Origin of the sequence: Tepidicaulis sp. (genome assembly GCF_965222285.1) — a bacterium.
Taxonomy (GTDB): domain Bacteria; phylum Pseudomonadota; class Alphaproteobacteria; order Parvibaculales; family Parvibaculaceae; genus Tepidicaulis.
Genome location: NZ_OZ244942.1, coordinates 563644 through 672902 on the forward strand (window position 1 = coordinate 563644; position 109259 = coordinate 672902).

A 109259-nucleotide genomic window follows, 5' to 3' on the forward strand; every position below is an offset into this window, starting at 1 on the left:
AAGTATCGATGGGCCGTCCGGAGCGCAGGTAATCGACGGTAATGTCGATGGGTTTGGGCAAGGCATCGCCTTTGGCGTCATAGGCAAGCTGAATGATCGCCGTCATTTCCAACAGCGCGCCGATCACCCCGCCATGCAGCGCAGGCAGGACGGGATTGCCGATCAGCTTTTCCTCGAAATTGAGCACCGTTGTGATCTCGGTGCCTTTCTGGTCGACCGTGATGCCGAGGAACTTCGCATAAGGAATGGCTTCGATCAGCGCATTGAGATCGACCGTGCCGCCGTCTTCGCGGGCTTTGCGCAGGAGATCCATCAGGCGTCCCCTTTCTTGTTGTCTTTTGCTTCAAGCGCCTTAGCCATTTGTGCGGCCATGGCGACGGGGGTGGCCCGGTTGGCGGCGAGCATGAAGGTGCCGACGGAGGTGGCGATGGGCTCGTCTTCGTTTTCATCGTGATAAGCTGCGCCGCGCACGAAGGCGACATTCTGCGTCACCTTATAGCAATGGGCATGGGCCTTGATCGTCTTGCCGGGCTCGGCGGGGCGCATGTAATCGATGCGCAGATCAAGCGTTGCAATGGAACTGCGCTCAGGCAGGGCAAGCTGCACTGCAACGCCGCTCGCATTATCGAGCAGCGTGGTGATAACGCCGCCATGGATGACGCCGGTATCCGGGTTGCCCACGAGATGCGGCGCGTAAGGCACTTCCAGCCAGGCATGGTCCTTTTTGGCGGTCACGATTTTCAGGCCGATGGCCCGCGCGTGAGGGACGTGCTGAATGAGCGCGTTTCCCGATTCTTCGACCATTTTCGTGAGTTTATCTTCATCCATGGCGGGACCTTTCTTTTGCAACGGTGATAGGGCTCCGCCGGGGGCAGGTCAATCTGTCTGGCATGGCGAATGGGTGCCTGTTAGACAACGTATTGATTTAAAAAGAAAAATCTGCGCACGGCAAATTTCAAAAATTGACGGTGCGTCACGAAATGATATGATGCTAAAAGCCCGGCGTATTCGGGCAAGGGGTGAACGAAAGTGCCCGGCCACTTTCGCCAGGCAGTGTCTTAGCCGCTGCCTTGAAAAGAGAAATATATGAGCGAAACGATCGAAAAAGAACTGTCTGCTGCCGAAGCGGGCGCAGCGGCAGCCAAAACGCTGGGCAAGCGCGAGCGCACGAAAGCCTCCAACAAGGAAGCGATTCTGGATGCCGCCCGCGAAGTGTTCGCCGAAGTGGGCTACGGGGCAGCTTCTGTGCGCGACATCATCCGGCGCACGGGCCTCGCGTCGGGCACGTTCTACAATTACTTCAAGAGCAAGGAAGAGGTTTTCGAAGCGCTGATGGATGACGGCGCGCTGCGCATCCGTCCGGTGATCCGCGCCGCGCGCATTGCCTCGCGCACTTTCGAGGAATTCATCCGCAATGCTTACAAAGCCTATTTCAACTATGTGCTGACTGACGAAGCGCAGTTCCGCCTGATGCGCCGCAATACCGGCGCGCTGCGCGTGCGCATGGTGACGCCGGAAGTGCTGGCCGGGTTCGATGAAATTCAGTCCTTTGTCGAAGAAGACGTGAAAAGCGGCAAGGTGCCGCCCATGGATGCGGAGCTTTTTGCTGCGGCGGCGGTCGGTTTGGCGCAGGAAATGTCCGAGCGCATGATGATGCGCGACAATCCCGATGCCGATGAGGCAGCGGAATTTGCGGCGAATTTCTTGCTCGCGGGCCTGAAGGGTGTCATCGATAGAGGCAACGCCCAAAACAACGCATAAGAACAACGCATAAAAATCCGACAAGGGGGACCCCCATGAGCCTGCAGCGGCTGATCGTACGCGCTTTGATGAAACTGCCCGAAGGCGTGATCCTGAAAATGGCGGGCGGTGAGCCGGTCGAGATCGACGGCAATATCATGGACCCGCGCGTACAGCTTCTTTCCGCTCAAGGGGCAAAGCAGCCTTCCATGGCGACGATGAGCCCGGCGGAAGCGCGCGAAACCTCCTCTGCCGGTCTTGCCATGCTGGACGATGCGCCCCGGCGCGGCGTTTCCATTCTCAATCGTACGATCCCGGGGCCTGCGGGCGAAATTCCGGTGCGCATCTACCGCCCGAGCGACAAGCAGAGCGAGGCGCTGCCCGGTATCGTCTATTATCACATGGGCGGCTGGGTGATCGGCGATCTTGAGACCTGCAATCATTTCTGCTCGGTGCTGGCGGACGAATGCGGCGCGGCCGTCATGTCGGTCGATTACCGCCTTGCCCCCGAACATGTTTTCCCCGCTTCCATTGAAGATGCGCTGGCCGCTTATGAGTGGGCGGTGGCAAATGGCGGCGAGATCGGCATGGACACCTCGAAAATCGCCGTCGGCGGAGATTCGGCGGGCGGCAACATGGCCGCCGTCGTCTGCCAGGAAGTCAAACGCAAAGGGGGCCAGCAGCCGGCCGCGCAATTGCTGATTTATCCCGCGACCGACCCGACGGATAAGGGCGGCTCCATGCAAAGCTGCGCGGAATGCTATCCGCTCACCAAAGAGATCATGGATTATTTTCTGGATCACGCGCTGCCCGACAAGTCCAAGGAAAGCGATCCGCGCGTCGCGCCTGCGCTCAGTGATGATCTGAGCGGCCTTGCGCCCGCCGTCGTCGCAACAGCCGGGTTCGATCCCTTGCGCGATCAGGGCGAGGCTTATGCGAACAAACTCAAAGCGGCCGGCGTCGACACGCTCTACCGCTGCTATACGAGCCTCGCGCACGCCTTTACCGCCATGAGCGGCACGGTGCCCGAAGCCCGCCGCGCCTGCATCGAGCTTGCCCGCGATCTGAAGCGCCACCTTTAAGAACGAAAACAAATAAAAGGGAGGTCTCATGCGCGCGCTCAGAGTGCATGAATTGTCGGAGGATATTTCCGTCCTGCGGATGGATGAGGTCGAGCTGCCGCCGCCCGGCGAGGGCGAGGTGCGGCTTGGCCTGAAAGCCTGCTCCATCAATTTTCCCGATATCTTGATGGTGCAGGGCAAATATCAATTCAAGCCGGAACTGCCTTTCTCCCCAGGTATGGAAGGGGCGGGCGTCGTGCTCGAGGTGGGGCCGGGCGTTACCGCGCTCAAACCCGGCGATGAGGTCGTTGCGGGGCTGCGCATCGGCGGCTTTGCCGAGGAAGTGAACGCGCAGGCCTCTGCCTGCCGGCCCATACCGGAAGGCATGGATTTCATCAAGGCCGCTGCTTATCCCGCAGCTTACCTCACCGCCTATGTGGCGCTCGTCATTCGCGGCAATCTGCAAAAGGGCGAAACGCTGCTTGTCCACGGGGCAACCGGCGGCGTCGGTATGGCCGCCGTCGATGTCGGCAAATTACTCGGCGCGACGGTCATTGCCACTTCCGCGTCGGATGAAAAACTCGATGCGGTGAAAAAACGCGGCGCCGATTACACGCTCAATGTCACGGAAGGCTTCAAAGACAAGGTAAAAGAGTTGACGGACGGGCGCGGCGCGGATGTGATTTACGATCCGGTGGGCGGGGACGTTTTCGATGAAAGCGTGCGCTGCATCGCCTGGAACGGGCGGCTGCTCATCATCGGCTTTACCAGCGGGCGCATTCCTTCCGTCCCGGTTAATATGCCGCTTATCAAAGGCTTTTCCGTTGTCGGCGTGCGCGCCGGGGAATATGGCCGCCGGGACCCGGAAGCGGGCAAGCGCAACATCGAAACCATCGACCGCTGGGCGGCGGAGGGCAAGATCGACCCTTATGTCTGCGCGACCTTTCCGCTTGAAAAAGCCGTCGATGCCATGCGTCTTCTCCAGGAGCGCAAGGCCATCGGCAAGGTCGTTGTGACGATGGGAGAATAACGTGGCGCGCGGGGGCAGCCGGAACTTGTACCGGCTGCCCCTTTGCTTTCTCAAACGCTGCGCTTTGCCTTGTCCTTGTCGTTCGCGCCGCGGATCATCTCCTGCATCTGCTTCCATTCCTCATCCGTGACCTTGGAAAGACGCGGATAGAAATTGCCGCCGCTTGCATTGTAAGCCGCGCCGTCGATGGCAATCGTCTGCCCCGTCAGATACTCGCAACCATCGCCCATCAGGAATGAGGCAAGGTTTGCGAGCTCCGGCATTTCGCCGACGCGGCCCATGGGAATGCCCTGGCGCGAGGCATCGCCCTCCGCGCTTTCGCCGGGGCTGAGCCGCGCCCAGGCGCCTTCGGTCGGGAAGGGGCCGGGGGCAATGGCGTTGAGGCGGATGCCGTATTGGCCCCATTCGGCGGCAAGCGACTGCGTCATCACATTGATGCCCGCCTTCGACATGGCCGATGGTACCGTGTAAGGCCCGCCATTCCACACCCAGGTGGTGAGAATGGAAATCACCGAGCCTTTATGCCCGCCCTCGATCCAGCGCTTGCCGATGGAGTGGGTCACATAGAAGGAGCCGTGAAAAACGATATTGGCAATGGCATCGAAGCCGCGGGTGGAAAGGTCTTTCGTCGGGCTGATGAAATTGCCCGCGGCATTGTTGACGAGGCCGCTCAAGGGTCCGTCCGCCCAGATATCGGTCACCATTTCATCGACGGCTTCCGCCACGCGGATGTCGCAGGCATGGGTTTTGACGCTGCCCCCATGCTTGTCCATCAGTTCCTTGGCGGTTTCATCGAGCACCGCCTTGCGCCGCCCGCAAATGTGAATGTCGGCGCCGAGGCGCAGAAAATCCTCGGCCATGACTTTGCCGAGGCCCGTGCCCCCGCCGGTGACGAGAATGCGTTTGCCTTTCAACAGGCCGTCGCGAAGCATGGATGTCATGTCATCCTCCCTGATCTGTTCTTATGAGGAGGAAGATAGCAATTCAGCCGCGCTTGGCGAGCCTTTGATGGGAAGGCTCAGCAAACGCGCGGCGGACGCGGCGTCTCCTGGCCCGATTATTCCGCCTCGATATCCGTCTTGTTGGGATAGAAGGCGAAATATTCCTTGATAGGCTCTGCCTGGGCGATCGGTGTTTCGTAAGACCAGGCGGCATTTTCGATCTGCGTGTCGCCGGCCGCTGCATGCCAATGGGCCGCATCGCCTTTCTTCGGGCAATGGGTCACGCGGTCCGAGCGGGTGAAAAGCGCCATCGCCACATCGGCGCGCGGAATGTAGAACATATCCGGCAGCCCCGTTTCATGCAGCACCAGCGCATTCGTGGAAGCAGCCAGCACCTCGCCGCCATGGCGCACGGTGACTTTGCCTTTGTAAGGGGTGAAGCTGATGGGAGCCGGTGTCGCCATGGAATGATCCTTCCAATATCAGTCTTTGCGCTGCGGCTCTTTCTCCACGAAGACGGACCAGAGCCGTACCACCAGCCATATAGGAAGCACGATCACCGCGCCCAATAGAAAATAAGTGAACGACCAGTCGATGAGGTTGAAGCCCATTTCCCAGACCCTGCTGATCGTGCCCAGAAAATCTTCCCAAAGCTGCCAGGGTTCGATGCCGAAAATGGCCAGCACGATGCCGACGCCCACGGAGGCAAGGATGAGTTTGATCAATGTGGGCAGAATGGGTCCGCCGAAAATCTTGTCCATGGCGCGTCGCTCTCCTCAGCCTTTGGCCCTTCTGTTCTTGTGTAAAGGGTGGCCATAAATTCCGGCAGAAGCAAGGCCGCTCTAGGAGGGCCTTGCTTCCCCGGCATGCGAGGCGCCTTAATCGGCGGCGTTGTAAACGGTGCGCGAGGGGAAGGGGATGGTGATCCCGCCGCGGTCGAATTCTTCTTTCACCGCCTTGGTTAGGTCGAATTTGACCGGCCAGTAATCCCCCGTCGCCGTCCAGGAACGGGTGACGATATCGACCGAGCTTTCGCCGAGCCCCAGCACCGCGATAAAGGGCTCGGGGTCTTTGAGGATGCGCGCGTCTTTTGCAATTTCCGCTTTGATGATGTCCATCGCCTTGTTGATGTCATCGCCGTAGGAAATGCCGAAAGTAATGTCCACACGCCGCGTCGAATAAGCGTTGTAATTGCGGATCGCCTGACCCCAGACGCTGGAATTGGGCACGATGATCTGCACATTGTCCGGCGTGTTGAGCTCGGTGGTAAAAAGCGTGAGCTCTTTCACGGTACCGGCGATGCCGCCGACCTCCACATATTGCCCGGTGCGGAAGGGCCGGAAGATGAGGAGCATAACCCCGGCCGCCACATTGGAAAGCGTGCCTTGCAGCGCAAGACCGACGGCGAGACCGGCAGCGCCAAGCACCGCGATAAGGCTCGTCGTCTCGATGCCGAACTGGCCGAGCACGGCAAGTACCGTCACGATGATGACGAGATAGCGGACAATGGCGCCGAAGAAGTTTTTCAGCATGTCGTCGAAGCGCGGCATCCGCCCGAGACCCCGTACCGTCCAGTTCCGCGCCCGCCCGGCAAACCAGAACCCGATAATCAGAATGGCGACGGCGCCGATCAGGTTCAGCCCGTGTTCGACCACCAGCGGCATCAGCGCGTCGGCGTTTTCCTGAAACAGCTTCATCCATTCTTCCGGCATAATATCCCCTTGGCTCTGGCAGTATGGTTTTGGCTTTGCGTGCCGGGGCATCTAGAGCCCACTGGCGCTGGGTCAAAGCCCGCATTGGCCCCATGTTGGCGCGCCGGGCCGGATTCGGCCAGTTTTTTTGCAAGGCTTGCAAAGGGGAAGAACCTGCCTTCGCTGTTTCTGCCGCGCCCCGGCCCGCTATACTGAGGCCATGAAGAATCCCGCCTTTGAGAGCACCGCGGATGCGGCCTGCCCGCTGCCTGCCCGTTTCGGCAATTGGTTTGCCCGGCGCGGCTGGCCGCTGCGCGCCCATCAGCGCGAGCTGACCGAGCTTGGCCTTGCGGGGCAATCGGCGCTGCTTATCGCGCCGACGGGCGGGGGCAAGACGCTGGCAGGTTTCCTTGCCAGCCTGATCGAGCTTTCCGAGGAGGGCGCGCATCCCGGTGGTATTCACACGCTTTACATCTCCCCGCTGAAAGCGCTTGCCGTCGATGTGCGGCGGAACCTTGAAATTCCTATCGAGGAAATGGGCCTCGATATCCGCCTTGAAACACGCACCGGTGATACGCCGCAGAACCGCCGCCAGCGCCAGCGGCGCGACCCGCCCGACATTTTGATGACGACACCGGAGCAATTGGCGCTGCTGTTGTCTTATGAAGATGCGCCGCGGCTTTTTTCTTCGCTGCAATGCGTGGTGCTGGACGAGCTTCATGCGCTCGCCAATACCAAGCGCGGGGATTTGCTGGCGCTCGATTTGGCCCGTCTTTCCGCGCTTGCCCCTTCCATGCGGCGCATCGGCCTCTCGGCCACCGTGGCCGAGCCCGATCAGCTGCGCCGCTATCTCGTGCCGCAAGTGGAAGGTGAAGAGCGGCGGAGCGCATTGGTCAAAGGGGAAGGCGGCGCGGTGCCGGAAATCGGCATTCTGACGCCGGAAGTGCGCATCCCCTGGTCCGGCCATTCGGCGCGCCATGCGCTGCCCGCCATTTATGAGGAAATCCGCAAGAACAAGACCGTGCTGATTTTCGTCAACACGCGCTCCCAGGCGGAATTCATCTTCCGCGATCTCTGGTACATCAATGAAGACAATCTGCCCATCGCGCTCCATCACGGCTCGCTCTCCACTGAGCAGCGGCGCAAGGTGGAAGCGGCGATGGCGGCAGGCAGCTTGCGGGCCGTCGTCTGCACCTCCACCCTCGATCTCGGCATCGACTGGGGGGATGTGGACCTCGTTTTGAATGTGGGCGCGCCGAAAGGTTCAAGCCGTCTTTTGCAGCGCATCGGGCGGGCCAATCACCGCCTGTCCGATCCGAGCCGCGCCTTGCTTGTCCCGGCCAACCGTTTCGAGGTGCTGGAATGCGAGGCGGCGCGCGCGGCGGCCCTTGCGGGCATTCATGACGGCATGGCGCCGAAGCGCGGCTCGCTCGATGTGCTTGCCCAGCATATTATGGGCATGGCCTGCTCGGCTCCTTTCGATGCGGACGAACTTTACGGTGAAGTGCGCAGCGCCGCCCCTTACGCGCATCTCACCCGCGCGCGTTTCGACAAGGTACTTTCGTTCGTTGAAACGGGCGGCTACGCGCTGCGCACCTATGACCGCTACAGGCGCCTGCGCCCTAACAATATTTTCAAGCAGGACCGGCGCTACCGCCTCGCCCATCCCCGCCTTGCGCAGCAATATAGAATGAATGTCGGCACCATCGTCGAAGCGCCGATGCTGAAAGTGCGTCTGGTGCGCCGCCGCCCGAGTGCCGGCGCGCCGGTGCGCGGCGGACGCGTCCTCGGGGAAATCGAGGAATATTTTATCGAGCAGCTTGTCCCCGGCGACACGTTTCTTTTTGCTGGCAAAATCCTGCGTTTCGAAGGGCTGGTGGAAACGGAAGCCTATGTCACAAGCTCGAAAAGCGAGAACCCGGCCATTCCCTCTTATGCGGGCGGCAAGTTTCCGCTTTCCACCTATCTTGCCGAAGAAGTGCGGCGCATGCTCTCCCAGCCGGCAAGCTGGAAACATCTGCCCGATCAAGTGTCCGAATGGCTGCGCATTCAAGAATGGCGCTCGGAGCTGCCGGGTCTCAACGATCTTCTGGCCGAAACCTTTCCGCGCAACGATAAGTTCTATTTCATTTGCTATCCCTTTGAAGGGCGCCTTGCCCATCAAACGCTCGGCATGCTTTTGACACGCCGCCTGGAGCGGGCAGGGGCGCGTCCAATGGGCTTTGTGGCGTCCGAATATTCGCTCGCCATCTGGTGCTTGCGCGATGTGGGGCTGATGGCCGAACGCGGGGATATCTCTCTTGCTGCGCTCTTCGATGAGGACATGCTGGGCGATGATCTGGAGAACTGGCTTGCCGAATCCAATCTGATGAAGCGCACATTCCGCAATTGCGCCGTCATTTCCGGCCTCATCGAGCGGCGCTTTCCGGGCAAGGAAAAGAGCGGGCGGCAGGTAACGTTTTCCTCCGATCTGATTTACGACGTGCTGCGCGAGCATGAGCCGGATCACATTCTGCTGGAAGCAACCTGGGAGGATGCGGCGGCAGGTTTTCTCGATGTCGCCCGTGTCGCCGCCATGCTGTCCCGCATCAAGGGCCGCATCCGCTTGAAGCGGCTGGACCGTGTCTCGCCCCTTGCTGTGCCCGCTCTCCTTGATATCGGCAAGGAACCTGTTTATGGCGAGGCAAGCGAGGCGCTTCTGGCGGAAGCGGCGGATGATTTGATCGAAGAGGCGACACGGCTTGTCTGACCTGGCGGCAGAGCAAAAATCGGGCGGCTTGCAGGTGCTGGGCGAAAAGCTCCAGCCGCTGCCCGAAGGCGCGCTTTACTGGCCGGAGCGGGAAACGCTCATTGTTGCGGATCTTCATTTCGAAAAAGGCTCGGCCTTTGCCGCCAAGGGCGTGCTCCTGCCGCCTTACGATACGGCGGCAACACTGGCACGGCTCGAGCGGCTCTGCCGGGAGCTTGCCCCTTCAAGAGTGATCGCGCTCGGTGACAGCTTCCATGACGGCGAGGCACTGGCCCGGATGGAGGAAGGCGCACGGGAACGCATCCGCGCCTTGGCGGCAAGCACAGACTGGATCTGGATCGAGGGCAATCACGATCCCGCCCCGCCGCCCTTTTTCGGGGGGAAAGTGGAAAGCGCGGTCGATATGAAACCGCTCATCTTCCGCCATGAACCCCAGGCAGCCCCGGCCACGGGCGAGGTCGCCGGGCACCTGCACCCATGTGCGGCGGTGCGCGTGCGCGGGCGCAGGCTGAGGCGGCGCTGTTTTGTAAGCGACGGCACGCGGCTCATCATGCCCTCTTTCGGCGCTTATACGGGCGGGCTCAATGTGCTCGATGCAGCTTTCGCGCCGCTTTTCGCCGGGCTCGATTTTCATGCCTGGATGATCGGCGCCGAGCGCATCCATCCCGTCAAAGCCCGCACGCTTTTGCCCGATGGGGGAAGCGGGAAGGGCTGATCTCTTAGCCGATGATGAGCCGGGCGAGCGCTGCCAGCATCGCCGCCATGGCAAGCAGCGTCAGCGGTGTGCGCAAAAGCCGGTACCAGCCCGGCGCATCACCCGCTTTTACCGTTTGAATATCCGCCAGATATTGCCCGCCATAACAGATGATAAGCACGCTGAGCGCCTGTAGCGGCGGCATCAGCAAGGCAAGCCAGGCAATGACGGAGGGAAGAACAGCAGCCGTGAGCCCCATACGCAGCTCCCGCCGGGTTTCCGTGTCGCTTGCATAGCCGTGTCCGGCCATGGCAAGGCCCCAGCGCGCCCCGCCCAGAAAAGAAAGTATGACGGCGCCATAAGCCTGCAGCGCAAAGAGCGCGTCGCGCGCCGCCGGGCTCGGCCAGGCAAGCCAGACGATAAGCGCGGTGCCCGCAAAAGGAATGAGCCCGGCATAGCCCAAAAGCGTGGCGCTGCCCGGCACTTTGATGCGGGGTTTTTTCTTTCCCGGCTGAACGGCGGGGGCGGAAGGCGCAGTCTTTTCGCTGCTCGACATGAAAGGGCTCCCATCCTGAAGCCTTGCGGCTTGCGAGGAGCAGTCTACTGCCTTTAGCCGAGTTTCCCTAGTGCGGGAAATGTATTGATGAGATAGGTCGCGATGAGCTCGAAGGAGCCGAGCACCATCAAGACCCCGGTCCCCACCAGAAGGACGCCCGCCGCGATTTCCACCTTATGCAGGTGCTTGCGGAAGGAGGCGGAGAAGGCGAGGAAGGCGCGCACGCCGAGCGCTGCGGCAATGAAGGGAATGCCGAGGCCGAGCGAATAGGTGGTCAGCAGCGCGACGCCATAGCCGAGGCTTTCCTGGGAAGCGGCAAGGGTCAGAATGGTCGCCAGGATCGGCCCGATGCAAGGCGTCCAGCCGAAGGCGAAGGCAAGGCCGATCAGATAGGGCGCGGCGATCTGCATATAGGCCGGGGCGTCCGCGCCGCCGATCTGCGGCATGAAGCGCACGTCCCGGTCGAGAAAAGCGAAGCGGAAGACGCCCATATAGTGCAGGCCGAGGATAATGATGATCGAGCCTGCGACCTGGCCGAGGATAACTCTATTGGCCTGGATGAAGGGGTTGATGGCTGAGGCCGAGGCGCCGAGCGCTACGAAGACCGTGGTAAAGCCGAGCACGAAGCCCAGCGCGCCGAACAGCACCCGCCGGTTGAGCTGGCGAGCGAGAGCAGGATCGTTTGCGCTTTTTTCCTGGGACTTGGTCAGCTCTTCCAGCGTCGTTCCGGCCATGAAGCAGAGATAGGCCGGCACGAGCGGCAAAACGCAGGGCGAAAGAAAGCTGATCAGCCCGCCAAGCGCTGCAATCCCGAAACCGCCGTCAAGTCCGCCCATTTTTGTCCCTTTCGTGATACCGGCCTGAAATGGCACCCGCGCCGTTCACATGCAAGGCGCGTCTCGTCACACCTGCTTGAAAGGCCGCGAGCGCCGGAAAACCCCTATTCCCGGTAAATCAGGGCCGCCGTCCAACCGGCGAACGTCGCCAGCATCACCGCGAAAATCCCGTAAAGCAGCGGCTCGCGGTGGGCAAGGCGGAAGATGATCCGTTCCATGCCGCTCTTGTCGATAAAAAGCGGGGTGGAGATGGCATCGATCACATTGCCGTCGCGGATGAGATAGACCTTGGCCGTATAAAGCCCGACGGGCACGTTTGCCGGAATTTCTATGCTGGTCCGGAAAAGCGTGTTGGAGAGAAACGCCACCCCTTCCGGCGCTTCATGAAAAAGCCCTTGCTCGCGTTTGCGCCGGATCAGCGCATCGGTAAATTCGCGCGCTTCTTCCACATCGAGGGGAATGCGCGTGCCTTCGATGGAGGTGGCGACCAGTTTGCCGAAGGTGAGATGGTGCGCGCCGATCTGCTCGATCGCTCGCACCCGCTCGCTTGCAATCGTCTCGAAAGGCCGCGTGCTCGCCACGGCGTAAAAGCCGGGCACGGAGGCGAAGGTGACAGAGTTGTAATTGATCCAGACACCGGCGACGCGCTCTTTCTTGCGCACGGTTTCATCGCGCCGCGGGCCGGAGACGACGATGGCCACATCGGTGCTTTGGCCGGGCTTGGCGGCGCTATCGGCTTCGATGGCGCCGAAGATCAGAATTTCCGTGCCGGTAAAGTTCGAGCGGATGGACACCTGATGCTGGGAAAGGTCCGTGACGAGACCGGCCTTGGCCGCGCCGCCGGAAACCGCGATGGCAAAAAGAAGCGTGAGAACGGAAAGAAGCGCGCGCATCAATTCGCCCCCTGCGGTGCCAGCGAGAAAAGATCTTGCGGGGTTGCCACCATGTCGAAGCCGAGCCGTGCGCAAACCAGCAGCACCAGAAGGCCGAGCAGCGCGCGCAAATGTTCCCCGCGCATATTCGCACCGAACCGTGCGCCATATTGCGCGCCCACCACCCCGCCAATGAGAAGGAGAAGGGCGAGCATCACATCCACGGTCTGGTTTTCCACCGAGTGCAGAACGGTCACGAGGCCGGTGACGAAGATGATCTGAAAGAGCGATGTGCCGATCACCACATTGGTCGGCATTTTCAAAAGATAGATCATGGCCGGCACCATGATGAAGCCGCCGCCGACCCCCATGATGGCGACCAGCGTGCCGACACCTGCGCCGATGAGGAAAGGCGGAATGGCGCTGATATAAAGGCGCGAGCGGCGGAAGCGCATTTTGAACGGGAGCCCGTGCACCCAGCTATGCTGGCCAGGGCGCCGGCCGGGAAGCGATTTGCCTGAGCGCGCCGCTTGAATGGCGCGCACACTTTCCACCAGCATCAGCGTGCCGATGATGCCAAGAAAGGCGATATAGGAAAAAGAAATCAGAAGATCGACCTGGCCGATCTCGCGCAGATACTTGAAAAGATAAACGCCGCCGACCGAACCCAGAATACCGCCGACAAGCAGCACGAGCCCCATTTTGAAATCCACGGTCTGCCGCTTCCAATGCGCCAGCACCCCGGAAATGGAAGAGGCGACGATCTGGTTCGACTGCGTGGCAACGGCAACGGCGGGCGGAATGCCGATAAAGATCAAAAGCGGCGTCATGAGAAAGCCGCCGCCTACACCGAAAAGCCCGGACAGAAATCCGACAGCGCCGCCAAGGCCGAGCAGCAGAAAGATGTTCAAGGAGAGCTCGGCTATGGGCAGGTAAATCTGCATTGCGTGGCGGTCTCTCGGACAGGTAGCCGGTTGATACTCGTTTGGCAGCGGCGGGCGGCAGGTAAAAAGAACACGGCCAGACTATAACAAAGCCTGGCCGTGCTGAACAAAAGACTGCGGTAATTCCGTGTGGAGAAAAAGCATCTCCTCGGGTCTTTTCTTAGCGTGTCTTCCTCAACGCGCCTCTTGAGCGTGCCCCTTTAGCGGGTTTGGGCTTCGAGCAGTTCGATGAGCTGCGGCGTGACGAGCCCCGTTGCCGCCATGCCGGCGCTGCGCTGGAACTGCTGAATGGCTTCGGTCGTCTTCGGACCCATCACCCCGTCTGAGGGGCCGGGGCGGAAGCCGAGTTCTTTCAAGAGCGTCTGGGCACGGGCGACATCGACACTGCTGCCCGGCGTGCCGGCATCGGCCCGCTCGCTCCAGGTTTTCAGCGAGGCGATATTGCCATTGGCGGCTGCGTCGGAGGCTTTGGGGCTCCAGGTTTCCGCTTTCAGCTTCGCATCGACGAGCTGAGCCGCATCCATGCGCTGACCGATTTCGTCGCGCTTGGCGGCAGCGTCCTTGTCGCCGCTTTTCGCGGCAACCGCATACCAAAGATAAGCCTTGGCCGGATCGGCGGTGACGCCGAGGCCGCGCTCATAAAGAACGGCGATGTTGAACTGGCTGTCGCCGAGCCCGCGTGCCGCCGCTTCCTCGAACCAGCGGGCGGCCTGGCCGAAATCCTGCTGCGTGCCTTTGCCTTCCGCATAGATAACGGCAAGGTTGTGCATCGCTTTGATGTTGCCCTGGTTCGCCGCCTTCTCGTACCAGGTCCGGGCCTTGGCGAAATCCTGTTCGACGCCGCGGCCCTTTTCATAAAGCGTGGCGATGCGGTACTGCGCGATCGCAAGGTCCTGCTCGGCAGCCTGGGTGAACCAGTAAGCGGCCTGGCTGAAATCTTGCGGCACGGTCACGCCGCGCGCATAGCGCAGACCCACTTCATAGCGCGCTGCCGCATTGCCGTTTGCAGCGGCCTCGCGCAGCGTCGGTTTCGCTGCCTCACGGGAGACAGGGGTCACGGGTGCGGGCTCGGCCGGGGCGACCTTGTCGGTCACTTTCGGCAGCGTCATGGTTTCCGGCTTTGCGGTAGCCGGTTTGGAAGAGGCAGGCGCCGAACCATTTGCCGCATCTGCTTTCGGTTCGGCGCCTTCCGGAGTGGCCTCCGGTGTTGCGGGCTTTTCGCTCGGCTCTGCCGCGCTGTCTTTCGGCGCAGGCGTTTCGGGAATAGTGGTCTCGGGCGCTGCCGCCTTGGATGCATCGGCGGGCGTCTCGGCGGCGGGTGCGTCTTGCGCCGGCGCGGCCTGTTCTTCGGCAGGCGCTTCGGTTACAGCCGGGGTTTCAGGCGCGCTGTCGCCGCCGGTAAAACCGCGCAGGGCGAAAACGGCAAGCACGGCCAGAAGCGCTGCGCCGGCAATGTAATAATATTTGCGTTTGCTTTCGCCCGCTTCTTCTTCATCGAAGCTCTTGTAGCGGGGGCTTGATTCATGAACCGGCCCGCGCGGCATTTCGCCGGAGGCAGCAGCCTGCGCGGCGCGGCGGGCGGCGGCGATGAAATCCTGACCGGCATGACTGTCCGCCATGCCCGGCACGGCGGCGCCGGGCGGGGGCGGCGGCGCGGCAGGATCAGCACCTGCGCCCGGAAGCGGCGGTTCGGCGGGCCCGCGCATGTCGGCGCGTCCCGGCTCGGCAAGCGGCGGCGGCGCTGGCTGGCCGAGCGGCGTTGCCGGAATGGGCGGCGGCGCCAGATCGGGCATGCCGACCGGCGGCGGCATGGCGCCGGGCGCCAGCGCGCCATAAGGCGGTAATGTTGTTTGGTGAGAGGCCGCTTCGCTTTCGGGTGCGGCCGGGGCTTTTGCTTCGCCTTCAGCTGCCTCTTCGGTTTTGGCGGCGAGGTTCTTTGCTTCAAGCTCTTTTAGCGATGCCTGAAAATCGGCAATCGCCTGCTGCACGGAATTGGCAGCGGCCTGGCTTTGCTCCTCGGATTGTTCGATCCGGGCGCTGACATTTTGCAGACGCTGATCGACTTCCTGCATAATCTCGGCAACGAGCGCGCTGGGCTGCTGGGCTTGCGCCTGGGCTTCGGCCTGGGCCTGCTCGACGCGGCTGCTCAGCGAGCCGAGCCCTTCTTGCATCTGTGCAAGCAGCGCGCGCTGGGTTTCAGCCTGGCGCTGTTCGGACTGCTCGAGGCGCGCGTGCATTTTTTCAAGCGCGTCCTGAAGCTGGAAAATAACCTTCTTCTGGCTTTCCGATTCCGCCTTGTCGTTGACGGCGCGCAGCGCGGCCTCGACGGCCTTTTGCTGGGCGGCTTCGCTTTGGCTGGCCGATTGCTGAACGGATTTTTCGATCGAGGCGAGGCGCTCGGCCAGCGCGTGAACGGATTTATAAAGCGTTTCGGTTTCGCTGCGCGCTTTTTCGCGCTCGGCGGCAGCGTCCGTCTCGTCCATGCGGCGCGAGAGAGTTGAAAGCGTCTGGCGGATATCGTCGAAGCGGCGGTCGGTCTGATGGCCCGCCGTTTCCAAATGATCGACCACGGCGCTCACCGCTTTTTCAAGCGACTTGATGGCCTGCGCATCTTCGGCGCGTTTGCCGAAAGGCTGGGCGCGTTCTGCGGCATCGAGACGTTCGGTGAGCTGCTGGATCTTGCGCTCAAGCGGATCGGGCCCGGTAAAGGAGGGCAGACGATTGCCTTCGTCGAAGCGTGTGGCCATGGTTTCTATCGCACTATCGAGGCGCCGTTCGCTCGACTCGACCCGCTGCACAAGATTTTTGACGGCTTCTGCAACCGGGCCCATGTCGAATTGCGGGGCCTGTTCATAAGAGGGACGGTAGGAACCCTGGCCGGGTTGGGCCGTAAAATCGGGGCGGTAGGAGGCTTCGTAAGACGCGCCTTGCGCGCCCACTTCATCCGTGCCGCTGTCGAGAATGACCTGATTGAGCCAATTGCCAAGGGTCATCCCGGCGCGGCGCGCAGCCTGCTTTGCTGCTTCACGCGCTTCAGGTTCGATGCCCTTAACGCTCCAGGGGACCCCCGATCTCATCGAATCACTATGCCCGTTTCAGATTCCACGTTGTACCGAGACGGTGATTCGGTGTAAAGCGCCGCCGTTTCCCGCCTTTTTCGAAGAAAAGACCGTGCGGCTCCTCATACCCGCCGTCCACCGGTCAAGAATCCCTTAACCGGCTCTTACATCTGACGTGATCTTGGTAAAGGCCGCGTTAATAACGCGGCAATTTTTGCCCTTTACTGGGACGGCGGGAGTCACGCCGGATTTGACCTTGTGAGTTCTGCTGAGACCTTCCCGAGCAGGTCAATCTCCCCAGTCAGGGGCCGGTGAAGAGCTGCGTCGCATAGACCCTGTCGCCGGAGACCGCGATGCCGATGCCCGTGCGCTGATAAGCGCGCGAGCGCAGGGGCGCTGCGTGGCGGGGCGAATTCATCCATTGCTCGACCATATAAGCGGCTTTCTCGCTATCGCTTTCGCCGGGTGGAAACTTGAATTCCCCGACATTTTCCGCGACCCGGCCTTTGAAATTCTCATCGACCGCCAGAACCCGGTCGAGCGGGCCTTGCCCGTCCGGGTTGTGATGGCCCATGAAACCGCGCGCCTTCATATCCGCGCTATGGACGGCGGCGGCTTTATTGAGCACCGGATCGAGCGAGAAGGGGGCGTCGGGCCGGCTTCTGTTGATTTCGGCCAAAAGCGCCCGGCCGAGCGGCGTGTCGAGGGAAGCCTCACGGCTCGCCTCGGCGGGCAGGGCACGGGCGACCTCCACGGGTTTGGGCGGTGCATTGCCCCCGGCGGCACAGGCTGTCAGGAAAAGAGCGGTGAGCAGGCTCGCACCTGTCCGGACCATCGCTAAGCGCGAAAAAATCATTATGGCATCTCCCAAAGCGCTTTTTTGCCGCCGACCGTGACCGGCTGAGTTGCAAAACCCTAGCTGAAATCGAGGCGTTTTGCGGGATTTTCGACATAACTTGACATCTGCCCTATTTATATCTAGATATTGTTCCGTGGTCAGGGCACTGCTTGGCCATCAGGTTGACGTTTACGTCAACGTCAAATATATCGGAGGGGACCGGGCGCGAGAACCGGCACTCCAAGGGCAAGTAAGGCCGGCCCCGCCAAAGCGTTATGAGACGACTTTGGAAAAGGTGTCCGCCAGCTTTCGAACAAGGGAGGATGACAGGTGACGGTACAAATGAGCTATGAGCCGGCTGGTCTGGGCGAGCGGCACGGCGCGGAAGCCCCCACATTCACCATTACGCAGCTTGCCGAGGAATTCGGCGTGACGACCCGCGCGATCCGCTTTTATGAGGATAAAGACCTTCTCCATCCGCGCCGCCAGGGCCAGACCCGCATTTACCGGCCCCGCGACCGGGCCCGTCTTCAGCTTATCGTGCGCGGCAAAAAGGTAGGCTTTACGCTGGCCGAGATTCGGGAAATTCTTGACCTATATGACCTGCATGACGGGGCGGAAGCCCAGTACCGTCATGCCCTCGTCAAGTTCGAAGAGCGTATTGAAAGCCTCAACCAGCAAAAGGACGAGATCGACGCCCAGATCGCGCAGCTGAAAGACGGCTTGCGCCGTGTGGAAGGTTTGCTCCGGGATGAGGCGCCTTCGCTCAATGGCAAAGCCAGCGCCAAGCCCTGCGGTAAAGGCTGATCTCTTCCAAGGAGAGAAAGACCCATGCCGACTTATAAAGCCCCGCTGCAAGACTATCGCTTCATCCTGCATGAACTGCTTGAAATCGGGCAGTACAGCGCGTTGCCCGGTTTTGCCGATGCACAGGAAGACGTTGTGAACGCCATTCTGGAGGAAGCGGCCAAGCTTTCCGAAGAAGTGCTGCAACCGCTCAACCAGATCGGCGATGAGGAAGGCTGTACGCTGGAAAACGGCGAAGTGCGCACCCCCAAGGGCTTTAAAGAGGCATACCAGACGCTTGTGGAGGGCGGCTGGCCCGCGTTGACCGCCGACCCCAATTATGGCGGTCAGGGCCTGCCCAACACGCTCGCGGTCATGTTCAATGAAATGGTCTCCTCGGCGAATATGGCCTTCGGTATGTATCCGGGCCTCAGCCACGGGGCTTATTCGGCGCTGATCAACCACGGCGCCGACGAATTGAAAGACCGCTACCTGCCTAAACTCGTGACCGGGGAATGGACCGGCACGATGAACCTGACCGAACCTCATTGCGGCACGGATCTGGGGCTCTTGCGCTCCAAGGCCGTGCCCCAGGGCGATGGCAGTTACAAGATTTCCGGCCAGAAGATTTTCATCTCCGCCGGTGAGCACGATCTGGCCGAAAACATCATCCATCTCGTTCTTGCCCGCATCGAAGGCGCGCCGGAAGGGGTAGGCGGTATTTCGCTTTTCGTCGTGCCGAAATTCCTCGTCAATGACGATGGCTCGCTCGGGGCTCGCAACGGTGTGCGCTGCGGCTCCCTCGAAAAGAAAATGGGCATCCATGGCAATGCCACCTGCGTGCTCAATTATGACGATGCGGTGGGCTGGCTTGTCGGCGCGGAGAACAAGGGCCTGCGCGCCATGTTCACGATGATGAACGAAGCCCGGCTCGGCGTTGCGCTGCAGGGGCTTTCACAGTCGGAAGCGGCCTATCAGAACGCTGCCGATTATGCGCGTGAGCGGCTGCAGGGCCGCGCGCTCACCGGGCCGAAGGAAGAGACCAAGCCAGCCGATCCCATTATCGTTCATCCGGATGTGCGCCGTATGCTGATGAATGCCCGCGCCTTCAACGAAGGCGCCCGCGCGCTTCTTGCCTGGACGGCGCTGCAGGGCGATCTCACGCATCTTTCTTCCGATGAAAAACAGCGCGAGTTCGGCGAAGACATGATGTCGCTTCTGACCCCCGTGCTGAAAGGCTATTTCACCGATAAAGGCTTTGCGAATGCGGTGGATGCGCAGCAAGTCTATGGCGGTCACGGCTATATCGATGAATGGGGTATGGGCCAGTTCGTGCGCGATGCGCGCATCGCCATGATCTATGAAGGGGCGAACGGCATTCAGGCGCTCGACCTGGTGGGCCGCAAGCTGGCGCAGAACGGCGGGCGCGCGGTCTTCGCTTTCTTCAAGCTCATCGACGAAGAGCTTGCCGCGCTGGAAGGGCAGGGTGATCTCGCCTTCGCCGCCGCGCCCTTGAAAGAAGCAAAGGCGCAGCTTGAAGAAGCAACGACCTGGTTCATGGAAAATGCGCTGAAGAATTTCGACCACGCAGGCGCCGGCTCCAGCGATTACATGCACCTTTTCGGGCTGACTGCGATTGCGCTGATGTGGGCGAAGATGGCGCGCATCTCCGCCGCCAAAGCGAAGACGGGCGGCGCGGAAGCGGAGTTCTACAAGAACAAGCTCATCACGGCCCGCTATTACATGGAACGTGTGCTGCCCGAAACGGGTGCGCATCTTGCCCGCATCAAAACCGGTGCGGACAGCATGATGGCGCTTGCCGCCGATGCATTTTGAGAAACGATAAAAAGTAAAGTAGGGAGACGACGGAATGGCGTTGATCGAAGGGTATAAATCACCCTGGCTGGATGAAGAGCTGGAAATCCTTCAGGATGCGGTGTCGAAGTTCTATGAAAAAGAATTCGTTCCCCATGTCGAAAAGTGGAACGAGCAGGGCTGCGTGGACCGCGATGCCTGGCTGAAAGCCGGTGAAGCGGGCATTCTGTGTGCGTCCATCAAGGAAGAGTATGGCGGCGGCGGCGGCCATTTCGGCCATGAGATGGTCATCGCCCAGGAACAGGGCCGCGCCGGTATCGGCGGCTTCGGCAATTCCGTCCATTCGGGCATCGTCGCGCACTACATTCAGTCTTACGGCACTGAAGAGCAGAAGAAAAAGTGGCTGCCGAAAATGGCCTCCGGCGAGCTTGTCGGCGGCATCGCCATGACGGAACCGGGCACCGGCTCCGACCTTCAGGCCGTGCGCACCACGGCGAAGAAAGACGGCAACCAATATGTGCTGAACGGTCAGAAGACCTTCATCACCAATGGCCAGACCGCCGATCTTATCTGCGTCGTCGCCAAGACGGACCCGGAAGCGGGCGCCAAGGGCGTTTCCCTCATCATGGTGGAAACGGAAGAAGTCGAAGGCTTCCGCCGCGGCCGCAACCTGAAGAAAATGGGCCAGAAGGCGCAGGACACCTCCGAGCTCTTTTTTGATGATGTGAAAGTGCCGACCGCCAATCTTCTCGGCACGGATGAAGGCAAGGGCTTCTTCCAGCTTATGCAGCAGCTCCCCCAGGAGCGGCTCATCATCGCCGTGCAGGCCTGCGTCGCCATGGAAAAGGCGCTGGAGCTGACCTCGGAATATGTGAAAGAGCGCAAGGCCTTCGGTCAGCGTATTCTCGATTTCCAGAACACCCAGTTCAAACTCGCAGAATGCAAAACCGAAGCAACGATTGCCCGTGTCTTCACGGATAATTGCGCAGAGCGTCTGCTGCGCGGCGAGCTCGATGCGACCACGGCTGCTATGGCTAAGTGGTGGACCACGCAGAAAGAGAACGAAATCATCGATGAATGCCTGCAGTTCTTCGGCGGCTACGGCTACATGGACGAGTATCCGATTTCGCGCATGTACCGCGATGCCCGCATTCAGAAGATTTACGGCGGCACGAACGAGATCATGAAGCTTCTGATCGGCCGCACGATCTGATCACGATCTGGTCTAGCGATATTAAAAGATAAACACCGCGAACCTCGAAAGGAGAGGCCCCATGGGTGAATGCTATATTTACGACCACGTGCGCACGCCGCGCGGTAAAGGCAAAAAAGACGGTGCGCTGCATGAAGTGACGGCGCTGCAGCTGGCCAGCCAGGTTCTGGAAAACCTGCGCGACCGCAACGATCTCGACACGAAGCTGGTCGATGACGTGGTGCTCGGCTGCGTCGATCCCGTTGGCGAGCAGGGCGGCAATATCGCCCGTATCGCCGTTCTGAATGCCGATTATGCCGACACCACGGCAGGCGTGCAGATCAACCGTTTCTGTGCGTCGGGTCTTGAAGCCACGAACATGGCAGCGGCCAAAGTCATGTCCGGTGAAGCAGATATGGCGATCGGCGGCGGCGTTGAAAGCATGAGCCGTGTCGGCATGGGTGCCTCGGGCGGTGCCTGGTCGTCCGACCCTGAAATTGCGTTGAAATCCTATTTCACGCCGCAGGGTATCGGCGCCGATATGATCGCCACGAAATACGGCTTCTCCCGCGACGATGTGGACGCTTATGCGGTGGAAAGCCAGAAGCGCGCCGCCAATGCCTGGGAGAAGGGTTACTTCAAGAATTCCGTGATCTCCGTGAAGGATGTGAACGGCCTGACCATTCTGGATAAAGACGAGCACTTGCGTCCCGACGCGACCATGCAGTCGCTCGCCGCATTGCAGCCCTCCTTCTCGGCGCTGGGCGAGTTTGCTTTCGACGGTGTGGCGACGGACCGTTATCCGGAACTTGAAAGCGTCACCCATGTGCACCATGCCGGTAACTCCTCGGGCATCGTGGACGGCGCCTCGGGCGTACTGCTCGGCACGAAGGAAGCAGGCGAAGGGCTCGGCATCAAGCCGCGCGCCCGCATCCGCGCCATGGCCTCCATCGGTTCGGAGCCCTGCATCATGCTGACGGGCCCGGCGGACGTTTCCCGCAAGGCACTGAAGAAAGCGGGCATGGAAGTCGGTGATATCGATCTTTACGAGCTCAACGAAGCCTTCGCTTCGGTGGTGCTGCGCATGATGCAGTCGCTCGACATCGACCATGAGAAAATGAACGTCAATGGCGGCGCGATCGCCATGGGTCACCCGCTGGGCGCGACCGGCGGCATGATCCTCGGCACGGTGCTCGATGAACTGGAACGGCGTGACCTCAACACCGCTCTCGTGACGCTTTGCGTCGGCGCGGGCATGGGTACGGCAACCATCATCGAACGTATTTAAGGGGCTTTCTGCGCGCCCGGAGCATTTGGCTCTGGGCAGCGCGGCAAGGAGAGATTTATGGCTTACGAAAATTTTGGCTTTGAAGTGGACGGCGACGGCATTGCGCTCATCACCTGGGACATGCCGGACCGCTCCATGAACGTCCTCAGCCAGGGCTCGATGGGCGACCTGGCGGACATTATCGAGAAGATCGTCGGTGACGACGCCATTAAAGGCGCGGTGCTGACCTCCGGCAAATCCGCTTTCTGCGCGGGCGCCGACCTTTCCATGATGGGCGGCCAGGCCGGTTCCGGCGATGGCAGCCAGTCGAAGGAAGAGCGCGTCAAGGCGCTTTACGAAAACAATCTGAAATTCAACATGCTGCTGCGCCGCCTGGAAACCTGCGGCAAGCCGGTTGCCGCCGCCGTCAATGGCACGGCGCTTGGCGGCGGGTTGGAAGTAACGCTTGCCTGCCATGCGCGCATTGTCGGCGACAATCCGAAAACGCAGCTCGGTCTGCCCGAATCCAAAGTCGGCCTTCTGCCGGGCGGCGGCGGCACGCAGCGCCTGCCGCGTCTGATCGGCGCTGCCGCGGCCCTGCCGCTGCTGCTTCAGGGCACGGCGCTGAAACCGGCCAAGGCCGTTGAAATGGGCATCGCCACCAAGCTCGTGAAGCCGGGCGAGGAAGTGGCCGAGGCGAAAGCCTGGCTGAAAGAAGCGCTCTCCCAAGAAAAAGTGAAACTCGGCAAGCGCGGCCCGGAAGTGCTGCCTGCCGCGATCCAGCCCTGGGACCGTGAAGGCTACCGCCTTCCCGGCGGCGGCCCGCAGGACAAGGGCGGCTCGCAGGTCTTCACCATCGGCAACGCCCAGCTGCAGAAAAACACGCACGGCAATTATCCGGCGCAGACCTACATCATGCAGGCCGTTTATGAAGGCGTTCAGGTGCCGATGGAAGCGGCGCTGCGCATCGAGACGCGCTACTTCACGAAGTTGCTGATGGACCCGCGCTCCAAGGCGATGATCCGTTCGCTCTTCCTGTCCATGCAGGAACTGTCGAAAGGCGCGCGCCGCCCGGCAGGCGTGCCGAAATTCGAAGTGAAGAAGCTCGGCATTCTCGGCGCCGGCATGATGGGGGCGGGCATTGCCTATGTCTCCGCGCAGGCCGGCATGGATGTCGTGCTGCTCGACACCGATCAGGCGAATGCGGAAAAGGGCAAGGCTTATTCCGAAAAGCTGCTCGACAAGGCCATTTCCAGAGGCAAGTCGACGGAAGAAAAGAAAGCCGCCCTCCTTGCCAAGATCAAGCCGACCACGTCTTTCGACGACCTTGAGGGCTGCGATCTCGTGATCGAAGCGGTGTTCGAGAACCGCGAGATCAAGGCGGAAGTGACGAAGAAGTCCGAACCGAAACTGGCTGAGAACGGCATTTACGGCTCGAACACCTCGACCCTGCCGATCACCGGCCTTGCCGAAGCTTCCGCCAAACCGGAGAACTTTATCGGCATCCACTTCTTCTCGCCGGTCGACAAGATGCAGCTTGTCGAAATCATCCTGGGCGCGAAGACCTCGGAAGAAACGCTCGCGAAGGCGATGGACTATGTGGCGCAGATCCGCAAGACGCCCATCGTCGTCAATGACAGCCGCGGTTTTTATACCTCGCGCTGCTTCGGCACTTATGTCTCCGAAGGCATTCAGATGCTGGCCGAAGGCATCAAGCCGGCCATCATCGAGAATGTCGGCAAGATGACGGGCATGCCCATGCCGCCGCTCGCGCTGAACGACGAGGTCTCGCTCGATCTCGGCTATAAGGTGCGCCAGCAGACGAAGAAAGACCTTGGCGACAAATATGTCGAAGGGCCCGCCGACAGCCTCATCGAAAAGATGGTGGTGGATCTCGGCCGCGTCGGCAAAAAGGCCGGCAAGGGGTTCTACGATTATCCCGAAGACGGCAAGAAGCGCATCTGGCCGGGCCTTGAGGAGCTCGTCGGCTCCAACAAGAGCACGGAAGATGTGGATATCGAGGAGCTGAAAAAGCGCTTCCTCTATATTCAGGCGCTGGAAGCCTCCCGCTGCTTCGAAGAAGAAGTGGTGACGGATGTGCGCGATGCCGATGTCGGCGCCATTCTGGGCTGGGGTTTTGCGCCCTGGGCCGGTGGCCCGCTCTCGCTGATCGACATGGTCGGCGCGGATAATTTCGTGAAGGAGTGCGATGCGCTCGCCCAGAAATATGGCGACCGCTTCAAACCCGGTGCCTTGCTGCGTGACATGGCGGGCAAGGGCGAAAGCTTCTACACCCGCTTTGCGCCGCAGAAGGAAAAAGCGGCAGCCTGATAAGCAGGAGAGGCGGCGCAAGAGCGCCCCGAAAAGAACGGCGGCAAACGCCGATAGGAGCCAGCCCCCGCGGGAAACCGCGGGGGTTTTGCTTTTTGGGCTGCCGGAATCCGGGGCCGAACCGGGTGCCCAGAAATGGCCTTATTGTTTTTTGCGATCTTGGGGAACCGTCATTCTCCCGGCGGCGTTTGTGGTCCCAGACGGTGACGCGAAATGTCGCGTTTCGTGCGCCGAAGGCAGGCGCGAGGCGACGAAAACCCGCTTTCCTCAAGGAAAGCAGCGGAAATGGGAGAAGACCAATGCGGATGATGAGCAAAACAGCAGCTTCGATTCTGGCCCTCGGCTTTGCCGCGAGCGTGGCGATGCCGGCCTATGCGGACAATCTGGGCGTAGGTGCGACAGGCGGCCTGCGTGCCGATCAGGACAGCGTCGTGCCGGCGCCGGCGGGTGATCCGACTGAGATCGGCCCGCTTCAGGACCGGGAAACCGGTGAGCCCATCGAGCTGAACGCAGGCGCGGCGGCGGAAGCTGATGCCGGTGTCGAAACCGATGTCGATGACGATGATCTGGCCACCGGTTCGATCGGCGCCGATGCGGATACGGAAGCTGAAGCCGGTGCCGGCGCTGAAGGCGAAGCGGACGCCGATGCCGATGCGGAAGCAGGCGCTGCTGCCGAAGCAGAAACGGACATGAGCGGCGATGATGCGCTCTCCACCGGGTCCATCGGCGCGGAAGGCGGCCTTGAAGGGGATGCCGGCGCAGACCTGGGCACGGAAGCAGACGAGACGGCGCAGTAATTCTGCGCCAGGCTCCGGGGTTCTCTATTGCCCTGCCCGAAAGGGAGCGTGCCCCCCCCTGAGGGCCCTGGAGCCTATTTTTTCGCCGGGCCTCTTGCCCGGCACATTTCCCAAAATGAGGATGAACCAATGACTGAAGCCATGAAAAAACTGTGCCTGGCGCTTTCTCTTGCTGCCCTGCCTTTTGCCTTTGCCCCGGCCGTGCAGGCCGATAGCCACGAAGAAGGCGAAAGCGGCACGCATATGGAAGAGCAGGACGGTGTCCATGAAGACATGATGGAAGACGGCGCGGATGCAGAAGAAAGCGGTGACGAGGAAGCTGCTGATGACGCAGCTGACGAGGCCGCGGATGAAGACGCCGCTGATGAAGACGAAGCGACCGAGGAAGAAGCGCAGTAAGCCCTTCTCCTTTCGGAATTTCAAAGCCCCGGGACGTTCCCCGGGGCTTTTTCGTTGGGGCAGCCAGGCGGGGGTTTAAAGTCACGTCCTTGTGAGGCTCATTTTCGTTGCCGCCGTCCCCTTTGCCCGGCATGAAAGAGGGATAACAAGGAGGAGTGGCAATGGCTAAAGAACTCATCAATCCGCCCGGCACGGAAGAAATCTATAAGAACTGGAAATTTTCCCAGGCCGTGAAAGTGGGCAACACTATTCATGTCTCCGGGCAAACCGGCTTCGGGCCGGACGGTATTCCGGACGACATCGAAGGCCAGACGCGCCTGGCGCTGCAAAGCCTGGAGCGCGTTTTGAAAGAAGCGGGCGCGAGCCTCTCGGATGTGGTGGCCACCACCGTCTATCACACGGATATGGGCGAGATCGGCAAGGCGCAGAGCGTGCGCGATGAATTCTTCAAGGAGAATTATCCCGCCAATACGATTGTCGGCGTCACCGCGCTCGCCCTGCCGCAGCTGCGCATCGAAATTCAGGCGGTCGCCATTATCGCGTAAGCCCGCTTGCCGCAGCGCTTAATTGCCCCTGCGTCCGAAACGGCGCGGGGGCTTTGCTTTTGCGGGCTTTCTCGCGGAGAATGCGGGCAGTCAAAATTCAAACCAAATAACCTGAAAATCCAGGGAGGCTTTATGAGCAAGAACGTGAACCGCGTCTGGCGGCTGGAAACGCGCCCGGAAGGGACCGCAGATGAAAACAATCTGAAACTGATCGAAGAGCCGCTTGCCGAGCCCGGCGAAGGCGAGCTTTTGCTGCGCGTCGTCTATCTGTCCCTCGATCCGACGAACCGGATCTGGATGAGCGATATGGACCAATATATGGAGCCGGTTCAGATCGGCGCGCCGATGCGCGGGCTCATCGCGGGGCAGGTGGTCAAGTCCAATACCTCGCGTTTTTCCGAAGGCGAGCTTGTGATGGGCGCGGGCCACTGGGCCGATTACATGATCACCGACGGCAAGGGGCTTTCCTCGCTCGGCAAGCCGGGCGCCGTGCCGCTTGCGGAAATTTTCGGCATGTGCGCGGTGGTGGGCCCCACGGCCTATTTCGGGCTTTTGGACATTTGCGACCCCAAACCCGGCGAAACCGTGGTGGTGACGGCCGCCGCCGGCGGCGTCGGTTCCGTGGTCGGCCAGATCGCCAAGATGAAAGGGGCCCGCGCCGTCGGCATTGCCGGGTCGGATGAAAAATGCAAATGGATCAAGGATGAATGCGGCTATGACGCCGCCATCAATTACAAGACCGAGGACGTAGGCGCCATGCTGGACCGCTATTGCCCGGAAGGGGTGGATGTGCTCTTTGAGAATGTCGGCGGCTGGATCATGGATGAAATCCTTCTACGGATGAACAATTTCTCGCGCATGGCGCTTTGCGGTCTCATCTCGCAATATAACGCGAAGGAGCCCGTGCCCGGCCCTTACAATTTTCAGCAGATACTCATGCACCGCATCAAGGTGCAAGGCTTCATCGCCTCGGACTATGCCAAGGATTACCCCAAAGCCATCGGCGAGCTTTCGAGCTGGATGCGCGAGGGCAAACTCAAATTCCGCCTCGATATCGACAAGGGGCTCGAAAACGCGCTCACTTCCCTCAACAAGCTTTATGACGGCTCGAACCAGGGCAAGCTGATGATCGAGGTGAGCGAGGTGGCGGGCTGATCCGCCGTTTCTCTCGGTTCACATCCATCCGCCAAGAACTGAACGCTTGTTCCCGTTTGGGTGCCAAGGCCGGTAAAATCGGCTAGAGTGGTCCAAACGGGGATGAGACCATGAGTGAGCTGCAGGAAAAGCGCCGCTGCCCATGCGGCGGGGAAATGTGTCCGGAAGAACTGGAAATCGGCGGTCTGTTGGCGCCGATCCGCTTTCGCTGTACCGCTTGCGCGGGCACAGCCTCGATCCGTCCGCGCCGGGTGCTCAACGCCATTCTGGTTCTGGGGCTGGCCGGTCTTTTCTTTACCGTCTGGGGCCTTTGGGAGCTTTATGCCGTGCGCATTTTCGGCCCCCGCTTCATTCCCGACAGTGAAACCGTGCAGCGGTTGATGAACTGGGCGGACGGCGTCCTCATTCTGGTGGGCATGTTCGTGGCAAGCCTTGCCGCCTTGATGGCGGGGCTCGGCCTTGCAGGGCTCATCCAGGATGCGCGCCATCCTTTGATCGAGGAAGAGCCCCGTGCGCCGGATGTGCCGGGCAGCACACCGCTCGCCTAAGCTGTATTTGTCTTAAATTTCTAAGTTTTATGACGGTGTGGCCGCCGGCGCAGTGCGCTTGCATGTACGCGGCGCATTGCAAATGCGGTTTCAGAAAGTGATTGTCGGCTTGCTTTTTCCGTGCTTGAGTACCTCTCCGATATGGCTTTAAGCAGATGCCCCCTTTGACGCTGCCGAATTCTCGAACGCAAAAAGCACGACATCTTCTGGCCAGTCGAGCCCGGCCGGGGGGCGAGGCCCGTGCAACTCATTGCGGAGTTTAAGAGACTATGGCTACTGGGACCGTCAAATGGTTCAATCCGACAAAAGGCTACGGCTTCATCGAACCCGATGAAGGCGGCAAAGATGCCTTCGTGCATATCAGCGCAGTCGAGCGTGCAGGCCTGAGCCTGCTCAACGAAGGTCAGCGTGTATCCTATGAACTGACCGAAGGGCGTGGCGGTAAGATCGCGGCCGACAATCTTAAACTGGTCGACTGAGGCGTCCCCCCGGACACCTGATTTCAGACGAGTTTCTGATACGAGTTTCGTGGGGCGGGCAGGCGCTAGCGCACTTGCCCGCCATCCACAACCAGCACCTCGCCGGTCACGAACCGGGCCCTGTCGCTGGCAAGCCAGCAGGCGGCATCGGCAATTTCGTCTGGCGTGCCGAAGCGGCGCAGCGCCACTTCCCGTTTGATCCAGCGGGTCCAGTCTTCGGGGCGCTCTTCGACCCGCTTTTCCCATTCCCCGTCTTTGAAAATGATATTGCCCGGCGCGATCGCGTTGATGCGGATGCCGTGCCGCCCGACTTGCTTGGCCATGGTGCGGGCAAGCTGATTGATCGCCGCTTTCGAGGTGGCATAGGGAAGGGGCGTGCCGAGCGCATTCACCCCGGCAATCGAGGAAATGAAAATCACATTCGTGCCGGCGCGCGCTTCTTCATCGCGCGCCATGAAAAGGCGCACCGCCTCGCGGGCAAGCGCGACGGAGCCCGTGAAATTCTGTTTGAAATCGGCTTCCCAGTCTTCATCGCTCACATCATAGCCGAGCGGGGAGCGGCCAAGGCCGACATTGGCGATGACGCTGTGAAGGGGGCCGAGATGTTTTTCGCCCGCAATCAGCGCTTCTTTCAGATTGCCCGTATCCGTCATATCTCCGGCAATGGTCAGCATGGCGGCGCTGTCATAACCCTTTTCGGTGAGCGCGGTTTTGGCTGCATCGAGGCTTGCTTCCCCGCGCCCCGTCATCACCACTTTCGCGCCTTCTGCCAGAAAACCTTCCGTCATGCCGAACCCGATCCCGCGGGAGGCCCCGGCAATGAAAATCACTTTGTCTTTGAGTCTCAGGTCCATGGATAGCCTCCCCTTCCGGCTGAGGACGCGGCGTCAACCCGGCATGCTTGAGTGCGTTTGAACGCGCGCTTACACTTTTGGAAAAGCCTACACTTTTGAACAAAAATGTGAACTGCCGGGGAGGAAGGCAATGGCTGAGAGGGTGGCGGCCCGCAGAGAGGGCTTCGAACAGATTTCCTATGAGGTGAAGGGGGAGGCGGCGCTCATCACGCTCAGCCGGCCTGAAAGGCTGAATGCCTGGACCCCGCAAATGATGGAAGAAATGGCAGCCGCTATCGAGGCGGCAAATGCCGACAAATCCATCGGCGCGATCATTGTGACGGGTGAGGGGCGCGGCTTTTGCGCGGGCGCGGATATTGAAAGCACATTCAAGTCCCGCCTCGATGGCAAGGATCCCGGCAATGACACGGCAGGCGGCTCGGGCGGCGCCCCGGCCACCGTCGACTGGATCAAGCTCACCCGCTCCTCAAAGCCCCTTATCGCGGCGGTGAACGGCCCGGCCGTCGGCATCGGCGTCACCATGATCCTGCCTTTCGATATGATCATTGCCTCGGAAGCCGCGAAATTCGGCCTCGTCTTCGTGAAGATGGGCATCGTGCCGGAGCTTGCCTCCAGTCATTTCCTGGTGAGCCGGCTCGGCTGGGGCAAGGCGAGCGAGATGATGCTGACCGGCGGCATTTATTCGGGCGCAGAAGCCCATGCGATGGGCCTTGCCGATCATCTGACCCCGCCCGAGGGGCTGATGGACAAAGCGTTCGACTTTGCAGGGCGCATTGCCGCCAATCCCGATTTGCAGCTGCGCATGACGAAAGAGCTTTTGACGCTCAGCGCCTGCGAAACCGATCTCGACCTCGTGCAAAAACGCGAAACGAAAATGCTGCATGAATGCTGGAAAACGGAAGAACACGCCGAAGCCGTGGCCGCCTTCCTTGAAAAGCGTCCTGCAAAATTCCGGTAAAGGAAAAGCTATGAGCACCAAGGCGAAATACGAGGTTGAGCGCATTCCCTTTCATCTGCACTGGCAGGAAAAATCGCCCTTCAAGGAAACTTATGCAGGCGCGCTCGACACGATCGTCGTGGAAGGCCAGCATTTAAAACCCAAAGGGGTGGTTTCGAAGACGGTGCTGATCTTCATGCACCCCACAGGCACGATGAACCTGCTGCCTATGCCGAACGCGCTTGCCGCTGCGGGCATTCCCTGCCTCACCTGCGCAAGCCGCTATCCTCATAACGATACCGCGCTCATCATGGAAAAGGTGCTGCTCGATCTCGGCCACTATGTGCGCTACGCAAAGGAAAAGCTCGGCTATGAGAAAGTGATCATGGCGGGCTGGTCGGGCGGCGGCTCGCTTTCCATGTTCTACCAGTCCCAGGCCGAGAACCCGACCATCACTGAAACCCCGGCAGGGGACGCAGTGGATGTGAAAGGCGCCGGGCTCGTTCCCGCCGATGCGGTGCTCCAGCTTGCCGCCCATGTCAGCCGCGCTATAACACTGACAGAATGGCTCGACGCTTCGATCCTCGATGAGCTCGACCCGTCCAAAAAGGACAGCGCGCTCGATCTTTACGATCCGGACAACCCGAACGGGCCGCCTTATTCATCCGAATTCGTCGCACGGTACCGCCAGGCGCAGATCGCCCGCTCGGCAAAGATCGACGCTTTTGTGTGGGACAAGCTCGAAGCGATGAAACGGGAAGGCAGGCCGAACGAGGAATTCGCCTTTGTCGTCCACGGCACCATGGCCGATCCACGCTGGCTCGACCTTTCCATCGATGCCAATGACAGAAAGGGGCCGAATTGGTGCTTCATGGGCGAGCCGCGCATCGTCAATATGATGCCGGCGGGCCTTGCTCGCTATACCTCGCTCAGGGCCTGGCTCTCGCAATGGTCTTATAAGCATTCGCGCGCCGACGGGCCGAAATGCGCCGGCGATGTGACCGTGCCGGTTCTCGTGGTGGAAAACAGCGCGGATGACGGCTGCACGCCGAGCCATGCCGCGCGCATCATGGCGGGCATCAAACACAGCGACAAAGAGTTCCATGTCGTCAACGGCGCAACGCATTATTATATCGGCCAGCCGGAAAAGATGGCCGAGGCCGTCGAGATCGTGAAAGGCTGGCTGGAGAAAAAGAACCTGCTCGTTTAAGAGCGGCGATGTGAAGGGGATGCGCAGCTGTGAGTGATGATAATTTGATGGCGCCGCCGCGCCGTCTTTCCCTCTCTTTGGGAAACGGAGAGCTTTCTTATCTGGAGTGGAAGCTGGCGGAAGGCTTGCCGCCGCTTCATTTCGCCCATGCCAATGGCTTTAACGGCCTGACCTACCGCGCGCTGCTTGCCCCGCTTGCCCCTTACTTTCACATCCGCGCCTGGGATGCGCGCGGCCATGGGATGACGACGCTTCGCGCCGACCCGGCAGCCCATAAGGATTGGTATATCTACCGAGACGATCTTATCGCTTTTACCGAGCGCTTTGCCGAGGACGCGGGTCGTCCTGTCCTGCTTGCCGGTCATTCCATGGGCGGCACGGCGAGCCTGATGGCCGCTGCGGAGCGGCCGGATATTGTCGCCGGGCTCTGCCTTGCCGATCCCGTGCTTATTCCTCCTTCCGTGCGCCGTCTTTTGCGGCTCGCCGGGCGTTTCGGTTTTAAGCTGCGCGGCGGGGATTTGGCGGCGGGCGCGGAAAAGCGCCGGGCCCGCTGGAAAGACAAAGAGACGATCATTGCCGCTTATAAAGGGCGCGGCGCCTTCCGCACCTGGCCGGACGGGTTCCTTGCCGATTATGTGGAAGGGGGCACGATGCCGGCCGGAGACGGCGAAGTGGAACTTGCCTGCGCACCTGCCTGGGAGGCGGCGAATTTTCGCGCGCAGCGGCACGACCCCTGGGCCGCGATCGAAAAGCTCCGTGTGCCGCTCACTCTGCTTTATGCAGGCAAAGGCTCGACCTGTTCGCCGCCCGGCCCGCAGCTTCTCGCCCGTAAAGACCCCGGCGCCACCGTCGCGCGGGTGGGCGAGGCAACGCATTTCCTACCCATGGAGTTTCCCGAAAGGCTGCGCCAGGAGCTTTTGGCGCTGGAAGCGCGGGTGGAGCGGGCCGCAAGAGCCTGAGACCTGCCCCTAAAAGGCCCGATTTCAGCTCCATACTCTCCCCAATCAGAAGGGCGACAAGGAGGGCGATATGACCAAATTTTCCACGGCCATGACGGTTTTGCTGGCGGTTTCCGCGTTTGCCGCACCGGCCGCCTTTGCCGAAACGGAAGAGAGCGCGGGTAATGCGTCGCGCTATTCCATGCAGGAAACCGATGACGGCTTCCTGCGCCTCGACCGGCAGACGGGTCAGGTCTCTCATTGCAGCAAAAAGTCGGGCGACTTCGTTTGCGAAAGCGTGGCCGATGACCGCACGGTCTATGAAGAAAAGATCGCCGAGCTTGAAGCGGAACTGAACAAGGTCGAATCGGCACTGGCGCGCGCCAAGGGCGAGTTGCCGAACGAAGAAGATATTGCCGAAGCCTTTTCGGTCTTTGAAAGCTTCGCCAAACATTTCTCCCGCGCCGCGCGCGTCTTCCGGGATGAAATGGGCAAAGTGGATGAGCCTTTGCCTGAAGAAGAAAGCGGCAGCTAGGCGCATCCCATGCAGCAGGAACCGCTTTTCTTGAGCGAAAACGATCCGGCGCGCGGCGGCAAGGAGGCCGCGCTCCGTGCGCTGGATGACGAAGCGCTGAGCGCGCTTTACTGGCTGACGCGCGCCGCCGCGAAAGAGGCCAAAGAGCGCCGCGATATGGACGCGCTCTTTTCTTACGTGCGCGGCACGAAGACCATTCAGCGCATTGCAGCGGAGCGCGGGCTTCTCATCGATGCCCGCCGCCGCGCAGGCTAAACGCCGAGCCCGCCGATCACCAGACTTTCCAGATGCGCTTTCATCTCACCCGGAATGGGAATGGCCTTGCGCGCTTCAAGATCGAGCGCAATGGCAACCGCTTCGGCAGTGGCGATGGCATTGCCTGTTTCCGTGTCGAAGAGCCAGTGACACCAGGTATAAGTCTTGTCGGTCACGGTCTTCAGCCCGCTGCGTAAGGTCAAGAGATCGCCTTCCTTCGGCGCGCCGCGGTAAATGAAGCGGTATTCGAGGGCGGCGCCGCCGGTCTTCGAATTGGCCGAGCGGTCGTCCCCGCGCGTGGCGGCGAGAAGATTGGGAATGGAATCGGAGACAACGCCCATGAAATGGCGCTTCGTCATATAGCCGTGGGCGTCGCACCAGTCCGGCATGACCTCGCCCATATAAGTGCGCACCATGCCCATGGCTTCGGCATCTTGAAGGCTGGGCGCCGGGCGAGGCGCCGTCATTTCAAGGCCGCGAAAGGCGCCGTGGGCGGGGATATCGGTTTTGACGCTTTCGGCCTTTTGCAGTGCCTCTTTCGGGAAGGGCAGCGGCGCGCGGCTTTTGTCTTCCACCAGCACCGCTTCGGCGCGAAAAGTCGCCGCCACATCGCCGCTCACCGTGTTGATCATCTCTTCATAGACAACGAGATGATCGTCGTGAACTTCGGCAATACCGCCCTGAATGAAAAACGGCGCCCCGGGGCGCTGTTCACGCAGGAAGCGGACATGGTGATCGCGCGCCGTGAGCACCCAGCCCTTTTCTTTCAAAAAGCGCGGGCCGAGGCCGATATAATGGCCGAGCGTGGCAAGCCCCGCTTGGGCTTTGTCCAGATAGAACTGAACATTCATATGGCCCATCTGGTCGCTTTCCCAGGTCTGCACCGAACTGCGGTAAATTTCCTGTATGCTCATGAAACGCTTCCTCTTTTACTTCGTTATAAGCGGTGATGCGCGGCGCTTTCGCGCACGGCGTCCGGCAGAGCGATGGCGCGGCGCGTTTCCTTATCGAAAAGAAGGCCGATACCGTCCGCCGCCGCGACGGGCGCGCCCGTCTTGCCGTTGAAAAAAATATGCCGGTAATGAAGGGTCTTGCCGCCTGCCGCATCGAGCCCCGTGCTGACCGCGATGAGATCGTCTTCGCCAAGCGTGCCGAAAAACTGAAAATGAAGCTCGACCGTTGCCGTGGCAAGGCCGCGCGCCTTCTGCTCCTGCCGCCCGAGGCCCGCGAGCCGCCACATATGCCCCTGGCAATCGGAAAGCCGGGAGAAATAGCCTTTCAGCGAAAAGCCGCCCTCTGCGTCGCATTCATTCCCCCGCGCCGCGCTTAAATTCGTTTCCGTTAAACCTTCATGGGTTTCCATGCCGGGCTGGAAAAGAAGGTCGGGCGTAAGACCGCGCGGCGCAGCCTCGCTTGCAAGCGGCGCGATCTCTTCCGGCGCCTTTTCAAGGGGCAGATGAAAGCTGGCGGTCGCTGCAAGCGCGCCGCTTTCCTCATTGCGCATGAAGTGGGTGAGGGTGCCGTTCCCGTTTTCAAAAGCGCTGACCTCGCCATGCGCGGCGGCAAGGTCGGATGCATGAAGCTCTTTGTGAAAGCGCATATGGAGCGCGCGCAGCGTGCCCGGCGTACCTTTGCTGCTTTCGCCTAAGAAAAAGAGATGGCGCAGCAGCGACTGCGAAAACTTGTCGGCAAAGAACTGGATGTTCATATGCCCCATCTCATCGCATTCCCAGGGGGCAACATACCCTTTGAACGTATCGCGCATCGGGGCGGGGCTCAGAATTTATAGGTGGGGCGGGAGACGCCCTCTGCGATCGGCGCGCCGCCATCGCGCATTTTCACCGCGTCCTGGAAGCCTTTCTCTTCGGCCATTTCCTTGAACCACATGCCTTCGGGTGAGTGGCGGGTAATACCGTCGAAAAGCGTCGCGATCATTTGCGTGGTTTCCATGCCCATCTGCTCGACCGCGCGGTTGAGCATCAGCTTCTGCATCATGAGCTGGTTGCGGGGCACGCCGGCCATGCGCTCGGCCAGTTCATCGACGCGGGCATCGAGCCGCTCTTCGCTCACTGCTTCGAGCACGAGCCCCATATCGGCGGCTTCCTTGCCGGTGATGAGATCGCCCGTCAGCAACATGCGTTTGGCTTTTTCCACGCCGAGCCGGTAGGCCCACATGGCCGTTGTCGGGCAGCCCCAGACGCGGGCGGGCGGATAGCCGATCTTGGCATCTTCCGCCATGACGACGAGATCGCAGCACAGTGCGATGTCGCTGCCGCCGGCCACGGCAAAGCCGCGTACCTTGGCGATAGTGGGTTTGTAGCTGCGCCACAGCGACATGAAATCCTTGGTATTGGCGAACATCATGTTGAAGTCCACCATCGGGTCCCAGGGCCGCCCGTCGGCATCTGCTGCCTGAGCGCCTTGGTTGTTGCCGCGCCGTTCAGCGAAATCTTTCAAGTCATAGCCCGCCGAAAAAGCGCGCCCTGCCCCCGTCAAAACGATGACATGGATGTCGTCATCTTCATTGGCAAGCTCGACGGCGCGGGCAATTTCCCGCGGCATGCCGGAGGCGATGGCGTTCAGCCGGTCCGGCCGGTTCAGCGTGATGCGCGCTATGCGTCCGTCTTTTTCATAGAGAAGGTGCTGAAACGTCTCGCTCATGGGGCGTGCTTCCTTGAGATTAGGCCTGAACCTCGTTCAAGAACCGGTCGATGCGGGCAAGGCCGCTTTCGGCAAGCTGGCCGGGAAAGGCGATAAAGCCATGGGCGCCGCCGGGATAGACCGCAAGCTCGGCCTTATTGCCCGCCGCCACCCAGCGCGCATGCATGAAGAGACTGTCATCGAGCAGCGCATCCTGCGTGCCGACGGAGAAAAGCGCGGGCGGCATATCTTTCAAGTCGGCGAAGATCGGGGAAATATCCGGATCTTCGAGATCGGCATCCGCCGGCACGAAGCAGCGGCGGAATTCTTCCACATCCTTGGTGCGCAGAATGAGTTTGCGTCCGCCGAAGGACCGTGCGCTTGGGCTCATGCGCATGTCGTAACAGCCGAAAACGAGATTGGCGCCTTTAAAGCCCGTAAAGCCGTGCTTATCGCGCAGGCGCAGCAGCGTGACAGCGGAAAGATGCGCGCCGGCGGACTCGCCGCCAATGGTCAGAAAGTCGGAGCCGAATTCCGCTTTGGCGTTTTGAGCGAGCCAGAGCGCGGCGGCCTCGCAATCATCGGGCGCGGCAGGATAAGGGTTCTCGGGCGCAAGGCGGTACTCGATGCTCACCGCCGCAAGGCCGGTATTGTCGGCAATGCGCTCGAGGAGCGCGTCCTGCTGCGCCGCCCCGCCGAAGGTCCAGCCGCCGCCATGAATGTGAAGATAGGCGCCCTTGGGATTGTCCGGTGCAATGATGCGCAGCTCGAGCTTGCCGGCAGGCGTGTCGATCGTGCGTGTCTTGGCGCGCGGGGAGAGCGGGGGCAGCGGGAAGGGGCCTTCACCGCGCTCGCGCCTTGCCCGAGCTTCGGCCGGGCCAATGTCCCAATTGTCCTCGATGCCCTCGGTCAATTGCACGATGCCGTCATTGATCGCCTTGGTTTCGGCGGAAACCGCCTCGTCGCGGTAAAGCGCAGGATCGAATGGATTGTCGGACATGGAAGGCTCCCCGTTGTTTGCTCTCTTGTAGCAGGCAGCGCCGTCAAAAGGAAAGCCGCAGGGGAAACCCCGCTTTTTCGCGAAAGCGGGGCCCTTTGAAAGCCTGACGGCCGGTGAGGTTTAGATGCCGAGCTGGCGGGCGGCGAGATCGCGCATGATTTCTTCCGAGCCGCCACCGATGGCATTCACCCTGACTTCCCGGTAGATGCGCTCCACGCGGTTGCCGCGCATATAGCCCGAGCCGCCGAGAATCTGCATCGCCTCGCGCGCGCAGAATTCGAGCGTTAGTGTGGCCTGCACTTTCAGCATGGCAAGATCGGCGACCGGGGTTTCCCCGTTCTGCACCCGCCAGGCGCAGATTTCCAGATAGGCCTGCGTCGCATTGATCTGACGGACCATTTCCGCGATCTTGTGGCGGATCACCTGATGATCGCCGAGCCGCTTGCCGAAGGTTTTGCGCTCCTGCGCCCAGTTTACCGCCTCTTCAAGGCAAACGCGGGCCGAGCCCATGGCACCGGCGGCCATGCCCAGCCGCTCGCCGTTGAAATTGTTCACGATGCCGATAAAGCCCTGGTTCTCCTCGCCGATAAGGTTGGAGACGGGCACTTTCACATCGTCGAAGTAAATCGCGGCGGTGTCGGAGGCCCACCAGCCCATTTTCTTCAGCGGCGTGCGCGTGACGCCCGGCGCATCGGCATCGATAAGCAGAAGCGAAATGCCCTTCATGCCGTCGCCGCCTGTGCGCACGGCGGTCGTGTAGTGATGCGCGCGCATGCCGCCGGTGATGAACATTTTCGAGCCGTTGACGATGTAATGATCGCCGTCGCGCACGGCTTTCGTCGAGATATTGGCAACGTCGGAGCCCGCGCCGGGCTCGGTAATGGCAAGGGAAATGCGCTTGTCCCCATCGAGTACGGGCGGCGCGATGCGCTCTTTCATTTCATCGGAGCCGATGGCCATGATGGGCGGCAGGCCGATGCCATGCACCATCAGGCTTGCCGTCACGCCGCCCGCGCCGAGCCGGGCAAGTTCTTCGGAGGTCACGATGCCATGGAAGCGGTCCAGCCCTTCCGAGATGCCTCCATATTGCTCGGGATAGCCCATGCGCAGAAGGCCGAATTCAGAGGCTTTCTTGTAAAGCTCTTCGGGAAAGCCGCCCGCCTCGTCCCATTCATCGGCGTAAGGCATCATTTCTTTTTCCACGAATTTGCGCAGCTCCGCGCGCCAATGCTCGTGGCTTTCATTCATGAAAGGGCTGGGCAGACGGGTGGTGTCGAAATCGAATTGCGCGGCCATGAGCGCTCTCCCTGAAATGGATGCCGGATCTTGTTCGGTTGGCCCGGCTTGTTTGGCCAGCATTGTCGCCAAACGGGCCTACCATGCAAGCAAGGCGTCGGTGACGCCGCGTCTCCTGCGGAAAATACCGGCAGAGAGGCGCGGTTGACGCGGATCAATACGCGCGGCCCGGCAAAAAGGCAGACTGGCGCTCCTTGGGATGCTTTTGGGAAGGAGGGTGCGATGGTGCCTTTTTGTCATGACCGGCTGCGCCTTGCGGTCAGGGTGCGCGAGCTCGGCCTTGAGGAGGACGCGCTGGCGCATCTGCAGGTGCTCGCCCGCTGCGCGCAGCTTTCCGACTGCCTTTGCCGGGAAGTCTGCCTCGAGCATGTGGAAAAAATGCGCGTCGCCGGTGTAAAGACGGCAAGAGCGGCAGCGAACGGGCAGCCCGTGCCGTTTTGCAAACGCCTGCATTCATAATGCGTTGAAGAAGCATCTCCGGGGGAGATGAGGGCGCCGCGCCGTAATCGAACCCCTACGACAACACTCTCGTGAATCGGCGCCCTCTTTTTCCCCGGATTTCGAAAAGCGTTGATAGAGCGCTTGTCGAAACGTCCCCCAGGGCACGTCAGCTTTCTTGACCGGTTGGGCCCAAAATACGCATGGACCCCATACAGCCGGTAAAAGCTGCGGCGAGCGATCAACCCCAGGCCCAGCCCCCCGACAGGACTAGAGGGATCACTCCAGCGGCAGGAGGATAGGCGGGATTTGACGTGAAAGTCAACGTGTCAGAATGAGACAAGGAAAATTTTTTGACGGCGGGGCACCGCAAGGGCACAGACGTATTTTCCCGTCGCTGCCATGAAGCGGGCTTTTACCTTGCCTGCCATGGTTAATGGTCAAACCGCTGCCGTGTAGGGCGGGGCGGGGTCATATTCCATGCCGCGCTGGGTCAGACGCGCATGGTCGGGGCCGTGAAGCTGGCCGGTAAGCCAAAGTGCCATATCGATCCCGGCAGAAACACCGGCGGCGGTGACAAGATTGCCGTCCCGCACATAGCGCGCGTTTTCCAGCACCTCGGCGCCGTAGGGCCGTTTGCGCAGTTCCTCCACAAAGGCCCAATGGGTGGTGATGCGCTTGTCTTTGGCAAGGCCTGCTGCCGCCAACACCAGCGAGCCGGTGCACACGCTCGTCACCCAGTCGCAGGAAGGGGCGGCGCTGCGCAGATAATCCAGCATCGCTTCGTCTTTTTCGAGCGCCCGCGTGCCGTTACCGCCGGGGATGAGCAGGACATCGAGAGCGGGCGCCGTTTTGAACGAGTGGTGCGCTTCCACCCGCATGCCCTTGGCGCAGGTGACGGTTCCCCCATCCGCTGAGATGAGAAACACCTCGTCGGGCCGTTCGTTTCCCTGCAGCGCGAACATTTCATTCGACATGGTGAAAACTTCCCAAGGGCCGACAAAGTCGAGCTCCTCGGCGCCGTCGAAAATAAGAATGCCGATATTCCGTGTCATGAATGAACTCCAAGGGCTGAAAGGGCGGGAGAGTGAAAACGCTCGCGGTAGGCCTGCGGGCTGACATTGAGCATGCGCTGAAAGGTACGGCGCATATGTTCGGTATTGGAAAAGCCGCTGGCGCGGGCGACCTCTTCCACCGGGTCCTGCGCCTGTTCAAGGCGCTGGCGGGCATGTTCGAGCCGCGCCTGCATGACGAAGCGGGCGGGCGTCATCCCCGTCTCGGCTTGAAAGGTGCGGGCGAATGTCCGCTCGCTCATATGCGCGCGGTCGGCAAGGGCGGGGATGGTCAGATCGGCCGCCGGATGATCGATGATCCATTGCATGAGATCCGAGAGCCGCCCCGGCGCGATGGACTGCGCCTTGAGCTGGGCGGAGAATTGCGACTGTCCGCCCGGGCGGATCATGTAAACGACATGCCGGCGCGCGACGGCAAGCGCCGTCTCGTGGCCCATATCTTCGCCGATCATGGCAAGCGCCATGTCGATGCCGGTCGTCACGCCTGCGGAGGTCCAGAATTTGCCGTCGCGCACATAGATCGCATCTTCATCGACATCGACCCTAGGATAACGCGCCTGCATCTTGGACAGCGATTCCCAATGCGTGGTGGCGCGCTTGCCGTCCAACAGTCCGAGCTCGGCGAGAATGAGCGCGCCCGTGCAGATGGAGGCAACGCGCCGGGCGTGTTTTGCGGCCTTGCGGCAGAAGGAAAGGAGGGCGGGATTTTCCATGGCCGCTGCCGTGCCGTCGCCGCCGCTGATGAGCAGCGTATCGATGCGTTTGAAATCGCCGGTCGTAAAATCGCCGAAGGAGCGGTCGGGCATCAGCTTCAGCCCGCCATTCGTCTTGATCGGCGCTTTGTCTTCTGCCGTCAGCATCAGCTCGTAGCGCCGGGCGCCGGCTTCGCCATTTGCGCCCGAAAACATCTGCATGGGCCCGGTAATATCCAGGACCTGGGCCCTTGGAAAGGCGACCATGACAGTGAGGCGCGATATGGGTTTTGTCTGGCTCATGGAGAAAGACTAGCCCGCCCGGTGCTTGGCGGAAATGTCATTTATCCCACAATTTATGCCAAATGACGGGAACGGTGCTGCGGAGGCTGGAGTGGCTGCATGGACCCCGGGACAAGCCCGGGGTGACAGCTGCGGTAAATGGCGAAGCTTTGCCTCATATAGAAGCCGTCACCCCGGCCTCCGAGCCGGGGTCCACGAGCGGTGCTTTGAAACGCCGGAGGAAGAAAGCCCTCAGGCCAGCGTACACTTACCGTTATTGATCACTACCGCATCGCGCTCTTTCACGCGGGCGCGGAAGGAAACGGTCTTCCCGTCCTGCCAGATATCGACCAGGATCGTTTCGCCGGGAAAGACGGGCGAGGAAAAGCGCACGTCGAAACCCGTGATCTTCGAGGCGTCATAATCGCAGACGGAGGAGATGATCGCCCGGCAGCAGGTGCCATAGGTGCACAGCCCGTGCAGGATGGGCGCAGGGAACCCCGCCATCTTGGCAACTTCGGGGTCCGCATGAAGCGGGTTGCGGTCGCCGGAAAGGCGGTAAAGCAGCGCCTGGTCGGGGCGGGTGTCCACTTCCACCGTCTGGTCCGGCGCGCGCTCGGGCAGGGGATGGGGTTTGGGCGCGCCCTCGCTCGGGCCGCCGAAGCCGCCATCGCCGCGCGCAAAGGTGGTGGACTGCATGGTGCAGAGCTTGTCGCCGGTCTTCTTATCTTTGATCAGCGTTTCGGTGATAATCACCGCGCCCTTGTCCGCGCCTTTGTCATAGGCGCCCACGACGCGGCTGTCGGCGGTAATGTCGGCGGCCACGGGCAGAGGCTTGTGCATGGTCAGTTTCTGTTCGCCGTGCACGACCATGAGATAATTGATGCCGCTCTTTGCCATTGGCCCCGCGCCCCAGGCAATCACCGAGGACATGGTGGGAATGGTCTGCAGGTCTTTTTCGTAAACGAACGGCAATTCCTTGTCGTTCATCGGGTCGCGCCCGAAGCCGATGCCCAGCGCATAGAGCATGGTCTCCCGGTCGCCATAGGAAAATTCCTGCCCTTCCGATTTCAGTGACATGAGATGATCGTAATCGATGGCCATGGCCGCCTCCCTGATTGCGGGGCTTTGCGGTTCGCGTGTGGACCGCCCCTGTTCAAACTTGCCCTATGGAACCGCGAATATGGACACGCCGCAAGCATCGTTCTGCGCGGGGCACCGTGATAAAGTGCGGCCCAAGGATAATGGCGCCAAACCGCAATTTTGAGGGAGAGATGAAATGAGCCAGGCCGCCGCAGCGTCAACGCCGCAAAGCGCATATGAATGTTTCGAAGTGGAGATCAAAGACAAGATCGCCCATATCAAACTGTCGCGCCCCGACGCGCTCAATACGATGAACAAGGCCTTCTGGCGCGACCTGCCGGCCATCGTTCAGGATATCGACGCCAACGCGAAGGCGCGGGTGATCGTGATTTCCTCGACGGGCAAGCATTTCACCGCCGGGATGGATCTGTCGGTCTTCGGCGACGGCACCCATGGCGGGCGCAAGATGGAAGCGGCGCGCAAGAACACCACCATCATGATGGCGGCCCAGGCGCTGCAGAAAACCTTCTCCTGCCTCGATGAAGCGCGCATCCCCGTGCTCATGGCGGTGCAGGGCGGGTGCATCGGCGGCGGTGTCGATTTCGCCAGCGCCTGCGATATCCGCTATGCAACGAAAGACGCTTTCTTCTGTGTGCAGGAAATCAATATCGGCATGACGGCGGATGTCGGCACCTTCCCGCGCTTGCCGCATCTTCTGCCGCAAGGGCTGGTGCGCGAGCTTTCTTATACGGGCCGGCGCATGGCGGCGGATGAGGCAGCGGCGAACGGTTTCGTGACCCGCGTCTTCGACACCCATGAAGAGATGCTGGCCGGCGTGATGGAGATCGCCCGCGAAATTGCCTCGAAAACGCCGCTCGCCGTTTGGGGCTCGAAGGAAATGCTGAACTATTCGCGCGATCATTCCATCGCCGATGGCCTGAAGCATATCGCTGTCTGGCAGGCGGGCATGTATCAGGGCACGGATATGGCCGAAGCCTTTAAAGCGAAGATGGAAAAGCGCGAGCCCGAATTCGACGACCTGCCGCCCATCAAGAACCCGATGGACGTCGTCTGAACGATCTGAAGCGTAGTGCTATTCAGCGGGCGTGATCTTGTACACCGCCGTGGCGGTGAGAAGATTGCGCCCGTTTGCGCTTAACGAGACATCCGCGAAAATCACCGAGCGGGTGCGCCGCGTGATCTGCGCACAGGCGGTCACGCGCTCCCCTGCCTTTGCCGTGCCGGTAAAATCGGAATTGATGGAAAGCGGGCTGACTGCTTCCACGTCCGCCGTGCTTGCCGCCAGAAGCCTGAGCGCCAGCGCGGCAAAGCCCATTGCATAGCCCGCATCGAGCGCGCCGCCTGCCAGATGCGCATCTTTGACATCGAAGCTGAGCGTCAGCGGGTCATTTCCATCAAGGCGGGGAGAAAGCGCGGCGCCCAATGCTTCCTGCGCAAACTGGCTAAGAAGCGTGCCGGGGTCTTGCTCGCCGGGGTCTTGCTCGTTTGTCGGCGCGTCGCTCATCTTTATACTCCTCGGGATCCGGCAACGATCGATAGACCAGCCTCGTTCAGCGTGACTGAGGCTATCTACCTGTTTCACGCGGCCATGAAAAGAGACCAGGAAAGGGACGAGCCTCATGATGCGTCAACGGCATAGAACCATCCGCCTTGAAACCGGCCCGCGCCAGGCGCTTGAGCTGACGCCGGAGATTCGCGATTGGCTCGATCAGATTGAGGCGGAAGAAGGCCTGCTCAGCCTTTTCATCCGCCACACCTCCGCCTCGCTCACCATCATGGAAAACGCCGATCCGGATGTGATGCGCGATCTGACGGATTTTCTGGCGCGCATTGCGCCGGAAGAAGCAGCCTATGCCCATGATACGGAAGGCCCGGACGATATGCCCGCGCATCTGAAAACCGCGCTTACCCAGACCCATCTTTCCATTCCCGTCATTGGCGGGCGGCTGGGGCTCGGCACCTGGCAGGGGATATGGCTGCTTGAGCACCGGGCAATGGCGCATCAGCGCAGCGTCATTCTGCATTTCATCGGCGAGTAAAGTTCCTCGGCGCAAAAGAAAACCCCGGTGACGCGAGGGAACATCACCGGGGAAGCATCGAGGAACGAGGAGGGGTTTTTAAAGCGTGTTTCTCACACGTCTTGGCTGTCACCGCTGAGGGTTGCGGTGGGAACGGTCCGCTCGCTATCGAGCGGTTCGAGGGAAATCATGTGGGCCGGCACGCCAAGCTCGATCAGCGTATCGAGCACGGCGCTCGCGCGCTGCGTTGCCGTTTCGCCGTAAAGCGCGGGCATGAAGGAGGGCGCCGCGGAAATCGCGATGCGGGCAGAACCTTCCATCAGCACTTCATCGGCAAAGGCGGAAAGCGCCTCGCGGGCCTCCGGTGTCACGTCGCTGCCGCCGGGTTTGAAATAAACCGGCATGGAAACTTTCTCGCGGGGGCCGTCTTCAAGCTCGCTGTCGAAGGCAGGCGCAACTTCCGCGCTCACCGTCACGGCGCGCTGTTCGATGCTCTCGGCAGCTGCCGCTTCCATCGGCGCGCTGGCGCAAGTGAGGAAGTGCCCCGGCGCAGCGGCGGCCGGCTGTGCAAAGGCGCCCGTGGGCATGAAGGCGCCTGCGACAAGCGCAAGGCCGGCTGCCAAAGCGGCCGGAGCTGTAAAAGTGCGGATCGGCATATAAGCGCGGGTCATCGTCACACTCCATCTGTGAAGCCCTGCCCCAATACGTCTCAACTCTCAATCATGTGAACGAGCGGGGAAGGCCCTTTGTTCTGAGAATGAAGATGGCAGCGGAATCCGGCACGTCTTGGGTGCTCCAAAGGCGGCGGCGTGATGGTTTTAAGGCGATTTCGAGGCACCCCGGCGCGCGCGCCTTTCAAAAAGCCGCAGATTCCCGCGAATTGCGGTTCAGAATTGGCACGTCACTGGTCAATTTTTTTGATTCCCAGGGCGCAATCGGGCCGTTATGGTGCCGCCAACCATTGGGAACGTAACGGAATCCGCGCTTTATGGTGTCCCCGCCTCCTCCAAGGTCAGGCACCGCCGGGCTCTGTCGTGCAAATTGAACCATAAGGGAGATCTATCATGGCAAGGGAAGCAGTCATCGTTTCGACCGCCCGCACGGGTCTGGCGAAGTCCGGCCGCGGCGGTTTCAACATGACCCACGGCGCTGCGCTGGCCGGTCACACCATCAAACACGCAATCGAGCGCGCTGGCGTCGAGCCGGGTGAAGTCGAAGACGTGATCATGGGCTGCGGCGCGCCGGAAGGTGCCACGGGCCACAATGTCGGCCGCACCGCCGCCATCTGGGCCGGCTGCCCGGTTACGACCTCCGGCACCACGGTCAACCGTTTCTGTTCGTCGGGCCTGCAGACCATCGCGATGGCTGCCAACGCGATCGTCAACAACAACGTACCGGTCGCCATCGGCGGCGGCGTTGAAACCATTTCGCTGACCCAGATGCAGGGCCTCAACCTCAACAACTTCACCGAAGAGAAGTTGATGCAGGAAAAGCCGGAACTGTGGATGGCGATGATCGAAACGGCTGAAATCGTTGCTGAGCGTTACGGCATCTCCCGCGAAGCGCAGGACGAGTTCTCGCTGCGCTCGCAGCAGCTGATCGCCAAGGCTCAGGCCGAAGGCAAGTTCGACAACGAAATCGTTCCCATGAAGACCAAGATGAAGAAGGTCAACAAGGAAACGGGTGAAGAAACCATCGTCGATTACGTGGTGGACAAGGACGAGTGCAACCGTCCCGACACGACCCTGGAAGGTCTTTCCTCGCTGAAGCCGGTCTTCAAGAACGGCCAGAAGGTCAAGGAAGGCCAGTACATCACCGCCGGTAACGCTTCGCAGCTTTCCGACGGCGCGGCCTCCTGCCTCCTGATGGAAGCCAAAGAAGCCGAACGCCGCGGTCTCGAGCCGCTTGGCGCGTTCCGTGGCTTTGCCGTTGCCGGCTGCGAGCCCGATGAAATGGGTATCGGTCCGGTTTACGCGATCCCGCGTCTTTTGGAGCGCACGGGTCTCAAAGTCGACGATATCGACCTTTGGGAACTGAACGAAGCTTTCGCCAGCCAGTGCCTCTACTGCCGCGATACGCTGGGCATCGATCCCGATAAATACAACGTCAATGGCGGCTCCATCGCCATCGGCCACCCCTTCGGCATGACGGGTGCGCGCCTCACCGGCCACATCCTGCTCGAAGGCAAGCGCCGCGGCGCCAAATACGGCGTTGTGACCATGTGCATCGGCGGCGGCATGGGCGCAGCCGGCCTCTTCGAAATCTTCTAAGATTTCGGGCATGAATGAGTTGAAGGGCCTGCGCCTCGCGCGGGCCCTTTTTCTTTTTGCGTGATAAGTCAGGCAGGCAAGGTCTTCGCAAAGGCGGTGAAGGCTTTGGCAAAAGCTTTCGGCCTTTCGAGGAAAGGTGCATGGCCGCCGGGAAAAGTGGTGAGCGCGGCGTTCTTCATTTGCTTGATTACGGGAAGGCTGGCTTTCAGCGCCACAATCCGGTCGCCTTTCGCCCAGGCAAACCAGACGGGAATGTCGAGAGAGAGGGCGAGGGGGCGAATGTCGGCCTCGGGCGCGGCAAAGCTTTCCCATGCCGCGCGCAAGACCGGGGCGGTTTCATAGCCGGCGGCAACGATGCGCCGCCTTTGCGGCGCGGCCGGGCGTTTCGGCAGCACCAGAAAGCGGTAATAGGCGCGGAAGGCGGGCGCGAACCAGCGCGCCCCGCGCTCGCCGGCGGAAAAGAACTTCACCATGAAGCCGATCGCTTTGCGGGCCTTTGCGTCGATCTCCATGAGCCCGCCGGGACTGCAGGCAACGAGCCCGCGTACTTTGCCGGGTACGCTCGCGGCATAGATGAGCGCGGCGGCCCCGCCGACGGAGCAGCCAAGAAGGATCGGGCGCTCGATCCGGAGTTTCTCGATCACGCCGGAGAGAAGCTCGGCATAACGCGCGGCGCTGGCCGGCTCTTTGTCCGGGCCGGAGCGGCCCTGGCCCGGCCAGTCGAGGCGGATAATTTCAAAATCGCGGCCCGCAAGTTTCGCAAAGCGCTCGAAATCCCGCGCCCCATGGCCGATGGCATGGAGGCAAATGACCGCAGGGCCTTGCCCCGAGCGGGCAATGGCGAGCCGCACCCCGTCAACTTCCACGATTTCTGCGTCTTCCGGTGTTCCCGTCCAAGCTCGTGCGTTCATTTTCTGTCTCCTGTTTACGCTAGGTGATAAATATATCACTTTGAGGCTATTTCAAGAGCGGCAATTGGCGTGGCGGGCAAAGGCGGGTATCACGGGAACCATGGCAGACGCAGAATCGGCACGAGACGCACAGGCGGCACAAGGCGCAAAGCGCGCGCGAAGCAAGGGCGAGACACGCCGCCGCCTGACGCGCGCGGCGGCCGAGGAGTTCAACGCCCATGGCTTTGCGGGCACGGACACGAACAAGATTGCCCGGCGCGCCGGGTTTGCCCCGCAAACCTTCTATCGCTGGTTCAAGGACAAGACCGACATCTTTCTTGCCGTTTACCGGGACTGGGAAGAAGCGGAGCGGGAGATGTTCGCCGGCCTTGCCGCGCAAAAAGCGCCGCCTTTAAAGCTGGCTGAAGCGGTGATTTCCCATCACCGGAACTATCTTTTATTCCGCCGCTCGCTGAGGCAGCTTGCCGTGGAAGACGAGGCCGTACGCGCTGCGCGGGCCGAAAGCCGGCGGCGCCAGCTTTCGAGGGTAGCCGGGCCCGGCGCGTCCAAAAGCCGCCTTGCGGAGCTTGCCGTTTTGCTGCTTCAAATTGAACGGCTCTGCGACGGGGTGGCGGAAGGCGAGTTTGCCGATCTCGGCCTCGGTGAAAAAGAAGCGAAAAAGACACTGGGCGCGCTTTTGGAAGAATTGCGCCGGCAGCACTAGCCGGTCTCCTGAAAAGCGCCACGAAAAAGAGTGCGGAAAGGCAGGGAAGTGATGCGCTATTTCGATGATTTTGAGGTGGGCGAGGAATGGCCCATCGATGCGGCCTATGAAATGACGGAAGAAGAGATCGTCGCCTTCGCCGCCAAATGGGATCCGCAGCCTTTTCACATCAACAAGGAAGCCGCTGGGCAATCCGTCTACGGCACGCTGACCGCTTGCGGCACGCATATTCAGGCGGTGGTGCTGTGGCTTGCCAGCCGTCTTCCTCATGAAACAGCAGTGATCGGTGCGCTCGGCTATGACGAGGTGCGTTTTCACAAAGCCGCAAAGCTCGGCGATACGCTGACGCTGACCATCGAATGTATAGAAAAACGTCCCTCCGGCTCGAAACCGGACAGGGGCATCGTGAAGAACCGGCATATACTGGCCAATCAGGACGGCGAAACCGTCTTCACGCAGACAACGACGCTGCTGATCAAGCGCAAGGTTTAAGGGAGAAAGCGATGGCGGGCGAAGCTGTGATGGAAAGCCTGGAGCAGGTGAGCGAGCGCTGCGCTGATCCGACGGAAGCCGTTTATGCCAAACTCTTTGAGCAGCATCCGGAGATGAAGCCGCTCTTCGTCCTCGACAAGGACGATGCCGCCAAAGGCCATATGCTGCATGAAGTGCTGGAGAACCTGATCGACTTCACGGGCGAGCGCCATATCGCCCCGCATTTCATCCGCTCCGAACTCATCAATCACGACAATCTCGGCATTGCGCCGGATGTCTTCCGCACCTTCTTTCCCATCCTGCGCGACACGTTTAAGGACATATTGGGCGCGGACTGGACGGAGGCGATGGAGAAAGACTGGAACGGTCTTATCGCAGAGATCGATGAGATGATCCGAGAGGAAACGGGCGAGCGGGCGCAGAGCGCCCGGGCTTAAAGCCCGAGCACCAGTTTTGCCATGATGTTGCGCTGAACCTCGTTCGAGCCGCCATAGATCGAAGAGGCACGGTTGTTGAGATAGGTCGCCATGGGGGTGAGCGCATAATCGGGTCCCACCAGGGCGATGTTGGAGCCGGGCTCGCGCGCTTCGCGTTCGAAAGGCGCCATGTAATAGCCCACCGCCTCGACCGCCAGCGTATCGATAAGCTGTTTCAGCTCCGTGCCGCCCGTCTTGAGCATGGAGGAAGCCGGTCCCGGATTCTGCCCCGCCGACATGGCGGACATGATGCGGTGCTCGGTCATTTCCAGCGCCTTGACGCGGATCGCGGCGTCGTCGAGCTTGGCTTTGAAAGCCGGATCGTCGATCAGCTTGCCGCCATCGGCCGCTTCCTGATTGGCGATGTGTTCGACCTGCTGGATATTGACTTCAAGGCCCGCCGCATAAGCGCCGCCCCGCTCGAATTCGAGCAGATATTTGGCAACCGTCCAGCCGTCGTTTTCTTCGCCCACACGGTTTTTCACCGGCACGCGCACATCGTCGAAGAAGACCTGATTGACTTCATGATCGCCCGCCATGGTGAGGATCGGCTCGACCTTGAGGCCGGGTGTGTCCATGTCGATCAGGAGGAAGGTAATGCCCTGCTGCGGCTTGCCGCTCGCATCCGTACGCACGAGGCAGAACATGCGGTTGGCGAAATGGGCGTGGGTGGTCCAGATTTTCGTGCCGTTAATGACATACTCGTCGCCCTCGCGCACCGCCTTGCATTGCAGCGAGGCAAGATCGGAGCCCGAGCCCGGCTCGGAATAGCCTTGGCACCAATAATCCTCACCCGCCAGGATGCGCGGCAGGTAGAAGTCCTTCTGTTCCTGCGTGCCGTATTTCATGATCACTGGGCCGCACATGCGAAGGCCCATGGGCGAGAGGTTCGGCGTCTGGGCGCGGGCGCATTCGGAGGACCAGATATATTTCTGCATCTCGCTCCAGCCCGTGCCGCCATATTCCTCCGGCCAGTTGGGCGCGACCCATCCCTTTTCATAAAGGATCTTGTGCCATTTGAGGTTGTAGTCGCGGTCCGTGAAGACGCTGGTCGTCAGCCGGCCGGCCTCGCGCAGCTCGTCGGTCAGATGGGTGTCGAGAAACGCGCGAACCTCGTCGCGGAATGCGGCATCTTCCGCCGCCATTGCCAGTTCCATGGAAAAACTCCTCGCTCTTTGCCCTCCAACCTAGCGCCGAAAAAATGCCCGTCAATTGGCCCTGCGCGAAGCCTTTCAGACGCTGCGTCCTTTCTATAGGCTCAGGCTCAACCATTACTGAAAAAAGGGAGGACGGCATGGATTTGGGACTTAAAGGCAAGCGGGCGGTGGTTCTGGGCGGCACGCGCGGCATTGGCCGGGCGATCGCAGACACGCTGGCGGATGAAGGCTGCAATGTTGCGATCTGCGCGCGCAATCAGGATCAGATCGATGCGGCGGTAAGCGAGCTTGGCGCCAGGGGCGTGAAGGCAAGCGGGGCAAGCGTCGATATTGCCGATGGCGCGGCGCTCAAAGCCTTTATCGAGAAAGCCGCCGGAGAGTTGGGCGGTATCGATATTCTGGTTTCCAATGCAAGCGCGCTGAGCGCCGGTAATAGCGAGGAAAACTGGCAGGCCGGTTTCAATGTCGATGTCATGGGCGCGCAGCGTTCCATGGAAGCAGCTAGATCTCACTTGGAAAAATCCGCAGCCGCGAACGGCGATGCCGCTTTCGTCATCATCTCTTCCGTCTCGGCAGCGGAAACCTCTTCGCCCAATGCATATGGCGCCATGAAAGCCGCGCTTATTCACATGGCCAAGGGCTTTGCGAAAGCGGGGGCCGAAAAACATGTGCGCACGAATGTCGTCTCCCCCGGCACCGTTTACTTCGAAGGCGGGGTCTGGGACATGGCTAAGAAACATGCGCCGGATCGGTTCAACGCGGCGCTAGAGAAAAACCCGATGGGCCGGATGGCGAGCCCGCAGGACATCGCCAATGCCGCGGTCTTTCTGGCAAGCCCGGCCTCGAGCTTTACCAGCGGCATCAACATGGTCGTGGATGGGGCTTATACGTCGCGGGTGAATTTCTAAGACTTAGCCGCGCTGATCGGCCCGCTGGGCTTCGCGCTTCAGCTGGCCGATCACGTTTTCCACCGTGCCGGGGCCGATATTGCGGTAAAAGCGGATGATCTTCTCGATGATCTCCGGCACGAAGGCCTCGGGATGCATCGGCAGGCCCTTTTTCTTGCGGGTCGTCACAACCTTGACCGCCGCCGTAATCGCGTAGCGGAAATAGGGCGAAAGGCCCGCCTTCTGATAGAGCGTGCGGAAACTCTCCTCGCCCTGCGCATAAAATGCAAAGACCACGGCTTCGGCTTCTTCCTCGCACATCACCTGAAAAGCGGCGGAGAGGAAATCGAGATCACCGGTGCAGGCGCAGCGGAAAAGCAGCGTCGGTGTCAGTTCGCCCTGATTGTGCAGAAGCTCGGCCAGCGCCAGAAGCTCGGCCTCATGGGCGTTGTCCTCATCGGCGGGCAGGCGGTTGGCGATCATCTGCTCGCGCGCATTCAAGACGATGTCCTCGGCAAGGTCGGCGGGCAGCTCATAGGTTTCCATGAGCACGCGCTGCATTTCCTGCGAAACTTCCGCTTCCACGAGATTGTCGAGAATGATCAGGTGGCAGCGCTTGACCGTCTTCGGTGTCAGGTCCTTGCGGTGGGCGACGAGTTTGAGCACATCGCCGTGGCGCTCGTGATAGGTGATCACGGCTTCCATCGTGTGCTCGGAAATTTCCGCACCTTCGTTTTTCAGAAGCGTGGCGGCAAGTTCCGCATCTTCTTTTTCGACCAGCGCATGGGACACGCGGCTGGAAACGGACGGGCGCGAGGCAATGGCGTGCTGGCGCGGATCGTCCCCCTGCATCTGGCGCACCATGGCTTCCAGAAATTCGTCATGCAGAACCGGCGAATCGGTAATGACCGGAATGGCAACCTCGCTGATATCCTCGGCAAGGCGCTGGGCGGTCGGGCGGGGCAGCAGCGAGTAAGACGAAATGGCATGGGCAAGGGCGGCGCGCACTTGCGCTTCCTTGTCGCGGGAAAGCTGATCGAGCAGATCATGCGCCGTCTGCCGGTCTTTGGGGGCGACTTCATCCGCGCCCATCAGCAGCATGATCATCTCAGCTGCTTCGGCCCGCAACTCGGCAAGGCTCGGCCGCGGCACGGCATGTTTGGCTGGTGAAGGCATAGGGGCCATAAGCGCGCTATATCCCTGACAAAGCGGCCTGGCCGCCATACTCATCCTCGTCCCGGCATGGTTTCCCGGGATATTCAATATCGCATGACCGGGTTAAGTGGCTGTTAATGCAACAGGCGGCCGCGGCGCGCCGGGGCCCCGTTCCGGCTCCGAAATCCGTCACAAAACCGTCGCGCGGGCGTGGCATTCCAGCTTTCATCAGACGCCATGGAACAGGGTCATGGGGGCCTTCGTTTCCGGGCATTTTCAGGGAAGTTGCGACATGAGCACTGCGCGCGCGCTTGCTATTACGGCGGCTCTTTGCCTTCCGGTGCCGGCTTTTGCAGCCGATGCCGTCGAACTCGAGCTGCTCGGCACCTACAAAACCGGCATTTTCGATGAGAGCGCGGCGGAAATCGTCGCCTATGAGCCGGAGGGAAAACGGCTCTACGTGGTTAATGCCGATGCCAAACTGGTGGACATTCTGGATCTCGCCGATCCGGCAGGTCCGGTCAAAGCGGGCACGCTCGATGCCAAAGCCCATGGCAAGAAGGCCAATTCCGTTGCCGTCCATGGCGGGCTGATCGCCGTCGCCGTTGCCGCCGACCCGGACCAGAAACCGGGCAAGGTGGTGTTCTTCACGTCCGCGGGCGAAGAAGTTGGCGCCGTGGAAGTGGGCGCGGGCCCGGACATGGTGACCTTCACGCCGGACGGCGCTTATGTGCTCACCGCCAATGAAGGCGAGCCGAGCGATGATTACAAGACAGACCCGGAAGGCTCGGTCTCCATTATCAAGGTCGCGGATAAGAGCGTGCGCACGGCAGGCTTCGGCGCTTTCTCACGCGATAAGCTGCCGGAAGGGATGCGCATGGGCCATCCTTCGGCAAGCTTTGCCGAAGATATGGAGCCGGAATATATCGCCGTCTCGCCCGACAGCCGCACCGCCTATGTCACCTTGCAGGAAAACAATGCCATTGCCGTTATCGATATCGCCTCGGCGAAAGTGACAAAGGTCTTCGGCCTCGGCTATCAGGATCATTCGAAAATCGCCTTCGATCCTTCCAATAAGGATGGCGGAGCGCGGCTCGGCACCTGGCCGGTCTGGGGCATGTATATGCCCGATGCCATCGCCGCTTATGAGGCAGGCGGCAAAACCTATCTCGTGACCGCCAATGAAGGCGATGCCCGTGAGTATGAGGGCTTTGAAGATGAAGCGCGTATCAAGGACGTGACGCTCGACCCCGCCGCTTTCCCGAATGCGGACGAGCTGCAGGCCAAGACCAATCTCGGCCGGCTTAAAATCTCGCCGCTTTCCTCCGACGTGGATGGTGATGGGAAGATCGAAAAACTCATGGCGTTCGGGTCGCGCTCCTTTTCCATCTGGGACGAGGCGGGCAATCAGGTGTTCGACAGCCGCTCTGATTTCGAAAAGATCACCGCCGACCGTCTCGGTGTGAATTTCAATGCGACGAATGATGAGAATGGCAGCGGTGACGATCGCTCGGACGACAAGGGCCCGGAGCCGGAAGGCGTGACGGTCGGTACGATTGGCGGCAAGACCTATGCCTTTATCGGCCTTGAGCGGGTGGGCGGCATCATGGTCTATGATGTGACGGAGCCCGCCGCGGCCCGCTTTGCCGGTTACGTCAACAACCGCGACTTTGCGGGCGATCCGAAAGCAGGCACAGCCGGCGATCTCGGCCCCGAAGGCCTTGCCTTTATCGGTGCGGATATTTCCCCGAACGGCAAGCCGCTTCTTGCGGTGGGCAACGAAGTTTCGGGCAGCACCTCGATCTATGAAGTGGTGGTGAAGTAAACAGCGCTCGCTTGAGAGCAGATGTGAAACGGCGCCCTTGAGGCGCCGTTTTCATTCGTCTTCGCAATATTGCGCCACGAAGCGGCGCAGGGCGGCCTTGCGCGTTTCTTCTATATCGGCCCGGTCGATTTCAGCGCGCAGCCTTGCGCAGTCTTCCGGTGAAATATAACTGTCTTCGGGAAGCGCCTCGTATATTTCGCCGAAAAGGCGCCAGAAGGGTACGGAGCCTTTCTGGCAGCAGTCTTTCACCCCGAAAAGTTCGCAGATGATCCAGTCGCCGAGGCGGCTCATGGCGATGCCGGTGCCGACCGCAATCATGACGATGCGGGCCAGGAAGATCATGAGAGCGGTCGCTTTGGCCGCGCCTGCAAATTTGGCAAAAAGGCCGGGCAACAATGCGCCGCCGCCTGCCGCGAAAATGCCGACCAGCAGCGCGCTCAATCCGACGGCCACGATGGCTTTCCAGATAGTACATTTGTTGCGGCCGAAAAATTCCAGCGGTTCCCACATCTTCACGCGTCCCCAAAAATGAAACCCATGTTTCTCTTTTGGGGCGGGCGAGTCAATGAAAAGGACGCATACGGATGGATTGTGCTGGATTGAACTGTCTTAGTTTGCTGTGGCTTATAGCCAGCCCGCGCCCGTGCCATCCCAGCGGTAAATCCGGTCCTGGGGAATATCGAGCACGGACGCCTCTGCCCGCGGCAGGTCTTCGAGCACGGCGCGGAAGGCGCGCTGCATGCCGCCATGGGCAACGATCAGCGCGCCGCCTTGCAGCGTGCTGAGAAACTGCCGGGCGCGCGCTTCCCCTTGCGCGTAGGATTCGCCTTCCGGTGGGGCCGTGTGCCATTTGTCGGCCTCGCGCGCATCCCACTCCGGTTTGTGGTTGGTAGAGATGTCATGCAGCGTCATGCCCTCCCAGCTGCCATAGGAAAGCTCCATCAAAAGTGGGTCGATCTCATAGGCCTCCGGGTTAAGGCCGAGCGCGCCGCGCAGGATTTCCATCGTCTCCCGCGCCCGGGCAAGGGGACTTGCGATGAAGCGAACGGTGGAAAGATCCGCGCGTGCCTCACCGTTCCGCCGCGCTTGGCGCCGTCCCAGATCGTTGAGCGGCGTATCGCGCTGGCCCTGAAAGCGCCGCTCGGCGTTCCAGTCGGTCTGGCCGTGCCGCACGATATAGAGCGTGTGAGGAAAGACGGAGGTCATGGGAAACTCAAGGCCGGAACTTGTCGCTCGCCCGCACCAGCGCATCGACGATACCGGGCTCGGTCGCCGTGTGGCCGGCATCCGCGATGATTTCCAACTCGGCTTCCGGCCAGGCTTTTTTCAAGTCCCAGGCATTTTTGAGCGGTGTGACGACATCATAGCGCCCATGCACCATGATGCCGGGAATGCCTTTCAGGCGGCCGGCATTGGCAAGCAGTTGGTCGTCGCGCTCGAAGAAGCCCTTGTTCATGAAGTAGTGGCACTCAATCCGGGCAAAGGCGATGGCGAAATGATCGTCGCCGAAACGGGCCTGACGCTCGGCATCGGGCAGAAGAGAGAGGGTCGTGCCCTCCCAGGTGCTCCAGGCCCTGGCGCAAGCGAGTTTCTCCGCCTCGTTGTTGCCCGTCAGGCGCTTGTAATAGGCGGCCATCAGGTCGCCGCGCTCCGCTGCCGGGATCGGGGCGAGATAGGCCTCCCAGGCATCGGGGAAGAGCGCGTCGGTGCCTTGCTGGTAGAACCATTCGAGCTCCCAGCGGCGCAGCATGAAGATGCCGCGCAGGATGATCTCGGTCACGCGCTCCGGGTGCGTTTCGGCATAGGCGAGCGAAAGCGTCGAGCCCCAGGAGCCGCCGCAAAGCTGCCAGCGCTCGATGCCCAGCTTCTCGCGCAGCTTTTCGAAATCGGCCACCAGGTCCCAGGTCGTGTTGCCCTCAAGCTCGGCATGGGGCGTGGAGCGCCCGCAGCCGCGCTGATCAACCAGGATGATGCGGTAGGCCTCCGGGTCGTGAGTGCGGCGCATGGTGGGATTGCAGCCCCCGCCCGGCCCGCCATGGACGATGAGCACGGGCTTGCCCTTCGGGTTGCCGCATTCCTCGTAATAGATCGTGTGCAGGTCCGATACGTTCAGAAAGCCGGAAGAATAGGGCTCGATCTCGGGGTAGAGCGTGCGCCGGTCGGTCATGGCAGCCTCGTTTCAGGAAAATCGGCAGGTGAGTCTTACGCTTAAGCATCAGCGTCTTGAATGTGTCCTTGATGACACGAAAGACATGCGGTGCGAAACAAACAAAATTCGCTTTAAGCGGCTGGACCCAAAGCATTTTTCATGAGAGCTTCACCTTGCGTTAAGAGCTTGTTAACCAAAAAAAATCACCCTCTAGATCGCAATAGGTTGACGCGGCATTAACGGCAGATACTATATCTAGACGCGCTGCGCCGCTGGGGACACTTGGGGGAAGGCGGCGCTTCCAAAAATTGAGAAAGACTGGCCATTTGCGTGGCCGGGGGACGGGTCACAACCGCACGGGGACCCAACGAGGGACTTTTGTCCGTTTCGAGCGGCGGCGGAAGCGGGGTAGAGGGATCCAAAATGTTCAATGATTCGTCGAAAGCGGTAGATATGAGTGACGTTGAGGCCATGGTTTCGGGCATTATCTCGGGAAACCACGCACCGGCGCGGGGCCAACGCCAGATGCAGGGCGAGCCGGTGAGCGATGAGCCTGAGATTCCTTTTGCTCATGCCGACCAGCGTGTGCAGGTGGCAGCAGGGCGCTCGGTCAAGCTGGACCGCTCGCGCGATGCGCTTTTGACCGAGTTCGGCAAAGCGACGCTGCGCGACCGCTATCTGATGCCGGGCGAAAGCTTTCAGGACCTTTTTGCGCGCGTCGCGTCCTGCTATTCGGACGATGATGCGCATGCTCAGCGCCTTTACGATTATATCTCCAAGCTTTGGTTCATGCCGGCAACGCCGGTGCTTTCGAATGGCGGCACGAAGCGCGGCCTGCCCATTTCCTGCTTCCTGAACGAGGCGACCGACACGCTGGAAGGCATTGTCGGCCTTTGGAACGAGAATGTGTGGCTCGCAGCGAAAGGCGGCGGCATCGGCTCTTACTGGGGCAACCTGCGCTCGATCGGCGAGAAGGTGGGCGGCAACGGCAAGACCTCCGGTATCATTCCTTTCATTCGTGTGATGGATTCGCTGACGCTGGCGATCAGCCAGGGCTCGCTGCGCCGCGGCTCGGCGGCCTGCTATCTGCCGGTCGATCACCCCGAGATCGAAGAATTCATCGAGCTGCGCCGTCCGACCGGGGGCGACCCCAACCGCAAGGCGCTCAATCTGCACCACGGCGTGCTGATTTCCGACGCCTTCATGCGCGCAGTGGAAGAAGATGCGGAATGGGCGCTTCTGTCGCCGAAAGACAAGAGCGTGCAGAAAACCGTTTCGGCCCGCTCGCTCTGGATCCGCATGCTCACCTCGCGCATCGAGACGGGCGAGCCTTACATGATCTTCAAGGACACGGTGAACAATGCCCGTCCCGAGCATCATAAGCTGGCCGGCCTTGAGGTGAAGACCTCGAACCTGTGCGCCGAAATCACCCTGCCCACGGGCGAGGATCATCTGGGCAACCAGCGCACCGCCGTTTGCTGCCTCTCCTCGCTCAATATGGAAAAATATTTCGATTGGCAGGACCATCCCACCTTCATCGAAGATGTGATGCGCTTCCTCGATAATGTCATTCAGGACTTTATCGACCGCGCGCCGCCGGAAATGGCGAATGCCGTTTACTCGGCCATGCGCGAGCGGTCCGTCGGGCTCGGCGTGATGGGTTTCCACTCCTTCCTGCAGGCCAACATGATTCCCTTCGAGGGCGTGATGGCGAAGGTCTGGAACACGCGCATCTTCACGCAGATCCAGGAAGGCGTGAATGCCGCTTCCCGCAAGCTTGCCGAAGAGCGCGGACCCTGCCTCGATGCGGCCGATTACGGGCTGATGGAGCGGTTCTCCAATAAGACGGCTGTGGCGCCCACCGCCTCGATCTCGATCATTTGCGGCGGCACCAGCGCGGGTATCGAGCCCATTGCGGCCAACTCTTATACGCATAAGACGCTCTCCGGTTCCTTCAACGTGAAGAACCGGCATCTGAAAAAGCTGCTGGAAGAAAAAGGCCGCGACGATGACGAGACCTGGTCGTCCATCGTGGTGAATGGCGGCTCGGTTCAGCATCTCGATTTCCTCTCCGACGAGGAAAAAGACGTCTTCAAGACCGCCTTCGAACTCGACCAGCGCTGGGTGATCGACCATGCCGCCGACCGCGCGGCCATGATCGATCAGGCCCAGTCGGTCAACATCTTCCTGCCCGCCGATGTGCATAAGCGCGATCTGCACCAGCTGCACCACCGGGCCTGGAAGAAAGGCGTGAAGTCGCTTTACTACTGCCGCTCGCTCTCCATTCAGCGCGCCGAAAAAGCGCAAGGCGGCGGCGCGGTGGCCGAGCTGATGGCGCCGCCCTCCAAGGCCGCCGAAGTGCCGCTCAAGACACTGGAGGAAGTGGCTGTGGAATCGCGCCTTGCGATGAACGGCGCCGGCAATGCCGCGCCCGCGAAACCGCAAGTCATCAATCCGGCTGAGCAGGATTACGACGAGTGCCTGTCCTGTCAGTAAGTTGCGTTTTGTGGCCCGGCGTCAAACCCGGGCCACAAGTCCCTTTATCTGGTGCTGAAGCCTAAACCGGAGCGATCCCATGTCTCTTCTTGAAGAACGCGCCACCTACAAACCCTTCCGTTATCCTTGGGCCTATGATGCCTGGCTGACGCAGCAGCGCATTCACTGGCTGCCGGAAGAGGTGCCGCTGGCCGACGATGTGAAGGACTGGGCGAAATCGCTGACCGATGCCGAGCGCAATCTGCTCACGCAGATTTTCCGCTTCTTCGTGCAGGCGGATGTGGAAGTGAACAATTGCTACATGAAGCATTATTCGCAGGTCTTCAAACCGACCGAAGTGCAGATGATGCTCGCCGCCTTCTCCAATATCGAGACGGTGCATATTTCCGCCTATTCCCATTTGCTCGACACGATCGGCATGCCGGAAGTCGAGTATGAAGCCTTCCTGAAATACAAGCAGATGAAGGACAAATACGACTATATGCAGGAATGGGGCGTGAGCACGGATGAGGATATCGCCAAGACGCTCGCCGTTTTCGGCGCCTTTACCGAGGGCGTGCAGCTTTTCGCGTCTTTCGCGATCTTGATGAACTTCCCCCGCTTCAACAAGATGAAGGGGATGGGCCAGATCGTGACATGGTCGGCGCGTGATGAAACGCTGCACACCAATTCCGTCATCAAGCTTTTCCGCACCTTCATCGATGAAAAGCCGGAAATCTGGACGGAAGATCTGCAGCGCGAGATTTACAAATCCTGCGAAACGATCATCCACCATGAAGACGCCTTTATCGATCTTGCTTTCGAGGCGGGCGATGTGGAAGGGCTCTCGGCCGAGCAGGTGAAATCCTATATCCGCTGGATCGCCAATACGCGCCTTTCCCAGCTCGGGCTTCTGCCCATCTACCGGGTGGAAAAAAACCCGCTGCCCTGGATGGATGAAATGCTGAACGGCATCGAGCACACGAACTTCTTCGAAAACCGCGCAACGGAATATTCCAAAGCCTCCACCAAAGGCACCTGGGACGAAGCGTTCGATTGATTGGCTGAAGAAAGCGGGGGCGCGGCGGCCTTACGCCTTCGCGCCTTCCGCCGCCTCGATCATGGCGCCGGCGAGAAGGGTGTAGGTTTTCTCCCAGGCCGCTTTCGTTTCCGCGGTGAAGGCATCGCCGAGTCCCTGTTCCAGCGTCCAGAGCAGCGCTTCGCCGACCGGCTGGTAGTGGGCGGCGGTGACGCCGTAATCCACATGTTTGCGCCCGAGCTCCTGAACGGCCGGCAGGATCGCCTCGAGATTGTTCAACCCGTTCACGGCGACGGCGAGCATCTGCATCAGCTTCTTGCCCTGCTCGCTTATATCCCCTTTGAAGAGCGGTTTAACCTCCGGTGCGATGGTGAAGAGCCGGTCGTAAAACATGGCGGCCGCTTGATCGGAAATCGGCCGCACGGCGGCAAAGGACTCTTGAACGAGGGTGCGTTCTTGCGGCGTCATGAAGCTCTCCCGGGCTTTCGTGGTAATCGCGAAAAGCCTACTCGGAGAAGGGATATTGGCAATTAAAGGCTCCGTGAGGCGGCGTGATCGCCTGTGAGCGTTAGGCGATATGGCTGCCCGTTCCGTCTCCTGCCGCGCGCCAATTGCGCGCCCGGTTGATCGTCATTTTCTCGTTCACGGCCTGATGGAGATCGATGCCGGTTTCTTCCGCCGCCCGGTAAAGCAGGATGAGGATGTCGGCCATTTCATGCGCCGCGTCTTCTTTGCTGCCGCAGCTTAATGCCTCGCGCAGCTCCTCCATTTCCAGCATGGCCCGCTCGGCAAGGCGGGCTGGCTCTGCCACAGGTCCGAATGTTTCCTCCGCCCAGGCTGCGATCGTGGCCTGTGTTTCCATTGCTCAGATGCCCGCTCTTATCGTCCGGCCTTCATTGGCGCCGTGGCAGCCTAGCTTTGCCTTGGGCCCGGCGGAAGCCTTCCTCCCGTCAAATTTGAGGCATCAGGCTTCTTTTGCATCTTGCCGGTACGCGCACTAGACTGCGCCGCGACGGTGCCCCGCGAGGGGGTAAAAGGGAATCCGGGAATGCCGGAGCTGTCCCCGCAACTGTGAACGGCGAGCCCGCGCCGCATTGCCACTGGCCAAAGGCCGGGAAGGCAGGCGCAAGGGCGCGGACCCGTAAGCCAGGAAACCTGCCGTCATGTCGTCCGCTCCGGGCCGGGTGAGCTTGGGGATGCGGGGTTCCGCTGCGGCGACGCCGGTTTCATCGTCGAGGCGGATATGGCACGGATTTTCACGTCAGGATTGATAGCGGCAGCATTGCTCCTTGTCTTTGCTTCGCTTGGAGCGCGGGCAGGGCAGCCGCCCGCGCCGCAGAAGATCGTCTCGCTCAATCTTTGTTCCGACATTTATCTGCTGATGCTGGCAGCGCCCGGCACGGTGCGCTCGGTTTCTTTTCTCGCGCAAGATCCCTCGCTTTCGCCGGTCGCCGATAAAGCAAAGACCCTCCATGCCAATGCGGGGGAGGTGGAAGAGCTGATCGCCATGCACCCCGATTTGGTGCTTGCCCATGAATTTACCTCGCCCTTGAAGCTCGGCCTTTTCGACAAGCTAGGCATTGAGACGGTCAAAGTAAGCGACCCGCAGTCCTTCGCCGATATCCGCGCCAATCTGCGCCGCATCGCAAAGGCCCTCGGGCGTGTCGACGAGGGCGAAGAGGCGGTCCGCCGTTTCGATGCGGTGCTGGCCGGGACGCATTGGAGAGAAAGCACGCCGCGCGCCCGTGTCATCGTTTACCGCCCGCGCGGCTTTGCAGCGGGCGATGGCGGGCTGACGAAAGAATTGCTGGAGCATGTGGGGCTCGCCAATCTTTCCGGTGCCAAGGACGATCTCGGCGCCTATATGCCGCTCGAAGAGGTGCTGCTCGCCGATCCCGATTACATCATCGTTTCCGCCGATGCCTTGCAGCAGCGCTCGCTTGTCCGCGCGCTGCTCGATCATGCGGCCATGCGCCATTTCGACAAGACGCATGAAGGTGCGCGCATCGCCATCCCCTCCGATATGTGGAGCTGCGGCACGCCTTTTATTGCAGGTGTCGTAGAGCGGCTTGCCGCGCTGCCGCGTGCGCCGCTTGAGAGGGAGGCGCGGCAATGAACCGTTCCGGGACCCGCGCCGGCCTCAAGCTCAATCTCGCTTTGGCGCTGCTTGTCGCCGCCGCTTTTGCCGCTTCCATCGCCATGGGCCGCGGCGGGGCGTTTCTGACCGACGCCTTTCGCGAGGCTTATGCGCTCGATCCGGAAACCTTCGCCGTCATTCTTTATGACATCCGCCTGCCGCGCGCGCTGCTCGGGCTCTTTATCGGGGCAAGCCTCGGGCTTTGCGGTGCGGCCTTGCAGGGGCTCTTGCAAAACCCGCTGGCGGAACCGGGGCTCATCGGCGCCTCGAGCGGGGCGGCGCTCGGCGCGGTCAGTGTTTTTTATTTCTCGCTTGGCGGGGGAATGCTCGGCCTGCCGCTTGGCGGCATTGCAGGGGCGGCCCTGGCACTCGGCATTCTTTATGCGCTGGCCGGGCGCAACCCCAGCCTGACAACCCTCATTCTGGCAGGTGTTGCCATTTCCGCTTTTGCCGGCGCTTTGACCTCGCTTGCCCTGTCCCTTGCGCCGAGCCCCTATGCCGCGCTTGAAATCGTCTTCTGGATGCTGGGCTCGCTTGCCGACCGCTCCATGGAACATGTGCTCTTCGCCGCTCCTTTCATGGGCCTCGGCGCGCTTATCATCGCAAGCACCGCCCGTGCGCTCGATGCCTATGCGCTGGGAGAAGACACGGCAACGAGCCTCGGCTTCAATCCGGCTTCGGTGAAGGCGCGGGTCATTCTGGGCACGGCCCTTGCCGTCGGTGCTGCCGTGGCGGTGACGGGCGTTGTCGGTTTTATCGGCCTTGTCGTGCCGCATCTCGTGCGTCCGCTTGTCGGCCACAGTCCCGCAAGGCTCCTGCTGCCGAGCGCGCTTGCCGGCGCCGCGCTCACCCTTGCCGCCGATATTGTCGTGCGTCTGCCGCCGACGGGGCTTGAGCTGAAGCTCGGCGTCATCACCGCGCTTCTGGGTGCGCCGTTCTTTCTCTATCTGGTGCTGAAAGCACGGCGGGAGGCGGCATGGTAAGGGCGCTGCGCACCGACAATCTGAAAGCCGCTCTCAATGAGCGCCGGGTCCTGCGCGGTGTGTCGCTCGAGCTTAAAAAGGGTGAAGTGCTGGGCCTCATCGGGCCGAACGGGGCGGGCAAGACGACGCTGGTACGCGCCGTCGCCGGGCTCATTCCCCATGAAGGGGATATCTTCATCGAGGATAAGCCGGTCGAAACCCTTGCCCGGCAGGAGCGCGCGCGCCTGCTTTCCTATCTTGCCCAAGGGGCGGAAAGCCGCTGGCCGATCCTGGCAGAGCGGCTTGTGGCGCTCGGCCGTCTGCCCCATCTCGGGCCCTTCATGCGCCCGGGCGCGGAAGATGAAGCTGCGATACGCCGCGCCATGCAGCGCGCCGATGTCATGGCCTTCAAGGACCGGCCCGTCACGCGGCTGTCGGGCGGGGAGCGCGCCCGCGTTATGCTGGCCCGTGCGCTTGCGGTCGAAGCGCCGGTGCTGCTGGTGGATGAGCCCACGGCCTCGCTCGATCCTTATCATCAATTGCAGATAATGGAAGTGCTGCGCAGTTTTGCCGATGAAGGCCGCTCCGTCATCGCCGTGCTGCATGACCTCTCGCTCGCCTCGCGCTTTTGCGACCGGTTGGCGCTTTTGCATGAAGGCCATCTTGCTGCCTTCGGCCCGCCGGGCGAGGTGCTTTCCGATGCCAACCTTGAAAAGATTTACCGCATCAGCGCGCGCCGTCAGGAAGGCGAGCGCGGGGCGGTGGTGCTGCCCTGGGCCCGGCTTTAGAAACGCAACTTTCCTCTCCCGGCCTCATGCCCGCGCTGGAAACCGCCGCGCGCCGCCGCTAGACTGCGCGCCATGGAACATGGCATCGATCTCAACTCCATCACCTTTTTGACGCTGATCGCGCTTGCTTGCGGCTTTGCCATGATGCGCCTGCGCCAGCCGGCCATTGTCGGCTACATTCTAGCGGGCGTGGTGCTCGGGCCGTCCGGCTTCGGCATGATCGGCAATTCGGAAGGTATTCATCTTTTTGCCGAAATGGGTGTGCTGCTGCTCCTCTTTACGATCGGCATGGAGCTCAGCCTCAAGACCTTCAAGCAAATCTATAAAGTCGCGCTTACCTGCGCGGTGCTGCAATCGTCTGCCGCCATGTTGCTGGCCTACGGGATCGGCGCGCTGCTCGACTGGGACACGAGCCGTATCGTGCTCATCGGCTTCGTGCTGTCGCTTTCCAGTACCGCCGTCGGTATTAAAATTCTGGAGGCGACGGGCGAATTGCGCACCCATGTGGGGCGCACGACGATCGGCGTGCTGATCGCGCAGGACCTTCTCATCATTCCGATGCTGCTCGTCATTCAGTCCATGGGCGGGGCGGCGGAAGGCGCACCGGCCTGGGCGATCATTCTAAAAATCGTGGCGGGCATCGCCATCATGGCAGGCATCGCCGTGCTCCTCTCGCGCCGGGAAAGGATTTCCTTTCCCTGGAGCGCTTATTTGCAAAAACATGCCGATGTCGCCCCGCTTGCCGCCATCGCTTTCTGTTTCGTCTTTGCAAGCGGCGCGGCCCTGCTCGGTCTCTCCGCTTCCTACGGCGCGTTCCTTGCCGGGCTCATCATGGGCGCCTCCGCCGACCGCTCCGAGGCCATTCACTACACGCATCCGATCCAGGCGATCCTCCTGATGATCTTCTTCCTTTCCATCGGGCTCCTGATCGATCTGTCCTTCTTCATGGACAATCTCGGCATTATTCTCGTGCTGGTGCTTTTCATCCTGACCTTCAAGACGGCGGCGAATGTCGCCTTCCTTTATCTGCTGGGCGAGCCCTGGCGGCAGGCTTTCGTGGCGGGCGTCGTCATGGCGCAGATCGGGGAGTTCTCCTTCGTGCTCGCCGCGGCGGGGCTCAGCGCGGGCGCCATCGATCTTGGCAGTTATCAGCTTGCTCTGTCCGTTATCGCGCTTTCGCTGATCCTCAGCCCGATCTGGCTGACAACAGTGCGCCGTTTCCATGATCTGGGGCAGCAGCAATTCGAAGGGTTTGCGGCCACGCTCGAAAGTCTTTATCCCGGCACCTATGCGCGTTTGAGAGCGGGCGCCGATCAGGTGAACCGCCGCCTGCGCCGCAGCGAGCAGGAGGTAGAGGAGGGGTCGGAGCCCGAAGCGCCCCGTGAGGCTGGCGAGGACCGCAAAGACCCTTAAGCCGCCCGCGCCCGCAGCGGTAAGAGCGCTGCTAGGCTGAGGAGAACACCCGCGCCGAGCGCCGCGCCCGCAACCCCGATACCTCCTTCGAGAAAGGGCGCGGCAAGGCCGGTGCCGAGCGCGATGAACCCCATCGAGAAAAAGAGAATGAGCGAGGATGCCCGCGCCCCATGGGCCGGCACCGCGGCAAGCGCTTGAGCAAAGCAGGCTCCTCCGCGCAGACCCATCCCCATCATGTAAGGCGCGCAGGACAGCGCAAAGCCAAGCCAGTGCGGTTGGCTTGCAAGGAAAGCATAGCCGAGCGCCGTCAACGCGCCGGCGGCCTGAAAGCCGCTGCCGAGCAGGATCAGCCGGTCCGCGCCCATCCGCGCGCTCAAGTATCCGGTACCTTGCGCGGCGGCGAGAAAAAGCCCGACCCAGATCATCTGACAATAGACGAACTCCGCCGTGCCGCCGCCCATATGCGCGCTGAGGAGCTGCGGTGCGGAAAAAACCACGGCCAAAAGCCCGCCCAGCACCAGCCCGTGGCTGATGGAATAGGCAAGGAAGATGCGGTGGCGGAAAAGAAAGCCGTAGCCGCGCATCACGCTCCATAAAGAGGTTTCGTGACTTTCGGGCGTATCGTCGGGCAGCGCTTTCAACCCGGCAACGAGCACCAGACCGCCGGCAAAAGCAACGATCCAGAAATTCATCTCCCAGCCGAATTGCGTGAAAACCCAGCCGCCAAGGATGGGCGCGAAGGCGGGGATGACCGCATCGATGCCGCCGATCACGGACATGGCATGGACGGCGCGGTGCTCTTCGAAATATTGCCGGATCATCGGCGCGGTGAGCGCTGCGCTCGCACTGGCACTGAGCCCTTGCAGAAAGCGCGCGGCATTGAGCGCGGCAATGTCTCCGGCCATGGCGCAAAACGCGGAAGCGGGGACGAAAACGGCAAGCGAGCCCAGGAGAATCCAGCGGCGGTTATAAAGATCGCCCATCGCGCCGATGAAAATCTGTGAGACGGCAAAGCCCGCGGAAAAGAAGACGAGCGTCAGCTGCGCCCCTTCCACGGTCGTGCCGAGCAAGCCCGGCAGATGGGGCAGGGAAGGCAGATAAAGATCGGTCGCTGCAAGGCCCAGCATGTTGGCGGCAACGAGAACGAGGATAATGGCGCTGCGTGAGGACATGAGATTTTCTCTGAGCGGAAGGAAAAGAGCGCAAGACACAAAAAAGCCCGGCAAAGCCGGGCTCTCGAAACGAACGGAAAACGAGGAGAGGCTTTGCGTCAGGGGGACGGCGCGCGCACGCGCATAACCGGCACCGATGGGCAGAAGGTGCAGCTCGACATAAGAGCAATCATCATGGTGACTGCGTGAAGCATCTTTTCTCCTTGTTCGGATAGTTGACCGCAGGCGGGGCGATGTCAACCAGGCGCAGGCGCAACACCGGAGAGGCTCGGCGCAAGACCGGCATCCGCCATCAATATCCAGAAAAGAAGCCGTGCCAGCGCCAGCCAGAAAATGGCAATGAACGGCAAGGCTTTGGGGATGACGAAGCCCGGCGTGATGACGCGCACCGCTGCGATGAAAGGCTGGGTGAGCTGGCGCGTGGCAACCCAGATCACTTGCCGGCTTTCCTCGGCAAAGAAGAAGGAAAGGAGCAGCCGTGCCAGCATCATATACATGAGGACGGCAAGGGCATAATTGCCCAGATGATAAGCTGCATAGCCGCCGAACATGGGATTACTTATCCATATAGGTGCCGCCTTTGGGCACGCGGATCGCCTCGATCATCGCTTCGGTTTTGGGCGAAGGCGGTGCGGTCATCAGGCTGACCGCCCAGGTTACGGCAAAGCCGAGCGGCATGCCGAAAATACCCGCCGAGATGTTCTGGATGCCAAACCACGGCGTCATGCCGCCATATTGCGTGGCGATGAGATAAAAGAGCGTGAGGCCGAAACCGCTCACCATGCCCGCAATGGCGCCCGCCGCCGAGGCGCGTTTCCACCAGATGCCGAGCACAAGGGCAGGAAAGAAACCGGCTGCAGCGAGCGAGAAGGCCCAGGCCACCATGGACAAAATGTCGGAAGGTTTTGTGGAAGCAACCCAGGCCGCAAGACCGGCGACGCCCACCAGCATGACACGGGCAATGATGAGCCTTCGCTTCGTGGAGGCTTTCGGGTCCACCATGCGGTAATAAATGTCATGACTGAGCGCATTGGCGATGGCGAGCAGCAGCCCGTCCGCTGTGGAAAGTGCGGCGGCAAGCCCGCCCGCTGCGACAAGCCCGGCCACCACGTAAGGCAGGCCCGCAATCTCCGGCGTTGCAATGACGATCACGTCCCGGTTTATGGAAAAATCCGAGAAGGAAAGAATGCCTGTCGTATCGCCCTTGGCAAGGCAGGCGGCGCGTACCGCTTCCAGCGTCGTTGCCTCGATGCCGCAGATTTTAACAAGCCCGATCTGGCCATAGGTGTAAATCCAGCCTGGCAGTTCTTCGAGCGGCGCGCCGATGACGTTCTGATAAATCTCGAGCTTCGCAAAGGCGGCATAGGCGGGCGCCGTGAAATAAAGAAAGAAGATGAAAAGCAAGCTCCAGCCGACCGAGCGGCGCGCATCCTTGACGCTGGGCGTCGTGAAATAGCGCATCAGAATATGCGGCAGCGAGGCGGTGCCCACCATCAGGCAGAGCACCAGCGCGAAGAAATTCAGCGTGTCATAGCTGGAATAAGGCTGAAGATGCGGGGTGATCTCGGAGGCTTTCGCAAGACCTTTTTCGACAAGGCTGGTTTCGAGCGCCGTAATCTCCTGGAGAATTTCCCCATACATGACCTGCGGCACCGGCACGCCCGTCGTCATTTGCGCGAGCAAAATGACGGGTACGAGATAGGCAACGATGAGCACGATATATTGCGCGACCTGCGTCCAGGTCACGGCCCGCATGCCCCCCAGCATGGAGCAGACGAGAATGCCGAGCAGGCCGACAAAGACCGCAAGCTCGAAACTCATGCCCAAAAAGCGCGAGGCGATGATGCCCGTCGCATAGATCTGTGCGGTCACATAAGTAAAAGAGCAGCAGAAAAGAATGAGAATGCCGATGGTGCGCGCCATATGCCCGCCGTACCGCGCACCCAGAAAATCGGGGATCGTGTAGGCGCCGAATTTGCGCAGGTAAGGGGCAACGAGCACGGCGACGAGCACATAGCCCCCCGTCCAGCCGATGACGAAGGCAAGCCCGTCATAGCCCAGCACATAAAGTGTGCCCGCCATGCCGACGAAAGAAGCCCCGCTCATCCAGTCCGAGGCCGTGGCCATGCCGTTATAGACGGCGGGCACGCGCCGTCCGGCCACATAATATTCGCCCACCTGCATGGTGCGCGAGAGAATGCCGATACCGGCATAGATGGCGAGGGTGAAGAAGACGAAGAGATAGCCGATCACCTGGTTTGATACGCCGAACTGCTCGAGCGCGGCCAGAAACAGCACGAAAGCGGCGAACCCGCCCGTATAGACGAGATAGATGCGGCCGATATTGCTGGTGAAATCGCGGGAAGTGTCTTGCTCGGCCATTATTCGTCCTCCGCCATGCCGTAGCGGCTGTCGAGTTCTTCCTGCTTGCGCGAGAACCAGAAGATCAGAATAACGAAGCCGATCAGCGCGCCTTGGGCGGCAAGATAAAAACCGAGCGGGAAGCCCAGAATGACGATGTCGTTGAACGCTGTGACGAAGAAATGGATGCCGAAGCCGAGCACGGCCCAAATGGCGATGGTGATGAGCATGAGCCGGCGTGTGCGCGGCCAGTAATCGGCATTGTGCTGGGCAGCCTTATCTCCAGCTGCCTTGTCCCCCGCATTCATATGTCCCCTCCCTTTGAGGCTTCCTCCGGCCTCCAATTCCTGCGAGTCTAGCATCATTGGGGCAAAGAGAGGAAATCTGCGAGGATGATTCTGTCCCTGATGCGACCTGTGAAGAAAGAGGTATTGCCGTGAGCCGCGAAGATATCCCCGGACCGCCGCCCGACACGCCGCAAACCCGCTCGGCGGCCTACCGGCTCGGATTTCTCGATCCCGATTTCATGATGCGCGAGGAACTGCGCCCCGTGCGCCTGCAGCTTGAGCTGCTGAAGCCGGAGCTTCTGTTGGAAGAACACGGCATCCGCTCGACCATCGTGGTCTTCGGCTCCGCGCGCGTTCCTGCGCCCGAGGACGCCGAGGCCCATTGCCGCGAATGCGAGGAACGCGGCGATGAAGCGGAAGCGGCCCGCGCCAGGCGCCGGGCTGCCAATAGCCGTTATTATGAAGAAGCACGGCGCTTTGCGCATATGGTGTCCGAAGCTTCCCAGGAAGGGGCGATCAGCGACTATGTGATGGCAACGGGTGGCGGGCCCGGCATAATGGAGGCGGCGAACAGGGGCGCGCATGAGGCGGATGCCGATTCCATCGGCTTCAATATCGTGCTGCCGCGCGAGCAGGTGCCCAATCCTTACGTGCCGCCGGACCTTTCTTTCCGCTTTCATTATTTCGCGCTGCGCAAGATGCATTTTCTGATGCGGGCAAAAGCGCTGGTTATCTTCCCGGGCGGCTTCGGTACACTGGACGAGCTTTTCGATGCGCTCACATTGATCCAGACGCAGAAGATGCCGCATATGCCGGTCATCCTGTTCGGCCGGGATTATTGGGACCGGGTGCTCAATTTCGATGTCATGGTCGAGGAAGGCATGATCACCGAGGCTGAGCGAAATCTCGTTTCCTATGTGGAAAGCGCGGAAGAGGCCTGGTTGCAGATCCGTACCTTCTACGGCGAAGCGTGAAGGGCAGCCCTGCTGATTTCCTTCAGCGCGGCACGCAGCCAAAGATGACCGGGATCTGCATCCTGCGAGCTGTGCCAGCTTTGGTAGAAATAAGATTGCGGCAGGTCCATTGGCACCGGCTTTAAAACAAGATCGAGCAGCGGCGCAAAGCGCTCGGCGGCACGCGCGGGCACCGTGGCGATAAGGTCCGTCTCCGCCACCATGAAGAGCATGGATATGAGCCGCGGCACTTCGACCGCGAAATTGCGTTTGATGCCCTGGCGGCGGGCAAACTCGTCGAACATATGCACATAAGTATGCGTGGGTGTCAGGCGCACATGATCGAGCGCGGTATAAAGTTCCCGCGTCAGCTCGTCTTCCGCATGGGGGTGCGTTGCCGCCATCACGCAGGTGATTCCGTCGGCAAAAATCTCTTCGCTCTCGAAGCCCGGCCGGTCGATGGGCATGCTGTCCCAGACGAGATCGACCGTGCCTTCCTTCAGCTCCTTTTCGAGCGTGGCGCCGGCCTGCGGCTGCAGGACGAGATGGGTGCCGGGCCCGAGCTCGCGCAGCCGTTTGACGAGGGCGGGCATCAGCATCGCTTCCACATAATCGCCGACGGCAAGGGTGAAGGTGCGGCTCGCGGTCGCCGGGTCGAAGCGGTGACGCTCCTCCAGGCTCATGCGGATCGTCTCCAGCGCCTGATGGATCTGCGGGGCAAGGCTCTTCGCCCTCGGCGTCGGCGCCATGCCTTGGGCCGTGCGCACGAAAAGCGGGTCGCCCGTCAGTGCCCGCAGCCGGGAGAGCGCGTTGGAAATGGCCGGCTGCGTCATGCCGAGGCGGTGTGCCGCCCGCGTCATATGGCGCTCGGCCATGATGGCGTCGAAAATCGTCAGGAGATTGAGATCGACGGACCTTAAATTCATGAGATCAATAATACTTATACAAAACTTCAATTGGAATGATAAAAGCGGGCAAGGCAGCATGAAACCGGTTGGAGAGCCGGGAGGACATCATGCAAAACGCCCCATTCGAAATCGTGCCCATGAACCCCGTCATCGGGGCGGAAATTCACGGGCTGGATCTGTCAAAGCCGCTGGGTGAGCGCACCGTCGCCGGGATCAAGCAGGCGCTGCTCGATCACCAGGTGATCTTTTTCCGCGGCCAGGAGCTCGATCCGGACAGTCATATGCGCCTTGCCGGCATTTTCGGCGAGCTGGAGCCGCCGCACCCGATCTTCCCGAAAATCGAAAGCCATCCGCAAATCGCCGTGCTGGAGAATGACGAGAACCGGCCGCCGGAAACGAATATCTGGCACACGGATGTGACCTGGCGCGACAAGCCGCCGCTTGGTTCGGTGCTCTACGGCGCTGAAATTCCCGCTTCCGGCGGCGATACGATGTGGGCGAGCATGACCGCGCTTTATGAGGCGCTGTCCCCCTCCATGCAGAAAATGCTGGAAGGCCTGCGCGCCGTGCACTCCATCGCGGTTTTCGCGAACTCGGGTAACTACGAGACCTCGCAGGATGCGGAAAAGATGATGGAGGTATTGAAGCTCTATCCCCCGCAATCCCACCCGGTGATCCGCACGCACCCGGAAACGGGAAAGAAGGCACTCTTCGTCAACGCCACTTTCACGACCCATATCGAAGGCCTGCCGCTCGATGAAAGCGCGGCGATCCTGAGATTCCTCGCCGAGAAGGTCAAAACGCCGGAGTTTCAGGTGCGCTTTAAATGGGAAAAAGGCTCGGTTGCGATCTGGGACAACCGGGCAACCCAGCATTACGCGGTCGCTGATTATTACCCGCAATACCGGCGCATGCACCGCATCACCATCAATGGCGATGTGCCTTATTAAGAGCCAGGGTTTTGGACGCCCGCACGGGTAAACCGCGCGGGCGCCCCACTCGTAGAAGCTTGCAGTGATTTCAACTGCGAGCCGACACGATGGTTAAGTCCCCCGACGCCGCTGCCCAACCTGCCTCCCCAGCCATTATGTGGTTCCGGCAGGACCTGCGCCTGAAAGACAATCCGGCGCTGCGGGCGGCGGCTCACGGCGGCACGCCGCTGCTTTGCATTTTCATTCTGGATGAAGAGGTGATGCCGCTGGGCGGCGCCTCGCGCTGGTGGCTTCATCATTCTCTTGCCGCGCTTGGAACGGCTCTTGAAAAACGCGGTATCCCGCTTCTCTTAAAACGCGGGGCCGCAGCTCCCATTCTCGAAAAGCTTGCCGCGGAAACCGGCGCCCGCGCGCTTTACTGGAACCGCTGCTATGAGCCCGCCGCCATTGCGCGGGATAAAAAAATCAAAGACGCCATGAAAGAAAAGGGCCTTGAAGTGAAAAGCTTCAATGCCGCGCTGCTTTGCGAGCCTTGGGAGATTGCGACGAAGACGGGCGAGCCTTTCAAGGTCTTCACGCCGTTCTGGAAAGCGTTGCAGCAGAAAGCCATTCCCGCGCCCCTGCCTGCGCCGGAAAAACTGGTGGCTGGCCCCGAAGTGACGGGAGAGGTGCTTGAAAGCTTTGCGCTGCTCCCGACAAAACCCGATTGGGCGGGCGGGCTCAAAGAGACCTGGCAACCGGGGGAGGAAGGCGCGCGCGCGCGGCTTGCCGCCTTTCTGGATGAGGACTTGTCCGGTTATCCCACCAAACGCGACCTGCCGGCGGAGCCTGCCACCTCCCGTCTTTCACCGCATCTGCATTGGGGCGAGATCGGCCCCCGGCAGGTCTGGGCGGCGACGGAAGCGGCCTTTGCCTCCGATGCCATGCAAACGAAATCGGGCACGGCGTTTTTGCGAGAGCTCGCCTGGCGGGATTTCTCCCACAATCTACTCTATCACTGGCCCTCGCTTGAGAGCGAGAACTGGAAAAGCGCTTTCGATGCCTTTCCCTGGGCAAAGGATGAGAAAGGCTTCAAAGCCTGGTGCGCGGGCAAGACCGGATATCCCATTGTCGATGCGGGTATGCGTGAGCTTTGGCACACGGGCTGGATGCATAACCGCGTGCGCATGATCGCTGCTTCCTTTCTCATCAAGGATTTGCTTGTGCATTGGAAAGAAGGGGCGGACTGGTTTTGGGACACGCTGGTCGATGCCGATCTTGCCAATAATTATGCAAGCTGGCAGTGGGTGGCAGGCTCGGGCGCCGATGCCTCACCCTATTTCCGTATCTTCAATCCGGTCCTTCAGAGCGAAAAGTTCGATCCCAAGGGCGCTTATATCCGCAAATGGGTGCCGGAGCTTGCCGGGCTCGATGACAAACACATTCACCGGCCCTGGGAAGCGCCGGAAGCGGCGCTTGAAAAAGCGGGCATTAAGATCGGGCGCGATTACCCTGCGCCCATCGTCGATCATTTTGAGGCGCGGGACAGGGCGCTTGAAGCCTATCAGGCGGTCAAGCGCGTTTCCTGAGCGCTTTTGTTTTTAGTGGTGGCAGCGCTTTTGCCCGCACCGGGTTTTTCTTTCGGGATGGCGCGCGCCGTCAGTTTCAGAGCAAGCGAGGCGGGCAGAAGGCGCAGCACTTTCATGATCCGTCCGAAGGTCTTCGGGAACATGATCTCGAATTTCCTGCTTTGCAGACCTTTATAAAAAGCCCGAGCCGCCTCATCCGCTTCCATCAGGAAGGGCATGGGAAAGTCGTTCTTGTCCGTCAGCGGGGTTTTGACGAAGCCGGGATTGACCACCTGCACCTTAATGCCGGAGCGCTTCAGGTCCGGCTGCAGGGCTTCGGCCATATTCACGATGCCGGCTTTCGTTGCCCCGTAGAGGGCGGCGGTGGGAAGGCCCCGGTAGCTCGACATGGAGGCGACAAAGGCAAGATGCCCGGCTTTACGTTCCAGGAAGAAGGGCAGCACGGCGGCAAGGCAATTGGCGGTGCCTTTCAGATTGACATCGATAAGCGCGCCCGCCGCTTCCGCCGTGATCTCTTCGGCCAGCATCGGGTGATGGGTGCCGGCATTGAAGACGGCAAGATCGATGGGGCCGAATTCCTTTTCGATGCGCTCCACCCCGGCTTTCACGCTTGCCGCGTCGGTCGTGTCGAGCGGCACGGGCAAGATCCGTCCAAGATAGCTACGCGCTTCGGCGGCAACGGCCGCCAGCTCTTCGGTGCGCCGCGCGCTGATCGCAACATTCCAGCCTTCCTGTGCCATAAGCAGGGCGAGCTCCCGGCCAAGACCCGAGCTTGCGCCGGTAATCCAGGCGATTTGTCTTTGCATTTCGCTATTCATAACGGGCCACCTTCTGCATTTCAGGGTAGTCGAGCGCATTGACCGCATAAGCGATGGAGCGGCCTTTCGCTTTGAAGGCAATGTTGAGCAGCGTGCCTTCCTCGCCGTACCAAAGATCGAGCGTGAGATCGCCGGTCATTCTGTAATGCTCTGTGCGCTTTGCCCCTTGCGGCAATTGCAGCATCTCTTCCCCCGCCTTCACGCTTGCCACCTCGATGAGGCGGCCGCGCTGGGTGTCGAGGAGCTGCGTCTGCTCAACCGTGTCGGGGCGCCAATAGCTGGTGGGCAAAATGCCGGCGGGCGCAACGAAAGAGCCTGAGGTGCTCGTAACGGCGAGGCCTTCTTCACCCGCCTTGGCGCTTACTTCGTAAAGTGTGCCGTCATCATCGGTTTTCGTTTCGAGTGAGATGAGCCGGCCGTCTTTCCAGATTTCGTGGTTTTCATGGGCATATCTGAAAAAAGTGATGGGCCCGAAAGACACTTCGATATCGATGTTGATATGGACGTGCAACTCGTCGCCGATCTCTTCAAAAGCAATCGTGTGACGCCCGACATCGCGCCCATCCATCTCGATGGCGAAATCATAGGCCGGGGCGAGCGTGCCGGGTTCTTTTGCCGCCTGCGCAGGAGGGACTTGCAGCAGGATAGCGGTCAGAAAAGTTAATACTAACTTCCAAACACCGGGGCTTGCGGAAAAGCGGCGCATCTGGGGGCTCCTGAACATGATGTCAGGTTTACGTGCCCATTCCCCATCCGGTTCACTCCGGACCTTTCACGAGGGGGCGGGCGTTCGTATGACAAAGATCAATCGCAAGCCCATTGATTTCGGTTAAGCTATCCTTAGCTCCTAAAGAGGGGCTCTTACCAAGGCCAGGAAGGAGATCGCCATGCAGGCAACCGTCGAAGTTGTGTTCGATCATCTGGACGCGTCCGAAGCGCTGCGTGAACGCATTCATGAAGAGGTTGAAGCGCTGGAAAAAATCTTTGGGCGTTTTACGAGTTGCCGCGTCGTGGTGGCGACCCCTCCGGGCCAGAAGCACAAGCCCGGCCCCTTTACCGCCAGGCTGCAAATCAATCTTCCCGGCGGCAAACAGGTCATTATCGACGGCGCCCATTCTCCCGAAAAAGCCCATGATGATCCGCAAGTGGCCGTGCATCATGCCTTCCTCGCCGCCAAGCGCCAGATGAAAGGCGCGGTGGATAAGATGCAAGGCAAGGTGAAAAACCACGAACCTTCGACGCCTCTGGCATAATCGTGATCCATTCTCCCTTCTTTTCACGTTAGACTTTTGCGCAAGGTCGGTCCGCCCCCCAAGGCGGCCGGCGCAAGCTGAAAAGAAACGCACAAAAGCGAAAACAGGGAGGAGCCGGTGAAGGTTCTCAGAACGCCGGATACATGTTTCGAAGGGCTCGAGGATTATTCCTTCGCGCCGCATTATCATGACTTCAAAGACGCGGACGGCACGCCGCTGCGTCTTCACTATGTCGAGGAAGGCCCGAAGGATGCCACCCCCGTGCTTCTGATGCATGGAGAGCCGTCCTGGTCGTTCCTTTACCGGCATATGGTGACGGGGCTGGCTGAAAAAGGGCACCGGGTGCTCGCGCCCGATCTCATCGGCTTCGGCAAATCGGACAAGCCCGCCGAGCAGGAAGATTATACGTTCGAGCGCCATGTCGCCTGGATGAGCGATTGGCTGACCGGGCTCGATCTGAAAAACATCACACTTTTCTGTCAGGACTGGGGCGGGCTTATCGGCCTGCGTCTCGTGGCGGCGTTCCCCGAGCGCTTTGCCCGCGTCGTCGTTGCCAATACCGGCCTTCCCATCGGCACGGGCTGGAGCGAGGCCTTCAAGCAGTGGCTCGATTTCAGCCAGAGCACGCCGGTCCTGCCCGTCGCGGATATTGTGAATGGCGGCAGCGTGCGCGACTTTTCCGAGGCCGACAAGAAGGCCTATGACGCGCCATTCCCGGATGAAAGTTTCAAGGCCGGCGCGCGGCGCTTCCCGGCGCTCGTCCCCATCACGCCCGAGCATCCTTCGGTGGAGGAGAACAAAGCCGCCTGGAAAGTGCTGGAAGCCTTCGAGAAGCCTTTCCTGACGGCCTTTTCCGACCAGGACCCGGTGACGAAGGGCGGGGAGAAGATTTTCCAGGAACGTGTTCCGGGCGCCAAAGGCCAGCCTCATGTCACGATCGAAGGCGGCGGCCACTTCCTGCAGGAGGACAAGCCCGCCGAGCTGGTGGAGCTGATCGACGGGTTCATCAAGCGCACCGCTTGATCGCGTTTTCCTCGCAGCAAAAAAGGCGCCGGACCCCGGCGCCTTTTTCATGTCTGCTGCCTTAGCGGAAAAGCAGGATCGGCACTTTGCAAGAGCGGATCATTTCCGTCGTCGTGCTGCCGATAATGAGATTGCGGATACGTGAGTGCCCGTAAGCGCCCATGACGACGAGGTCGATCTTGTCGCTTGCCACCTTATCCGCAATCACACTGTCCGCCTGGCCGGGAACGATGGCGTGGTCTGTTTCAAGACCTGCCGCGCGCAATTGATGGGCGGCATCTTCAAGCTGGCGGCGATGATCGTCCGTCTCGCTGCCCACGGTCAAAAGCGTGCAGTGCAGGCCTTTGAAGAGATCACCTTCGGCCATGTAGTTCACGGCTTTCAGCGCGCTCGGGCCGCCGTCGAAGGCGACGAGAACGCGGCCGATGGGCTGAAAGGCGCGGGCAGCGACGAGCACCGGTTTCTGGCTTGCCCGTACCACGCGCTCCAGGTTCGAGCCGAGATGCAGCGCGGCGAAATCGGCCGCCTCGCCGCGCTTGCCGATGACGATGAGGTCGGCCTGCCCCTCGAATTCCTGCACCGTCTCCACCACATCGCCGTGGCGCAGTTTGCTGGCGGCCTCGCGCACGCCGTCTTCTTCCAGGCGCTTGCGCGCATCTTCCAGGATGAGGCGGCCGCGGCGCTGGGCGAAGCGGGATTTCTGTTCATCGAGCTCGGCAAGCTCGGCAAGCAATGTGTCGCGCGCATCGGCGTCGAGATTGCCGCTGAAATCCGCCGGAGCGCCCGCGACATCGCGCCGGCCGAGCATATGAAAGAGCTCCACTTCCGCACCCGTGCGCCGGGACACCCAAGCGGCATGATCGCACACACTGCGCGAATAGACCGATCCGTCGATCAGGGCCATGAGTTTTTTCATTTTTCCCCCTAATGGCCCATCAGGCGCTCGAGCGCGCCGGGCTTGTCATGCAGGGCAAGCTTGTCGACGATGGTCTCGCTTGCCTCGTTCATGCCGATGAGATCGACTTTCGCCCCTTCGCGGCGGAACTTCAACACAGCCATATCGATGGCCGCCACGCTGGAAATATCCCAGATATGGGCGCGGCTAAGATCGATGGTGACTTTATCCAGCACTTCCTTGAAATCGAAGCTGGCCAGAAAATCATCCGCCGAAGCAAAAAACACCTGCCCTTCGACAATGTAAGTGCGGTGTGTGCCGTCGGCGGAAAGCGTGGAGGTGACGCGGAAGATCTGCGAGATTTTCCAGGCAAAGAAAATTCCCGACAAAAGCACGCCGACAAGCACGCCGATAGCAAGATTATGCGTGGCGATAACAAAGAAGACCGTGGCGAGCATCACCGCGCTTGAGGAGCGCGGATGGCTCTTCAGATTGGCAAGCGAGGCCCAGGAAAACGTCCCGATGGAAACCATGATCATGACGGCGACTAGAGCGGCCATGGGAATGATCGCCACCCAGTCGCCGAGCACGACGATGAGGAAGAGCAAAAACACCCCGGCGCAGAAACAGGAAAGCCGTCCGCGCCCGCCCGATTTTACGTTGATCACCGATTGGCCGATCATCGCGCAGCCCGCCATGCCGCCGATGAACCCGGTCGCAAGGTTGGCAACGCCCTGGCCGATGCATTCGCGGTTTTTGTCCGAGCGCGTATCGGTCAGATCATCGACGATGCTCGCCGTCATCAGCGATTCCAGAAGGCCGACCACCGCAACCCCTGCCGAATAAGGCAGAATGATCATGAAGGTTTCAAGATTGAGCGGCACATCCGGCAGCATGAAGACGGGAAGGGAGGAGGGCAGCTCGCCCATATCCCCGACGGTGCGCAGGTCGAGCCCGAAATAAAGCGAGATAGCGGTGAGCACGAGAATGCAGACAAGCGGGGAGGGCACGGCTTTCGTCAGGCGCGGCAGGAGATAGATGATCGCAAGACCCCCTGCCACCATCACATAAGTCAGCCAGGGCACGTTGGTGAGCTCGGGCAGCTGCGCCATGAAAATCAGAATGGCGAGCGCGTTTACAAAGCCCGTCATCACCGATTTCGACACGAAGCGCATGACATAGCCGAGCCGGGCAAGCCCCGCGCCGATTTGCAGCATGCCGGCCAGCACCGTGGCGGCGAGGAGATATTGCAGCCCGTGATCCTTGACGAGCGTCACCATCAAAACGGCGGTGGCCGCCGTTGCCGCCGAAATCATGCCGGGCCGCCCGCCCGTGATCGCAACGAGCACGGCAATGGAAAAGGAGGCGTAGAGCCCCACTTTAGGGTCCACCCCGGCAATGATGGAAAAGGCGATGGCCTCGGGAATGAGGGCGAGCGCCACCACGAGGCCGGCGAGCACGTCATTGCGGATATTGCCGAACCATTCGGCTTTCAGGCGGGAGGCAAAATCGTCGGTCAAGGAAGGCTCCTGGCGCGCCGTGCGCGCGGGTAGAAAGCGGGCGGTCTGCCGCCAAGCCGGATCAGGCCTGCCAGACCCGTCGGAGGCAGAAATCGCGCCGGTCTTTAGGCCGATTTGTGGGATGCTGAATGGAAAAGATGGTGCCCTCGGAGTGAATTGAACACTCGACCTCTCCCTTACCAAGGGAGTGCTCTACCCCTGAGCTACGAGGGCGCCGGGAGCCGCTGCAAAGCAGGGCGTTCAGCGGGGCGGAAACTGCCACAGGGGCGCCCTGAGCGCAAGTATGGATCGCACCTCTTGACCGAGGCTTAATCTGGCGGCAAATCAGAGGTGAAAAGTCTTGGTAAGACCCCGATTGCGGAAGCGATATGGCGAATAAAGTCCAGCAGGATGAAAAGCAGCGCCGCCTGGAAGAAGCCTTACGGGCCAATCTGCGCCGCCGCAAGGCGCAGGCGCGCGGGCGCAAGCAGGAGGCGGCGGAAGAGCCCGCATCCGGTAAGGCCGAAAAGGGTGCCCCAGACTAAGCCCTTTGAGACTAAGCCCTTCCAGACTGATCCCTTAAGACTAGGCCGCCATAGACTTGCCTGAATTTTCCGCTTCTTTGCAGCTGAAGCCCGGCCCCTTTCCGGCGGCGGGCTTTAAGCATGCCGGGAGGGCCGCCTTGCGGGGGGCTCGCGGGCTTCCTATAAGGACAGAAAGGGGCCTTCCCGCCCGATTGGGGACTAAATGGACAGAATCAGAATTCTAGGCGGCCAGCCGCTGATGGGGCGTATCGCAATTTCAGGGGCCAAGAACGCCGCCCTGCCGCTGATGACCGCGGCGCTGGCGAGCGATGAGCCTTTGGTGCTGGAAAACCTGCCGCGCTTGACGGATGTGCGCACGCTCGCCCGGCTTTTGAGCGAGCTTGGCGTGGAAACGGCGTTGGAAGAGCTGCCGCGCGCAGGTGATGGCAGCGGCGGAGACCGGCTGACACTGAATGCCGCCAATATTACTTCCACCACAGCCTCTTATGAACTTGTCTCCAAAATGCGCGCGAGCTTCTGGGTGCTTGGGCCCCTCGTTGCCCGTTTCGGGGAGGCGAAAGTCTCGCTGCCCGGCGGCTGCGCCATTGGCGCGCGCCCGGTCGATCTTTACATCAAGGGCCTTGAGAAAATGGGCTGCGAGATCGAGCTCGACGAAGGTTATGTCATTGCCCGCGCCCCCAAGGGCGGGCTGCAGGGCGCGGTGATCCGCTCGCCTCTTGTCTCGGTTGGCGCCACCCATACGCTGATGATGGCGGCGGCTCTTGCAAACGGCGTCACCACGCTTGAAAACGCCGCCCGCGAGCCCGAAGTCGCCGATCTTGCCGAATGCCTGAACGCCATGGGCGCGAAGATCGAAGGGGCGGGCACCTCGTCCATCCGGATCGAAGGGGTGAAAAAGCTGCACGGCACGACCCATAAAGTGCTGCCGGACCGGATCGAGACGGGCTCTTATGCCATGGCCGCCGCCATGACGGGCGGCGAGGTGACGCTGACGGGCACGCGGCCCGACACGATCGAGGCGGCATTGACCGTGATGCGCGCCGCCGGCGTCGAGGCGCTGGTCAAAGGCGATGAAATCACCGTTCGGCGCAATGGCTCGCGCCTTCAGGCGGTCGATGTCGTCACTCAGGTCTATCCCGGTTTCCCCACCGACCTGCAGGCCCAGTTCATGACCTTGATGACCTGTGCGGAAGGGGAGGCGGAAATCACCGAGACGATTTTCGAAAACCGCTTCATGCATGTGCAGGAACTGGCGCGTTTCGGCGCCAATATCTCGCTGCACGGGGATAAAGCCATCGTGCACGGGGTGGAAAAGCTCAAAGGCGCCCCCGTCATGGCCTCGGACCTGCGCGCCTCTGCTGCGCTTGTCATTGCGGGATTGGCGGCAGAGGGCGAAACCATTATCAACCGGGTGTATCATCTCGACCGGGGCTTCGAGCGGATCGAGGATAAACTGGGGCGCTGCGGCGCGCGGATCGAGCGGCTGAAATAAACGCCCCAAGGATCAAGCCCCGAAGGACTGAAACAAGGAAGAGCCATGCAGGCGCTCAAGCTGATAGCCGAAGACAAGGAAGATCTGGAAGTGATCGCCGCCTATCTGCAGGACGCAGTGGGGCTTGTAGGTGATCTCTCCTATCTGCCCGGCTCGCGCATTTTTGCCGCCGTTTTCAACCGCTTCCGCTGGGAAGAAGCGCAGGCGGGCAAGAAGCGCCGAAAGACCTTCGAGCGGGCGCGCACCGGCCTTCATTTTTCCAATGTGCTCTCGGTCAAATCGCGCAAAATCCGCCAGGACAATCCGGACGGTGTGCTCAATCTTCTCTCGATCTCCTTCGAGGAAGGCGAGGCGCCTTCGGGCACGGTGGTGCTCACCTTTTCCGGCGACGGTGAAATCCGCCTTGAAGTCGAGGCGCTGGAAGCCCAGCTTCGGGATATGGGCGAGGTCTGGGAAACCCCGAACTTGCCCTCCCATGAGGATGACGCGTGATCCGCGTGTCTGCCGCCCTATTTGTTCGATTGTCCCTTTATTCTCACCTGCCAGAGAAACTTGAAAGACCGCTTCCATGACTTTCCGCCTTGCAGCCAGCGCTCCGGACTTTGAAACCGCGTTTCAAACCGTGCTTCATGCCAAGCGCGAAGTCTCCGAGGACGTGAACAAGACCGTTGCCGCCATCATTGAAGATGTGCGCACGCGCGGCGATGCGGCATTGGTGGAGCTGACGGCCAAGTTCGACCGGTTGGAGCTCGATGCGGCGGGCCTGCGGATTTCCGAGGAAGATCTGGCGGCAGCCGAAGCCAAATGCGGCAGCGCCACGGTGGAGGCACTGAAGCTTGCCGCCGAGCGTATCCGCGCCTTTCACGCTCGCCAGCTTCCCGCTGCCGAAGACCGTTTTACCGATGAGGCGGGTGTCGAGCTCGGCCATCGCTGGACGGCGGTGGAAGCGGCAGGCCTTTATGTGCCGGGCGGCACAGCAGCTTACCCAAGCTCGGTGCTGATGAACGCGGTGCCGGCCAAGGTTGCCGGGGTCGAGCGCATCGTCATGGTGGTGCCGACGCCGGACGGCGTGGTCAATCCGCTGGTGCTGGCGGCCGCCCGCATTGCCGGGATCAGCGAAGTGTACCGCATCGGCGGGGCGCAGGCCGTGGCGGCGCTTGCCTATGGGACCGAGAGCATCGCGCCTGTCGATAAAATTGTCGGGCCGGGCAATGCCTTTGTTGCCGCCGCCAAGCGCCAGGTCTTCGGCCAGGTCGGCATCGACATGATTGCCGGGCCCTCGGAAATTCTCGTCGTTGCGGATGCTCAGAACGATCCGGGCTGGATTGCTGCGGATCTTCTCAGCCAGGCCGAGCACGATGCCTCCTCGCAAAGCATCCTGATCACCGATGACGCAGCTTTCGCCAAGGCAGTGGAAGAAGCAGTCGAGGGACAATTGAAGCTGCTCTCGCGTGAAAAGATCGCCCGGGCAAGCTGGGAGGAATTCGGCACCATCATCACCGTGGACAAGCTGGAAGATGCAGCGGCGCTGGTGGACCGGCTCGCCCCGGAGCACCTTGAGCTTGCCGTGGCCGATCCCGATGCGCTGGCTGCGCGCATCCGCAATGCGGGCGCCGTCTTCCTCGGGCGCTATACACCCGAAGCGGTGGGCGATTATGTCGCCGGGACGAACCACGTCCTGCCGACGGCGCGCTCGGCGCGGTTCTCTTCGGGGCTCTCGGTGCTCGATTTCATGAAGCGCACCTCTTACGTGCGCTGCGACGCGCAGTCCCTTGGGCGCATTGGTCCAGCTGCCGTGGCGCTGGCCGAGGCGGAGGGGCTGGAGGCCCATGGCCGCTCGGTTTCCATCCGGCTCAATAAATAATTTATCCACGCGCCGCGCGGGGGCGCATCAGCCCCTCGCCATCGGCGCGGATCGGCCTTAGAGTGACCGCATGACGGGAGAGTCGGCAGAGGGTGATGACCTGACGATGAGCGAGGCGGAACGCGCGCGTTACCGCATCGTCGACCTTGTGCTGGATGAGCGCACGGTGGTGCGACGCAGCCCAGATGTGGAGCATGAGCGCAAGGTCGCCATCTACGATCTTCTGGAAGAAAACATGTTCCGCCCGGAAGGCAGCGAGGGCGGGCCCTACAAGCTGCATCTGGCGATCGAGGAAAACCGCCTCGTCTTCGACATCCGTCTGGAAGATGACAGCGCGCATGGCCGCCTCATGCTCTCGCTCACGCCTTTCCGCAAAATCATCAAAGATTATTTTCTGATCTGCGAGAGCTATTACGACGCGATCAAGACGGCGGCGCCCGCACAGATCGAGGCGATCGATATGGGCCGCCGCGGCCTTCACAATGAAGGCTCGCAGCTCTTGAAGGACCGCCTTGAGGGCAAGGTCGCGGTGGATTTCGACACGGCCCGGCGTCTTTTCACGCTGATCTGCGTGCTACACATCAAAGGATAGGCCGGGATGGTGGAAACGCCTGCCAAAACCCGCCCGACCGCGGTGCTATTCGCATGCAATCTCAATGCGGTCCGCTCGCCCATGGCCGAAGCGCTCATGAAACATTATTTCGGCGACCGGATTTTCGTGGATTCGGTGGGCGTGCGCGCCGGTTATCCCGATCCCTTCGCCATGGCGGTGATGGCCGAGATCGGCCTGCCCATCGAGGATCACGAGCCCAAAAGCTTCGATGAGTTGCAGGATACCTCCTTCGACATCGTCATCTCGCTGACGCCTGAGGCCCAGCACAAGGCGGTGGAGCTGACCCGCACCGAAGCGCTGGAGGTGGAATATTGGCCGACCTATGACCCGACCGCCGTGCAAGGCGCGCGCGATCAGGTGATCGAGGCCTACCGCAAAGTGCGCGATGATCTGGCCGCGCAGATCAAGGCGCGTTTCGGCGAGGAAGAGGAATAGGGCACCGTCTTTGTCGCTGTCTTAGTCCCGCCGCATTTTCCCGGCTAAACTCTCCCAGGTTTGGGGATTTACTGGAGACGTTCATGGCTGGCTCACCGCTTTCCATCATTGCAGGCGCCCTTGTCGGGCTTGGCGTTGCCGCCGGCGGCTATTTCATCGGCACCGGCTATTACGACGCGCATATGGGCAACAGGGTTGTCTCCGTGAAAGGCCTGTCCGAGCGCAATGTGACGGCGGATCTTGCCTTCTGGCCGATCCGCTTTGTGGCGACAGGCAACGATCTGACAGAGGTGCAGGGGAAAATCCGCGCCGATGCGGAGGCGATCCGTGCGTTTCTTGGCAAATACGGCTTTGAGGATGCGGGCATCGAGCTGCAGAGCCTGCAGGTGACCGATGTCGCGGCCCAGCCTTACCGCTCCGGGCCCATCGATAACCGCTTCATCATTTCCCAGCTTTTGATGCTGCGCTCCGAGGAAGTGGAAAAAGTGGCCGAAGCCGCCCGCTCGGCTTCCGAGCTGGTGGAGGCGGGCGTCATTCTTTCTTCCGATATGGGTCCCTCGCAGCCTATCTATCTTTTCAAATCGCTGGCCGAGCTGAAGCCGGAAATGCTGGATGAGGCAACGGCGCGGGCCCGCGAGGCGGCACAGAGCTTTGCCGAGGATTCGGACAGCAAGCTCGGCGGCATCAAAAGGGCCAATCAGGGGGTCTTTCAGATCCTCGCCCGGGACCAGGCGCCGGGCATTTCTGAATCGAGTCAAATCGCCAAAAGGGTGCGCGTCGTCTCCAGTATCGACTATTTCCTGGTTGATTAAGGCCCGATTTCGCCTAAAACCCTGTTTTTGCGTCAAAAAGACCCGCCGGAACGCTTGATTTCCGGCGGCGATCTGCGCATTCTCCAGCGCAAATTACTGAAGGTTGAGAATGGCGAAGGAAGAACTGATCGAGTTTTCGGGCGTAGTTGCCGAACTGCTGCCCAATGCAACGTTCCGGGTGAAGCTCGAGAACGGGCACGAGATTATTGCCCATACGGCCGGAAAAATGCGCAAGAACCGCATTCGCGTGCTGGCGGGCGACAAGGTCCAGGTCGAAATGACCCCGTATGATCTGACCAAAGGGCGGATCACCTATCGCTTCAAATAAGCGCCGAACCGGCTGGCGCCCTGACAGGCATGCCCTTTGACAGGCGGGCGATATGATGGCCGCTTCATTTTCTAAAGAGCCCGATAGCCCGAAATCCGGAAGCAATGAGCCCGGAGAAGGCGTGCCCGCGCGGCTGATCCTTGCCAGCGCCTCGCCGCGCCGTCTGGCGCTTTTGGCGCAGGCCGGCATTGTGCCGGATGCACAAGAAGGCGCGGATATCGACGAGAGCCCGCTGAAAGGCGAGTTGCCCCGCGCCTATGCCGCGCGCATGGCGCGGGAAAAGGCAGCGGCGGCCGCCGCCCGCTTTGGCGATGAGACGGCATATCTTCTGGCCGCCGACACGGTTGTGGCGCGCGGGCGGCGCATTCTGCCCAAGGCGGAAACGGAAGCGGAAGCGCGCGCCTGCCTGGAGCTTCTCTCCGGCACGAGCCACAGGGTTTATACCGGCATTTGCGTAGTGAGAGGGGCGAGCCAAGCCGCGCGCGTGGTGATGACCCGCGTCACCTTCAAGCGCCTCTCGGACCTGGAAATGCGGGCCTATCTGAAAAGCGGCGAATGGCAGGGCAAAGCAGGCGGCTATGCCATTCAGGGCCTTGCCGGGGCCTTCATCCCCTCTATTTCCGGTTCTTATTCTTCCGTTGTCGGCCTTCCCCTTGCGGAAACAGTGAAACTTTTAAGCGGCCTTGGCTTTCCTCTTTTCACAGATTCTTTAAGCTAAAAGAAAGCCGGAGCCGGGCTCGGTTCCCAAGGGGGACCGAAAGCTCTAGGATTGTGGAAACGGAAGGGGAGCGGCAAGCGCCCATTGGGATTGCCATCGGGGATTGCCATCGGGGATTGCCATCGGGGATTGCCATCGGGGAATGTATGTCCGAGGAAGTGTTGATCAATGTAGGCCTCGGCGAAACGCGCGTCGCCGTGGTGGAAAACGGCCGTCCCGTCGATTTCGTGCTGGAGCGCACGAATGAAGAGGACGTGAAGGCCAAGACCGGCCGGGCCGGTCACTCCCTGCTCGGGAACATTTTTCTCGGGCGCGTGCAGCGCGTTTTGCCCGGCATGCAGGCGGCTTTCGTCGATATCGGCCTCGACCGGGCAGGTTTTCTGGGCGTGCGCGAGGCCCGCTGCCTTTGCTATCTGCCCTCCTATGACGCGGAAAACCTGCCGCCCATCAACACCTGCGTCCATGAAGGCCAGTCCATTCTCGTACAGGTCGTCAAAGACCCGATCGGGGAGAAAGGCGCGCGGCTTTCGGCCAATGTCACCATTCCCGGACGGCTTCTCGTGCTGGTGCCGAACCAGTCCGGCATCGCGCTTTCCCGGCGTATCGAAGATGAAGAACAACGCGCGCGCCTCACCGGCCTTGTGGAAGGCATTGCCCATAAGCTGCAGGCCTGCGGCGTGACGGGGGAGCCTGCAGGTTTCATCGTGCGCACCGCCGCGCTTGCGGCAACGGAAGCGGAAATCATCGAAGACGCCAAACGCATTGCGAAGGACTGGGCGGATGTGCGCGCGGCGGAGAAGAAATCCGCGCCGCCCGCCGTCGTCTTCCATGACCTTGACCCCGTCAGCCGGACCTTGCGTGATTATGCGAGCCTTGAGACGGGGCGCGTTCTCATCGACGATGCGGAAGCTTATGGCGAGGCGCGGCGCTACTGCGAGCGCGCCATGCCGGAAATGCTGGACCGGCTAGAGCTGTTCAACGGGCCGGGCTCGCTTTTCGAGCTTTACGGCATCGAAGAGGAAATCGAAAAGGCGCTGGAGCCTCGCGTCGAACTGCCTTCGGGCGGCTGGATCACCATCGAGACGACGGAAGCCTTGACCGCTATCGACGTCAATTCCGGCAAATACACGGCGGCGACCGGCCTTGAGGAGACGAGTGCCTGCATCAACCTTGAAGCGGTGGAGGCGATCATCCATCAGCTGCGCCTGCGCGGCACGGGCGGGCTCATCGTCATCGATTTCATTCACATGAGCCACGAGGAAAACATCGCCAAGGTGATCGACGCGCTGAATGCGGGTTTCGAGCGGGACCGCGTGCCGACGCAAATTTCCGGCATGTCCGAATTCGGCCTGGTGGAAATGACGCGCAAGCGCACCCGGGAGCCCTTGGATAAATTGCTGACCGAATCGACCTGCCGCAAGGGCCGCCCGCGCATCAAGACGGCGGCGACCATGGGCAATGAAGTGCTGCGCCGGCTGGTGCGTGAAGGGGCGGCGGCGCCCGGCCGCCCGCTGGAAGTCTATGTCGCCCCGGAAGTCGCCGACTGGCTGGAGCGTGAGGAAGGCCATCTGATGCAGCGCCTGCAGGCGAAATTCCCCGCCAAGGTCGAGCTGATCCGCGAGCCCCGCTTCGACCGCGAGCGGGTGGAGATTGGAGTGGTGACATGAGCGCGGCCAACGATAACGACAAAAAGGCCCGGCCCTGCCCGATTTGCGGCGAGCCCATGGTGATGAAGTACCGGCCCTTTTGCTCGAAACATTGCGCGGATGTGGATCTCGGCCGCTGGCTAAAAGGCACCTATGCGATCCCTGCCGTCGAGCCGCCGGACGAATTCGAGGCCGAAGCGGCTTTGCGCGAGGCGGCCCAGCGCCCCTCCGGCGGTGAGGAAGACTAGGGCCGGGAAAAGGGCAGATTCCGGGCTTTGCGCGTGAGGTTCTACTGGACAGGCCCGGCCCGATTTCCTATAAACCGCCCACTCGCGTCCGGGGCTCCCCGGACCGGCCTAAACTCAGGCCAGATGCCCAGGTAGCTCAGTTGGTAGAGCATGCGACTGAAAATCGCAGTGTCGGTGGTTCGATTCCGCCCCTGGGCACCACTTCTTTCCTAGATTTTAACGATATCAGCGAGTTAGGCGGGGGTATCGTCTGATTTTGTCTCCACCCGAAAAAATGGGACATTTTTTGTTCTGATTTGCCTGCATCACCGCCACGTCCCAGCGCTTCCCGTCAGACCCGGGAACCGTCGGAGACCAGAAGTGGTTCCATTCGAGGGGCGGTCAGTCGCTCAATGGCAATGGACGACGCCTGTGCTGTTGTCCATATGGCAGCATTGGCCAGGAGGTGAGCTTTTTCGGCAGCCACCCCCGTGCGCAAAGGCGCTGGAACTCATAACCACAATGGCAATGGACGTAACGAGTATCCGTATCATCTTTAGCTCCCCAGTCTTTACGGCAGAATGCTAGGACGGCAGCTCATTGGGTGCAATCGATATTTTCAATTAGTCTTTAAGCAGATAATCTGTATTCATACCATTTAGGCTTAAATGCCCAAATGATAATGATGTGCGTTTTTAGGGGGTGCCGGGGAGTGGGCGCGGTATTTATTCCGCACCGGCCGGGCTGGTCCGCGCGTTCATCAGGCGGAAATAATGTTCGGCGTGCTGGTAGCTGTTTTCCTGGGCGACACGGTCGTTCGAGATGCCGTGTTCTTTGGCAAGCGCGGTGTAATAGTCGAAGCGCTTTTTCCAGCTGGCCATCGTGCCTTGCGGCGCGGCGTTGGAGGTGAGAGCGCGAGGGCGGCGGCTATTGCCGTTTCTGGTTGTTTCTATGGTCATTGTTGAGGCCTTGCATGAAGGCTCTATCCGTTTCTGGAATGAATGAGGCGGACCGGTTCCGCAAGGAACGAAGAGGCCGCAAGAGGAAGAGGGGGGAAACGCGAAGGGGCGCTGCGGCGTACATCCGGCCGCGAGCGCCCTCAGACAAATCTGCTTGGCTTAAAGCCGCATCAATGTCTGCGCGTTGGTAAAGAGATAAGCGCCTTTTGTGTCATTACAATGGCAGTGGGGCGACTATCTGCGGTCGCCCCGACGCGCTGTCTCAAGCCTGCGCGGCCTTTCCAAGGGGCGGCCCGGCAAGGAAGGGGACTTTAGGCAGGGTTTCGATGCCCGGCTTGGCGAAATAGAACCCCTGGAAGAGCTCGATCCCGGCGGCACGTAACATCTCGAACTCGGCGCGGCTTTCGATTCCTTCAGCGATGATCGTGATATCGAGCGTGCGGGCGATATGGCCGATGGCGGCAACAATCGCCTGGCGCGCGGGGCTTGTGTCGATATTCCGGATGATATCCATATCGATTTTGATCATATCGGGCTGGAAATTCGCCAAGAGATTGAGCCCGGCATAGCCCGAACCGAAATCGTCGATGGCGGTCAAAAAGCCGATCCGTTTGTACTCGGCGATGATCCGCTCGATATGGGCCGTGTCTTCCATACGCTCGTCTTCGGTAAACTCGAACATGATGCGTTCGGGTGCAAAGCGTACTCGGGCGGCGGCGGCCAGCGAGGCGCGGATGCAGGCCACAGGCTCGTAAACTGCGTTCGGCATAAAATTGATGGAAAGACGCGTGCCGTCCTTCGGGAAAATCTGCCCGGCCAGCTCAATCGCCTTCACGCGGGCGGCCTGATCGAACTTGTATCGGGTGGTGTCATCGACTTGCGAGAGAATGTGCCCCGCGCCCTGGCCCTGCAGCCCGCGCACCAATGCCTCATAGCCCCATACTTTATGCGCGCCCGCGTCGATGATGGGGTGAAAGGCAACGGTAAAATCGAAGGGAAGTGGTTTGCCGTCCCGGCAGCCCTGACATCCTTGCGAAAGGTTACTCACACAGTCTCTCCGTTTACTTCTTTGAGAAGGACATCATGCGCGAGGAAAGAAAAAGACTCCGTAAAGAGCAGCAAGAAAGGCCTGCTTTTCCCACGAGTTTGTGCGGTGCTGTTTACCAGAAATTTACCTGCTTTAAGAAAGTCGGAGGGATGCTCCAAATTTTAATCAATTTTCCTTTTGTAACCGCCATTGTGATCCGGCGCGGGGACAGGCGCGTAGGCTTTAGCAAATCGCCGAAGATCGTTCCGGGGGGAGCGGAAACGGCATGGATCGGTTGTGTGAGTAACGGACATGTTGAGCATTATTAGATCGTCTAAAGACGGTGAAATGGAAGCCCGCCTGGCTGCGTTGGACAAATCGCAAGCCGTGATCGAATTCGACACGGATGGAAATATTCTGACGGCAAACGAGAATTTCTTGAACACGATGGGCTACCGGCTCGAAGAGGTTCAGGGAAAGCATCATTCGATGTTTGTCGCACCGGAAGATCGCACCAGTGCCGCCTACAAAGATTTCTGGGCACAGCTCAAAGCCGGGCATTACCAATCGGCCCAGTACCGCCGCTTCGGCAAAGGCGGCAAAGAAGTCTGGATAGAGGCCTCTTATAATCCGCTGATCGGCCGGGACGGGAAGGCCTATAAGGTCGTGAAATATGCAACCGATATAACGGCCTCGAAGGCGGAATTCAGCGATCTGCGCGGCCAGGTGAACGCCATCGGCAAGTCCCAGGCCGTCATCGAGTTCGACCTGGACGGCAAAATCCTGACGGCGAACGAGAATTTTCTGTCCACCCTCGGCTATTCGCTCGGCGAAGTGCAGGGCAAACACCATTCGATGTTTGTGAGCCCGGAGGACCGCGGCGGCGAAGCCTATAAGCGCTTCTGGCAGAAGTTACGTTCGGGTGAATATGAAGCCGGCCAGTTCAAGCGCTATGGCAAAGGCGGCAAAGAGGTTTGGATCGAAGCATCGTACAATCCGATTTTCGATGCGGCGGGCCGGCCTTTCAAGGTTGTGAAATACGCGACGGACATCACCTCGCAGATTTCGCTTCTGACCGACTTGAAGACGATGATCGATACGAATTTTGCCGAAATCGACAGCGCTGTGGACCGGGCCGAAGGAGAGGCGGGCAGTGCCGGCACCAATGCCGAACGTACCAGCGCCAACGTGCAAACGGTGGCTGCTGCGGTCGAAGAACTCGTTGCCTCAATTGGCGAGATTGCTCAGAGCATGACGCGTTCCAAGATGGCGGGTGAAGAAGTGCAGGGCAAGGTTGAAGCCGCCCATGGCTCGACGGAACGTCTTGCCGAAGCTGCTTCCGCCATGACCGGCATTGTCGAGCTTATTCAGGAAATTGCAGGTCAGATCAATTTGCTGGCCCTCAATGCGACCATTGAAGCGGCGCGTGCCGGGGAAGCCGGTAAAGGTTTTGCCGTGGTCGCCAGCGAGGTGAAAAACCTGGCCGGTCAGGCCGCCAAGGCGACGGATCACATTTCAAAGGAAATCTCCGGCATTCAGTCCGTTTCCAGCGAAGTGGTCGAAGCGCTGCAGTCGATCCGCGAGGGGATGGAAACGGTGCGCGATCACGTCACCTCCACCTCCGCTGCGGTGGAAGAGCAGAGTGTCGTCACCGGTAATATTTCCGAAGGCATGCAGGACGCTGCCCGCTCGGTAGAGGAAATTACCGCGAGCATGAGCGGTATTTCCGCGGCGATTGCGCAGGTAGGCGGCGCCGTGGCGAGTACCCGCCAGGCGGCGGAAGTTCTGGCCCGCTGAATTTCAGGAGAGCGAACTGAAAAACCCGGCCGCACGGAAGTGCAGCCGGGTTTTCATGTAGCTGGATGCGCCTATTAGGCAGCGGCGGATTTACCGCCAAGCGCCGAGCGCAGCGCCGGAATATCGAGCGCCTTGCCCTTGAACTTCAGGTGTGTGCGCCCGTCTGCCGTGTTCAGCACCACGCAGGAAAGGCTGTGGGAGGCGCCGAATTCGAGCGTCAGAAGCGCGCCGGTCCGGGCAAGGTCCGTCCCGCTGACCGCGCAGCCGTCACTCGACAAGTTCGTGATGGTGACGGGCTGGGTCTGGCCGGTTGCTAGGCGGGCATCGGCGGGAAGACGGCACTCCACGCGGTAGGCCGCGCGCCGGTCGAACTCCTCATGGGTGCGCAGCTTGCCGACCAGCGTGCGCACGGTGCGGCGCAATTCCTGAATTTCGTCCGTAAGCGCGCCGGAAATCTGCGAGAGCTCGTCCGTGCGTCCATTGACGTCGGAAACTTCCTTTGCAACTTCCCGCATTGAGCCCGAGACAAGCCGGGTGCCTTCCGCGCTGCGGTGAACATTGACGCCGATTTCGCTGTTGGCGCGGGCCTGTTCTTCGGAAGAAATGCGGATCGCGTCGGTGATTTCTTCCACCGTGCGGATCGTCTGCTGAATGCCGTCGACGGCGGTGGACACATCTCCGGAGGACCGCTGGATCGCGGCAACGAAGCCGCTGATTTCTTCCGTTGCTTTCGTCGTTTGCGTGGCAAGCGCTTTGACTTCCGCTGCAACAACGGCAAAGCCTTTACCGGCTTCACCTGCGCGGGCCGCTTCAATCGTGGCGTTGAGCGCGAGAAGGTTCGTCTGGCTGGCAATGTCGGAGATAAGCGTAGCCGCTTTCGAAATCTGATCGCTGGCCTCGGAAAGCCCGGTCATGCGTTCGGAGGCATTGGCGACTTCGGCAACGGCGCTGCGGGCAACTTCCGCGCAGCGGCCGACCTGTGACTGGATTTCCTGTTCCGTCACCGTTAGTTCTTCCGTAGCGGCGGCGACGCGGGAAATGTTTTCCGCCGTTTCCTGCGTAGAATCGGAAACCGAGTTCGCCCGCTGATTGACTTTGGCAATGTGATCGTGAATGTACTGTGTTGCTTCGCTCGTGCGGTTCATGTTTTCAAGCACATGATCGACGCTGGACTGGATGGTGGCTTCCAGCTGATCGGCAAGTTCGCCGAGCTCGCGGTGGCGCTTCTCCTCGCTTTGCGTCAAATAGGCGCTGATCGCAAGTTCCATGTCGAGCATGATGGCGGCCTGGGCAGCCGAAAGGCATTTGGCAAGCATGTCCGGCTTTTTGCGCAGAGCGCGCACCAGCACTTCGCAAATTTCGCCCTGGATGAAGCTGTAGCCGGCGATATAAAGACGCGGTTCCAGACCGACGCGCAAATGCGCGGCGCCGATGGCGACGGCGCGCTGGGCGTAATCGGCGTCGAATTTCGCCGAGAAGAGCGACGTCCAGTGACTGACCTGGGCCTTCTGCAACCGGCCGACATTGCCGGGGCCGCCGATGATGGCTGCCGTTTCCGGATTGCCCATCACGCGCTCATAGAACCGTGCAATGATGCCGGGCAGTTCGGGCTTGATCGCGTCGAATGACTTGACGATGAATTGCCGTTTTTCGCTATCGATTCCCAGAAACTCGAGACGATTGGCCAGTTCTTGTGCGCCGCCGGTCATATTTACCCCATTTAGCAGAGCCCGGAGACCGAGGGCCGCCGGTATTGAAAATTCATAGGATGAATTATCATGCCAATAGTTAACGAGTTCTGAGAACCGGGGCGTCAAAAGCGCCCGCCCCGGTTCCATATTGGGGATAAGCCTCCGGAAAACCCGAAAGATGACCGGTCACGCTCAAGCAGCGTTCTTCAGCACGGCGGCGAGCGCTGGCACATCCTTGATGGGGCGGGAGAAGGCGAGATGCGTCTTACCGTCCGACTGTTCCACGACGACCGCTTGGACCGGCGCATTGCCGCTCAGATGCAAGGCAACCGCGGCGCCCTTTTCCGCCTTGATCTGGCCGCGCAGAGCGCAACCGTTTTCCGAAAGATCGCAAATCTCAGTCTGGCGTTTGCCGTCGCCCGTTTCGATCTGCGCGCTGATCTGGCAGCTCGTGCGGTAGGCTGTGCGGCGGTCGAAGACATCGTGAGAGCGCAGCTGGCCGATGAGATTACCGACAGTCTTGCGCAGATCCTGCAGCTCGTTGTTGAGTTTCGCCGAGATTTCGGAAAGCTCGTTCGTGCGCCCGTTCACGGAACCGATTTCCGTCGAGACCGTGCGCATGGCGCCGGAGACGTTCCGCGTGCTCTGGGCGCTTTGGTGCACATTGGCGCCGATTTCCTCATTCGCGCGGGACTGCTCTTCCGCCGAAACACGGATGGCGGCGGCGATCTCTTCCACCTCCTGGATCGTGGTTTGAACGCCGGTAACGGAGGTCGATACTTCACCGGAAGCGCGCTGAATGGCATTCACGTAATTGGTGATCTCTTCCGTCGCTTTCGTCGTCTGCGTGGCCAGGGCTTTGACCTCCGCCGCGACCACGGCAAAGCCTTTGCCGGCTTCCCCGGCGCGCGCCGCCTCGATCGTGGCATTGAGGGCCAGAAGGTTCGTCTGGCTTGCAATGTCTGAGATGAGCGTTGCCACCTTGCCGATTTCATGGCTTGCCGCTTCAAGGCCTTCCATGCGCTCGGAGGTGCTGGAAACTTCCGTCACCGCGCCGCGCGCCACATCGGCGCAGCGGTTTACCTGGTTCTGGATTTCACGCTCGGCAACGGCCAGCTCTTCGGTTGCCGCGGCAACGCGGGAAATGTTCTCGGAGGTTTCATCGGACGAGCCGACGACGTTTTTCGCCTGCTCGTTCAAACTGTCCATGGAATGGTGAATGTCTTTTGCGACCTTCGCCGTGCGGGCCGTGTTCTCTTCCACATGGTCGACCGACACCTGAATGGTTTTTTCAAGCTGGTCGGCAAGCTGGAAGAGTTCTTCCTTTTTCTGCATCTCGCCGCGTTCCAGATAGATGGAGATGGCGAGTTCCATGTCGAGCATGATGGCGCTGGTCATGGCATCGACGGCTTTGTCGAGCAGATCGGGCTTTTTGCGGTAGGCGGCATTGAGCTTGGCAATCAGCCGCGACAGGGCGAAGGAATAGCCCGCGATGTACCAGCGCGGCTCGAGGCCGACGCGGTGATGGGCACCGCCGATGGCCTGCGCGCGTTTGATATAGGCATCGCCGAACTCACCGGAAAGAAGGCCGCGCCAATGTTCCGCCTGAGCGTTTTTGAGCGCGGGAATGCGGCCGGGGGAGCCGATAACGGCGGCGGTTTCCTCGCGCGCCATGATCCATTTGTAGAAATCATCGAGAATGGCATCGAGATGCGGGTCGACGATTTTCAGAACCTCTTTCAGAAGAGCCCGTTTTTCAGCATCGATGCCGAGAAACGACAAACGGCCTTCAATGTCCTGATTCCTGTTCATAACTATCCCCTTTGCAAGTGCGCCCGCGGCGGCTTCGAGCGGTGAGGCTAAGGGAGAGCTGGTTAATTTATGATAACCAAGAACGGGGATTTTACTTGATGTAGATCAGTTTTTATCTGCCGAAGACTCGTGAGGGAGAGTTGAATATTTAAAATTGCATTTGGTTGTATTCGTTATTTACTTCCGAGAATGCCTATGCATGCCATGTAAACATATGTATATCCCGAGCGAGATAAAATGTTTCTGTGCGGATTACTTGAGTGAGCGAATGATAAATCTTGCCGGTGCTGTGGCCTCAATCAGCGCGCATGGAAGCGGCGAGGCATCGCCGCATATCTGCGCGGCAAGATGCTCGGCAAGGAGCGGGGCGGTGAGGAAGCCGCGCGAGCCGAGCCCGCCCAATGTATAAAGGCCGGGCGGGGAAGGCGCGGGCGGATAGGCGGCAAAGCGGTCGCCGTAACGCAGCCTTTCATAAGCGCGCTCGTAAGCAGCGCGCTCCGGCATGGGCCCGGCAAAGGGCATCCGGTCCGGTGTCGTGGCCCGCAAGGAACGCCGCTCCGAATAAACGTTCTCAGGGCGCGCTTTGCTGCCGAGCCATTCTTCAAGCGCGGTAAGGTTCTTCTCCCGGTCCGCCGGCAGTGGGACAAGAGAAAGGTCCTGCTTGTCGAAACTTGCGCCGGTTAGCTGCTTTCCCTCCCGCGCAGGCAGAAGGTAGGAACCGGCGGCAAGAGCGGTTTTGAGCGGCGTGCTTCCCTCACGGGGGGCAAATTCCGTGACCTGGCCCGCAACGGGGGTGATGGGCAGACCCGCTTTAGGGAAGAGCTGCGTGATACTGGCGCCTGCCGCCACGATCACGATATCCGCTTCGGCGAGGATCTCGCCTTCCATATTTCTTGCAGTCCAGCCGCCGCTTTCTTTGGGTTCAAGATGCGCGGCTTCGGTTTCGAACCGGCAATCCGCTTCGGCGCTGAGCGCGCCGAGCAGCGCTTTGGGGTTGAGCGTCCCGGCGCCTGGAAAGTAAAGCGCGGGCGCGGGCAGTTTAATGCCGGCAAGTGCGGAAGCGTCTTCCCTTTCAAGAAAGCGCATATGGGAAGGGGGCAGCACCTGCCGCTCCGCAAGCGCACGCAGGCGCTCTTCCTCCCCCTCGCTTCGGCCAAGATGCAGAACGCCGCAAGGATCGAAGAATGCTCTGCCGCTTGCCCCCTGCAGCGCGTCATAAAAGGCGCGGGCATAAAGATAAGCGGCGCGGTGGAAAAGCCCGGTCGGCGCGCTGCCCAGCGCGAGGCGCGGCATGAAGAGCGCAGCAGGATTGCCCGAAGCGCCGCTGCCGAGACCTGAGCCTTTTTCAATGAGCGTGACTTGTACGCCGCGCCGCGTCAGCGCATGGGCGGCAGCGGCGCCCGCAATCCCGCCGCCGATGATAAGCGCGCGTTTCGGGCGGGGCGGGGGAGGCGGGCGGTACCAGAGCGGCAGGGAGGAGGCGGATGGTGCGCCTTTATAAAGGCCTTGCAGCATGTCGCGTTTGCGCCCGAAGCCCGGCGCCTTTTTTACCTCGAAGCCCGCCTCGCCAAGCCCGCGCCGCACGGCGCCTGCCACGGTGAAAGTCGCCAGCGTGGTGCCGGGGCCTGAAAGCCGGCCCATCTCATGAAAGACGGTGGGTGACCACATGGTCTCGTTCCGGGAAGGGGCGAACCCGTCCAGAAACCACGCATCCACCTTGCTCCCCGAAAGCTCGAGCGATCCCAGCACCTGCGCTGCCTCTCCGAAAAGCAGATCAAGCGTGACGCCGTTTGGCAGGGTACAGCGGTGAAAGCCCGGCACGAGCGGGGGATAGTGTTTGAGGAGTTCGTCACTGAAAGGCTTAAGGCGCGGCCAGGCCGCATGCGCTTTTTCAAGATCGCTTGCTGAAAGCGGATAGCCTTCTAGCGAGATGAAATGAAGTCTGGCGCCGGGCGGGCGGTGCGCTGTCCAAAGCTCAAGTGTCGCTAGAAAATTTAACCCCGTGCCGAAGCCCGTCTCGCAAATGGTGAAGAGGGGCGTGCCGGAAGTCTCTTCCGCTCGCTTCTCCCAGGCGGCGGGCAGGTCATTGCCTTTGAGAAAGACATGGGATGTTTCGGCGAGCCCATCCTCGGCCGAGAAATAGAGATCGCCGAAATCCGAAGATTCCGGCGTCCCATCTTCCCGCCATCGCAGAGCCGCTTGCGGCAGCCGGTGCGGGTCTTCCGGCGTTCCGCTCACCTTAGGTGCCGGGCCGGCTGGCCGCGAAAGGATGCGTGCTCGAAAGCCCGCCGCAGACCGGAATGGCCTGGCCGTTCACATAAGAGGCCTCGTCGCTGGCCAGGAAGAGCGCCATATTGGCAATCTCTTCAGGATGGCCGTAGCGGGCCAGCGGGTTGAGCTGGCCGATCTTGTCTTCCTTGCCGCGCGCTCTTGCGCCGTCGAAGATCGGTTTCGTCATGCCGGTTTCGATGAGGCCGGGGCAGATCGCGTTGACGCGCACATTCGTGCCGTAAAGCGCGTTCGCCGTGGTCTGTACAAGGCTGATGACCCCGGCTTTGGAGGCCGAGTAGGGCAGGCCGCCCGCATTGGCTCTGAGGCCGGCCACCGAAGCGGTACAGACCACGGAGCCATAACCCTGTTTGATCATCAGCGGCGTGACGTGCTTGATGGCGAGGAAGGGGCCGATGAGATTGATGCGCAGGATTTCCTGCCAATATTCCGGCGTCTGCTCTTCGATCGGCACCAGGCCGCCGGAAACGCCCGCATTGGCATAGACGGCATCGACGCCGCCGAATTTCGACACGCAGTGCTCGACAATGCCTTTCACCGCGTCCTCGTCCCCGGCATCGGCGGCGACGGAAGAAATCTCGCCGCCGGCCTCGCGCACCATGGCGGCGGTTTCATCCACTGCTTCTTCCATGCGGTCCACGGCAACGATTTTTGCGCCTTCGCGGGCAAAAAGCACGGCGCTTGCCCGGCCGATACCGCTGCCGGCACCGGTGATGATGGCGCGTTTTCCTTCAAGACGTCCCATAAGGGTTCCTTTCTCGGGTCTTTTGAGTGATTTCGATGGCCGGAGTTTAGCCGAGAGCCCGCCCAGCACAAAGGCCGCGGCGAACGGGAAAGGGCGGGGCACGAAAAAGGGCAGGCCGCTCGGCCTGCCCTGATCCACTGTGCTTAAAACGTGGCTTAGAAGGCTTTGCCTTCGGAAACCTGCCATTCGACATTGCCCTGTTCGCCTTCGATCGTGCCGGAAGAGCCGACCGTCGGTGCTTCCTCGATCGCCGCGGTGCAGGTTTCCGGGTTCTCGCCCGTCACGGTGCAGATCTTGTTACCGTCAACGCGCCAGGTGCCGGTGGCGGTGGAGCCGTCCGGCAGCTTCACTTCCGTGGTGCTGGCGTCGGGATAATAAACCTGCGTTACCGCGCCTTCCGGCCCCGTCAGCGTGACGGTGTTACCGACCAGCCCCGCGCCGACATCGGCCAGCGCTGCAACGGACGAACCGGCGAGAAACGCTGCCGCGAGCAAAACTTTTTTCATCTGAGTATCCTCCCAAAATTGAAGGACCGGCGCCCCTGCCGGTCCCTGCCGCCTGTTCGCAGGCGGACGAATATGGTTAATGTAATGGCTAAGGCGACTGGCGCAACGCCCAAAGCGCCTAAACTACAGATTCGCGCTGCGTTTTATGAGGTGCCTTATTTGCCGAGGCCCGGCGGGCGAAGCAGATAAATGATCAGCCAGATGGGAATAATCACCATGGCGCCGAGAATGAAATGCGGCAGCGCCCATTCGAAAGCCCGGGAAATCAGCCCGCGGATGGCTTCCGGCGTCAGGCCCATTTCCTTGACGACTTCGATGGCCGAAATGTCGAACACGGAAAGCACCGCCCCGATCGTACCGACGCAAGCGCGAATTTGATCGCCGTTGAAAGCGTGCTCTGCAACATGGCCCCGTGAACCGTCAGCCTGATTCCCCATCCGCCAGTCTATCCGCCGGGGCCGGGGCGAGGCTAGCCCCGCCTTGAAAGCTTGTCTGGAAGGGCGGTTCTAGCGCCTTATGCTTCAAATCTGTAAGAGGGGCGGAAAGCTAGGTTTTACCGGTATTCCGCGAACAACAGGAGAAACGGACATGGTGCAGGAAAGTCAGGCGAAAAGCGACCTGGATCGCTGCTTCTTTTCCAAGGCCCGCATCGAGGCGATGGAGGAGCGTGCCCATGTCCACCAGTTCAATGAGGGTGCCGTGCGCATGACCCGCACATTGGGCGATCTGGCAGGGCTCGAAGATATGGGGCTCCATATCGTGCGTATCGAGCCCGGCCATGAAACGACGGAACATCACTTCCACGGCCAGGATGAGGAATTCGTGATGATCCTTTCAGGCCGGCTTCTGGCGCGTATCGGGGAGGAGGAATGCGAGGCGGAGCCGGGAGACGTGTTGCTTTTCCCGAAAAACGGCCCGGCCCATTCCATGAAGAATATTTTTGAAGAAGACGCGGTTTACCTGATGGGCGGCACGCGCGCGCCTGTCGATGTGTGCACCTATCCCCGCCTTGGCCGGGTGATGTACCGGGTGGACGGGGTGAAAAGCTATGTGGACGCGCCCCACCTGAAAAAGGTGTGACGCGCCCTCAAGCGTGCCGGATCAGCGGCCGAACAGACCTTTGATCGCGTCTTCGACATTCGGCTTCTTCTCGGAGGTGCCGCCGCTGTCACCGCCGTCAGCCGGTTTGCCGATCAGCCCTTCCAGGAGCTTTTTGCCGCCGCCGTCTTTCAGGTCCTTGATCGTGTTCACCGCGCCTTCCGGGTCGGAGAGAATGGCTTTCAGGTCCGGCCGGAATTTCGGATTGGCCCAGGGCCCTTCGATGATGATCGGCACCTCGATGCCTTTGGCGCTTTCATCCCCGCCCTGGCCTTCCAGCGTGGCGGCAAGTTTCGGCTCCACCCGGTAGGAAAGCGTTTGCTGCGGCAGGTTCACCGTGCCGGCCCCGTTTACCCGGGCAAGCGGGCTGAGGAGCTGAAAATCCTGGTTGGAGAGAATGCCGTTCTGGATCGTGAACGTGCCGCCAAGTTCGGAGAAATCCGTATCCTGCGTGCCGCCCGCGTTCCAGCCGCTGAGCGCGCCGGAAAGCACGTTGCGCAAGAGCTGGGCGACATTGATGCCTTTGATCGCGCCATTGGCGAATTTCACCGAGCCGTTGCCGCTCATCGCGGAGATCATTTGCTTCTGGCTCTTGCCGCGCGTGTCGATAAAGACATTCATGGCCCCGGTGCCTTCCAGCCGTTCGAAACCGGCGGCATCGCGCAGCAGGGGATAAGCGGCGATATTGGAAATATCGAACGTGGCGGTGAGCGACGGCGTTGCCTGTGCGCCGTTCAGTGTCACCATGGCCTCGCCTGCGCCTTCGTAAAGCGCGAGCTTGCTCAGATCCGCCGTCAGGATCCCGCCCGACAGCTTCACGCCGAGCATGCTTTCCCCGATCGTGATGTTCTGGACGAGAATTTTCTGCGCCGAAAGCGCCAGATCCGCATCGACGGCTTTCAGCCCGCTCATATCGATGGGCTCATCGCTCCAGCCGGAAGCCGAAGAAGAGGCGGCGCTGCCGCCGCCTGCATTGCCGCCCGAGGTGCCGGAAGCCGGGGCCTGCCCGCCCGAAGCGGATGCGCCGCCGGCCATATAGACATTGGTGTTGATGGTCTCAAGATCGAGCTTGCCGGTGAGTTTCGGGCGCTGGCCTTTCAGATTGACGTTGAGCGCGCCTTTGCCTTCCATCTCATCGAAGTTGAGCGCGGCATTGGAAAAGTCGAACACTTCCGGCGTTGCGCTGACAGTGCCTTTGATGGTGAAGGGGCCGAACCCGTCGCCTGCAGGAAGCGGCGAGCCTGCCCAGGCGGCAAGCGCGCGCACCGAGGGAATATCGACATTCATTGTGCCGGCGAGCTTGGGCGTGTCCGCCTGCGTCACCGTGCCTTCAAAGCCGGAGGTGATTTTCGGTGTGGCAAGGGAGAGTGTGAAGGGCGTCTCGCCGCCTGCGATCAATGCGCGCGGGCGGTCCGCCGTCAGATCGAGTTCGATCGTATCGCCATTCCATACCGCAGAGCCATCGAACACCATTTGCCGGTCGAGGCTCGGTAGATTGAGCACCGTGTTGATCTCGGTAATTTCATAAGACGCGCCGCTGCGCGCATCCTTGTAGCTTGCGATGCCGTTTTCGACGGCAATTTCACCGAGCCGGATATCGTTCAGCGCGGCCCCGCCTTCGGACGGCGTCTCATCACCACCAGTGCTGGAGGAAGGCGAGGCGGGCGCTTCGGCAGCTTCCTGCGCCGGTTTGAACTGCCAGTTCGGCGTGCCCTGCCTGTTCATTTCCAGGTGAATTTCAGGGCGCACGAGGACGAAGCGGTCGAGCTCCACATTGCCGGAAAGAAGCGGGAGAATTTTCAGCGAAACCTGCATGGCGTCCATGGAGACCATATCCGGCTTGCTGCCCCACTCGGCATTGGCAAAGCGTACCGATTCAGCTTCTACACCAATCGCGGGCAGGAAGGTGATGCCCACGTCGCCTTCGATGCGCAATTGCCGCCCGGTTTGCTGCTCGACGGCTTTTTCGATCTCCGCCTTATAGGTTTCGGCGGGAATGAAAGAGGCCGCGGCCACCAGCCCGCCGACCAAAAGAACGATGATGCCGAAAACGATAAGAGCAATCCGGGCCATGCTCAGCCTCCCTAAAGTGCGTTTTGCTATTGGTCGCGCAAGTATATGGCGAAATCGTGATAGCCGTCACATGATTGCAACGCGCACCGCTTATTTTAGTAGAAAAGGAAAATTGGCTCTTGGCCGAGTGCGCGGCTTTGCTATGCTTGCACGCATTCGGCCCGTACCGGCTGCCGACCAACCACGACAGGAGACAGAAATGGCAGGTCACGTGACCCCTTCTCATATGTCTCCGGGCATTTGGTGACGTTCTAAGTCCCATGCAAAGCCCGGATGACGTCATTGACGCTTTCACACCGGGCTTCTCAAGCTTCCCCGATTTTTCAAGTGTTCCGATTTAACGGCTGAACTGTCTCTGTTTCCCGCACTTTGCGTGCGGGACCTCAACTTTTCCGCCGATCGGTGAGCCCGGAAGGTTCAAACGCCGCTTTATGCGGCGAGATGTGCCGCGGATCATCTCCCCGGCCCTGGAATAGAAAATGAATACGCAAAATACGCCCCCCGTTTCCGTTTCGGCCTGGGATGTGGCGGGGTTCGTCTGGTCGCATTGGCGGCGCCATCCGCTGATGTTGGCCGGGTTGATTGTCACGATGCTGGCGGTGGCAGGGCTCGACGTGCTCTTTCCCGTCGTCTCCGCTTACCTGATCGACACGGTGGCGGGCGCAGGCGATAAGCCCGATGAGGCGGCCATCGAGGCGGCCTTCCTCGCCGTGCTGTTTCTGGTCGCACAAGGTTTTGGCTACAATCTGGCGCGCTTTACCGCGTTCCGGATCTGGCTGCGCTTTGCCACGCATTGCATGTACGCGATTGTCGGCGAAGCCTTTGCCCGCGTGCAGCGCTATAGTGCCGACTGGCACAGCGATAATTTCGCCGGGGCGACCGTGCGCAAGATCACGCGCGGCATGTGGGCCTATGATCTTTTCGCCGATACCGTTTATGTGGGGCTCTTTCCCACTGTGGCGGTGCTGATCGGCGTGACGGCGTTGCTCACCTGGCAATGGCCGCTGATCGGGCTCACCGTGACGGTGATCTCCGTGCTTTACATCGCTGTGACCGCGCTGCTTGCCAAACATTATGTGGCCCCCGTCAACCGGGCTCATAACGAAGCGGACTCGGCCATCGGCGCAGCTCTTGCCGATGCCGTGACCTGCAACAGCGCGGTGAAAGCGTTCGGTGCGGAGGCGCGCGAAGAGGCCCGACTTTCCAACGTGCTTTTAAGCTGGAAAGAGCGGGCGCTGCGGGCGTGGCTGCGGATGGAGAACTTGAACATCGTTCAGGTGCTCATCCTCAATGTCATGAAGTTCGCGCTTTTTGCGCTGGTGATCTGGTTCTGGATCGAGGGCAAAGCGAGCGTCGGCGGCGTTACCTTCGTGCTGACGAGTTATTTGCTGATATCGGGCTATCTGCGCGATGTCGGCCAGCACTTGCAGCACCTGCAAAAGGCGATCAACGAGCTTGACGATGTGGTGGCCTTTTCCCGCCTGCCCATTGGCGTCAGCGATCCCAAAGGCGCACCCGATCTGCAGCCCGGCAAGGGCGAGATCGCGTTCGAGGACGTCACTTTTTCCTACCGCAATCAGGCCGCGCCGCTTTACCGGCGCTTTGCCCTGAAAATCGCGGCCGGGGAAAAAGTGGCGCTGGTCGGCCCGTCGGGCAGCGGCAAGAGCACCTTCGTCAAGCTTTTGCAGCGGCTGCACGATATCGGCGAAGGGCGCATTCTGATCGACCGTCAGAATATCGCCCTCACGGCGCAAACTTCCGTGCGCCGGGCCGTGGCGCTCGTGCCGCAAGAGCCGATCCTCTTTCACCGCTCATTGGCGGAGAATATCGCCTATGGGAGGCCCGGCGCTTCCCGCAGGGAGATTGTGGAGGCGGCAAAGCGCGCCCGCGCCCATGAGTTCATCGCCAAGTTCCCGCAAGGCTATGAGACGCTGGTAGGCGAGCGGGGGATCAAGCTGTCGGGCGGGGAGCGCCAGCGCGTGGCGATTGCGCGGGCGTTTCTGGCCGATGCGCCGATCCTGGTGCTCGATGAAGCGACCTCGAGCCTTGATTCGATCACCGAAAGCGAGGTTCAGGCCGCGATCGAGGAACTGATGGCCGGGCGCACGACCATCATTATTGCACACCGCCTTTCAACCGTGCGCGCGGTGGACCGCATTCTGGTCTTCCGGGACGGGGCGGTGGTGGAGCAGGGAACCTATAAGGAGCTTGCCGCGGCGCGCGGTTCGCTCTTCCAGAGGCTCCATGCCGAGCAGGTGGCCGGCCTTTCCGGGGTCGGCGGCTAAAGAAAGAGGGTCGGGCGGGTTCTTGTTCAAAGGGCCTGCCCGCCTTAAAAGGGGCCCATGGAGGAACCGATATGACCGAGCCGCTCTGGCGCCCCTCGGCAAAGGCCGTCGCCGATGCCAATCTGACTGCTTTCATGAAGAAGGCTCATGCCCGCTTCGGCGCCCCCCAGGAAGGCCGGAAGGAAGGCTATGAGGCGTTCCATGCCTGGTCCGTGGCCGAGCCCGAAGCCTTTTGGGAGCTTGTTTGGGACGAATGCGGCATTATCGGCGAGAAGGGCGATAAGGTTCTTGTGGACGGCGGCAAGATGCCGGGCGCGAAATTCTTCCCCGAGGCCCGGCTCAACTTCGCCGAAAACCTCCTGCGCCTGAAAGATGAGAGCCCCGCGCTCCACTTCAATCAGGAAGGGGCGCGCGGGCGCAGCTGGAACTGGCGGGAACTTCACGATGAAGTTTCCAGAATGGCCCAGGCTTTCCGCGCCTTCGGCCTTGCGCCCGGCGACCGCGTGGCGGCTTTTATGCCGAACATGCCCGAGACGGTAATTGCGATGCTTGCCGCCGCCAGCATCGGCGCCATCTGGTCTTCTTGCTCACCCGATTTCGGCGTGAAGGGCGTGCTCGACCGGTTCGGCCAGATCGAGCCCAAGCTTCTCATTGCTTGTGACGGCTACTGCTATAATGGTAAGGAACTGCCCTGCGGCGACAAGCTGGCCGAGATCGTAGCGGCGCTGCCGACGCTTGAAAAATGCATCACCGTGCCGCTTATCGGCGCAGATGTAAGCGCGGTGAAAAACCAGATCTCCTGGGAAGAGGCGGCGGCGCCTTATGAAGCCGGTAAGATCGCCTTCGAGCCGCTGCCTTTCGCCCATCCCCTTTACATCATGTTTTCGAGCGGCACGACAGGCGCGCCCAAATGCATCGTCCATTCGGCAGGCGGCACGCTTCTCCAGCATTTGAAAGAGCACCGGCTGCACTGCGACATCAAGCCGGGCGAGACGCTTTTCTACTTCACCACCTGCGGCTGGATGATGTGGAACTGGCTCGTCTCGGGCCTTGCCGCCGGGGCAACGCTCGCGCTTTATGACGGCTCGCCTTTTTACCCTTCGGGCAATGTGCTTTTCGATTATGCCGATGCGCTCCGCGTCAATGTCTTCGGCGCGTCGGCAAAGTTTATCGATGCCTTGAAGAACGATCATTTCCGCCCCGCGGAAACTCATGATCTCGGCGCCATGCGTATGATCCTTTCCACCGGCTCGCCGCTCGTGCCGGAAGGGTTCGATTATGTTTATGACGCAGTGAAGAAAGATGTGGCGCTGTGCTCGATTTCGGGCGGCACGGACATCGTCTCCTGCTTCGTGCTCGGCAATCCCATCGGCCCCGTCTATCGCGGCCAGATCCAGGCGAAAGGCCTCGGCATGGCGGTGGAGGTTTGGGACGAAGAGGGCAAGCCCCTTTCGAGCGGTAAAGGCGAGCTTGTCTGCACCAAGCCCTTCCCTTCCATGCCCATCGGCTTCTGGAACGATGAGGAGGGCAAGAAATACCGCGCGGCCTATTTCGAGCGTTTCGAGAATGTCTGGTGCCACGGCGACTTTGCCGAACCGACGGCTGAAGGCGGCATGATCATCCATGGCCGCTCCGATGCGACGCTCAATCCGGGCGGGGTGCGCATCGGCACCGCGGAAATCTACGCGCAGGTCGAGCAGCTTGAAGAAGTGATGGAAAGCGTCGCCATCGGTCAGGATAGGGACGGCGATGTGCGCGTCGTGCTGTTCGTCGTGCTGCGGGCCGGCGAAGAGCTGACGGATGATTTGATCAAGCGCATCAAGACGAAGATTCGCACCGGTGCCTCGCCGCGCCATGTGCCGGCCAAGGTAATTGCCGTGGCCGATATTCCGCGCACGAAATCGGGCAAGATCACCGAGCTTGCCGTGCGCGATGTGGTGCATGGCCGCGCCATCAAGAACAAGGAAGCGCTGGCCAATCCCGAAGCGCTGAAACTTTTCGAGAATATCGCCGAGCTTCAGGCTTAACCTAAAAGCACCTGGGTGCTGGGGAAGGTGATGATGATTTCCGTTCCCTCGCCCGGGACGGAAGAAATGGCGAAGCTTGCGTGGTTCGCCTCGCAAAGCGCGCGGGAAAGCGGCAGGCCGAGCCCGGTGCCGCCGCTGCGTGCCGCGCCAAGGCGGCCTTGCCCGTAAGGCTCCATTGCCCGGCGCAAATCGGCCTCGTCCATGCCGACGCCCGTATCCTTGACGGTGATGAGAAGGTTGCCGGCCTCGTCCGTTTCCGCGCTCAGGCTCACCTGGCCGCCCTCGGGCGTGAATTTCACTGCATTCGAAAGCAGGTTCAAAATCACCTGGCGCAGTGAGCGGCGGTCGGCAACGACGGGGGGCAGGTCTTCCTGCGCATCGGAGCGGACAATGACATTCTGTTCATTGGCGGCAGGCCGGATAAGCTCCAGGCAGTCTTCCAGAAGCGGCAGCAATTCCACCTGCTCGAAATTCGGCGTGAAACCGCCGGCCTCGACTTTCGACAGGTCGAGGAAATCGTTGATCAGGCTAAGCAGATATTGTCCGCTCTTGTGGATATTGGCGATATAGCCTTTGTATTTCTCGTTCTCCACCGGCCCGAAGCGTTCATCGCGCATGATCTCGGAAAAGCCGAGAATGGCGTTCAGCGGTGTGCGCAGCTCATGCGCGATATTCGCGGTAACGTCCGATTTGCGCTTCAGCGCGCTTTGCGCCTGGGCGAGGGAGGAGCGCATGGTTTCCGCCCGGCTGAGCTCTTCGCTCGAGGTTTTAAAAAAAACCGCAAGCGGACGCGGCGCACCTTCCGCTGCCCGGTCGAAAAGGAAGAGCCGCAAGGGCTGATCCGTGCCGGTGCGCGTGCGCGCGGCGGGCAGCAGAACCGAAAGGCCGGTATCGTCTTTTTCAGGCGCAAGCTTTGCTTCGGCATGCAGCGCGGCAAGCTCGCCCTCGATGGTGGTTCTATCCTGCGCGCTGAAACTCTCGCAGACGGGCATGCCGTGCAGCGGAATATTGAAAATCTGCCGCGCATAGGCATTGGCGCCTGTTACCGTGCCTTTGGCATCAAGCAGCAACACGCCGAACTTCAATGTTTCGAAAAGCGCAATGTCTTCGCTGAGCGCGGGCGGGGCTTTCCTCTGCGGCGGCGCGGTGCGCTTGCCGATTCCTGCCCAGCCCGTTTGCCGTCCCTCGCGCGTGCGCAAAGGCACGGCGGACAAAGAAAGATAGAGCGCGTCTTTGTTTTCTGCGCAGTCCCCCTTGGTCCAGGCAAGCTCGATGTCCCGCCAGGGGCTGCCGCCGGAAAGCGCCTGGCGCAGGGCCGGGGGAAGCTCCACATTCTCGCGTAGCGCCAGTTCCTCGAAAGAGAGACCTTCAAGCGTTTCGGCTTTCACCCCGGTCAGGGCCTCGAACCCTTCGGACATGGCGGTAAAGCGCATTGCCCCGTCGCGGTAAGCCATGCGCCATTGAAAGTCGGAGACGGCATCGAGTAATGCCTGGAGCTCGGCTTTCTCGCCCGCCGCCGTTTCAAGCGCGGCATTGCGCATGGCCGCATCGCGCCAAAGGGCGACCACGGCGCTTGCTCCGGTTTCCGGGTCCTCGACTTTGCGCAAAGTAAGGCGGCAGAGAAAAGGCGCAGCGCCTTTCGTCTCACTTGTCTTTACCTCGACAAGCCGGCTCGCCGTGCCGGAGCGGGCGGCTTTACCGAGCAGGACCTCGGCAAGATTGCTGTCGCCGAGAAGGGCGGCAAGCGAGCTATGGGCGGTGCTGCGCCCGAGCAGCCGGTCGGCTTTCGGGTTTTGATAAAGAAGCTGGCCTTCAAGATCGAAAAGCGAGAGGGCAAGCGGAGCTTGTTCCACCATCTGCCCGAACCGCGTGAAGCGGCCCGTCTCGGTGCTCGCTTCTTCGGCAAGCTCGGCAAGAATGCCGGGCTGGCCGTCATCCAGCATCAAAAGGCGGCAGCGCAAGGTCACGGGCCGGCGCCCATCCAAAAGGTCGAGCGTGACGGGATAAAGCCCGGTCTCATTCGGGCCCGATTGCTGAATGTCGGAAAAGAGCGCGGCCATGGGGTCGGCGGGATCGAACTCATGCTCGATCAGATCGAGCAGCGTTTCTTCCTGCCAGAAGGAAAGCGCCGCGCCATTGCCCCAGGAAATGCGTTGGCGGTGCAGGTCCCACAGCCAAACGGGATGGTTTGCCTCTTGCAAGACATCAAGGCCGGGCACAGCGTCGTCGGCATTCAGTGCCCCGTTGCCACCATATTCCACGTCCACGCCTCTTTCCCATCAGGCCCTTAGGGCCGGCTCATATGCGCGAAAACCCTCTTTCTGCCCGGTACCCTCCGCATACGGACGCCTCTTCTTTGGGCGCGTATGGGAGTTCTGCCTGCACATAATGCGCATGGCGCCCTGACAGAAGAGGGATTACTCTAAGTTTACCGCGCTACACGCCAAACGGCCAGCAATGAGCGTGTTTTCAAACAAATGAGAGCGAAAGATGGTTAACGGCGCGGGGGTTTGCCGCCCTTGTTCTTGCCTTTACCCGCCATGCCTTGCGCTTCTTCCGCAGCAGAAACGATTTCCTCGGCAATCTCGCGCGCTTCGTCCGGTGTGAAATCCATCGGCAGATCGAAGTTCTCGCCGCGCACATAAAGGCGCACCATACCGAGCGAGGTCGGGCCGATCTGTATCTCGCCTTCCATAGCGGTTTCGCGGTTGATGCCGTTATTCTTGCTCATAGCACTCGTCCTTGGGGCCGGCCCCGGCTTATGCAGCCGTTAGCAGTTTGCCGCGCTGGCCGGCTTGCGGCACGGGTTTTTCTTCGAGCCAGGCCTTGATCATGGCGTTGACGGTCTCGGGCGCTTCCTGCTGCACCCAGTGCGAGACTTCCGGCAAGTAGCGGATTGTAAGATCGCTGACAAGTTCTTCGGTGCCGTAAGTCAGTTCCTTGCCGAGTGCGCTGTCTTCCTCGCCCCAGATCATCAGGGTAGGAATATCGAGTTTCGGCGGCTCCGCCCAGACATGCTGATAGGGGTTGTGGCGGAAATTGGCGCGGTAATAATTGATCATGGCGCGCATCGCCCCGGGCAGGAGAGCGTTTTCCCGGTAATGCGCCAGCACCTCGTCCGGAAAGCGGCTCTTGTCGACGGCCATATTGTAAAAGGCCTTGCCGATGGCATCGCCGCCGCGCGCCTTGAACAGCATTTCCGGCACGCCGGGGATCTGGAAGAAGAAGACATACCAGGAGCGTTTGAGCTGCGCGAGCGTGCGCCCGTTCTTCAAGAAGAGATGCGGGTGGGGCAAGTTCATCACGATGAAACGCTCGATGGGGCGCGGCGCGGTCAGCGCATAGGTCCAGCCGATCACGCCGCCCCAGTCATGCGCCATCAGCGTGACGGGGCCCTTGTGCCCGCGCGCGGCTGCCGCATCGATAAGCCCGCTTACATCGTCAAGAAGATGATCGAGCCGGTAATCGGCAACTTTGCCTGGGCGGCTCGAATGGCCGTAGCCGCGCAAATTGGGCGCCCAGACCGTGTAGCCAAGCTCGGCCAGCAGCGGCAATTGAAAGCGCCAGGAATGTTTGCTTTCCGGAAAGCCGTGCAGCAGCAGCGCGAATTTCTCACCGCTCCCGCACATATCCACCTCGAAGCGCAGCCCGTTGGCATCGATGAAAGCCGTTTCGATTGGCGCGGTCATGGGGGCGTCTCTCCTCTTTTGGCATCCGCCGGTCTCAGCCGGTTTTATATGGCGGGCGGGCCCTGCCGGGTCAACGCAGGTAGCGGCCTGACAGGGGTTTTTCTTTCCGCTAGATTGGTCCCCACTTTAGGGATGGGGAGGCTCCGCGCAAAGGGGCCAATGACAGAACGATTTTAGAGTGGGGGATTTATGACAACCTTTGCGCATGAACATTGGTCTTCGCGCTTTGCCTTTTTGATGGCCGCCATCGGCAGCGCCGTGGGCCTTGGCAATATCTGGCGCTTCCCCTTCATTGCGGGCGAGAATGGCGGCGCGGCCTTCGTCATTATCTATATGATGACGACGCTCGGCATCGCGCTTCCCATTCTGATCGCCGAAATTCTGATCGGGCGCATGGGCGGGCAAAGCCCCATCGGCTCCATGGTCCGCCTTGCTCGCGCACACAAGAAAGCGCGGCTCTGGGCCGTCATCGGCTG

The 109259-nt window shown here is 60.8% G+C and carries 110 protein-coding genes, 2 tRNA genes and 1 riboswitch (2 of these 113 only partly in view); of the genes, 59 read left to right on the forward strand and 53 right to left on the reverse strand.

Annotation, left to right across the window (positions count from 1 at the left end; translation table 11 throughout):
* Positions 1-313, reverse strand: partial view of a PaaI family thioesterase gene (locus ACOQOT_RS02615; RefSeq protein ID WP_420560827.1) — the 5' portion only. 152 nt of this gene lie to the left of the window's left edge; only the first 313 of its 465 coding nucleotides appear in the window; it begins with the start codon at positions 311-313; its stop codon lies off the left edge, out of view.
* Positions 313-828 (reverse strand): PaaI family thioesterase, encoded by a 516-nt coding sequence (locus tag ACOQOT_RS02620; RefSeq protein WP_420560828.1) that lies wholly within the window; start codon positions 826-828, stop codon positions 313-315. The genes ACOQOT_RS02615 and ACOQOT_RS02620 overlap by 1 nt, the downstream gene beginning before the upstream one ends.
* Before the next feature lie 258 nt (positions 829-1086).
* Between ACOQOT_RS02620 and ACOQOT_RS02625 the strand changes: the two genes are divergently transcribed.
* The 3 genes from ACOQOT_RS02625 to ACOQOT_RS02635 are packed head-to-tail and all read left to right on the forward strand — an operon-like array spanning position 1087 to position 3831.
* Positions 1087-1761, forward strand: a complete 675-nt coding sequence (locus tag ACOQOT_RS02625; protein WP_420560829.1) for a TetR/AcrR family transcriptional regulator — start codon at positions 1087-1089, stop codon at positions 1759-1761.
* A 35-nt stretch (positions 1762-1796) separates the two neighbouring features.
* Positions 1797-2822, forward strand: coding sequence for an alpha/beta hydrolase (locus ACOQOT_RS02630; protein ID WP_420560830.1), 1026 nt, complete (start codon positions 1797-1799; stop codon positions 2820-2822).
* Positions 2823-2850: 28 nt separating this feature from the next.
* Positions 2851-3831 (forward strand): NADPH:quinone oxidoreductase family protein, encoded by a 981-nt coding sequence (locus ACOQOT_RS02635; RefSeq protein WP_420560831.1) that lies wholly within the window; start codon positions 2851-2853, stop codon positions 3829-3831.
* Between the two features lie 50 nt (positions 3832-3881).
* Here the strand turns inward: ACOQOT_RS02635 and ACOQOT_RS02640 are convergent, their stop codons facing one another.
* From ACOQOT_RS02640 to ACOQOT_RS02655, 4 genes are all read right to left on the reverse strand, one after another.
* Positions 3882-4763, reverse strand: coding sequence for an SDR family oxidoreductase (locus ACOQOT_RS02640; RefSeq protein ID WP_420561898.1), 882 nt, complete (start codon positions 4761-4763; stop codon positions 3882-3884).
* 125 nt (positions 4764-4888) lie between these two features.
* Positions 4889-5236 carry a DUF427 domain-containing protein gene (locus ACOQOT_RS02645; protein WP_420560832.1) on the reverse strand — a complete coding sequence of 116 codons (348 nt, stop codon included), beginning with the start codon at positions 5234-5236 and terminating at the stop codon, positions 4889-4891.
* Positions 5237-5254: 18 nt separating this feature from the next.
* Positions 5255-5533: a DUF6460 domain-containing protein gene (locus tag ACOQOT_RS02650; protein WP_420560833.1), complete on the reverse strand. Its 279-nt coding sequence runs from the start codon at positions 5531-5533 to the stop codon at positions 5255-5257.
* Positions 5534-5650: 117 nt separating this feature from the next.
* Positions 5651-6484, reverse strand: a complete 834-nt coding sequence (locus ACOQOT_RS02655) for a mechanosensitive ion channel family protein (RefSeq protein ID WP_420560834.1) — start codon at positions 6482-6484, stop codon at positions 5651-5653.
* 199 nt (positions 6485-6683) lie between these two features.
* Here ACOQOT_RS02655 and ACOQOT_RS02660 point away from each other — a divergent pair, with 199 nt between their 5' ends.
* Positions 6684-9212, forward strand: coding sequence for a ligase-associated DNA damage response DEXH box helicase (locus ACOQOT_RS02660; RefSeq protein WP_420560835.1), 2529 nt, complete (start codon positions 6684-6686; stop codon positions 9210-9212).
* Positions 9205-9927: a ligase-associated DNA damage response endonuclease PdeM gene (gene pdeM, locus ACOQOT_RS02665; protein ID WP_420560836.1), complete on the forward strand. Its 723-nt coding sequence runs from the start codon at positions 9205-9207 to the stop codon at positions 9925-9927. Before ACOQOT_RS02660 ends, pdeM begins: the two co-directional genes overlap by 8 nt.
* A gap of 4 nt (positions 9928-9931) precedes the next feature.
* On the opposite strand, the gene ACOQOT_RS02670 is transcribed toward pdeM, so the two are convergent.
* The 6 genes from ACOQOT_RS02670 to ACOQOT_RS02695 form a co-directional block, all read right to left on the reverse strand.
* Positions 9932-10462: a DUF3429 domain-containing protein gene (locus ACOQOT_RS02670; RefSeq protein ID WP_420560837.1), complete on the reverse strand. Its 531-nt coding sequence runs from the start codon at positions 10460-10462 to the stop codon at positions 9932-9934.
* Positions 10463-10515: 53 nt separating this feature from the next.
* On the reverse strand, positions 10516-11298 hold the full coding sequence (locus tag ACOQOT_RS02675; protein WP_420560838.1) for a cytochrome c biogenesis CcdA family protein: 783 nt from the start codon (positions 11296-11298) through the stop codon (positions 10516-10518).
* Positions 11299-11402: 104 nt separating this feature from the next.
* Positions 11403-12191, reverse strand: a complete 789-nt coding sequence (locus ACOQOT_RS02680; protein ID WP_420560839.1) for a TIGR02186 family protein — start codon at positions 12189-12191, stop codon at positions 11403-11405.
* Positions 12191-13114 (reverse strand): sulfite exporter TauE/SafE family protein, encoded by a 924-nt coding sequence (locus tag ACOQOT_RS02685; protein WP_420560840.1) that lies wholly within the window; start codon positions 13112-13114, stop codon positions 12191-12193. The genes ACOQOT_RS02680 and ACOQOT_RS02685 overlap by 1 nt, the downstream gene beginning before the upstream one ends.
* Before the next feature lie 200 nt (positions 13115-13314).
* On the reverse strand, positions 13315-16191 hold the full coding sequence (locus ACOQOT_RS02690) for a peptidoglycan-binding protein (protein WP_420560841.1): 2877 nt from the start codon (positions 16189-16191) through the stop codon (positions 13315-13317).
* Positions 16192-16474: 283 nt separating this feature from the next.
* Complete coding sequence (locus tag ACOQOT_RS02695; RefSeq protein ID WP_420560842.1) at positions 16475-17029, reverse strand: CAP domain-containing protein; 555 nt, start codon at positions 17027-17029, stop codon at positions 16475-16477.
* A gap of 324 nt (positions 17030-17353) precedes the next feature.
* Here ACOQOT_RS02695 and ACOQOT_RS02700 point away from each other — a divergent pair, with 324 nt between their 5' ends.
* The 11 genes from ACOQOT_RS02700 (at position 17354) to ACOQOT_RS02750 (ending at position 28325) form a co-directional block, all read left to right on the forward strand.
* A complete protein-coding gene (locus ACOQOT_RS02700) occupies positions 17354-17818 on the forward strand; it encodes a MerR family transcriptional regulator (protein ID WP_420560843.1) in 465 nt (154 codons plus the stop codon).
* 24 nt (positions 17819-17842) lie between these two features.
* The gene (locus tag ACOQOT_RS02705) at positions 17843-19633 is read left to right on the forward strand and encodes an acyl-CoA dehydrogenase C-terminal domain-containing protein (protein WP_420560844.1); all 1791 of its coding nucleotides are present in this window, start codon (positions 17843-17845) and stop codon (positions 19631-19633) included.
* Between the two features lie 34 nt (positions 19634-19667).
* Positions 19668-20825 carry an acyl-CoA dehydrogenase family protein gene (locus tag ACOQOT_RS02710; protein WP_420560845.1) on the forward strand — a complete coding sequence of 386 codons (1158 nt, stop codon included), beginning with the start codon at positions 19668-19670 and terminating at the stop codon, positions 20823-20825.
* A gap of 61 nt (positions 20826-20886) precedes the next feature.
* Complete coding sequence (locus ACOQOT_RS02715) at positions 20887-22092, forward strand: acetyl-CoA C-acetyltransferase (RefSeq protein ID WP_420560846.1); 1206 nt, start codon at positions 20887-20889, stop codon at positions 22090-22092.
* 57 nt (positions 22093-22149) lie between these two features.
* Positions 22150-24402, forward strand: a complete 2253-nt coding sequence (locus tag ACOQOT_RS02720; RefSeq protein WP_420560847.1) for a 3-hydroxyacyl-CoA dehydrogenase NAD-binding domain-containing protein — start codon at positions 22150-22152, stop codon at positions 24400-24402.
* Positions 24403-24707: 305 nt separating this feature from the next.
* Entirely contained in the window at positions 24708-25199 is a 492-nt protein-coding gene (locus ACOQOT_RS02725; RefSeq protein ID WP_420560848.1) for a hypothetical protein, read from the forward strand.
* Positions 25200-25328: 129 nt separating this feature from the next.
* Positions 25329-25598 (forward strand): hypothetical protein, encoded by a 270-nt coding sequence (locus ACOQOT_RS02730; RefSeq protein WP_420560849.1) that lies wholly within the window; start codon positions 25329-25331, stop codon positions 25596-25598.
* A 161-nt stretch (positions 25599-25759) separates the two neighbouring features.
* Entirely contained in the window at positions 25760-26143 is a 384-nt protein-coding gene (locus ACOQOT_RS02735) for a RidA family protein (RefSeq protein WP_045446893.1), read from the forward strand.
* Between the two features lie 132 nt (positions 26144-26275).
* Positions 26276-27298, forward strand: coding sequence for an NADP-dependent oxidoreductase (locus ACOQOT_RS02740; RefSeq protein WP_420560850.1), 1023 nt, complete (start codon positions 26276-26278; stop codon positions 27296-27298).
* A gap of 110 nt (positions 27299-27408) precedes the next feature.
* Positions 27409-27846 (forward strand): hypothetical protein, encoded by a 438-nt coding sequence (locus ACOQOT_RS02745; protein WP_420560851.1) that lies wholly within the window; start codon positions 27409-27411, stop codon positions 27844-27846.
* A gap of 269 nt (positions 27847-28115) precedes the next feature.
* Positions 28116-28325 carry a cold-shock protein gene (locus ACOQOT_RS02750; RefSeq protein ID WP_045446899.1) on the forward strand — a complete coding sequence of 70 codons (210 nt, stop codon included), beginning with the start codon at positions 28116-28118 and terminating at the stop codon, positions 28323-28325.
* 65 nt (positions 28326-28390) lie between these two features.
* On the opposite strand, the gene ACOQOT_RS02755 is transcribed toward ACOQOT_RS02750, so the two are convergent.
* Positions 28391-29179: an SDR family NAD(P)-dependent oxidoreductase gene (locus ACOQOT_RS02755; protein WP_420560852.1), complete on the reverse strand. Its 789-nt coding sequence runs from the start codon at positions 29177-29179 to the stop codon at positions 28391-28393.
* Positions 29180-29309: 130 nt separating this feature from the next.
* Here ACOQOT_RS02755 and ACOQOT_RS02760 point away from each other — a divergent pair, with 130 nt between their 5' ends.
* From ACOQOT_RS02760 to ACOQOT_RS02780, 5 genes are all read left to right on the forward strand, one after another.
* Entirely contained in the window at positions 29310-30137 is an 828-nt protein-coding gene (locus ACOQOT_RS02760; protein ID WP_420560853.1) for an enoyl-CoA hydratase/isomerase family protein, read from the forward strand.
* A gap of 10 nt (positions 30138-30147) precedes the next feature.
* Complete coding sequence (locus ACOQOT_RS02765) at positions 30148-31326, forward strand: alpha/beta fold hydrolase (protein WP_420560854.1); 1179 nt, start codon at positions 30148-30150, stop codon at positions 31324-31326.
* Positions 31327-31355: 29 nt separating this feature from the next.
* Entirely contained in the window at positions 31356-32285 is a 930-nt protein-coding gene (locus ACOQOT_RS02770; RefSeq protein ID WP_420560855.1) for an alpha/beta fold hydrolase, read from the forward strand.
* Between the two features lie 70 nt (positions 32286-32355).
* On the forward strand, positions 32356-32799 hold the full coding sequence (locus ACOQOT_RS02775; RefSeq protein ID WP_420560856.1) for a hypothetical protein: 444 nt from the start codon (positions 32356-32358) through the stop codon (positions 32797-32799).
* Positions 32800-32808: 9 nt separating this feature from the next.
* Positions 32809-33054 carry a hypothetical protein gene (locus ACOQOT_RS02780; RefSeq protein WP_420560857.1) on the forward strand — a complete coding sequence of 82 codons (246 nt, stop codon included), beginning with the start codon at positions 32809-32811 and terminating at the stop codon, positions 33052-33054.
* On the opposite strand, the gene ACOQOT_RS02785 is transcribed toward ACOQOT_RS02780, so the two are convergent.
* The 5 genes from ACOQOT_RS02785 to ACOQOT_RS02805 form a co-directional block, all read right to left on the reverse strand.
* A complete protein-coding gene (locus ACOQOT_RS02785) occupies positions 33051-33968 on the reverse strand; it encodes a thioesterase family protein (protein ID WP_420560858.1) in 918 nt (305 codons plus the stop codon). The genes ACOQOT_RS02780 and ACOQOT_RS02785 overlap by 4 nt on opposite strands.
* A gap of 23 nt (positions 33969-33991) precedes the next feature.
* Positions 33992-34819, reverse strand: coding sequence for a thioesterase family protein (locus ACOQOT_RS02790; RefSeq protein ID WP_420560859.1), 828 nt, complete (start codon positions 34817-34819; stop codon positions 33992-33994).
* A gap of 11 nt (positions 34820-34830) precedes the next feature.
* Positions 34831-35715, reverse strand: a complete 885-nt coding sequence (locus ACOQOT_RS02795) for a crotonase/enoyl-CoA hydratase family protein (protein WP_420560860.1) — start codon at positions 35713-35715, stop codon at positions 34831-34833.
* Between the two features lie 19 nt (positions 35716-35734).
* On the reverse strand, positions 35735-36694 hold the full coding sequence (locus tag ACOQOT_RS02800; RefSeq protein WP_420560861.1) for an alpha/beta hydrolase: 960 nt from the start codon (positions 36692-36694) through the stop codon (positions 35735-35737).
* A gap of 120 nt (positions 36695-36814) precedes the next feature.
* Complete coding sequence (locus tag ACOQOT_RS02805) at positions 36815-37990, reverse strand: acyl-CoA dehydrogenase family protein (RefSeq protein WP_420560862.1); 1176 nt, start codon at positions 37988-37990, stop codon at positions 36815-36817.
* Between the two features lie 222 nt (positions 37991-38212).
* Between ACOQOT_RS02805 and ACOQOT_RS02810 the strand changes: the two genes are divergently transcribed.
* Positions 38213-38449, forward strand: a complete 237-nt coding sequence (locus ACOQOT_RS02810; RefSeq protein ID WP_420560863.1) for a hypothetical protein — start codon at positions 38213-38215, stop codon at positions 38447-38449.
* Between the two features lie 419 nt (positions 38450-38868).
* On the opposite strand, the gene ACOQOT_RS02815 is transcribed toward ACOQOT_RS02810, so the two are convergent.
* From ACOQOT_RS02815 to ACOQOT_RS02825, 3 genes are all read right to left on the reverse strand, one after another.
* Positions 38869-39483 (reverse strand): DJ-1/PfpI family protein, encoded by a 615-nt coding sequence (locus ACOQOT_RS02815; RefSeq protein WP_420560864.1) that lies wholly within the window; start codon positions 39481-39483, stop codon positions 38869-38871.
* A complete protein-coding gene (locus tag ACOQOT_RS02820; RefSeq protein WP_420560865.1) occupies positions 39480-40496 on the reverse strand; it encodes a GlxA family transcriptional regulator in 1017 nt (338 codons plus the stop codon). The genes ACOQOT_RS02815 and ACOQOT_RS02820 overlap by 4 nt, the downstream gene beginning before the upstream one ends.
* 231 nt (positions 40497-40727) lie before the next feature.
* Positions 40728-41579 (reverse strand): MaoC/PaaZ C-terminal domain-containing protein, encoded by an 852-nt coding sequence (locus tag ACOQOT_RS02825; protein WP_420560866.1) that lies wholly within the window; start codon positions 41577-41579, stop codon positions 40728-40730.
* A 175-nt stretch (positions 41580-41754) separates the two neighbouring features.
* On the opposite strand from ACOQOT_RS02825, the gene ACOQOT_RS02830 reads away from it, so the two are divergent.
* Positions 41755-42633: a crotonase/enoyl-CoA hydratase family protein gene (locus ACOQOT_RS02830; protein WP_420560867.1), complete on the forward strand. Its 879-nt coding sequence runs from the start codon at positions 41755-41757 to the stop codon at positions 42631-42633.
* Between the two features lie 18 nt (positions 42634-42651).
* Here ACOQOT_RS02830 and ACOQOT_RS02835 read toward each other — a convergent pair whose 3' ends face one another.
* Positions 42652-43083 carry a PaaI family thioesterase gene (locus ACOQOT_RS02835; protein WP_420560868.1) on the reverse strand — a complete coding sequence of 144 codons (432 nt, stop codon included), beginning with the start codon at positions 43081-43083 and terminating at the stop codon, positions 42652-42654.
* Between the two features lie 118 nt (positions 43084-43201).
* On the opposite strand from ACOQOT_RS02835, the gene ACOQOT_RS02840 reads away from it, so the two are divergent.
* Entirely contained in the window at positions 43202-43618 is a 417-nt protein-coding gene (locus tag ACOQOT_RS02840) for a secondary thiamine-phosphate synthase enzyme YjbQ (RefSeq protein ID WP_420561899.1), read from the forward strand.
* 92 nt (positions 43619-43710) lie between these two features.
* Here ACOQOT_RS02840 and ACOQOT_RS02845 read toward each other — a convergent pair whose 3' ends face one another.
* Positions 43711-44268 carry a hypothetical protein gene (locus ACOQOT_RS02845; protein ID WP_420560869.1) on the reverse strand — a complete coding sequence of 186 codons (558 nt, stop codon included), beginning with the start codon at positions 44266-44268 and terminating at the stop codon, positions 43711-43713.
* 393 nt (positions 44269-44661) lie between these two features.
* Between ACOQOT_RS02845 and ACOQOT_RS02850 the strand changes: the two genes are divergently transcribed.
* Positions 44662-45867, forward strand: coding sequence for an acetyl-CoA C-acyltransferase (locus tag ACOQOT_RS02850; protein ID WP_420560870.1), 1206 nt, complete (start codon positions 44662-44664; stop codon positions 45865-45867).
* A gap of 68 nt (positions 45868-45935) precedes the next feature.
* Here the strand turns inward: ACOQOT_RS02850 and ACOQOT_RS02855 are convergent, their stop codons facing one another.
* Entirely contained in the window at positions 45936-46778 is an 843-nt protein-coding gene (locus tag ACOQOT_RS02855) for an alpha/beta fold hydrolase (protein WP_420560871.1), read from the reverse strand.
* Positions 46779-46878: 100 nt separating this feature from the next.
* On the opposite strand from ACOQOT_RS02855, the gene ACOQOT_RS02860 reads away from it, so the two are divergent.
* Genes ACOQOT_RS02860 through ACOQOT_RS02870 form a run of 3 tightly spaced genes read left to right on the forward strand, consistent with a single transcriptional unit; the run spans position 46879 to position 48410 of the window.
* Positions 46879-47481, forward strand: a complete 603-nt coding sequence (locus ACOQOT_RS02860; RefSeq protein WP_420560872.1) for a TetR/AcrR family transcriptional regulator — start codon at positions 46879-46881, stop codon at positions 47479-47481.
* Positions 47482-47511: 30 nt separating this feature from the next.
* Positions 47512-47973, forward strand: coding sequence for a MaoC/PaaZ C-terminal domain-containing protein (locus ACOQOT_RS02865; RefSeq protein WP_420560873.1), 462 nt, complete (start codon positions 47512-47514; stop codon positions 47971-47973).
* Between the two features lie 11 nt (positions 47974-47984).
* A complete protein-coding gene (locus ACOQOT_RS02870; protein WP_420560874.1) occupies positions 47985-48410 on the forward strand; it encodes a globin in 426 nt (141 codons plus the stop codon).
* On the opposite strand, the gene ACOQOT_RS02875 is transcribed toward ACOQOT_RS02870, so the two are convergent.
* Complete coding sequence (locus ACOQOT_RS02875; RefSeq protein ID WP_420560875.1) at positions 48407-49606, reverse strand: acyl-CoA dehydrogenase family protein; 1200 nt, start codon at positions 49604-49606, stop codon at positions 48407-48409. The two genes, ACOQOT_RS02870 and ACOQOT_RS02875, sit on opposite strands and share 4 nt — an antisense overlap.
* Positions 49607-49743: 137 nt before the next feature.
* Here ACOQOT_RS02875 and ACOQOT_RS02880 point away from each other — a divergent pair, with 137 nt between their 5' ends.
* Positions 49744-50514, forward strand: a complete 771-nt coding sequence (locus ACOQOT_RS02880; protein ID WP_420560876.1) for an SDR family NAD(P)-dependent oxidoreductase — start codon at positions 49744-49746, stop codon at positions 50512-50514.
* Between the two features lie 3 nt (positions 50515-50517).
* Here ACOQOT_RS02880 and ACOQOT_RS02885 read toward each other — a convergent pair whose 3' ends face one another.
* A complete protein-coding gene (locus tag ACOQOT_RS02885; protein WP_420560877.1) occupies positions 50518-51678 on the reverse strand; it encodes a DUF2336 domain-containing protein in 1161 nt (386 codons plus the stop codon).
* A gap of 262 nt (positions 51679-51940) precedes the next feature.
* Here ACOQOT_RS02885 and ACOQOT_RS02890 point away from each other — a divergent pair, with 262 nt between their 5' ends.
* Positions 51941-53473 carry a choice-of-anchor I family protein gene (locus ACOQOT_RS02890; RefSeq protein WP_420560878.1) on the forward strand — a complete coding sequence of 511 codons (1533 nt, stop codon included), beginning with the start codon at positions 51941-51943 and terminating at the stop codon, positions 53471-53473.
* A 51-nt stretch (positions 53474-53524) separates the two neighbouring features.
* Here ACOQOT_RS02890 and ACOQOT_RS02895 read toward each other — a convergent pair whose 3' ends face one another.
* The 3 genes from ACOQOT_RS02895 to pip all read right to left on the reverse strand — a co-directional run bounded on the left by ACOQOT_RS02895 (position 53525) and on the right by pip (position 55640).
* Positions 53525-53983 carry a hypothetical protein gene (locus ACOQOT_RS02895; protein ID WP_420560879.1) on the reverse strand — a complete coding sequence of 153 codons (459 nt, stop codon included), beginning with the start codon at positions 53981-53983 and terminating at the stop codon, positions 53525-53527.
* A gap of 114 nt (positions 53984-54097) precedes the next feature.
* On the reverse strand, positions 54098-54679 hold the full coding sequence (locus tag ACOQOT_RS02900) for a histidine phosphatase family protein (RefSeq protein ID WP_420560880.1): 582 nt from the start codon (positions 54677-54679) through the stop codon (positions 54098-54100).
* Between the two features lie 7 nt (positions 54680-54686).
* Positions 54687-55640 carry a prolyl aminopeptidase gene (pip, locus tag ACOQOT_RS02905; protein ID WP_420560881.1) on the reverse strand — a complete coding sequence of 318 codons (954 nt, stop codon included), beginning with the start codon at positions 55638-55640 and terminating at the stop codon, positions 54687-54689.
* A 435-nt stretch (positions 55641-56075) separates the two neighbouring features.
* Between pip and ACOQOT_RS02910 the strand changes: the two genes are divergently transcribed.
* Both ACOQOT_RS02910 and ACOQOT_RS02915 read left to right on the forward strand, forming a co-directional pair.
* Entirely contained in the window at positions 56076-58118 is a 2043-nt protein-coding gene (locus tag ACOQOT_RS02910; protein ID WP_420560882.1) for a ribonucleoside-diphosphate reductase subunit alpha, read from the forward strand.
* Positions 58119-58197: 79 nt separating this feature from the next.
* Positions 58198-59157 carry a ribonucleotide-diphosphate reductase subunit beta gene (locus tag ACOQOT_RS02915; RefSeq protein WP_420560883.1) on the forward strand — a complete coding sequence of 320 codons (960 nt, stop codon included), beginning with the start codon at positions 58198-58200 and terminating at the stop codon, positions 59155-59157.
* A gap of 30 nt (positions 59158-59187) precedes the next feature.
* On the opposite strand, the gene ACOQOT_RS02920 is transcribed toward ACOQOT_RS02915, so the two are convergent.
* Together ACOQOT_RS02920 and ACOQOT_RS02925 are read right to left on the reverse strand one after the other, a co-directional pair.
* Positions 59188-59604: a globin family protein gene (locus tag ACOQOT_RS02920; protein WP_420560884.1), complete on the reverse strand. Its 417-nt coding sequence runs from the start codon at positions 59602-59604 to the stop codon at positions 59188-59190.
* A 100-nt stretch (positions 59605-59704) separates the two neighbouring features.
* A complete protein-coding gene (locus ACOQOT_RS02925; protein WP_420560885.1) occupies positions 59705-59998 on the reverse strand; it encodes a dATP/dGTP pyrophosphohydrolase domain-containing protein in 294 nt (97 codons plus the stop codon).
* Positions 59999-60132: 134 nt separating this feature from the next.
* Positions 60133-60314: riboswitch (cobalamin riboswitch) on the forward strand.
* A gap of 65 nt (positions 60315-60379) precedes the next feature.
* Between ACOQOT_RS02925 and ACOQOT_RS02930 the strand changes: the two genes are divergently transcribed.
* From ACOQOT_RS02930 to ACOQOT_RS02945, 4 genes are all read left to right on the forward strand, one after another.
* A complete protein-coding gene (locus tag ACOQOT_RS02930) occupies positions 60380-61252 on the forward strand; it encodes an ABC transporter substrate-binding protein (protein ID WP_420560886.1) in 873 nt (290 codons plus the stop codon).
* On the forward strand, positions 61249-62256 hold the full coding sequence (locus tag ACOQOT_RS02935) for a FecCD family ABC transporter permease (protein ID WP_420560887.1): 1008 nt from the start codon (positions 61249-61251) through the stop codon (positions 62254-62256). Before ACOQOT_RS02930 ends, ACOQOT_RS02935 begins: the two co-directional genes overlap by 4 nt.
* A complete protein-coding gene (locus ACOQOT_RS02940) occupies positions 62250-63023 on the forward strand; it encodes an ABC transporter ATP-binding protein (RefSeq protein WP_420560888.1) in 774 nt (257 codons plus the stop codon). The genes ACOQOT_RS02935 and ACOQOT_RS02940 overlap by 7 nt, the downstream gene beginning before the upstream one ends.
* A gap of 72 nt (positions 63024-63095) precedes the next feature.
* A complete protein-coding gene (locus ACOQOT_RS02945; RefSeq protein ID WP_420560889.1) occupies positions 63096-64436 on the forward strand; it encodes a cation:proton antiporter in 1341 nt (446 codons plus the stop codon).
* Here ACOQOT_RS02945 and ACOQOT_RS02950 read toward each other — a convergent pair.
* From ACOQOT_RS02950 to ACOQOT_RS02965, 4 genes are all read right to left on the reverse strand, one after another.
* Complete coding sequence (locus tag ACOQOT_RS02950) at positions 64433-65608, reverse strand: MFS transporter (RefSeq protein ID WP_420560890.1); 1176 nt, start codon at positions 65606-65608, stop codon at positions 64433-64435. The two genes, ACOQOT_RS02945 and ACOQOT_RS02950, sit on opposite strands and share 4 nt — an antisense overlap.
* A gap of 236 nt (positions 65609-65844) precedes the next feature.
* Entirely contained in the window at positions 65845-66159 is a 315-nt protein-coding gene (locus tag ACOQOT_RS02955; RefSeq protein ID WP_420560891.1) for a hypothetical protein, read from the reverse strand.
* A 4-nt stretch (positions 66160-66163) separates the two neighbouring features.
* Entirely contained in the window at positions 66164-67990 is a 1827-nt protein-coding gene (locus ACOQOT_RS02960; protein WP_420560892.1) for a sodium:solute symporter family protein, read from the reverse strand.
* The gene (locus tag ACOQOT_RS02965) at positions 67990-68277 is read right to left on the reverse strand and encodes a DUF4212 domain-containing protein (RefSeq protein ID WP_420560893.1); all 288 of its coding nucleotides are present in this window, start codon (positions 68275-68277) and stop codon (positions 67990-67992) included. Before ACOQOT_RS02965 ends, ACOQOT_RS02960 begins: the two co-directional genes overlap by 1 nt.
* Before the next feature lie 128 nt (positions 68278-68405).
* On the opposite strand from ACOQOT_RS02965, the gene ACOQOT_RS02970 reads away from it, so the two are divergent.
* Positions 68406-69230 carry an LOG family protein gene (locus tag ACOQOT_RS02970; protein WP_420560894.1) on the forward strand — a complete coding sequence of 275 codons (825 nt, stop codon included), beginning with the start codon at positions 68406-68408 and terminating at the stop codon, positions 69228-69230.
* Here the strand turns inward: ACOQOT_RS02970 and ACOQOT_RS02975 are convergent.
* On the reverse strand, positions 69215-70135 hold the full coding sequence (locus tag ACOQOT_RS02975) for a LysR substrate-binding domain-containing protein (protein WP_420560895.1): 921 nt from the start codon (positions 70133-70135) through the stop codon (positions 69215-69217). The genes ACOQOT_RS02970 and ACOQOT_RS02975 overlap by 16 nt on opposite strands.
* Positions 70136-70224: 89 nt before the next feature.
* Between ACOQOT_RS02975 and tauD the strand changes: the two genes are divergently transcribed.
* Both tauD and ACOQOT_RS02985 read left to right on the forward strand, forming a co-directional pair.
* On the forward strand, positions 70225-71067 hold the full coding sequence (tauD, locus tag ACOQOT_RS02980; protein ID WP_420560896.1) for a taurine dioxygenase: 843 nt from the start codon (positions 70225-70227) through the stop codon (positions 71065-71067).
* A gap of 89 nt (positions 71068-71156) precedes the next feature.
* On the forward strand, positions 71157-72617 hold the full coding sequence (locus ACOQOT_RS02985; protein WP_420560897.1) for a cryptochrome/photolyase family protein: 1461 nt from the start codon (positions 71157-71159) through the stop codon (positions 72615-72617).
* Here the strand turns inward: ACOQOT_RS02985 and ACOQOT_RS02990 are convergent.
* Positions 72593-73435 carry an SDR family NAD(P)-dependent oxidoreductase gene (locus ACOQOT_RS02990; protein ID WP_420560898.1) on the reverse strand — a complete coding sequence of 281 codons (843 nt, stop codon included), beginning with the start codon at positions 73433-73435 and terminating at the stop codon, positions 72593-72595. The genes ACOQOT_RS02985 and ACOQOT_RS02990 overlap by 25 nt on opposite strands.
* Positions 73428-74141, reverse strand: a complete 714-nt coding sequence (locus ACOQOT_RS02995; protein WP_420560899.1) for a DUF6134 family protein — start codon at positions 74139-74141, stop codon at positions 73428-73430. Before ACOQOT_RS02995 ends, ACOQOT_RS02990 begins: the two co-directional genes overlap by 8 nt.
* 181 nt (positions 74142-74322) lie before the next feature.
* Here ACOQOT_RS02995 and ACOQOT_RS03000 point away from each other — a divergent pair, with 181 nt between their 5' ends.
* Both ACOQOT_RS03000 and ACOQOT_RS03005 read left to right on the forward strand, forming a co-directional pair.
* Complete coding sequence (locus ACOQOT_RS03000; protein WP_420560900.1) at positions 74323-74688, forward strand: HPF/RaiA family ribosome-associated protein; 366 nt, start codon at positions 74323-74325, stop codon at positions 74686-74688.
* 117 nt (positions 74689-74805) lie between these two features.
* Positions 74806-75711 (forward strand): haloalkane dehalogenase, encoded by a 906-nt coding sequence (locus tag ACOQOT_RS03005; RefSeq protein ID WP_420560901.1) that lies wholly within the window; start codon positions 74806-74808, stop codon positions 75709-75711.
* Positions 75712-75772: 61 nt separating this feature from the next.
* Here ACOQOT_RS03005 and ACOQOT_RS03010 read toward each other — a convergent pair whose 3' ends face one another.
* The 3 genes from ACOQOT_RS03010 to ACOQOT_RS03020 form a co-directional block, all read right to left on the reverse strand.
* Complete coding sequence (locus tag ACOQOT_RS03010) at positions 75773-76627, reverse strand: universal stress protein (protein WP_420560902.1); 855 nt, start codon at positions 76625-76627, stop codon at positions 75773-75775.
* Between the two features lie 8 nt (positions 76628-76635).
* Entirely contained in the window at positions 76636-78126 is a 1491-nt protein-coding gene (locus ACOQOT_RS03015; protein ID WP_420560903.1) for a SulP family inorganic anion transporter, read from the reverse strand.
* 138 nt (positions 78127-78264) lie between these two features.
* Positions 78265-78339: transfer RNA gene (locus tag ACOQOT_RS03020), tRNA-Thr, on the reverse strand.
* Positions 78340-78494: 155 nt separating this feature from the next.
* Between ACOQOT_RS03020 and ACOQOT_RS03025 the strand changes: the two genes are divergently transcribed.
* The 12 genes from ACOQOT_RS03025 to ACOQOT_RS03080 all read left to right on the forward strand — a co-directional run bounded on the left by ACOQOT_RS03025 (position 78495) and on the right by ACOQOT_RS03080 (position 87007).
* Entirely contained in the window at positions 78495-78650 is a 156-nt protein-coding gene (locus ACOQOT_RS03025; RefSeq protein ID WP_420560904.1) for a hypothetical protein, read from the forward strand.
* Between the two features lie 202 nt (positions 78651-78852).
* A complete protein-coding gene (murA, locus tag ACOQOT_RS03030) occupies positions 78853-80142 on the forward strand; it encodes a UDP-N-acetylglucosamine 1-carboxyvinyltransferase (RefSeq protein ID WP_420560905.1) in 1290 nt (429 codons plus the stop codon).
* Positions 80143-80187: 45 nt separating this feature from the next.
* Positions 80188-80634: a DUF2948 family protein gene (locus ACOQOT_RS03035; RefSeq protein WP_420560906.1), complete on the forward strand. Its 447-nt coding sequence runs from the start codon at positions 80188-80190 to the stop codon at positions 80632-80634.
* Positions 80635-80710: 76 nt separating this feature from the next.
* A complete protein-coding gene (gene hisD / locus ACOQOT_RS03040; RefSeq protein ID WP_420560907.1) occupies positions 80711-82006 on the forward strand; it encodes a histidinol dehydrogenase in 1296 nt (431 codons plus the stop codon).
* A gap of 70 nt (positions 82007-82076) precedes the next feature.
* A complete protein-coding gene (locus ACOQOT_RS03045) occupies positions 82077-82598 on the forward strand; it encodes a UPF0262 family protein (protein ID WP_420560908.1) in 522 nt (173 codons plus the stop codon).
* A 6-nt stretch (positions 82599-82604) separates the two neighbouring features.
* On the forward strand, positions 82605-83054 hold the full coding sequence (locus ACOQOT_RS03050) for a low molecular weight phosphatase family protein (protein WP_420560909.1): 450 nt from the start codon (positions 82605-82607) through the stop codon (positions 83052-83054).
* A gap of 83 nt (positions 83055-83137) precedes the next feature.
* A complete protein-coding gene (locus ACOQOT_RS03055; RefSeq protein ID WP_420560910.1) occupies positions 83138-83866 on the forward strand; it encodes an SIMPL domain-containing protein in 729 nt (242 codons plus the stop codon).
* Between the two features lie 109 nt (positions 83867-83975).
* The gene (infA, locus tag ACOQOT_RS03060) at positions 83976-84194 is read left to right on the forward strand and encodes a translation initiation factor IF-1 (protein ID WP_045449210.1); all 219 of its coding nucleotides are present in this window, start codon (positions 83976-83978) and stop codon (positions 84192-84194) included.
* 52 nt (positions 84195-84246) lie between these two features.
* Positions 84247-84912 carry a Maf family protein gene (locus tag ACOQOT_RS03065; protein WP_420560911.1) on the forward strand — a complete coding sequence of 222 codons (666 nt, stop codon included), beginning with the start codon at positions 84247-84249 and terminating at the stop codon, positions 84910-84912.
* Between the two features lie 146 nt (positions 84913-85058).
* Positions 85059-86579 carry an Rne/Rng family ribonuclease gene (locus ACOQOT_RS03070; RefSeq protein ID WP_420560912.1) on the forward strand — a complete coding sequence of 507 codons (1521 nt, stop codon included), beginning with the start codon at positions 85059-85061 and terminating at the stop codon, positions 86577-86579.
* Positions 86576-86806 (forward strand): DNA gyrase inhibitor YacG, encoded by a 231-nt coding sequence (locus tag ACOQOT_RS03075; protein ID WP_045449216.1) that lies wholly within the window; start codon positions 86576-86578, stop codon positions 86804-86806. Before ACOQOT_RS03070 ends, ACOQOT_RS03075 begins: the two co-directional genes overlap by 4 nt.
* Positions 86807-86931: 125 nt before the next feature.
* Positions 86932-87007: transfer RNA gene (locus ACOQOT_RS03080), tRNA-Phe, on the forward strand.
* A 503-nt stretch (positions 87008-87510) separates the two neighbouring features.
* Here the strand turns inward: ACOQOT_RS03080 and ACOQOT_RS03085 are convergent.
* Both ACOQOT_RS03085 and ACOQOT_RS03090 read right to left on the reverse strand, forming a co-directional pair.
* Positions 87511-87744, reverse strand: a complete 234-nt coding sequence (locus ACOQOT_RS03085) for a DUF4167 domain-containing protein (RefSeq protein ID WP_420560913.1) — start codon at positions 87742-87744, stop codon at positions 87511-87513.
* A 262-nt stretch (positions 87745-88006) separates the two neighbouring features.
* The gene (locus ACOQOT_RS03090) at positions 88007-88792 is read right to left on the reverse strand and encodes an EAL domain-containing protein (RefSeq protein WP_420560914.1); all 786 of its coding nucleotides are present in this window, start codon (positions 88790-88792) and stop codon (positions 88007-88009) included.
* Between the two features lie 35 nt (positions 88793-88827).
* Between ACOQOT_RS03090 and ACOQOT_RS03095 the strand changes: the two genes are divergently transcribed.
* Positions 88828-89100, forward strand: coding sequence for a hypothetical protein (locus ACOQOT_RS03095; protein ID WP_420560915.1), 273 nt, complete (start codon positions 88828-88830; stop codon positions 89098-89100).
* Positions 89084-90568, forward strand: a complete 1485-nt coding sequence (locus ACOQOT_RS03100) for a methyl-accepting chemotaxis protein (RefSeq protein WP_420560916.1) — start codon at positions 89084-89086, stop codon at positions 90566-90568. Before ACOQOT_RS03095 ends, ACOQOT_RS03100 begins: the two co-directional genes overlap by 17 nt.
* 74 nt (positions 90569-90642) lie before the next feature.
* On the opposite strand, the gene ACOQOT_RS03105 is transcribed toward ACOQOT_RS03100, so the two are convergent.
* The 6 genes from ACOQOT_RS03105 to ACOQOT_RS03130 all read right to left on the reverse strand — a co-directional run bounded on the left by ACOQOT_RS03105 (position 90643) and on the right by ACOQOT_RS03130 (position 98048).
* A complete protein-coding gene (locus ACOQOT_RS03105) occupies positions 90643-92277 on the reverse strand; it encodes a protoglobin domain-containing protein (RefSeq protein WP_420560917.1) in 1635 nt (544 codons plus the stop codon).
* A 174-nt stretch (positions 92278-92451) separates the two neighbouring features.
* A complete protein-coding gene (locus ACOQOT_RS03110) occupies positions 92452-94071 on the reverse strand; it encodes a protoglobin domain-containing protein (protein ID WP_420560918.1) in 1620 nt (539 codons plus the stop codon).
* Between the two features lie 252 nt (positions 94072-94323).
* Positions 94324-96309: a bifunctional tRNA (5-methylaminomethyl-2-thiouridine)(34)-methyltransferase MnmD/FAD-dependent 5-carboxymethylaminomethyl-2-thiouridine(34) oxidoreductase MnmC gene (mnmC, locus tag ACOQOT_RS03115; protein WP_420560919.1), complete on the reverse strand. Its 1986-nt coding sequence runs from the start codon at positions 96307-96309 to the stop codon at positions 94324-94326.
* Position 96310: 1 nt separating this feature from the next.
* Complete coding sequence (locus ACOQOT_RS03120) at positions 96311-97105, reverse strand: SDR family NAD(P)-dependent oxidoreductase (protein ID WP_420560920.1); 795 nt, start codon at positions 97103-97105, stop codon at positions 96311-96313.
* A 155-nt stretch (positions 97106-97260) separates the two neighbouring features.
* Positions 97261-97611 (reverse strand): hypothetical protein, encoded by a 351-nt coding sequence (locus ACOQOT_RS03125; protein WP_420560921.1) that lies wholly within the window; start codon positions 97609-97611, stop codon positions 97261-97263.
* Between the two features lie 155 nt (positions 97612-97766).
* Positions 97767-98048: a DUF6460 domain-containing protein gene (locus ACOQOT_RS03130; protein WP_420560922.1), complete on the reverse strand. Its 282-nt coding sequence runs from the start codon at positions 98046-98048 to the stop codon at positions 97767-97769.
* A 151-nt stretch (positions 98049-98199) separates the two neighbouring features.
* On the opposite strand from ACOQOT_RS03130, the gene ACOQOT_RS03135 reads away from it, so the two are divergent.
* Complete coding sequence (locus tag ACOQOT_RS03135) at positions 98200-98691, forward strand: cupin domain-containing protein (RefSeq protein WP_420560923.1); 492 nt, start codon at positions 98200-98202, stop codon at positions 98689-98691.
* Between the two features lie 21 nt (positions 98692-98712).
* On the opposite strand, the gene ACOQOT_RS03140 is transcribed toward ACOQOT_RS03135, so the two are convergent.
* The gene (locus ACOQOT_RS03140) at positions 98713-100782 is read right to left on the reverse strand and encodes an AsmA family protein (protein ID WP_420560924.1); all 2070 of its coding nucleotides are present in this window, start codon (positions 100780-100782) and stop codon (positions 98713-98715) included.
* Positions 100783-101261: 479 nt separating this feature from the next.
* On the opposite strand from ACOQOT_RS03140, the gene ACOQOT_RS03145 reads away from it, so the two are divergent.
* Both ACOQOT_RS03145 and ACOQOT_RS03150 read left to right on the forward strand, forming a co-directional pair.
* Complete coding sequence (locus ACOQOT_RS03145; protein ID WP_420560925.1) at positions 101262-103067, forward strand: ABC transporter ATP-binding protein; 1806 nt, start codon at positions 101262-101264, stop codon at positions 103065-103067.
* A gap of 71 nt (positions 103068-103138) precedes the next feature.
* Complete coding sequence (locus ACOQOT_RS03150) at positions 103139-105094, forward strand: acetoacetate--CoA ligase (RefSeq protein ID WP_420560926.1); 1956 nt, start codon at positions 103139-103141, stop codon at positions 105092-105094.
* On the opposite strand, the gene ACOQOT_RS03155 is transcribed toward ACOQOT_RS03150, so the two are convergent.
* From ACOQOT_RS03155 to ACOQOT_RS03165, 3 genes are all read right to left on the reverse strand, one after another.
* A complete protein-coding gene (locus ACOQOT_RS03155; RefSeq protein ID WP_420560927.1) occupies positions 105091-107361 on the reverse strand; it encodes an ATP-binding protein in 2271 nt (756 codons plus the stop codon). The two genes, ACOQOT_RS03150 and ACOQOT_RS03155, sit on opposite strands and share 4 nt — an antisense overlap.
* Before the next feature lie 227 nt (positions 107362-107588).
* On the reverse strand, positions 107589-107825 hold the full coding sequence (locus tag ACOQOT_RS03160) for a DUF6324 family protein (RefSeq protein WP_420560928.1): 237 nt from the start codon (positions 107823-107825) through the stop codon (positions 107589-107591).
* A gap of 28 nt (positions 107826-107853) precedes the next feature.
* A complete protein-coding gene (locus tag ACOQOT_RS03165) occupies positions 107854-108783 on the reverse strand; it encodes an alpha/beta fold hydrolase (RefSeq protein ID WP_420560929.1) in 930 nt (309 codons plus the stop codon).
* A gap of 189 nt (positions 108784-108972) precedes the next feature.
* Here ACOQOT_RS03165 and ACOQOT_RS03170 point away from each other — a divergent pair, with 189 nt between their 5' ends.
* A protein-coding gene (locus ACOQOT_RS03170; protein WP_420560930.1) for a sodium-dependent transporter crosses the window boundary here: on the forward strand, positions 108973-109259 show its 5' end (the start). 1123 nt of this gene lie beyond the right edge of the window; 287 of the gene's 1410 nt are visible here — the first part of the coding sequence; it begins with the start codon at positions 108973-108975; its stop codon lies off the right edge, out of view.

Bases quoted from the DNA above. Each gene is read 5' to 3' on its own strand.
- ACOQOT_RS02620 (WP_420560828.1), bottom strand. From the start codon at position 828: ATGGATGAAGATAAACTCACGAAAATGGTCGAAGAATCGGGAAACGCG.
- ACOQOT_RS02625 (WP_420560829.1), top strand. From the start codon at position 1,087: ATGAGCGAAACGATCGAAAAAGAACTGTCTGCTGCCGAAGCGGGCGCA.
- ACOQOT_RS02630 (WP_420560830.1), top strand. From the start codon at position 1,797: ATGAGCCTGCAGCGGCTGATCGTACGCGCTTTGATGAAACTGCCCGAA.
- ACOQOT_RS02635 (WP_420560831.1), top strand. From the start codon at position 2,851: ATGCGCGCGCTCAGAGTGCATGAATTGTCGGAGGATATTTCCGTCCTG.
- ACOQOT_RS02640 (WP_420561898.1), bottom strand. From the start codon at position 4,763: ATGCTTCGCGACGGCCTGTTGAAAGGCAAACGCATTCTCGTCACCGGC.
- ACOQOT_RS02645 (WP_420560832.1), bottom strand. From the start codon at position 5,236: ATGGCGACACCGGCTCCCATCAGCTTCACCCCTTACAAAGGCAAAGTC.
- ACOQOT_RS02650 (WP_420560833.1), bottom strand. From the start codon at position 5,533: ATGGACAAGATTTTCGGCGGACCCATTCTGCCCACATTGATCAAACTC.
- ACOQOT_RS02655 (WP_420560834.1), bottom strand. From the start codon at position 6,484: ATGCCGGAAGAATGGATGAAGCTGTTTCAGGAAAACGCCGACGCGCTG.
- ACOQOT_RS02660 (WP_420560835.1), top strand. From the start codon at position 6,684: ATGAAGAATCCCGCCTTTGAGAGCACCGCGGATGCGGCCTGCCCGCTG.
- ACOQOT_RS02670 (WP_420560837.1), bottom strand. From the start codon at position 10,462: ATGTCGAGCAGCGAAAAGACTGCGCCTTCCGCCCCCGCCGTTCAGCCG.
- ACOQOT_RS02675 (WP_420560838.1), bottom strand. From the start codon at position 11,298: ATGGGCGGACTTGACGGCGGTTTCGGGATTGCAGCGCTTGGCGGGCTG.
- ACOQOT_RS02680 (WP_420560839.1), bottom strand. From the start codon at position 12,191: ATGCGCGCGCTTCTTTCCGTTCTCACGCTTCTTTTTGCCATCGCGGTT.
- ACOQOT_RS02685 (WP_420560840.1), bottom strand. From the start codon at position 13,114: ATGCAGATTTACCTGCCCATAGCCGAGCTCTCCTTGAACATCTTTCTG.
- ACOQOT_RS02690 (WP_420560841.1), bottom strand. From the start codon at position 16,191: ATGAGATCGGGGGTCCCCTGGAGCGTTAAGGGCATCGAACCTGAAGCG.
- ACOQOT_RS02695 (WP_420560842.1), bottom strand. From the start codon at position 17,029: ATGATTTTTTCGCGCTTAGCGATGGTCCGGACAGGTGCGAGCCTGCTC.
- ACOQOT_RS02700 (WP_420560843.1), top strand. From the start codon at position 17,354: ATGAGCTATGAGCCGGCTGGTCTGGGCGAGCGGCACGGCGCGGAAGCC.
- ACOQOT_RS02705 (WP_420560844.1), top strand. From the start codon at position 17,843: ATGCCGACTTATAAAGCCCCGCTGCAAGACTATCGCTTCATCCTGCAT.
- ACOQOT_RS02710 (WP_420560845.1), top strand. From the start codon at position 19,668: ATGGCGTTGATCGAAGGGTATAAATCACCCTGGCTGGATGAAGAGCTG.
- ACOQOT_RS02715 (WP_420560846.1), top strand. From the start codon at position 20,887: ATGGGTGAATGCTATATTTACGACCACGTGCGCACGCCGCGCGGTAAA.
- ACOQOT_RS02720 (WP_420560847.1), top strand. From the start codon at position 22,150: ATGGCTTACGAAAATTTTGGCTTTGAAGTGGACGGCGACGGCATTGCG.
- ACOQOT_RS02725 (WP_420560848.1), top strand. From the start codon at position 24,708: ATGATGAGCAAAACAGCAGCTTCGATTCTGGCCCTCGGCTTTGCCGCG.
- ACOQOT_RS02730 (WP_420560849.1), top strand. From the start codon at position 25,329: ATGACTGAAGCCATGAAAAAACTGTGCCTGGCGCTTTCTCTTGCTGCC.
- ACOQOT_RS02735 (WP_045446893.1), top strand. From the start codon at position 25,760: ATGGCTAAAGAACTCATCAATCCGCCCGGCACGGAAGAAATCTATAAG.
- ACOQOT_RS02740 (WP_420560850.1), top strand. From the start codon at position 26,276: ATGAGCAAGAACGTGAACCGCGTCTGGCGGCTGGAAACGCGCCCGGAA.
- ACOQOT_RS02745 (WP_420560851.1), top strand. From the start codon at position 27,409: ATGAGTGAGCTGCAGGAAAAGCGCCGCTGCCCATGCGGCGGGGAAATG.
- ACOQOT_RS02750 (WP_045446899.1), top strand. From the start codon at position 28,116: ATGGCTACTGGGACCGTCAAATGGTTCAATCCGACAAAAGGCTACGGC.
- ACOQOT_RS02755 (WP_420560852.1), bottom strand. From the start codon at position 29,179: ATGGACCTGAGACTCAAAGACAAAGTGATTTTCATTGCCGGGGCCTCC.
- ACOQOT_RS02760 (WP_420560853.1), top strand. From the start codon at position 29,310: ATGGCTGAGAGGGTGGCGGCCCGCAGAGAGGGCTTCGAACAGATTTCC.
- ACOQOT_RS02765 (WP_420560854.1), top strand. From the start codon at position 30,148: ATGAGCACCAAGGCGAAATACGAGGTTGAGCGCATTCCCTTTCATCTG.
- ACOQOT_RS02775 (WP_420560856.1), top strand. From the start codon at position 32,356: ATGACCAAATTTTCCACGGCCATGACGGTTTTGCTGGCGGTTTCCGCG.
- ACOQOT_RS02780 (WP_420560857.1), top strand. From the start codon at position 32,809: ATGCAGCAGGAACCGCTTTTCTTGAGCGAAAACGATCCGGCGCGCGGC.
- ACOQOT_RS02785 (WP_420560858.1), bottom strand. From the start codon at position 33,968: ATGAGCATACAGGAAATTTACCGCAGTTCGGTGCAGACCTGGGAAAGC.
- ACOQOT_RS02790 (WP_420560859.1), bottom strand. From the start codon at position 34,819: ATGCGCGATACGTTCAAAGGGTATGTTGCCCCCTGGGAATGCGATGAG.
- ACOQOT_RS02795 (WP_420560860.1), bottom strand. From the start codon at position 35,715: ATGAGCGAGACGTTTCAGCACCTTCTCTATGAAAAAGACGGACGCATA.
- ACOQOT_RS02800 (WP_420560861.1), bottom strand. From the start codon at position 36,694: ATGTCCGACAATCCATTCGATCCTGCGCTTTACCGCGACGAGGCGGTT.
- ACOQOT_RS02805 (WP_420560862.1), bottom strand. From the start codon at position 37,990: ATGGCCGCGCAATTCGATTTCGACACCACCCGTCTGCCCAGCCCTTTC.
- ACOQOT_RS02810 (WP_420560863.1), top strand. From the start codon at position 38,213: ATGGTGCCTTTTTGTCATGACCGGCTGCGCCTTGCGGTCAGGGTGCGC.
- ACOQOT_RS02815 (WP_420560864.1), bottom strand. From the start codon at position 39,483: ATGACACGGAATATCGGCATTCTTATTTTCGACGGCGCCGAGGAGCTC.
- ACOQOT_RS02820 (WP_420560865.1), bottom strand. From the start codon at position 40,496: ATGAGCCAGACAAAACCCATATCGCGCCTCACTGTCATGGTCGCCTTT.
- ACOQOT_RS02825 (WP_420560866.1), bottom strand. From the start codon at position 41,579: ATGGCCATCGATTACGATCATCTCATGTCACTGAAATCGGAAGGGCAG.
- ACOQOT_RS02830 (WP_420560867.1), top strand. From the start codon at position 41,755: ATGAGCCAGGCCGCCGCAGCGTCAACGCCGCAAAGCGCATATGAATGT.
- ACOQOT_RS02835 (WP_420560868.1), bottom strand. From the start codon at position 43,083: ATGAGCGACGCGCCGACAAACGAGCAAGACCCCGGCGAGCAAGACCCC.
- ACOQOT_RS02840 (WP_420561899.1), top strand. From the start codon at position 43,202: ATGCGTCAACGGCATAGAACCATCCGCCTTGAAACCGGCCCGCGCCAG.
- ACOQOT_RS02845 (WP_420560869.1), bottom strand. From the start codon at position 44,268: ATGACCCGCGCTTATATGCCGATCCGCACTTTTACAGCTCCGGCCGCT.
- ACOQOT_RS02850 (WP_420560870.1), top strand. From the start codon at position 44,662: ATGGCAAGGGAAGCAGTCATCGTTTCGACCGCCCGCACGGGTCTGGCG.
- ACOQOT_RS02855 (WP_420560871.1), bottom strand. From the start codon at position 46,778: ATGAACGCACGAGCTTGGACGGGAACACCGGAAGACGCAGAAATCGTG.
- ACOQOT_RS02860 (WP_420560872.1), top strand. From the start codon at position 46,879: ATGGCAGACGCAGAATCGGCACGAGACGCACAGGCGGCACAAGGCGCA.
- ACOQOT_RS02870 (WP_420560874.1), top strand. From the start codon at position 47,985: ATGGCGGGCGAAGCTGTGATGGAAAGCCTGGAGCAGGTGAGCGAGCGC.
- ACOQOT_RS02875 (WP_420560875.1), bottom strand. From the start codon at position 49,606: ATGGAACTGGCAATGGCGGCGGAAGATGCCGCATTCCGCGACGAGGTT.
- ACOQOT_RS02880 (WP_420560876.1), top strand. From the start codon at position 49,744: ATGGATTTGGGACTTAAAGGCAAGCGGGCGGTGGTTCTGGGCGGCACG.
- ACOQOT_RS02885 (WP_420560877.1), bottom strand. From the start codon at position 51,678: ATGGCCCCTATGCCTTCACCAGCCAAACATGCCGTGCCGCGGCCGAGC.
- ACOQOT_RS02890 (WP_420560878.1), top strand. From the start codon at position 51,941: ATGAGCACTGCGCGCGCGCTTGCTATTACGGCGGCTCTTTGCCTTCCG.
- ACOQOT_RS02895 (WP_420560879.1), bottom strand. From the start codon at position 53,983: ATGTGGGAACCGCTGGAATTTTTCGGCCGCAACAAATGTACTATCTGG.
- ACOQOT_RS02900 (WP_420560880.1), bottom strand. From the start codon at position 54,679: ATGACCTCCGTCTTTCCTCACACGCTCTATATCGTGCGGCACGGCCAG.
- pip (WP_420560881.1), bottom strand. From the start codon at position 55,640: ATGACCGACCGGCGCACGCTCTACCCCGAGATCGAGCCCTATTCTTCC.
- ACOQOT_RS02910 (WP_420560882.1), top strand. From the start codon at position 56,076: ATGAGTGACGTTGAGGCCATGGTTTCGGGCATTATCTCGGGAAACCAC.
- ACOQOT_RS02915 (WP_420560883.1), top strand. From the start codon at position 58,198: ATGTCTCTTCTTGAAGAACGCGCCACCTACAAACCCTTCCGTTATCCT.
- ACOQOT_RS02920 (WP_420560884.1), bottom strand. From the start codon at position 59,604: ATGACGCCGCAAGAACGCACCCTCGTTCAAGAGTCCTTTGCCGCCGTG.
- ACOQOT_RS02925 (WP_420560885.1), bottom strand. From the start codon at position 59,998: ATGGAAACACAGGCCACGATCGCAGCCTGGGCGGAGGAAACATTCGGA.
- ACOQOT_RS02930 (WP_420560886.1), top strand. From the start codon at position 60,380: ATGGCACGGATTTTCACGTCAGGATTGATAGCGGCAGCATTGCTCCTT.
- ACOQOT_RS02935 (WP_420560887.1), top strand. From the start codon at position 61,249: ATGAACCGTTCCGGGACCCGCGCCGGCCTCAAGCTCAATCTCGCTTTG.
- ACOQOT_RS02940 (WP_420560888.1), top strand. From the start codon at position 62,250: ATGGTAAGGGCGCTGCGCACCGACAATCTGAAAGCCGCTCTCAATGAG.
- ACOQOT_RS02945 (WP_420560889.1), top strand. From the start codon at position 63,096: ATGGAACATGGCATCGATCTCAACTCCATCACCTTTTTGACGCTGATC.
- ACOQOT_RS02950 (WP_420560890.1), bottom strand. From the start codon at position 65,608: ATGTCCTCACGCAGCGCCATTATCCTCGTTCTCGTTGCCGCCAACATG.
- ACOQOT_RS02955 (WP_420560891.1), bottom strand. From the start codon at position 66,159: ATGTTCGGCGGCTATGCAGCTTATCATCTGGGCAATTATGCCCTTGCC.
- ACOQOT_RS02960 (WP_420560892.1), bottom strand. From the start codon at position 67,990: ATGGCCGAGCAAGACACTTCCCGCGATTTCACCAGCAATATCGGCCGC.
- ACOQOT_RS02965 (WP_420560893.1), bottom strand. From the start codon at position 68,277: ATGAATGCGGGGGACAAGGCAGCTGGAGATAAGGCTGCCCAGCACAAT.
- ACOQOT_RS02975 (WP_420560895.1), bottom strand. From the start codon at position 70,135: ATGAATTTAAGGTCCGTCGATCTCAATCTCCTGACGATTTTCGACGCC.
- tauD (WP_420560896.1), top strand. From the start codon at position 70,225: ATGCAAAACGCCCCATTCGAAATCGTGCCCATGAACCCCGTCATCGGG.
- ACOQOT_RS02985 (WP_420560897.1), top strand. From the start codon at position 71,157: ATGGTTAAGTCCCCCGACGCCGCTGCCCAACCTGCCTCCCCAGCCATT.
- ACOQOT_RS02990 (WP_420560898.1), bottom strand. From the start codon at position 73,435: ATGAATAGCGAAATGCAAAGACAAATCGCCTGGATTACCGGCGCAAGC.
- ACOQOT_RS02995 (WP_420560899.1), bottom strand. From the start codon at position 74,141: ATGCGCCGCTTTTCCGCAAGCCCCGGTGTTTGGAAGTTAGTATTAACT.
- ACOQOT_RS03000 (WP_420560900.1), top strand. From the start codon at position 74,323: ATGCAGGCAACCGTCGAAGTTGTGTTCGATCATCTGGACGCGTCCGAA.
- ACOQOT_RS03010 (WP_420560902.1), bottom strand. From the start codon at position 76,627: ATGAAAAAACTCATGGCCCTGATCGACGGATCGGTCTATTCGCGCAGT.
- ACOQOT_RS03025 (WP_420560904.1), top strand. From the start codon at position 78,495: ATGGCGAATAAAGTCCAGCAGGATGAAAAGCAGCGCCGCCTGGAAGAA.
- murA (WP_420560905.1), top strand. From the start codon at position 78,853: ATGGACAGAATCAGAATTCTAGGCGGCCAGCCGCTGATGGGGCGTATC.
- ACOQOT_RS03035 (WP_420560906.1), top strand. From the start codon at position 80,188: ATGCAGGCGCTCAAGCTGATAGCCGAAGACAAGGAAGATCTGGAAGTG.
- hisD (WP_420560907.1), top strand. From the start codon at position 80,711: ATGACTTTCCGCCTTGCAGCCAGCGCTCCGGACTTTGAAACCGCGTTT.
- ACOQOT_RS03045 (WP_420560908.1), top strand. From the start codon at position 82,077: ATGACGGGAGAGTCGGCAGAGGGTGATGACCTGACGATGAGCGAGGCG.
- ACOQOT_RS03050 (WP_420560909.1), top strand. From the start codon at position 82,605: ATGGTGGAAACGCCTGCCAAAACCCGCCCGACCGCGGTGCTATTCGCA.
- ACOQOT_RS03055 (WP_420560910.1), top strand. From the start codon at position 83,138: ATGGCTGGCTCACCGCTTTCCATCATTGCAGGCGCCCTTGTCGGGCTT.
- infA (WP_045449210.1), top strand. From the start codon at position 83,976: ATGGCGAAGGAAGAACTGATCGAGTTTTCGGGCGTAGTTGCCGAACTG.
- ACOQOT_RS03065 (WP_420560911.1), top strand. From the start codon at position 84,247: ATGATGGCCGCTTCATTTTCTAAAGAGCCCGATAGCCCGAAATCCGGA.
- ACOQOT_RS03070 (WP_420560912.1), top strand. From the start codon at position 85,059: ATGTCCGAGGAAGTGTTGATCAATGTAGGCCTCGGCGAAACGCGCGTC.
- ACOQOT_RS03075 (WP_045449216.1), top strand. From the start codon at position 86,576: ATGAGCGCGGCCAACGATAACGACAAAAAGGCCCGGCCCTGCCCGATT.
- ACOQOT_RS03085 (WP_420560913.1), bottom strand. From the start codon at position 87,744: ATGACCATAGAAACAACCAGAAACGGCAATAGCCGCCGCCCTCGCGCT.
- ACOQOT_RS03095 (WP_420560915.1), top strand. From the start codon at position 88,828: ATGCGCGAGGAAAGAAAAAGACTCCGTAAAGAGCAGCAAGAAAGGCCT.
- ACOQOT_RS03100 (WP_420560916.1), top strand. From the start codon at position 89,084: ATGTTGAGCATTATTAGATCGTCTAAAGACGGTGAAATGGAAGCCCGC.
- ACOQOT_RS03105 (WP_420560917.1), bottom strand. From the start codon at position 92,277: ATGACCGGCGGCGCACAAGAACTGGCCAATCGTCTCGAGTTTCTGGGA.
- ACOQOT_RS03110 (WP_420560918.1), bottom strand. From the start codon at position 94,071: ATGAACAGGAATCAGGACATTGAAGGCCGTTTGTCGTTTCTCGGCATC.
- ACOQOT_RS03120 (WP_420560920.1), bottom strand. From the start codon at position 97,105: ATGGGACGTCTTGAAGGAAAACGCGCCATCATCACCGGTGCCGGCAGC.
- ACOQOT_RS03125 (WP_420560921.1), bottom strand. From the start codon at position 97,611: ATGAAAAAAGTTTTGCTCGCGGCAGCGTTTCTCGCCGGTTCGTCCGTT.
- ACOQOT_RS03130 (WP_420560922.1), bottom strand. From the start codon at position 98,048: ATGGGGAATCAGGCTGACGGTTCACGGGGCCATGTTGCAGAGCACGCT.
- ACOQOT_RS03135 (WP_420560923.1), top strand. From the start codon at position 98,200: ATGGTGCAGGAAAGTCAGGCGAAAAGCGACCTGGATCGCTGCTTCTTT.
- ACOQOT_RS03140 (WP_420560924.1), bottom strand. From the start codon at position 100,782: ATGGCCCGGATTGCTCTTATCGTTTTCGGCATCATCGTTCTTTTGGTC.
- ACOQOT_RS03145 (WP_420560925.1), top strand. From the start codon at position 101,262: ATGAATACGCAAAATACGCCCCCCGTTTCCGTTTCGGCCTGGGATGTG.
- ACOQOT_RS03150 (WP_420560926.1), top strand. From the start codon at position 103,139: ATGACCGAGCCGCTCTGGCGCCCCTCGGCAAAGGCCGTCGCCGATGCC.
- ACOQOT_RS03160 (WP_420560928.1), bottom strand. From the start codon at position 107,825: ATGAGCAAGAATAACGGCATCAACCGCGAAACCGCTATGGAAGGCGAG.
- ACOQOT_RS03165 (WP_420560929.1), bottom strand. From the start codon at position 108,783: ATGACCGCGCCAATCGAAACGGCTTTCATCGATGCCAACGGGCTGCGC.